Raw genomic sequence first — 115,343 nt, forward strand, 5'->3', positions numbered from 1 at the left:
CTTCGCGTTTGGGACCCTGGCCGGATTGGTGGCTGTTCGGAAAGTCTTGACGCTACCGTTGGTGGAATCGTTGAGAGCCGAGAATGCAGTTGCTGACGTTTGATCAAGCCGGAGACCGACCGCGGATCAGTGAACCCACAGAGAGTGCCAATCAGGCAGCCAGCGATCTGCTAGCTAAAAGGCAACTGGCTCGGGATGAAGCGATGCTGCAGTGGGCGGATCAAGTGGTTGCGGAAGACAGCGACACTGGGTTGGAGACGGAGACACTGAGGGTTTGGAGCTTTGAGCGTCCGACGGTTGTCTTGGGGCGAAGCTCCAAAATCGATGAAGAAGTCAACCGGAGTTGGTGTCAGCAGAACGAAGTGCCAGTGCTGAGACGTTGCACCGGTGGTGCCTCGGTCGTCGGAGGTCCCGGGTGTTGGATGTACAGCGTCGTGCTTCGTTTGCTCGACGAAACTTCCATCCGCAAAGTCGATGTCGCGCACGACTACGTGATGACTCGCGTGTTGGCGGCGGTCAGAAAACAATTGCCAGAAGCGGAGCGGCAAGGCATTTGTGATCTGACGTATCAGAATCGCAAGTTTTCAGGGAATAGTTTGCGAGTGGCACGGCATCACCTGCTCTACCACGGCACGTTGCTCATGGGAGCCGATTTGGATTTGATTCAAACTTGCTTGGAATACGCACCACGGCAACCCGAGTATCGGGCCAAGCGAGACCACCGCGATTTTGTTGGCAACATTGAGTTGGACATTGGCCGGTGGACTCAGGATCTGGCACAACAATTCGCGGCCGATACGCGAGGGGATCACAGTGTGGAGCACTCAGTTGAAAACGTTGCCAACGAGTTGTTGCAAACCAGATACTCGGATCCACAGTGGCACGTGCGACGTTGAAAATAGGTAAGCAAGCGGGGCGGATTCTCTGTGGAAAGACTGTTTCAGTTTGCCGGGCGTTGCCATTGCCAGGGCGTTGCAATCGGTTATCTTTACGAGACGATCCGCTCAATTTTTTGTTGCTGTTGCACCCTTTCGTGAAAGGATTCTCATGAAGACTCGCATTCCACTGAGCAAGGCTGAGGAAGAAGCCCGACTACGCCGCGAGCGTCTCGATCTGAGCATTGCGGAGATGGGTCTGACCGTTCGCACGACGAACTGTTTAGAAGAGACCGGCATTTTGACCGTCCGCGATTTGCTCAATGCAACGCCGCGTCGTTTGCTGAAGATCAGTAACTTCGGCGAGAAGACTTTGGAAGAAGTTTACGATGCGTTGGAGCAACTCGGTTTCTATCGTCCCGGGCGTCAGCCTGTGTCGACCGACAACTAATCGTATCGGCAGTCTTACGTGAGACGATCCTGGTCGAGAACGTTCTTGCGTCCCTGGAGCAAAAAGAGGGGACGCCGTTCGCGAACGGGGGCAATGCGTGGCGTTCTGGGGGAATTGGCCTTTTACTTGGGGCTGATTTTGCTGGGCGTGTTTGTGTTGGCATTGGTGGTGGTGTCGTCTTTCATGATGCCGCACATCAACCTCAATTTGCCGGAAGAGGCACGGCGTGTTCTGGAGTTGGAATCCAATCTGACTCAGGGCGGCAATCAGTGGGGACGCTGGGTCGTCGCCATCGTTTCCGTTGCTTCGATTGCTTCTGGCGTCACGGGTTTGGCGTATCGGTTGTTGCATCTGGGGTTCAGCCAAGAACGACTGTCGGCTGGAAAGAAGCGAGCCATTGATGAAACGCGGTCTCTGGCGGGTCGCGATTCCATCGCCGAAGAAAGCCTGCGAGGGCGAGACGCCGATTGGGAGTTACAGGACTTTCCTGAATTACCCACCGTCCCCAAACGGCAAATGCTCAACGAAAGTCCGGGTGAGCGTCTGGCATATCGGCTGGCGTCTGTTTCCACGGGACGAATGAGCTTGTTCGGGACCGCGGCTTTGGCGTTGGGTTGGAACAGTTTGTGTTTGGTGCTGCTCGCCGTGGTGGTTTCCGGTTGGTGGTACGACATGCCGCGGCCCATCCTGGCGATGTTGATGGTGCCCTTTTCATGCGTGGCGGTTTGGTCACTGCGAGTGTTCTTGAAACAAGTTCGGCAAATCGCTGGCGTGGGGGCGACGGTCGTCGAGATCAGTGACCACCCGTTGCAGCCCGGCGGCCAGTACGAGCTGTTTGTCTCGCAAATGGGCAAGATGCGGCTGAAATGGTTGAAAATTGAGCTGGTTTGCGAGGAAGAGTCGTTTTTTCGCCAGGGAACGGATGTTCGTAGCGATCATCACGTCGCAATGCGGCAAGAATTAGTCAAGGAAAAGTCGGTGCGTGTTGACCCTCGGGGGCCCTGGGAGCAACAATTGACCTTCGAGTTGCCCGACAACGTGATGCATTCGTTCGCAGCGACGAACAACGTTGTCCGCTGGCGACTGCTCGTTTCAGGAGAGTCCCGTCCGTGGCCATCGTTCTGCCGAAGTTTTCCACTGCTCGTCCATCCCCCGCTCATGTCGCCTCCCGACAGCCCGCGGTGAATGTGGCGGTCTGCCGTGACGATGGCTTCTACGCGGCAGGGTCGTCTTTGAAAGCCGGTTGGCGCATCAGCCGGATCGACTGGGAAGAGCTTCAGAGTGTGGAGCTGTCCGTGCTATGGCATACCGAGGGCAAGGGCGACGAGGACCTGGGGGTTCATTACTTCCAACGCTATGACCGTTCGGACTTGCAGCAAATCGAACTGACCGAACGGCAGGAAATCAATTGCACGCTGCCCGCATCGCCTTTGAGTTATCAAGGGCACCTCTTGCAGATCCAATGGAAAATTCGCGTGCGAGTTTTCCTGGCCGATGGACGAGAGATCGTTGCCGAGCAACCGTTTTACTTGGTGGCACACCAGCCCGAAACGAAGAGCGAATCCACCACCGACGTCGTCGAGCTCACTCAGCGACCTGATCGCCCTGCCAAGCAATCCTTTGCGGCGAAGCTACCGTCTGTGATCTCCCGATTCCGAGGGCGACGCCCCCGAGTGTGATGCGTCTTGGTAGTGGGCCTTTGTGACGGGCCTTTGTGACGTTTGACGCGACATCGCTGTTTCTTGCCGGTGCGATCCGTTGTGACCAAGGTTTCCCTCAACCCGTGGCTTGGTGATGGTGGTGTAAACTGTGTGCCTATTCACACGTTTTCGCCGCATTGAAATCAATCGGTGGAACTGAAACGAGTCTCATCTGGTTTGAATCTGTCATGTCGTTCGCTCGGGTTTGTTGGTCGGTGGGGTTCGTCGCTTTGTCCATTGGCGGTGGCGAGGTGCTCGCTCAAGAACAACCTAAGCCAGCGGAGACGCTCGGCGTTTGGCCGGACCTAGCACCGGGGGAAGATTCGCGTGACGTTGGCGAGCCACTTCCCTTTCGCGAAAGCGAGAAGCCGCAAGTCACTCGGTTGGTGGATATTCGTCGTCCCACCTTGGATGTGTTTCCCGCTTCGGAGCCCAACGGAACGGCAGTGGTTGTCTTGCCGGGCGGTGGATTCGGGAAGGTCGTTCCAGACAAGGAAGGTTCGGAGTTGGCACCCTTTTTGAACCGGCTCGGGATCAGCGTGTTCGTGTTGAAGTATCGAACCAATGAGAATCGTGAGTCCGGCGAACCTTCTTGGAAACGGCCAGCTCAAGACACGCAACGTGCACTTCGACTGATTCGTCGCCAGGCATCACGATGGCAGTTGGATCCGAGCCGCGTCGGGTTGTTGGCTCTGTCTGCCGGCGGGCAGGTTGGTGCGATTGTTCATACGGCGGACCAGCCATTCTACGAATCTGTGGATGAGATCGATGCTGAATCGATCCATCCTGATTTTTCGATGTTGATCTATCCATGGAAGATTTTGGATTCATCGGGTAAGCAGTTGCTCAGTGAGATCAACGTCACGGAATCCGCTTCGCCGGCGTTTTTGGTCCACACGCATGACGACGCGTCATCCGCGGTCGGGACTGCGCTCCTGTACATCGAACTGAAGAATGCCGGCGTGCCTTCTGAATTGCACGTTTATCAAAATGGTGGGCATGGATACGGGCTCCGCGAGCAAAAGGGCTCGGTGATTTCCACCTGGGTTGACCGTGCAACCGATTGGTTAATGATTCGCGGTTTGGGAAAGCCTCGCTAGCCACCCCACCCCCGATGGGCGTGTTATTTGCGTTGTGTTTTGTTGGGTGCGAACAAATCGGCTTGTTAAAATGAGGGGATGAATTCGATTCCCTGCTTCCGAAACATTTCTCTGACTTCACGCTTGAATTGTGTCTTTCTCGCGATCGCGATCACCGCGTTGACATCGCCCGAAAACAACATTCGAGCCGATGAATTCGCGGCGGAGGTGACGTTTCGTGAGCAATTGCAACCGCTGCTTCGTGCCTATTGCTATGACTGTCACGGCGTCGACGACGGCGAGGGTGGAGTGGCTTTGGAGGCTCACTCGACGGCAGGTGATTTGATCAAGCACCGCGACCAGTGGATGCGGGCTTTGGCGCAGGTTCGGTTGGGCACGATGCCGCCCGCCGATGGGGAAGTGATGGAGCCTTCCAGTCGCACTCGGATGATTGACCTCATCGATGAATTAGCCAACGCGATTGACTGCGTTCAAAATCCCAACGCGGGCAAGGTGGCACTGCGTCGATTGAACCGAGCCGAGTATCGCAACACGATTCGTGACTTGGTTGGTGTGGACTACTCGCCCGCGAATGATTTCCCCGGCGACGATGTTGGCTATGGCTTTGACAACATCGGCGACGTTTTGTCGTTGCCGCCATTGCTGATGGAGAAGTATTTGGACGCGGCGGAAGCCATCATGGGCGAAGCGATTTTCACACCGCCACCACCGGCGTTATTCGAGGTTGATCGCGACGCGGCGTCATTGATCGGTGCGGACAAGTTTCGCGGTGGATCCAGTTTGGCCATGGCGTCCAATGGGACTGTGTCGTTGCAGTTCGACGCACCATTCACAGGGACCTACAAAATCATCTTGACGGTGCATGGGGATCAGGGCGGTGACGAACCCGTGCGGGCAGAGGTCGCATCGGGCCGTCGCACGATTCCTCTGGAGATTCCTGAGAGCGATCCAACCGAAAAGACGGTGGCGTTCCGTTTGGGGAAAGGCAAACGCACAGTCGATATCTCGTTCTTGAACGATTACTACGTGAAAGATCAGATCGATCGGAACTTGCATCTGCACCATGTTCGTGTGGAAGGCGAGGAGCTGCGAAGCACGTTCGTCCCCTCTTCCGATCTGCCAACGTCGCACAAGGTCTTGTTGTTTGACACGCCCGGGAATGCGAATGAATTTCGAAATTCTGCTGCGGCGGTCCTCGGTAGATTTGCGAGTCGTGCCTATCGGCGACCCGTTGGCCGATCCGAAATGCAGCGGTTGGTCGAACTCGCAGAATCTGTGCATGAGAATGGCGGAACGTTCGAAGAAAGCATGCAGGTTGCGATGCAGGCGGTGCTGGTTTCGCCTTACTTTCTGTTCCGAGTGGAGCGACCGCGTGAGCCGAGTGACGACGGCGTGATGCCGATGATCAATCAATACGAATTGGCAACTCGAATTTCGTACTTCCTATGGAGCAGCATGCCAGATGACGAGCTATTGAAATTGGCTCATCAAGGAAAGTTGCGTGACCGGCGAGTGTTGCTCGAAAAGGTCGGACGAATGATCAAGAGTCCGAAGGCCAGCCGTTTTGTGAACAACTTTGCATCGCAGTGGTTGCAACTTCGCAATTTAGACATCGTGCAACCTGACACAAAAATCTATCGCGGGTTCGATGATGAAGTTCGCGATGCCATGCGAATCGAAACGTTGATGTTTTTTTCGGAAGTGATGCGTAACAACTTTCCGGTGACCGAGCTGTTGCAGGCGGACTTCACCTATCTGAATGAACCGTTGGCCCGTTTTTATGGAATCGACGGGGTCCGTGGAAACGAGTTTCGAAAAGTCTCGCTGCGTGGGACTTCACGTGGCGGTTTGCTGACGCACGCGAGCGTGTTGACGGTGACCAGCAATCCAACGCGAACGAGTCCCGTCAAACGAGGCAAATGGATTCTCGACAATTTGTTGAACACGCCACCGCCTCCCGCGCCGCCAAATATACCGGAACTGGAAAAAGGTCCGCTGGTTGGTTCATTGCGTGAGCGAATGGAACAACACCGTTCCAATCCAGCCTGCGCGGCGTGTCACAACATGATGGATCCGTTGGGGTTTGCGCTGGAGAATTTTGATGCGGTGGGACGTTGGCGAACCAAAGACGGTCGCGATTTGATTGATGCCAGCGGGGCGATGCCAGATGGGACGACGTTCCACGGCATCGACGGTCTGCGGGAGCTGCTCGCGACGCAGCGCAATGATCAGTTTGTGCGCTGCGTTGCAGAGAAGATGTTGATCTACGCATTGGGTCGAGGCACGGAATACTACGACAAGTGTGCGTTGGACAAGATCATGGCGGAGGTCCAATCGCATGATTACAAGTTTGCCTATCTGATTGCCGCTATCATCGAAAGCGATCCGTTTCAAAAACAGGGGTACCGGGAACCATGAGTCAATCACCCAAAACTCTTTCGCGTCGAACCGTCTTGCGAGGCGCCGGAACCGCGATTGCGCTGCCTTGGTTGGATGCCATGAGTCCCAGTCGTCTGTTGGCGGCGACCTCATCGGATGGTTCACCGCCTTTGCGGATGGGGTTCTTCTATGTGCCCAACGGAATGCACATGCCCGCATGGACACCCGGGAAAGAAGGTGCCAATTTTGATTTGACGCCGACGCTCGAAAAGTTAGCTGATCATCGCGAGGATATCTCGGTGCTGTCTGGGTTGACCTTGGACGGCGCGCGAGCCCACGGGGACGGTGGTGGAGACCATGCCCGCAGTGTGGCCGCGTTTCTGACGGGGGCTCATCCGAGAAAGACCAACGGGGCGGATATCCAAAATGGAATTTCGGTGGATCAGGCGACGGCTCAGTATGTCGGCGACCGCACACGATTCGCTTCGTTGGAGTTGGGATTGGAAGCGAGCAGCCAAGCCGGCAATTGTGACAGTGGTTACAGTTGCGCTTATGCGTCCAACATGTCGTGGCGAGGGCCGACCAATCCCATGGCAAAAGAAACGGATCCGCGTGCGTTATTCGATCGTTTATTCGCGGGGCAAACCGTAAAGGAAACTCGCCGGGCCAAGAGCGAACGCGAAAAGTACCGAAAGAGCATTCTGGACTTTGTGGCTGAGGACGCGAAACGGTTGCACGCACATTTGCCGATCGTCGATCGACGCAAATTGGATGAGTACTTGTATGCCATTCGGGATGTCGAAAAGCGTTTGGACGGCTCGGAAAAGTTGGGGCTGAATGAGGAAGGTGTTCCTGACTATCCACGTCCCAGCGGTGTGCCTCGTGAGTTGGCTCAGCACAGCGATTTGATGATGGACATGGTGGCACTTGCCTATCAAACCGATAGCACGCGGATCTTGTCGTTCATGTTCACTAACGCGGGTAGCAATCGGGCTTACAAAGAAATTGGTGTCAACGAAGGTCACCACGAGTTGTCTCACCATGGAAAAAGCGAGCACAAGCAAGCCGAGATTGCCAAGATCAATGCCTTTCATGCGGAACGGTTCAATTACCTGTTGGGGCGATTGAAACTGATTCGGGAAGGCAACGGTTCTTTGTTGGACCATTGCATGATTGTGTATGGCAGCGGAATCAGCGACGGTGACCGGCACAATCACGATGACTTGCCGATCCTGTTGGCGGGGAAAGGTGGCGGACGGATCCATTCAGGCCGTCATGTTCGGTACACGAACGGAACGCCGCTTTGTAATCTTTACGTTTGGATGATGAAGCAGATGGGAGCTGACGCGGAACGATTCGGCGACAGTCAGGGCGTCTTGCAAGGATTGGGGTGACCTGCGTTGCAACAAGCGTTATGGATGGCAAGGCGAACGCTGCCATTGGTCCTGATCGCAATTGGGATCGCTGGGTTGATCAGCGGACAAGGAGTGGTGTGGGCGAACCAGACCATGGCATCCGTCCGCGAGGCAGGGCCGCCCGCATTTGTGCTGGTGGGCACTTTGGCAATGTGCTTGTTTGTGCCCAAGACCTTGGTTTCGATCGCGGCCGGGTCCGTGTTGGGTTTCTGGGTCGGCGCACCCACGCTGACGGCGACCGCGTTCGTTTCCGCTTGGCTGAATTATCAGCTGGGACGATGGTCGCTGGCGGAGACGAGACCCAACCACTCCGTTGACGCCGAGAGTTTGCCGGATGCGGGATCGGACTCGATTGACGCAAACGCCGGTGAAGGAAAACGTTGGAAAGAGACCCTTTGCGAAATTCAATCGATCGCTCGCGATGCTGGGTTGGGATTGCATCTTTTGGTGCGATTGTCACCCGTTCCAACGACCATCATCAGCTATTCGATGGGGGCCTCGCGATCACGCCAAGTGCCCTATCTGTTCGCCGCGCTGCTGGCCACGGTTCCTCAGTGGTTGTGGGTTCAGTGTGGTGCGATGGCCAAAGAAGCGGTGACCGTCAGTGACGGGCCGTGGGTCACACGCTGGGCGGGATTGATTCTATCGGTGCTTGCGGCGGTGGTTCTGTCCGTTTGGGTGCCGCGGCAAATTTGGCTGCATCGCTCGCAAAGGTTGGCGGTCGCCAAAGAGGCGGTGTAGAAGCTTGTTAGGCTCTGACCGCGCATCGAAAAAAGGTCCTGAGTGATTCAGGACCTTTCGGTTGGGGCGTTTGCTTCACGCTAGTTGCCGGTGCGAGGTCCCGCGGATCGAGCGTGATCCGGGACTTCAGCAAACTCAGGCAGCTTGAGCGGCGTTCTTGATCAGGGTGTTCAAGCGGCTCTTGGTGCGAGCGGCGGCGTTTTTGTGGATCAAGTTCTTCGCAGCGGCACGGTCCAATTTCTTTTGGGCGGCCTGGAATGCGTCCTTCGCAGTTTCCAAATCGTTGTTGGCAACGGCGTCGCGAACACGACGAATCGCGGTTCGCATGTTGCTACGAGTGGCACGGTTCAACAAACGGCGTTTTTCGTTCTGACGCAGACGTTTCGCGGCGCTTTGGGTGTTTGGCATTTCGCTCGGAGTGTCCGGCGGACACGCTGTGATAGGGAATGGTTCGAATGGGTCAAAATTTGGAATCGAGGAGTATGACGTCCGATCAGCCGACTGTCCAGGTCAACGGAGAAGATCCATAATCATGTTTTCCGCACGTTTTTATCGCCAGAAAGCCTGATTTCGTTGACTTCTGAATCACTTCCAACTGAAAGAACCCCGGGATATGTGGCCCTGGTGGGGGCCGGACCCGGACATCCGGGATTACTCACGCTGCGTGGACAGCAGTGCCTGCAGGAATGTGACGTGGTTCTTTACGACGGGCTGAGCAATGCGGAAATGTTGGTTCACGCACCCCAGGCGGAACACACCTGCGTCGGGAAGCACGGTCAGACGCGGATTTGGAAGCAACAAGAGATCATTGACGAAACGATCCGGCACGCCAAAGCCGGGAAACGCGTGGTGCGTTTGAAAGGCGGCGACCCCGCCGTTTTCGCCCGTACCAGCGAAGAGGTGAACGCTCTCAAAGCCGAAGGCATTCCGTTCGAGATCGTTCCTGGAATCACCGCCGCACTCGCCGCGGGATCCTTTGCCGGGATCCCCATCACTCACCGAGGAATCGCGTCGGCTGTGGCGTTGGTGACGGGGCATGAGGAACCAGGGAAGACCGAATCTGATTTGGATTGGCCGGCGTTGGCTCGATTCCCCGGCACCTTGGTCATTTACATGGGTGTGACCACAGTGAAGCAATGGACCGATGCTTTGTTGTCAGCCGGCAAGGATCCCGCGACACCATGCGCCATTTTGCGGCGATGTAGTTTGCCGGACCAGCAAAAGATCCAGTGCCGACTGGCCGAGGTCGCCGGACATCTAACTCCCGCCAGCAAGTTCCGGCCCCCGGTGATCACCATCGTTGGCGATGTGACGGGGCTGTCGGATTCGATGGACTGGTTCAGTCGTCGGCCGCTATCTGGAAAGTCGATCTTGGTCACGCGACCCAAAGATCAAGCGGATGGTTTGGTCGCTTCGCTATCGGAGCTGGGGGCCAACGTCGTAGTCCAGCCAGCGATTGAAATTTCGCCACCGGATGATTGGTCCGATGTGGATGACGCCATCGATCAATTGCCCACGTTTGATTCGTTGGTCTTCACCAGTCGAAATGGCGTGCAGTTCTTTTTAGATCGATTGCTGGTACGCGGTCAGGATTTGCGATGTTTGGCCGGAGCCAAGATCGCGGTGGTTGGTGAAGCGACCGCCGCGGCGTTGGCGAAGTATCACATGCGAGCGGACTGGGTGCCGGATGTCTTCGATGCGGACGCGTTGCTCGAAACCCTGTCGTCGCTGAATCCTCTGCCGAGCAAGACTTTGGTCGTTCGAACGCAGCGTGGACGCGACGTCATTGCAAACGGTTTGCGAGACTTAGGAACAACGGTTCGCGAAATTGTTGCCTATCAAAATCGCGATGTGACGGCGATGGACGAAGGGACTCTGGCGAAGCTGAAGGACCAGTCGTTGGATTGGATCACGTTGACCAGCCCCGCAACCGCCCGAAATGTTCATCGGTGGTTTGGTGATGAGCTGCCGAGCTGCAAGGTTGCCGTGATTAGTCCGCTGACAGCCGAAACCGTTCGCGAATTGGGATGGCGTGTCGACGCGGTTGCTCAATCGGCGACAATGGAGTCTTTGGTTCAAGCCATTCTCGAAGTGGAAGCAACATGATCCCGAAACGCTATCGCCAAATGCATGCCGATCATCCTGAGTTCATGCGTGCCTACGAAGATCTCGGCAAGGCTGCTCGTGAGTGCGGTCCGCTCAGCGAACGTGAAATCGCTTTGGTGAAATTGGCGATCTCGTTGGGAGCGGGCCTGGAGGGCGCCGCCCATTCGCATTGTCGCAAAGCGATGGAAGCCGGTTGCTCGCCCGACGACCTCAGGCACGTCGCGATGTTATCGGCCCCAACGATCGGCTTTCCGACCATGATGCGAGCCAAGTCGTGGGTCGAGGATGTGGTCACTCCGAAAGAGAAGTGACGTGGTTGGATCCATCGCTAGAGTGTGACCCAGCCTGGACGATTGGGACGCGTGCCGCGCTGGCGGTGGGTGGCTTGCAGGGATGGCATCCACAGAAGGTGTTGAGCGATGGTGATCAGGGATTTTGGATCGATCGGCTTGAATAAGCAGTGCGTTGGCGCGGAAGCCAGTTCAGTCTTTTTTTCCAGGCCCGCCCACTTCGACTCCGCCAAAAGCACCACGGGAAGTTGCTGAAAGGGATGCGTGTTGCGAATGTGTTCGATGGTAGCGAGTGCTTCCATCGGGGCATCGCCCACATCCCAAACGAGCAGATCAATTTCGGATCCTTGGTGACTCGACGGTGGTCCATATTCACCGGGAATCTCGTGTTTCTCGTCGACCCGATTTTGAACCGAGTCATCCATGTTTCCTAATTCGACGGGAGCCAAATGAAATGCCTTCAAGACCGCTTCGATTCCTCGCGCACAAATGCAACGCATGCCTTCGTGATGAAGCACACCGGCGGTCGCCAGCAGCGACAACGGTTTCGCATCGGCGACAACGACGGTGGACGTGTGTTGTTGGCGCGAATTGGAGGTCTCTTCGCCGCGTTGCTCGGCAGCGTGGTCGGAAACCGATTTCGCGGGGGGCGTTGGCGGTCCCAGTGATGCTGGCGGTCGGAAATGGGAATCGGGGCTCATGATGTGTCTTTTCGTGGGAGACTTCCGTGCAAAACCGACAGCGTTCTCCAGTCGCAGACAATCAATAGGTCACGACAACCGCGACGGCGATGCGAACTTTGCAACTACGCAATTTCCGCTGTCGGTCGCAAGATCAGCCCTCGCGTGGGAAATTGTCTTTCGGTAGCACGTTTGGCTTTGTTACGGTCGACCCATGATTGGTGAATACAAAATCAACCGAACCACGAGAAGGTGCAGCGTTGGCGATCGCCCGCTGGAACCAGGCGAGGTTTATTACTCCGTGGTCACCGAGGCCGATGAGGACTTCAAACGAGTCGACATCGCCGCGGATGCATGGACCGGGCCCCCAGAAGATGCGATTGGTTGGTGGAAGAATCGCGTTCCTCGAGCCGAAGAGAAGAAACGCGAAATTGCACCTCCCGAAGTGCTGGTGGAGTTGTTGCGATCCATGGCGGAGCAACCCGCGGCAGCCAAAAGTCGATTCTTGCTCGCATTGTTGCTGCTTCGAAAACGGCATTTAAAGACCGTCGACCCGCCCACATCCGGTTCGCCGATGGGGGCACCGCAATCCGATCAGGAATTGAAGTCGACCAACGAAGCGACCGCCGGCAATTCGCCGCCTCGCGAAGTGATGTTGCTGCAGTCCAACGTGGATCAATCGACCATGGAAGTGGAGGTCGTTGCGATCGCCAGTTCCGAGGCATCGCGATTGCAAGACGAATTGATCGACCTGATTTATCGCGATGTCGACGACGTTCCAGAATGAAACCGAATGAGAACGGAATGCTCATGAATGCTCTTGCTGCCCAGGCGATCTCGCCAAACGCATCTTCAGCCGTTCGCGTGAAGCGGTGGTCGCCAAATCGCATGGCGACAAAGAAGCAGTTGGCTACCTGGGCATCGATCCGTTCATGCTGCCTTGGCTTTTTGATTTTGGTGAGCCTGGGTTTGGCCAACGGATGTGTGCGGACCGTGTCGAATGTTCCTTTCGCGGCGCCACCTGTGGTGCTGAACGCGACGCCGAACTTGCAAGAGTTGGCAGCGGCCGTCAATCGGACCGACGCGGTTCAACAACTGTCGACCAATTCCGCCAAGGTGGATGTGTTGTCGATGCCCGCCGTGCCGAAGTTGAACGCCACCGTCAATCTGCAACGTGAAAAACGTTTTCGCATGAAGGCCAGCGTGCCGATCATCATGGGAGCCGGCATTGATCTTGGCAGCAACGAAAACGAGTTTTGGTTCGAAGTGCCGGACAACATGACTCAGACCTTGTACTACGCCAATCACGACCAGTATTCGCGTCAATTGAACCGAGCAATCTTGCCGGTCGATCCTTCTTGGCTGATCGAAGCCATTGGTTTGGCTCGTTTGGACCCGGCGACGGTGCTGAGTGGCCCCGTGATTCGAAGCGACGGACTGATTGAAGTTCGTACTTCCTCCCCCACACCGTCAGGCGTTTATCAACGCGTGTTGTTTATCGAACCTTCGGGCGGATACGTCACCAATGTCTTTCTCTATTCGCCGGATGGCCGGCAAGTTGCCAAGAGCATTGCATCGGATCACCGGTTCAATGAGACCGTCAATGTGGTGCTGCCGCACCGCGTGAAGGTGGAGTTGTTCCCAGCAGCCGGGCCTCCTTTGGCAATGCAATTGGAAGTCGCGTCGTACACGGTGAATCAATTGCTATCGGGTGATCCAGAACTGTTCACCATGCCAACCACGACCACGACAAAAGTGAACTTGGTGGAGATGGCAGGCATGACATCGGTGAACGGGTTTGCTAGCGGAGGCAACATCGCGGCTGGGGGGCCCGTCACCGGATACAGCTCCGCGACGATGGGGCCGATTGTCCCCGCCTCCGAGGCTCCCTGGACTCGTCCACCTGGTATGCCGGGGACGGCCGCCGCCTATTCCGCCAATGCACCCACGGGGCCTCCAATGCGTGGGATTCGGTACGAGTGATGCCCAAAGCGGATTGGCGAAGCCGTCTCCGACCAACGTTGGCCCGAAATTCGCTCTTTTAGGTCGCCTGAATCAGATCGGACTTTGTCGTTGCCAAATTGGCATCTGCACGGTCCAATTCGATATGCAAATTAGTATCCAGGTGGGCTCGAATAGGGACGCATGAGCGACCGCGAAAACGAAATGGCGGCGAATGCCGACGACGGGGCCGGAAAGAACGGCGAGCAAAATGCGGAAGACGCAGAGTTGCTGAGCGTTGAGGCGACGTCTGGCGATGTCGTCTTGGGATTCGATCATGCATCGACCAAGGTGAAGTCGTTTCCAAACTCGCCCGGCGTCTATCTGATGAAGGACTCCGCCGGCGTCGTGATCTATGTCGGCAAGGCCAAGAATCTTCGTTCCCGCGCGGGCAGCTACTTTCTGAAGGCCGCCAGTGAGGACGCTCGGACGGCGGATTGGATCGGCGACATTGCAGACATCGATTTCGTTGAGTGCGAAAGCGAGGTCGACGCTCTGCTGATGGAGTCTCGGTTGATCAAGGACATACAGCCGAAGAACAACAAGGAGCTGAAGGACGACAAGTCGTTTCCTTATTTGATGATCACGACGCGAGATGAATTTCCTCGAGTCGAAGTCACCCGAGAGCCACAGTCCAAGGGCGTGAAGCTTTATGGCCCTTTCACCAGTGCCGGTGCGCTGCGTGGCGCGATCCAGGTGATGCAGCGGATCTTTAAGTTTCGAACATGTACGCTGGACATCAGTGAATCCGACGAACGTTGGCAATGGTTCCGGCCTTGCCTATTGGCCAGCATCAACCAATGCACGGCACCCTGCAATTTTCGAATCAGCAAAGAAGACTATCGACGAGACATCAAACGTCTGCAAACGTTCTTGGATGGCGGAAAAACCAAGTTGCTGCGTGACATGCGGAACGAGATGAAGGCGGCCAGTCAATCGCTGGACTTCGAACGGGCCGCCGTGCTGCGTGATGAGATTCAGATGATCGAGCGCTTGGAAGAACGCGGCGAACTGGACACGCATGCTCAACCGGAGGTTTTCTACATCGATCCGCAAAAGGGATTGGCGGGTTTGAAAAAGGTGCTCGGTTTGTCCGAAACGCCACGCGTGATCGAAGGCGTTGACATCGCACATTTGGGTGGGAACGAAACGGTTGCTAGTCTCGTCCAATTCATTGACGGCCTGCCGTTCAAACCGGGGTATCGACGATTCCGCATTCAAGAAGTCAAAGGCATCGACGATTTTCGAAGCATCTACGAAGTCGTCTCGCGACGTTTTCGTGGGCTCTCGGATCGGCAAGAAGCGTTTCCTGACATCTTGTTGATCGACGGCGGCAAAGGCCAATTGAACGCGGCGATGGCGGCGTTTCGAGATCAAGACATTCAGCCGCCGACGGTGATCAGTCTGGCGAAACGAGACGAGGAAATTTTCCGGCCCGGCAATCCCGAACCGCTAAGATTGAGCAAGAGTGCGTTTGCATTGCGGTTGCTGCAGTACGTTCGCGATGAATCTCACCGTTTTGCCCAACATTACCACCACATTTTACGTAGTAAATCCAGCCTTCAGCGGTGAACCTTTCCAAGTGCGATGGGTCCGTACTGAGAGTAAAATGGTGTTTGGCAACACCCCCAAATGTTTCTGAGCCCACATGGTTCTAAGCCTGTTCGGCCCTAGACTGAGCAAACACTTCACTTCGAGTTTCACCTTCAACCAAAGGTCCTTTCCCCCTCGTGTCAGATAAACACATCACCCTGCACGACGATGCCCCCGAACGCAGCATTTTGGCGCGTTTGATTTTGCCGGACACCGTGGTCGAAGAAGATCCTTTGGAAGAGTTGCACGGGTTGGCGACCACATCCGGAACCCAGGTGGTCGATGAGCTGATTCAACGTCGATCGACGCCTGATCACTCCACGTACCTTGGCAAAGGCAAAGTGGAAGAGTTGCGATTGATGGTCGAGCGTCATGAAGCGGACGTGGTGATCTTCGACAACGATTTGACACCTGCGCAAACTCGCAACTTGGAAAAGAAAACCAATGCGAAGGTGATCGATCGTACGGAGTTGATCCTAGATATCTTTGCCGCCGGAGCACGCACTCACGAATCTCGCTTGGCGGTCGAGTTGGCCCAGCTCGAGTATTCGCTGCCGCGATTGAAACGCATGTGGACTCACCTCTCTCGTCAATCGATGGGCGTGGGGATGCGTGGGCCCGGTGAAAAGCAATTGGAAGTCGACCGGCGATTGGCGCAGAAACGAATTCACGACCTGAAGACGGAACTCAGCCGTGTGGAAGCTCGGCGTGAACGCCAAGTCGCCGCTCGTTCGGATCTGCCAACCGTTTCGCTGGTGGGTTACACCAACGCGGGCAAGAGCACTTTGATGAACGCTCTGACCGCGGCGGATGTGATGGCGCAAGACAAACTGTTCGCAACGCTTGATACGCGAACGCGTCGTTGGCATCTGCCGGATTGGGGACATGTGTTGCTGAGTGACACGGTCGGTTTCATCCGAGACCTGCCGCACTCGTTGGTCGCCAGTTTCAAATCGACTTTGGAAGAGACTCGGCAAGCGGAATTGTTGTTGCATGTCGCGGATGCGAGCAGCCCGCAAGTATTCGAGCAGATCAGCGCTGTCTATCAGGTTTTGGAAGAACTTGAAATCGAAGCCAAGGACACGCTGCTTGTGCTGAACAAGATCGATGCGATCACCAGCCCGCGTGTGTTGAATCGGGTGCTGGATCGTTATCCCAACGCCATTCCCGTGAGTGCGAAATCGAATTCCGGTTTGTTGCCGTTGGCACAAGCCGTTGGCGAAGCCCTGTCGCGTGAATTCCTGGACGTGGAAATTGATGTGGCTCATCACGACGGGAAACTGTTGTCGTTTCTGTCTGCCAACGGGAAAATCGAATCGCGTGAATTTGGAAATGATCACGTCACCGTTCGAGTTCGCATGCCCGCGGCCGCGATGGGAACCGTGCATCGTTCAGCACTTCAGGTGACACCAACGACGCTTGAAATGTGGAAGCAATCAGCGTCCGATGATGCGGAAATATCCGCTGCTGAAGGTGCCGATGAGTCTGCGGAACGATCTAGCGACGTGGCCTAGAAATGCCGCTGCCTTTTCAACAGGTATGGAGCCCTGAAGATTCCGTCGCGATTGTCACTGGTGCCAGCAGCGGGATCGGATGGGAGCTGACGCGATTGTTGGTCGCCGAACGTTCGCACGTGATCGTGGTCGCACGTCGCCGCGAACGATTGTTGGAGTTGGCGGAAACCAGCGGTCATCCCGATCGCGTGCATTTGGTGGTGGGCGATGTGACGCAAGCTGGCACACGCGACGAAGCGATGAGCCTAGCCGATGAATTAGGAAACGGCGGGCTAGATTTGCTGGTCAACAACGCCGGTGTCGGAGCCATCGGTCCCTTCGCGAAGGCCTCGGCGGAACGCATGCGAAAGGTCATGGAGGTGAACTTTTTTGCTCCGGTGGAATGGACCCGTGCCGCACTGCCTCGATTGCGATGTGTTGCGGAACGCGGAAAGCGTTCGGTGGTTTGCAACATCGGAAGTGTGTTGGGCCACCGAGCCGTTCCGGACAAGAGTGAATACTGTGCTAGCAAGTTTGCCTTGCACGGTTGGAATGATTCACTGAGAGCCGAATTGATTCACGATGGCATCGGAGTGACGTTAGTCAGTCCAAGTACAACGCAGAGTGAATTTTTTGACGCGTTGGTGGACACAGACCCGAATCAGAAGTCCAAGAGCATTGGCAGTTGGCCACCATCGCGAGTGGCAGCCGCAACCTTGGATGCGATCAAACGTGGTCGTAGCGAGGTCATCCTTAGCTTGGGCGGAAAAGCTTTGGTGTACGCCGATCGAGTTTCGCCACCGGTGATGAATGGCATTCTTGCCAAGCGTGGCGACTGACGTTCGTCATGACCCTCAGTCGACGACCAGAGATCACTCACCGCAGCTTCGCGATTCAGTCGCCGTAGTTGGGATAGTACCCATCGTAGTACGGAGCCACCGGATAGGGCGTTCCGCGACCAGACGGATACGGGGCAAATTGGTTTGTTCCCGCTGCTGGATTCGGTCGATGCCAATGGCCTGGATGCGGCCACTGGCTTGACCCCGACCCTGAACCAGAATCTGGACCAGTACTTGACCCGGGTGGACCGGGTGGTGGTGCTGGGGTGCCCGGCGGATTGGTTCCGGTGGGATGGCCCGGCTGCCCCGGATAACTTGGCTGCCCTGGATAAAACGGATGGTTCCAACCGTATCCAGGTCCCACGCCAATGTTCAGACCACCATACGGCTGACCCCAGTTTGCATAGGGGGTGCTGTAAGGCCGATAGGGAAAACGCCACTCGCCGTAGGGCCGGACTGGATCACCCCATTCTTCGACGCGATGGTAGTTGTCCGCAGACTGGCCGTAGGCAAGCGTGCTGCGGTAATGCGTGTAGCCACCGGTGCGAAGCGGTTGTGAGACCGCCGTGGTGGGAGTTTCAATTGGAGCGAATTGAGTGACTCGTTGACCCGTTGCGACGTCATGCGTGTAGGTGCTGGGCAGCGTCAACCAATCCATTGCGAACAAATGGGAAGGGCACGCAAGCAACACGACCGCGAAAGCAATCGCGGGCAGGGACAGCGAGAATGGGTCGGGCGATTTCATAGTCGCCAACCTAGTTCGCATTTTGCAACCGGGTCGGCATTTCAATCAAAAAACGCAACGTGCGTTTCCGGCCAGGTCATCTCAATCGACACATCCCCTACAACCCGAACAAACTTGCCTCTTTGATCAGGGTTGCAGATTGAAACGGGGCTGGCGACTTCTTATTAACTCGCTCTCGTAGGCCCGGCGAACGGTCAATCTTTTGGCGGGGGAATCGGCGGGGAACGCGTGTAGCTCCAGCGTGACAGGATTGGAGCCTTTGCCACTCAGCACACCAGCCAAGCCGTCGTTGTGGCTGCCGCGAAGATGTTCGCCGATGCGATCGCGCAACCGAACCGCTTCGCCGATGTACAGATAGCCTGTGAGGTCTCGGAACAAGTAAACCCCCGGTGTATTGGGCAGCGAGTCGAGGTCCAATTCCTGCATTGGATAAGTCGAAACCGTTCGGTCCCAATCGGCGACCCGTAGCACCAGTTCCGGTTTCAACCGTCGCGATTTCCTCAGTCGCAAAACGGCACGTCGAACCGTCTCCGCTGAAATGTCGCTGGACAACCGCTCTGCTTCCCGTTGCAGTTCATTTCTCCAAACGGGATTGCAAAGAACATCATCGATCATCGCATCATGCCGATCCAATACCGTTCGAATCGCGATCTCGGCCGTTGGAATGGCAGCTTGAATTTCATTGGTGGGCACCTGAGAACGTTTGGTCGTCGGCACGTCCAGCCGACCACTCTTGCGTAGTTGAAGCAACTTCCGAAGTGCGATCATTTGGCGATCAGAGCTGAGCTCCGGATCGATCTGCAGTTCCTTAAGGAAAGCACTTCGAAGTTCATCCTGAATCAACAATTCATCGCTGCTGTAGCCCTCATGCGAATTTTGAAAGGCTTCGCGGATTTTGGTTGAGCTTAGGTCGATCGTTTTGACGACATGTGGCGAGACTGTGGGTGGTTTCCCGGTTGATCGGCTCTCGGTCGAAGTCGCTGCTGTCTCCTGCGAAACGGCTTTGAGCATCGGCATCGCTAGCAGCGTTGCCAGCACGTAGGCCTTCAATGGACTGATCATGTGAAAAGAATCCGATTGGGAAATAGAAACGCGTTGAGGTGATTCTAACAATCATCCGCTGTGGACCATGACGCTCACATTGCGTCCCGCGAAACCAGGCGTTTGCATTCCTGCCAGCTACCGCCGGTGACGATACCGACGAAGAATCTAGCATTTGGTTCGCGGCATGAGGCCGCAGCCCACCCCACAGGTTCTGAGTCCCCAGCGTTGAAGAGCGTCAATCCAGGGCTTGGAGAAGCGTCAATTGGAAACGGAGTTCGCCACCCATGACAAGAATCAATACCAATGTATCGTCGCTCGTTGCCCAGAACCGATTGCAGGCGAGCAACAGTGACTTGCAAACGGCATTGACTCGATTGAGCACGGGTTTGCGGATCAACAGTGGGGCCGATGACCCGGCAGGTTTGATCGCCAGTGAGGCATTGCGAAGCGAGGTGACCAGCCTCGGTCGAGCCATCAGCAACACACGTCGTGCGAGCCAAATCATCAGCACCGCCGACAGTGCCTTGGGTCAGGTCAGCAACCTGCTCAACGATGTTCGCGGTTTGGTGGTGGAAGCCGCGAACAACGGGGCGTTGTCCAAAGAAGAGATCGCTGCAAACCAGTTGCAGATTGATTCGTCATTGGAAGCGATCAACCGAATTGCTCAGACGACCACCTTCCAAGGCCGCAAGTTGCTCGACGGTTCGTTGGATTTCGTGTCCACCGCCGGCGGCGTTCAGTCGATTCGTGACATCAACATTGACCAAGCCAATTTGGGCATCACCGGTCAAATCGATGTGGAAGTGGTCGTCCAGTCGGCCGCGACGCAGGCTTCGATCACCACCGGTGGATTCAGTGCGGCCGCCCAAGCGACTACCAGCTTCGGCACCGCAACCTCCGTGGACATCAATGGCGAGACCATTGATGTGTCGGGACCGGACGGTTTCGCAAGCATCGCATTCGTTGACGATATCAACAATTCCAACACCGGCGCCGTCGCTTACGATGAAAACACGGGGGTCTTGACCGTGACCGGAAACTTCACCGGTGATTCGGCCAACCCAGGGGAAGCCGACGCCGACGCCAGTGCCGTTGCCATTCAAGGCTTGATTGACGCGTTGGATGGGTTTGCCGCTTCCGGGACGGCCGTGGCGGGGACGCCAGCCGCACCGACCGGAGTCACCACCGACGTCGCATTCCAGATCGATGCAATCGAGTCTGGATCAGAGTTCAACAATGTGCAGATCGAATTCGTCGACCTGAACGATGGGACTGCGGATGCCGCAGCGACCGCGGCGTACGACGACGAACAGAAAATCCTGACGGTGACCTACAACTCGCAAGCCGCCACGCCGACCAACCGAGATTTCGCCGCCATCTCAACTGCGATCGATGCGGTTCAGGATGACGACGGCAACAACTTGTTCACCACGACCAACAACGCGGGGGCCAATCCCTTCGTGGCTCCGGCAAGTCCGCTGACCACCGGCAACTCCGGCGGAGAAGTGTTGCTGGACGACTTGGTGTTTCAGTTAAATGGAGCCGATGGAGCGGAAACCTTCAACTTCGCTGGTGGAACGGGACAGGACCAAATCGCCGCCGCTATCAACTTGGTCAGTGACAGCACCGGAATCACCGCAGACACCGACACGGGGGCTTTGCAATTCACTTCGGTGGCCTATGGAACCGAAGCACTCATCAACATCGACGTGATCAACGAAGGCGGTTCGGGAACGTTCGAAACCTCTTTGGCCGTTTCGCGTGCCACGGGCTTGGACATTTCCGCAACCGTCAACGGTGTGGAAGCCAATGGTCGTGCCAACACGCTTTCGATCAACACATCGTCGTTGGACCTTGAGGTCACTGTCGACAACGGAAGTTCGACCAACTTCTCGTTCTCGATCACAGGTGGTGGAGCTTTGTTCCAGTTGGGACCCGACGTGACCAGCAACCAGCAAGCTCGTTTGGGCATTGGAAGCTTGAGCACGGGGCAGCTTGGCGGAGCCACCGGGCGACTGTATGAGTTGGGCAGTGGCCAGGCGAAGAGCTTGGTCAACGACGTCAACGGTGCAGCGTCCGTGATCGATGAAGTCATCGACAAAGTCACCAGCCTCCGCGGGCGATTGGGTGCGTTCCAAGCCACCAGCTTGGAGAGCAACTTGGTCAGTCTCAACGAGACACTGGCGAACTTGGAAGAAGCTGAAAGCTCGATTCGCGACGCCGACTTCGCGCAAGAATCCGCGAATCTGACGCGAGCACAGATCTTGGTGCAGTCGGGAACCAACGTGCTGTCGCTGGCGAACCAGAACCCGCAAAACGTTCTGTCCTTGCTCGGATAATCGAGCTCTCTCTGGTCCAGGCAATCCTTTCAAAAACGCCATCACGTCGCCTTCATCGGTGGTGTGATGGCGTTTTTTTCGGTCGTCTCGAAAGGCCGTGGCCATTGCGGCGTCAGCTTTTGCCGTGATCGATGGATCAGATGTAGAACATCGGTTCGGTCACGTCTTGGCACTCGCGCACCACGTCGCCCAAGCGGACACGAGCCAATCTGGCTCGCGATTCTTCCGCTGCTTCGTTCCATCGACGCTGGAGCGCCTGTTGGGCTTCCGAGGCGGGTTGATCCGCTCGGTCCGTGGACTCGGTGCAACCGATGGCTTCCACGATGTCGAGCAGCGTAATCGAGTCCGGGTCAACCGAAAGCACATACCCACCTTGGGCGCCGCGAACAGCTTTGACCCAGCCGGTGGACTTCAAGGTGCGAAGAATTTGTACCAAGTAGGGACCGGGAATGTCGTGGCGGCCAGTGATCTCAGCCGAACGAACCGGTTGCCCTTCTTTGCTGTGCATCGCCAAGTCCATCATTGCCAAACAGGCGTAATGAACCGCTGCATTGATGACCATGCTATGTCTCTTTGAGCTTGGTGGAATCGACCGCGATCAATCCGAAGTGTGCAAACCACATTCGGTCTTTTGGAATCCACTCCAGCGACCTGCGCGTTCGTCTTCGCCCAGTTGGACGGGACGTGTGCAAGCTTGGCATCCAATGCTCGGATACCCTTGGTCGTGCAAGGGGTTGTAAGGAATGTTTTCTTTGAAGATCAAAGACCAAACGTCTTTCTTGGTCCAATTGGCCAACGGGCTGATCTTCACGAGTTGAAACTTCTTGTCCCAACCAACGATCGGGGCTTTCGCACGGTCTTCGCTTTGATCGCGACGAATGGCGCTGGCCCACGCATGCCAACCGCTGGCGGCACGATGGAGGACGCGAAGTTTTCGTTCAAAGCAGCAGCGGTTGGGATCCGTCTTGTACAGCGGTCCGCCGTGCTCGGCTTCGAATTCTTCGACGGTGGTGTCGGGATACTTGTATTGAACTTCGATGCCGTACCGTTCTTTCACGCGTTCGCGAAGTTCTAGAGTTTCTTTGAATTGATAGCCCGTCTCGAGATTGAACACGGGAGTTTCGGGGGCAATGGTCGACAACATGTGCAGGATGGTCATGCCTTCCGGACCGAAGGCCGTTGCCATCGTGAATTTGGGAGCAAAACGATCCGCTGCCCACTTCAAGATTTCCTGTGGTGTTGCCGACTCCAACGCATCACTTTCGCGTTTCAGCTCAGCCAGAAACTCCTCCGTGGGATGCAGTGGTGGATCGGCTGCCAATGCCCCCCGTACGTTGGGGATGCCCTGAGAATCGACGTCCGTTCCCTTGGCGGCCTCGTTGTGGGCAATTTCCGCAGGGCTCAGCACACGGAGCGACGGTTTCGCGACGTTGCTGGGTTGCGCATCGGCTGCGGAACCGTCCTGCGTACTCGAGGCGGAAGACGATTGAGGAGTGACAGAACTCGGGTTTGTCACGGCGGGCTCGTTCATTCGGATAGACATTGTCGACTCATCTCCAGACCAAAAATCACGGTCTGTGTGACGTTGGAAGTACGAAACCTTACAAACATGATCAGGATGGTCAAGTATCCCCATCGGCCGCCATTGCACTCAGCTTGAGGCGATTGGAATGGTTCCGGCTGAGTTTGACGTATAATTCAAAAAAGCCGTCCCCAATGGTTCTCGCGACGCCCGTACGCGGGAATCTCTTTTCTTATCCGTGACGGAGGCTCCCGTGACCCAATCGAACTTTTCGCCGTTCAATGACGATTTTGCTCGTCTGGTCAGTCTCGCTGCGAGCAGCATGAGCAAATGGTGTTGCTGGACGGCTGCGGTGGCCGCGATGAGTCTTGGGTCCGTGGCCGCAGACACGGTGACGCTGAACAGCGGCGGTCAAATGACCGGGAAAGTTCGCGAGGTCGATTCGGCGAAGAACCCCTACATCCTGGTGCAGGTGGATTCCGAATTGTCGGTCGCGTTACCAAAAGCCAATTCGCGTTTGGTGGTGTCCGATGAGAAACTGCAGGAATACCGCCAACGCGTTGTGAGGGCGGGGTTGGACGGTCAAGCTCACTACGAGCTGGCCTCTTGGTGCAAAGAAAATGGCTTGCTGCAGCAGCGCCAGTATCACCTGCTTCGCACCATCGATCTGATACCGGATCATGCCAACGCTCGTGCGGCCCTGCGTTATGTGGAACGGGATGGCAAGTGGATCTTGTACGAGGAATGGCGGCGCTCGCAAGGACTCGTGAAAGACCGCAAAGGTCATTGGGTGTTGCCCGAAGTGATCACATGGCGGTCGTCCTCCGACGAGAATGACAAGACGGCCAAACGGTGGATCAAAACCATCAAGCAATTGCTCGCCAAGATTCTTCGCGGCGACAACGAAGCGATGGAAGAACTGATTGCGATCAGCGATCCGCTCGCATCGCAAGCGATGGCGAAGGAGTTGGTGGATTCGCAATCCAAAGGGACCGCTTGGCGTCCCGTGCGAATGGTGTGGCTGAAAAAACTGATGGAGTTCCGAACGGGCCCCGCGGTCGAGGCCATCGTGAAAACAGGCTTGCTGGAGCCGGACGATGTTGTTCGCGAAGAGGCATTGAAATGGCTGCAGACGAACGAAACCGGATCGGCCATCGCGACCTACATGCCTTGGCTCAAGAGCAACAGTCCGAAACAGGTCAAAGCCGCCGCTCGTGCGTTGTCGTACTTTCCAAACCCAGAAGCCGCCTTCGCCTACATTGATGCGTTGGTCACGATCGAGAAGAAAGCACAGCAAGTGGGCGGTGGCACCCAAGCCGGATTTGACAACACCGGCAGCGGAGGCTTCTCGCAAGGAAGCAAACAGGTCGTCGTGAACAAACCCCATCGACATCCGGAGGTCTTGCAGTTGCTTCGTGCGATCGCACCCGATGTCGACTTCGGATACGACAAGTCAGCGTGGAAGCAATACTTTGCAGAACTCAGGTCACCACCACGATCGGACCTGCGTCGCGATTCTTGATGCTTTCGTGGCAAACTTTGAAAAGCTTGTGACAAACAAAAAACGCGTTGAGGGAGAATCCTCAACGCGTTTTTAAAGGCAGTCTCATCTCAACTGTTGATCAAGCAACCGGCTTGATTTCGTAGCCCGTGCGGTATTCGCGGCGCAGGAACGGATTGGCCGCATCGGCGTTCTCGCCGACAAAGCGTTCGGTTTCGGGATCGTGTGTCAGCATCGGTCCGGACTTCAGCTCGGAAACGTCCGCACCGTAATTCTTCAACGACGAATGCATGTCGTCCAACACAGCGGACCACGCTTCCAAATCCGAAGCCGAGCGGACTTGATCGTCGTTGTAGGAGCTTGCACAACGCATCGCGACGTTGGCCAAATTACACCATCCGGTGCTATGGTGGCCGTTTTCGATAGGGGCCGCCAACGAACTTGATTGGCGGCTTTTGACTGCTTCAACAAAGTTGCTGAGGTGAGCCGGCACGGTGCTCACATTCGCTTTGAATTCGCGAATCGTCTTGCCATCGCGATCGACGGCTTTGCCGCTACCGCGTTGACCTAGGTAGTAACCACCTTCACAAACAACCACGTAGCCGCTGCCTGGCCCGGTCATCGGTTTGCCGCCAGGAACTTTCCAACCACCCCTGGCGTCTGGTTTGATCGACATATTGCTCAGTGCGATCACCGTCGGGAACATTTCTGTTTCGAACAATGCGAAGTGCACGTTGGGAGTTTGTCCCGCGTCGTTCCATCCCATTCGGCCGCCAGCGGCGATCATTCGCGATGGGGTGGAAACTTTGTCTTGATAGGCAACGTTTCGAATGTCATCCAGGATGTGAACACCCCAGTTGCCCATCTCGCCGCTGCCAGTGTTCCAATCCCAGTGCCAATCGTAGTGGAAGTTGTTCCGCATGATCGGCTGGTCCTGAGCCGGTCCGAGCCACAGGTCGTAGTCGACTTCCGCCGGTGGGGTCAGCGGTGTATCGCGTTTGCCAATCGGCCCGCGAACGCCCAGGCGGTTTGCCTGCACGTATTGGATGGCGCCCAACGCTTTGTCATCGTGCAGAAATTCACGGGCTTGCATTTGGATGGGATCGCTGCGTTGCTGGGTTCCCAACTGGACGATCTTGCCCGACTTTTTCGCGGCTTCGACGACTTGGCGTCCTTCCCACTGCGAATGCGAAAGTGGTTTCTCAACGTAAACGTCTTTGCCGGCATCAATCGCCCAAATCGCGGCCAAGCAGTGCCAGTGGTTGCAGGTCGTGATGACGACCGCATCGACGTCGTCCAGATCCAACACGGTGCGAAGATCTGTGTAGGCCTTGGCTCCGACCTTGTCCGCCAAAGACTTGGCACGTTTCTCGTCCGGGTCCGCGACGGCGACCATTTTTGCACCTGGAACACTCTTGTGAACCGTGCGAGCAAGTTCGCCGCCACGACCGCCCGCGCCCAGAACTGCAATCCGAACCTCTTCATTCGCTGCGGCTCGCAGGGGACTTGAAAGTGCAACGGTACCGACGCCAGCGGCGACACCGGCCAAGAAATGACGCCTACCCAAAGTGGAGGTCACGACTTCACGCATGTTGTGGATCCTAGGTTGATGAAAATGGGGATTCGGGATTTTGGAAACTCGCGTCCCAGAATAACGGATGCGGATTACGAAAGGCAAAGCATCCTTGCGGCCGTTTAGCGGTTGGCCACGCCGCGATAGGGAGTGGCCTCGCCAAAGGATCTTATTCGTGACGCAGCGCGTCGATCGGATTCATTTTTGCCGCTCGGATCGCGGGATAAAGCCCGCTGATCAGACCAACCATGACTGCGATCAATACCGCCAGAGGAATGGTTTCGTAGACGATCGTCGGTTGCGAATCGCGAATGGCGCTGGGCAGGGCTTCGAACTGTTCCGGAAAACCACTGGCAACCAATCCAATGAACAACCGGTACATTGGTGGGCCAGCGAAGCCCAATAAAATTCCAAGAAACGCACCTGCGAAGCTGAGCACGATCGTTTCGACCAAGAATTGACGTACGATGTCGGAACGTTTGGCACCCAACGCACGCCGAACACCGATTTCGCGGGTGCGTTCGGTAACGCTGGCCAGCATGATGTTCATGATGCCGATGCCGCCCACCATGAGCGAAATGCAGGCGATCAAAACCCCGATCCCCAGGAACATCAAACGCAGGTTGCGTGCTTGCTCGAGCAATTCCAGCGGAACGACAACGGCGATATCGCCAATCTCGGAATGCTTGGGTGCGAGTATGTTCTGGATCACCGCGGCTGTGGTGCGAACTTGAGAGACTCGTTCGACTTGCAGCGTGATTTGATTCAGTTCCATCATCTCGATTTGAAACTGGCCGCTACGGCGGGTAACGATGGTGTCTCCGATGCGTTTTTGCATCGTCTGGATCGGGATGTAAACGTCCTTGGAAAAGTCCTGTGAGTCCAAGGAACCACCAATTGCGGCCGAAGGATTACGAGACTCAAGAACCCCCACCACGCGGTAGAAATCAGTGTGTTCAGGGATGTAAATCCGTTTGCCAAGTGGTTCTTCATAGGGGAACAGTTTCTCGGCAACCCCATCCGCGATCACGCAAACATTTTCGCTGTTCAGCCCGTCCGCATCCGTGAGAAATCGTCCGCCGCGGTCGCGAATTTTCAGTTGGTTGACAACGGCGTAGCCGGGAGTGCTACCGACCAAACGGCCATCGACCAACTTGTCACGGTAAGTGAATTGGCGACGAATTTCCCGAATGGGAACCGCCTTTTGGATCGTGGGAAGCGTGGCCAGGATTTGGTCCAGTTCCGATCGTAGCAAGCCGTACTTGGAGGCGGAGCGATCGGCGAGCTTTTCTTCTGGTGGTTTGACCGTGCGAGCGATGATCGTCGTGGCGCCAAGTGATTCAATCTGTTTTTGAACCTGATCGCTGGCACCTTGGCTGATGGCTGTCAGCACAATCACTGCCCAAACACCGATCAAGATTCCCAACATGGTCAGGCCGGTTCGGAGCGGGTGTAGGGTCAAGCTTTTGACGCCGAGCGTGAAGGTCCGCCACCAAATCATGATTCGAGCCCTTGTTTGGCGAGGATTGCCTTCGCGGCAGCTCGTTGCCGTTCGCGAGCTACGTTGCGTTTGTCTTCCGGCACTGTGACATCGCTGTGCAACATGCCGTCCTTCAGGCGAACCACACGTTTGGCTCGATCGGCGACATCGTCTTCGTGTGTCACCAAAATGATGGTCCGGCCTTCGCTGTTGAGCGAATCAAACAGCGTGAGGATTTCTTCGGTCGTAACCGAATCCAAGTTACCCGTTGGTTCGTCAGCCAAGATGAAGTAAGGATCGTTGACCAAAGAACGTGCAATCGCGACGCGTTGTTGTTGTCCACCGGATAGCTGGCTGGGACGGTGATCCAACCGGTCGCCCAAACCCACTTTCGCGGCCAATTTGACGACTCGCTCGTGTTGTTCGGGGCCGAGTTTGCCCTGGTAATACAACGGGACTTGAATGTTCTCCACGACCGTCAATTGTTGGATCAGATTGTAGGACTGAAACACGAATCCGATGCGACGGCTGCGGATGTCGGCCAACTGATCGTCGGTCATTGTGCTGATGTCGTCATCGCCCAGCAGCAACTTCCCCGCGGTGGGTTGGTCGAGGCAGCCGAGCAGATTCAGGAGCGTGCTCTTGCCGCTTCCCGACGGGCCCATGATGGCAACGTAGTCGCCTTCGGGCACATCAAACGAGACACCACGAAGGGCTCGGACCGTTTCGCTCTTCAGCACGTACTCTTTCTTGAGATCACGAATGCTGGTCGCCAGGCGGTTGCCACCGGCGGTAACGGACGGAGTCGCTGCGGAAGCCAATGCGGAACCGTGGGAAGAGCTGGAAACGGGTTGGGATTCGTACGCGTTAGGAGAACTCATGACGCGTTGACTTCGGCGGTTTCGGCAGACGTGACCTCTTTGTCTGTGTCCGAAGCTTCCGCCGTTACGGAGGTTTCATCGGCCGAGTCCGTGGCGGCTTCATTCGCGTTGGCACCGTCTTGGCCACCAGGACGATTTGCACCGGGGCGTCCCGCACCGGGTGGACCGTTGGGTTTGCGACCTTCGCCCGGTTTTCCCTCGCCGCGTGCTCCAGCGGATGGTGGCCCGCCGGCCGCGTCAGCACCCACCGTTTCGCGAAGATCACGCATCTCGCTGTTGTCTTCCGCTTCAATCTCCGGAAGGTCCATCAAGTTCAGATGTTCACGCAAGTTCAGAATGGCCGTCTCGCCGAGTTCGAGTCCCGAGACAATGTTGACCATGGTGTCGTTGGTGGCACCGATTTTGACCTCGCGGGTTTCAAACTCGGTTGGGCCTTTTTTGACCAGCGAGTACATCTTTCCGCCGTGTTCATACAAGGCTTGGATTGGCACTTGCGTCGCGTCTGGCAACTGTTGGATGAACACCTCCACCGCAGCTGTCATCCCCGTGCGAATGATCTCCGGTGGATCGATGATTTCAATCGTGACGGCATATTCCTTGACGGAGGAACTGAACCAGCTGCCGGGTTCCGCATAGCGGTTGACCTTGGTGACGCGACCCTTCAGCGTGACGTCGGGAAGAGCATCCAACCGGATCTTGGCCGGCATTCCTTTCCTCAACAGTGTGATGCGAGATTCGTTGACTTTGCAGCGAACCTGCATCATCGTTGGATCGGGAAGTTCGATGATGGCTTGGCGTTCACGAACCTGTGCCCCAGCCTCCACCACGAATTCCGCGTTGCCGCCCCGCGAGCTGTATTTATTCGCATGCACCACAACCCCATCGGTCGGTGCATACATGACACACATTTCGATTTGTTGTTCGACTTCCGCCAATTCTTGTTGGGCTTCGAGCAATTCGGATCGGGCTGCCGACAACGTCGCTTCGGCCGCGTCAATGTCGCTGTCGAACTGCACCAGCATCTTTCGACGCGTTAGGTTTTGCAGCACCTTCAATCGGGCTTGTGCCGATTCCAATTGGTTGCGTGCATTGGCGAGAGCAAACTTGTCCGCTTCCAATTGCAGCGACTTCACCAATCCCTTGGCGACCAAACGTTCCGTACTCCCGATCGCCAACTGGGCTTTGCGAAGTTCTTGCTCGGCGACAGCGATCTCGCTTTGGATGGTCTTCTCGTCCGTCTTGTATACGCCTTCGAGATATTCCTCACGAGCGATCTTGGCTTGCTCGACCAGAGCCGACGCGGTGGCCACATTGGCTTCGGCCGTGATGACTTTGATGCGGTCCTCTTTTAGTTCCAATTCCAGGTTCGACGAGTCCAATTCCACCAACTTGTCGCCTTTGCGGACTCGCGTTCCCTCGTCGATCACCCACAAGATGGAAGTGCCCGTGCTGCCGCGTGATTTGATTTGGCAGATAATCTCAGTATTGCTGCTGCTCTCAATTTCCCCCTGTTCGATCACGGTGTGATCAAACGGCCCACGCTCGACCGTCGTGACAATCAAATCGTCCAGGCTGACTGTGGAGGACTTTGCGTAGTATCGCTGGTACGCGAAGTAGCCGCCGATGCCGACCACGGCCAGCACGATCAACAACCCGAGCAGGACGCCGCCGCGCCGCGATGCAGCCTCGCGAGCCGCTGAGTCAGACCGGTTCACGAGCCCGGCAGAACGAGACTGTGCGGAGTGCGGAAGATGCATATGGCGAACGTTGCCAATGCGAAAACGCTCTGCAACGGCGTTTTGCCGCTGCGAGCAAATGAGGTTGGATCGCATGGTTCTTGGCGGGGGCCGTAGGTGGGGAACGGAGAGCTGTTGTTTGAACCCCAACAAATCACGAAAGTTTCGCGATCGTTTTGCGGGGTGGTGAACACGGCGAATTCACCGAACGGCCCATTATCCTACTCGACCCGAGCGATCTCCCAACCGTTTTTAGCAAAAATACCGGTCGTCAGAGATCATTGAACCATCGATTTCGGACCTGACCTCCGCAGATTTCCGCTGCAATTCGGTCTGGTCCATCGCAAACCGAGGGTTGATTTCCACCTTGACGGAATCGTCCACGGTCACGTCACACGTGCGTAACCAGCGGCGGTGGAGATCGCAGATCGCTTTTTGAGCCAATTCTGGAGTATCCGTTGCGGCACCGTTGGCATTCTTAACGGGTGCAAAGGCCTCGGCCGGATCCACTTCGCAAACGATCGTGTTGTTGGCCTCGGGCAGCAGGTCGAAAATGAATTGTTCGAACTTGGTCGCGTTGGGGCTGTCTGGAGTAACCGCTTGGCCCGATTCGTCCAAATGAGGCACCTTTTTGTTGGCACGGTGAAACGGAAAGGAAGCATCCGACTGCAGCATGCGATCGAAGAATTTTAGATCGAACAGATGGACCGCAATGTTTCCGGCCCACAGTCGCAAACTGCCGTCTTCATTGGTCATCTCCGCGGCGGAGTCTGGCAGGTCGCTGTACTCAATGATCTGAGTCTTGCCATCGACCTCGACCACGTTGCCAACTTTTTCGGTTGGATAACGTTTGCGGATGACTTGCGTGGTCATCTCGCTTTGGGCCAATAAGTGATGTCCGATGAAAACAGGATCACACAATTCGACCAGTGGATTGTCGACCTGGAAGTAGAACAGATGCTTGTGCCCTTCTCGCTTCATTTGCTCCAGACAACCGTTGCGGTCCAGGGCTCGCAGCGTTCCGCCGTGGCCATCGGGGCTGAGTGCCAACGAATCTTTTTCGGACATCAAGATTTTCCCAGTGGAGGCATCGACCGCCGGCATGGTGCCTTGTTCAAAGATGATGACTTGCTCGGGCTTCAATCCGAGATAGTTGTTCTCTTCGAAGTACTGTCGCGTTTCAGCGTCTGTCGCGGCACTGGTCATCAGATACAGCGGAACGTCGACACCATAAGTCTCGCTGGCCGCGATCAATCGATCGGCAAAGAATTGAAACAGGGTGCGACCGCTGACGGGGCCAACCGGGAACATGCCTTTGGGTTGATCAAAACCCAAGCGCGTTCCTTGGCCGCCCGCGACCAACACGGTCGCGATCTCGCCGTCGCGGAGGGCTTGCTCGCCGCGCTCGCGAGCTTGCTCCAATGTCCAGTCGCATCCGCTTCCGTCGCTGGCAACCGCTTGAGGCATGGTCGCGCGAGAGGCGAGTTCACCAAAATCAATCGCCTTGTCTTTGCCTTCGATCAAAGTCTTCAACTGGCCAAAATCCACTTGCGAAATTTGGCGGCTGAGTTGCGTTTGACCGGCATCGTCGAGTGAGTCCCAAAAGCGAAGCAGATGCTGTTGGTCGTGAGGTTCCAAGCGGGCTTGTAGTTCGTCGAGCGTGAGTGTGGCGTTGGCTTCGGCGGACGATTGGACAGACATGGGCAGTCGGTGGTGTCGTGAATGGAGAAAAGTGAGTTGTGAGCCTGCAACACTGATCGGCGAACGAAACAACAGACACGTTTCGCTTCGCCAGGTTGAACGAATCACGCGAGCTTTTGAAATCGGCCAGCTCGTGGTTGGCCAAACAAATTGGTGTGATTGGACAGACGAATGAATCGTTGCTGGCCAAACAATTCACGAATCGTTCGGCAGGCTCTTATCTGCTTCCTAGACAGCATATTCCGTTCCGGCGGGACGCTCGCCACCCCAAAGCGACTTTCGCGAAAACTTCGCTAACCTTTCCTCTGACACGTCATTCGTGATTCTGCGGAACGTTCGGTCTGGGGAAGGCGGAAGGTTGCCCGAACCAATCCGGATGAAAACCCTGGCGAACGGCGAGCAGAACCGCCTTGCCGTGCTGGTGGGGTGCGCCGTGCGTGGTGTCCCATTCCAACCGTTCTTCGTATCGAAGGACTCGCAAACCAGACGACGGTGCGACCGCCCATTCGATCAATTGATTGGGACGAAAATAATTGATCACCGCGTCAGCCGTTTCACTGACTGGTTGGTTGCTATCCTTGCCCGGTGCTTGATCACTGCCGGGGTCTTCGGTTGTGTGCACCTGAACGTACAGCACGCCGTGAGAGGTCAATCCATCGCACATGTTCTGCCACACCCTCGGTGCGTCAGCGGCGGGAATGTGATCCAAAACCGTGGTGCCGATGATGGCGGAGTATCTTCCCGCAGCAATGTCCAATTCCCGAACGTCACAGACGAGTGTTTGAACGCGATCGGACAATTCGGCCTTGACCGCCCGTTCGCGAATCCGGTCCAGTCCCCGTTCGCTGACATCAACGGAGGTCACGTTGAAACCGGCGGCGGCCAGTGCCAGCGTGTCGCGACCCGCTCCCGCACCCAGGTCCAGCGCGTGACCGCAACCATCTTCGGTCGATTGGACTTCGTCGGATGTGGGAGCCACCACCTGGCGAAGGTAGGCCGCCAATTCCAGCGAAGGCTGCATTCCATAGGCGATATTTTCGCGGTCGTAGGCTTCAAAGAAGAAATCACGCGGTTCGTCTTCGGTGACTGGATTCACGCTGATACAGATGGGCTAAAGAATGTGGGATAAAATGAGGGAGTCATTGGCAAGATAGCCTGTTGGGAAGCGAAACACAGACATGTCATTTCATGAAAGTCAAAACGTAACCAGCGATGGCCCCATCGATCGGCCCGCGGATGACGTCCCGGTGGTCGCTGAGTTGGTGCCGGACGTGGAGGCCGAAGTTGTCTCCCAAGCTTCGTCAGAACGTCCTCCATGGAAACGTCGATTCCGGGCGATCGGCCGATGGGTGGTGCTCGGCGGATTGATGCTGATGACCTTCGCGTTTTTGAGTTCGGGGTTGAGTCCCAACCCTTCGGCCATCCCAACGCTCGAGATCGCTTCTGATTCAACCTCGACCGACCATTCGGTGTTGATCCAGGGTAATTCGCCCTCGGAAGCGGGTGTGCCGGCAATTGAAAACGTCGCGTTGCGGGCTGACGGGGTTCGTGAAAAGAAACCGGAGGATGTTCTCCGGGAACGGTTGGCCGAGCAGTGGCGATTGAGCCTGGACGAACGGGGTTTGGAACCGGCACCCATGGCGGATTGGCTGACCGTTTGCCGGCGTCTGTCGTTGGCTTTGGTGGGAACCGGATTGTCGTTGGAAGAGATCCGATCGTTACAGCGAATTCCGGAAGCCGAGCGAGTCTCCGTGCACCGCGAACGCTTGCTCAACAGTGATCGATTCCATCAGTACTGGGCCGAACGGACGGCTCGTTATTTGGTCGGTGCCGACGAAGGCCCGTTCATTTTCTATCGCCGCCGACGGTTTCGGACTTGGTTGAGTGAGCAATATGCTAAGAACACTCACTACGATGATTTGGTGAAGATGCTGATCATCGCCGAAGGGGTTTGGACCGACCGTCCGGAAGTCAACTACTACACGGTGACGTTTGATAGTGGCGATGACGGACCCGACCCCGTTCGATTGGCAGCACGAACCACACGAGCTTTCTTGGGGGTGCGAATCGATTGCTTGCAGTGCCATGACGACTTCCTGGGAAATGTCTCGTTAGGCAACGCGGATTGGATGGTGCACTGCACCGACGATTGGATCCCTCGCGAACACCGAGCATCCGACGATTCGTTGCCGACTGCGAGTGACGTGGGTGTGCTGCGTGAGGGCAGCCAAGAAGATTTCCATTCGTTGGCCGCGTTCTTCACGGCGGCAACCAGCGAGGGCGTGCAAGGACTTCGCAATCAGAAGGCTGACTACAAGTATCAGTTTCTTTACGAAGACGAAGAAGTCCAAGTTGAACCCGATGTTCCGTATCGACGCGATTTGTTGCCTCCGGCTCGCGAGCAAAAGAACCATGCGCAAGTAGCTGGCGACGAATCGGAGTTGCCGCATTACCTCAGCGATCGCGAACGTTTGGCCTACTGGTTAACACACCCTGAAAACAAACCTGCTGCGAGAGCTGCGGTGACTCGGTTTTGGACGTTGTTGTTCGGGCAACCACCGGGCATAGAAACGGAATACGGATTCCAAGTTGGTGAAGTGGACAACCTGCCCTTGGATATTCCTCCGTCGCCGATGATTCAAACGCTGGCCGATGCTTTTGTTGCCAACGATTTCAACATTCGAGACCTGATCCGTTGGATCACGGATTCGCCAGCGTTCCAAGTCAGCAGCCAAGCGGACTTCGATGTCACCGAACAACACGAATTGGCGATGGCGGTGTTTCCTGTCACGAGGTTGCGCGGGGAGCAGGTGGCGGGCGCCGCGATTCAAGCGGGGCGTATCAAGACCATCAATCGCGATTCCTCGTTCCTTGTGCAATTGATGCGTTTTGGTGAAACCAACGATTTTCTAAAACGCTATGGGGACTTGGGTGAAGACGAGTTCACGCAACAGCCGGTCACCATCACGCAGCGACTGGTGATGCTGAACGGCAAAATGGTTGCGGAGACGTCCAAACCCAACCCGGTTTTGAGTGCCGCGTCGCACATCGAAATGTTTTCCGAGAATGATGAAGCGGTCGTGAGAACGCTGTATCTGACCGTGCTGAATCGTGAGCCCAGTGAACGAGAATTGAAACACTTTGCCTCGCGGCTGAAGCGTGAAGTCCGCGAACAAAACGAACCGGCGACATCGCGAAACCAGGAGATCACGGACCTGATGTGGGTGCTGCTCAACAGCAGCGAATTTGGCTGGAACCATTGAGCAGCAGGGAATCGAACCCTTGCTTGGTCCAAAACGGGGCGTGGGTTCGAACGAGATTTATCAAAAGACGAACTGAAGCTTGAAGCGAGCGAGAGGATACTGAAATGACGATGTCGATCAGCAAACCATCGGGGCACACGCTTTGTGACGTGCGCACTCACCTCTCTCGGCGTCGATTGCTGGGGGCCGGTTCGGCATTCATGATGTCGGCGCTGGCACGAAAGTTGACGCTGGCGGCTGAGCAGCAAGCGGACTCCGGCAAGCCGCCCAAGAGCGTGATCTTACTATGGCTGGAAGGTGGGCCGAGCCAACTGGAAACCTTTGATCCGCACGCGGGGACCAAATACGGTGGTGATGTGGGCGCCATCGATACCAGTTTGAAAGGTGTTCAGCTCGCTGACACCATGCCTCGATTGGCCGAGCAAATGCACCTGTGTTCGTTGGTGCGAAGCGTCGTCGGAAAGGAAGGCGATCACGAGCGAGCTATCTACGCGATGAAAACTGGTTTCCGGCCGGATCCAACGCTGGAACATCCTTCCATCGGCAGCATTCTTTGCCACGCCGATGAAGCGGGAGCGGACATTCCACGTCACATTTCGATCCTTGCCGGGCGGTCGGCCGCGACGGGCGGTTACTTGGGTCCGCAGTTCGATGCGTTCAAGACGGGTGACCCGGCACAACCCGTTCCTGACGTGCGGGCCCGAGTGGATGACGCTCGCTATCAACGACGGTTGGATGCTTTGACCAACATACTCGAACCGCAATTCACTCGTGGACGCATTCGTGACCTGGAACAGAATCGAACACTGCACTTGGCCGGGACCGAAGCCGCGCGGCGGATGATGTCGAGTGATCAGCTGTCAGCGTTTGATGTCAACGAAGAACCGCAATCCGAACGAGATGCCTTTGGCGATCATGCGTTCGGTCGCAGTTGTCTGTCCGCCTCGCGGCTGATTGAGGTTGGTGTGCGATGCGTTGAGATCACGTTGACCGGCTGGGACAGCCACATCAACAATCACAGCTTGCAATCCAGTGCCGCGGAAACGTTGGATTCGGGAATCGCCGCCTTGCTCAAACGATTGGAAGAGCGGGGATTGCTAGAGTCCACGCTGGTTGTTTGCGGCGGTGAGTTTGGACGAACGCCCCAAATCAATCCGGCCGCGGGACGTGATCACTGGGTGCACGGATTCAGCACACTTTTCGCGGGTGGCGGGATTCGCCGTGGGCATGTTCATGGGGCGACGGGAGCCGAGCCCGATTTCGACAAGCCCGATCGGCATGTCACGCTGCCCGTCACGATCCCAGATTTGCACGCCACCATTCTGGAGAGTTTGGGACTGGAACCCGACGTGGAATTGAACACGCCGATCGGTCGTCCGATGAAACGCAGCGAGGGTGAAGTGATCCGTTCGATGATCGGCTGATCACTTCACGGGCTTCATCCAGTCGATCTCGAACGATGCGGGCTGCGCTTCAGCATCCAATTTTCCAAACGCAACCATCGTGAGCGTTTGGGGATCAACGTCATCCGCAAAACGAACCGGGTAAGCCTTTTTGTTCATCAACCGAACTTGGTATCCGTTTTCTTCATCGGTTGCTTCGATCTTGCCCAAAATCATGGCGCCATCGGTTTGGCGTGTTTCCTGTGGCGTGTCGATCCATGCGGGAACCTGTCTGGCGAATGAAACGAACAGTGGCGTGTTGCCAATGATGCGGTCAACCAACGGCTGCAGCTGTTCCAGGTCGTCCGAGTTTGCATCCGAAGAGACTCGCGACATCATTCCGTACGCGTAGACAACAGCCTGCTGAAATTTCGGGTCTTCGGCGTCCAGCGATTCCAAGCGATCAAGCACCATGCCGATCTCATCGACCGAGGAACTGAGGTCGGACGAAACGTCGGTTGTCGGTGACTCCACTGGATCTTCCGGAAGGCTCATTTCGGCGGGCTCCGCCGATGTGACTTCACTGATCGCAGCAGGCAGCCCCGGTAGATCCGTTTCCGCAGGTGCCTCATCCGTCATCGGCAGATCGAACGAGGTGTCTGGTTGTTCGTTCATTGCGACCGGATCAAGGTCGTTCTCCGGTGCATCGGATGGTTGGAATGGTTCTGTGTTCGCGAGATCTTCCGCTGCGGGAGAATCAATTGGTGCAGCGGGTTCAGACGGGGCCTCGGTCGCTTCCATTGCGAGATCCGATTCAGATGCATCGTCTTGAGTCAGCTCCGCCAAGGCGTCTGCGGCCGGATCAGATTCCGGGACCATATCCGATTCGCTTGTGTCCATTTCCACTGGAGTGAGCAATTCGGAATCGCTTTCGTTCAGATCTTCCGCGAGGGATCTGCCTTGCGGTGATGAGTCCATCGGCGGAGGAGTGTAGGACGATGGAGGTGCGGCGGTTCTGCGAATTGGGGTCGAAGAACTAAGCGATCCATCCAGCGGGTAGAAACCTAGGTTCGGTAAAGCATCCAGGTACCAAAGCAAACCGCCGCCGATTGGTAACGCAAGCAATGCACCTAGGATGGGCGAACCCACCGTCTTCAACATCGATTTCTTTTTACGGCGTTTGCGATCACTGGAATAGATGGCCATCGGTGGATCTTCTTCACCGCCGGTTTCCAACTGAATGTCATCGGACGCATCACTGGATTCGTCGTTGACCAAAAACGCGTCTAGGTCTTCATCATCTTCGGGGGCGTCGACGGTGACTGCTTCGTGTTCTTGCAGCACACCTTCTTCTTGCAACACACCTTCGTTGCCAACGTCGCTGGATGTGTCTTGGATGTCCGAGGGTTCGAACATGTCCAGGTCGGCATCGTCATCCACGAGCGCGGTGGGGCCGCTGGCGAGAGTGGTTGGTGCAGGATCCATGCTTGCTAATCCAGGCACCTCGTCTTCTTCGGAGCTGGTGAGGCCCAATGGCGTTCCCGCCTCCGCTTCCGCGGACAAATCATCACCCACAACGATCAAAGCGGGTGGCAGCGCGGCTTCGATTTCATGGTGGTCCAGGGTTGCCAGACACCAAGGGCATTGCACTTGAGCCGTGTTGGAAATTTGCCCCGACAACAAACGATCTGGGATCCGAACCGATTCGTGGCAGCGGGGGCAAGGTGTGACCAACATGAGGGAGACCAATTCGACGAAGGCGTGGTGAGCGGATTTTCCCCGCATTGTAACTACGCCCGACAGCCATTTCAGCCCGCCGACGAGATCGGTTGATTCTCGTCTTCGTGGCTGGTTTTCAGTTCGTGATTCAGGATCTCCAGCAACGTTTGAAGGAAGACAACCACCATGGGGCCCACCAAGATTCCAATCGGACCAAACACAGAGACGCCACCGATCACACTCAACAAAGCGAATAAAGGATGAAGTTGGCTGCGACCGTGAAGCACATAAACTTTGATCACGTTGTCAATCGATGAAACGATGGTTGCCCCGTACAACGCCAGCATCGATGCGGCGATCCAACGTTCTTCCACCAACCCCAGCCAGAGCGCACACGGAACCCAGACGGACGCCGCGCCCAGGAATGGCACCAATGCCATCACACTGGTCAAGAAAAGCAGCAGCACAATCTGATCAAAATCTGCCAGCCAGAACCCAAGCGTCGCCAAGATGCCCTGCACCAACGCACTCGCGACACTGGCCAACACTACGGCTCGGCTGGTCCGATCGAACTCCATCAACAATTGATGTTCGTAATTGTCATCCATTGGTGACAATCGCATCAACGTGCGGATCATCACCGGACCATCGATCAGAAAGAAGTAAACCGCAACGACAAGAATCACCAAGCCGAAGATCACTTGGGCGACAATGCTTCCCGTGGCGCTGGTCAATCGAACAAAGCGAGGTTGAAGCGATTCACGAGCCATCCGGATCAACGAGGAAAAGTCTTCTTCGTCCGGGTTGGCGAGCAGGCTCAATTGGCTGCGCAGTGATCCACCTAGCAACAAATTCATCCAGCTTCGAACCGACGCCGCCGTGATGACCGCGGGCCTTTCGAATCGTTCATTCTTGTTGAGCTGAACCAGCAAACGAGGTTCGTCTCGCCCCGCCGAATCGGAAGGCGTATCGCCGGCATTCGCATCGGGTTCCAGCGGAAGGTCGGTGTCGGTTGATGGCCCTAGCTGGTCCAGTGAAGGCGTTGCCGAAAGCGTTGCCTCGTCTTCCGCTGCGGGGGCGTTCGTGAAAGAAGGCTCGACCGGATTGCGGGGAGGCTCATCAGCCGTCGAACGCTCGTCGGAATCGGGAACCAACGCATCGAAGTCGTCCGAGAACTCGTCTTCCTCGAGCCCGCCCAAAGAGGACGTTGCGGGCGCGGTTGATTTGTTTGGCGATGGAAGGAAGCCTGGTGCCGGTTCCTCGTCGATCGATGCCCGCAACAAATCCGCGTATTCGTTCAGGTTTTCGATCGCGATTTCGGATGCGCCGGTGGCCATGTCCGCGTTGGGGACTTCGGTCTGCAGGTATTGAATGATCGCCGCCGCCTGGCGCAGTTCCGTGATCTTGTTTTGGACGGCCAACGGATCATCGGCTTCGGGGACGGTGATGTCGCCAACGATGCGATCCAGTTCTCGGAAATGCTCGGGGTGCGGCAGCGACAAACCAACTTGCGATCGAACGCGTTCCATCGCCACCGACATGTTGCTGAGATTCATCTTGCTCAACAAAATCGTGAACTGAGTTGTGGCAACGGAAACCAGTACCCCCAGCGGCAACAACACGATGAACAGGATGAGTGCGGTGGTCGTTCCCGCCGCGACTCGTTTTCGTTGGCCGGTTTTCTGCAGAATCCAAAGATGGATTGGACGGAAGATCACGACCAACAGCGCCGCCAAAAATAACGGCACGAAGAAGCCAATCATCAGCCGATAAAACAGAACCCCGACCGCCAGGATCCCAATCACCAACATCACCACCGACATGATTCGCGAAAGCGAGGGCAATTGTGGAAAGAGGATCTGTTTTCGACCTTCGCCGCTTTCGCTGACTTTCGCGGAAACCTTTGGCGCGCCTTTGCCTGGTTCTTTGTCACGCTCACCATCTGCGGCGGTTTCAGGTTGGTTATCGGTCAGCGGCTGGCTTGGCGAAGACGACTTCGAATGTTCGCCCGCCACGGAAGACGGATGTTCGCCCTCTTTCGCATCGTGGTTGGGCGTTGCAGACGGATCGCCAGCCCGCTCGTGAGTCGAGTTGGTGCGAGAACGGTTGGACGAGGTTTTCTTTCTTCGGCCCACAAACTCCCTTTCAATCAACTGTTGCCGGTTGGGCGTCGCCTTCGATCACGAGCGAAAATGGTTGGGACACCGCTTCGCGATTGATCGACAACGTGATTTGATGCCGCCCGCGAGACAAGGGGAGTTCACTCAAACGCCAGGTTGGCGTGGGATTTCCATCCACCCAGGCTTCCAAACCGGACCAACGATTCAAGGCCGATTCAGCGGGGTTGGCTGCCGAACTGGGCTCCGGATCATCGGTCGGCAAATCGTCTCGTTGCAGCCGGATCGAAACCGTGGTTTCGTTTTGGGAAGCGTTTTCTGGAACGACCTCCAGTCCAAATCGGACGAAGCTGGTGGGAGGCGTTTGACGGTGTTGTTTGAACTGATCCAATTCCTGGATCCGCAGTTTGCCGTTGACCAACGAAGTCAGCGGTCGCCACGTCATCGCCGCGTCATCGCTGGCCGCCGTATCGACGCTGGTTCGATTCAGTCGACGATTGGCTTCCGCGGTGTAGTTCAGCGTTTCATAGGTTCGCACCAGGTTTTCCGTCGAAACCGTGTACTGCGGATCCCGACCCAACGCAACCAAGAACGTGGTCAAGTCCACCAATTCGGCTTCGGTCAGATCGTCGAGCAAACCTTCCGGCATCAGCGACCGACCCGGAGCGTCATCCAAAATCGCATCGACCTCAATGTCTCGTTCGGTGCCGTCGGCCAACCGCAAACGCAGTGACTCCTCACTCTGTCCAATTGCAATGCCGCTGATGACCTCGCCGTCTTCTGTCAGGATTTTGCGGGTCGAGTAGCCTTCCTTCAAACGTGCACTTGGATCGAGCAGTGACTCCAGCACATAGTCCGGTTGAGAACTTCCGCCGAGCGAGACCAGGTTGGGACCCACCAAGCCACCGCCGGCACCGATCGCGTGACAGGAAATGCACTGAAGCTCTTTTCGCCGATAGATCATTTCGCCGCGAGAAGCCGAGCCAGAAGCGTGGACCTTTTCCAGGATGCGAGACTGCAATTCGGGAGTCAGCTTCCACGTCGCGTCAGCAAGTTTGCCCGCATCGCGAATGGCTTGTTCTAAATTCGCGTTCCCGCCCGCGGATCGAACCGCCCGAAGGATTTCGCGAGCGTTGTCGGATGCCAGCTCAATCTCGCTTATTTTCTCGGTGTAACGTTTGGCCAAATCGGGACGTGCCAACGATTGCGTCAGCCAACCACGAGCCACCTCGGTCATGTCGGGCGAGCGAAGTGCCTCGACCACCAAAGCGACCGCGGCACCGGGACGAGCGTTGGCCATTCCTTGGATGGCAGCGATTCGATCAGAAGTCGACCCGTTACGCGCCAACCGATTGAGCATCTGTTTTGCGTCGGCCGACTCCAAAGAAGCAAGGGACTGGATCCAGCTCGAACGATCCGCGGCTTCGGAAAGCTTTGGATCATCGATGGCCTTGAGCAAAGCCGTCTCTGCTGATTGCACTCGCCACTGGCCCGCCGCACGTGCGAGCCAATTGAGTGTCGTCAAGTTCGATGTTGAAGAAGGTTGAGACTCCAGCCAGTCGGAGATCGTCCGATTTGCGTCCGTCGGTTGAAAGTTCTTTCGAACCGCCGTGGCATCCAGCAGAGCCAACATACGAGCGGGCACCTGAGCGGTGTCGCCACTCAATGAACGACTCAGTGCCTCGCCGATCTGTTGTGCGGTGGCGACTTCGCCGATGGCGTGCACCCAAGTTTGATCGGCGGAATCGGAGACCGGGTTCTCCCACTGAATCCGTTCCATCAAAAGCTTCGCAGCATCCGATGTGGAGACAGCACGGACCGCCCAGGCCAACGTGTCTGGCGATGATTTCCAAACCCGATCGAGTTCACTGTTCCCTTGTTGCCAATGCTCCGCCGTGTTTCGAATCGATTGCCACATCGCAAAATCAAGTGATGGTTTGGATTCAAGCGACGAAGCCGATGTCAGTTCTCGTGCCAAAATCTGATGCAGCCAAATGGCGGATTCAGGCGTGTTGAGTTGGCCGCATTGCACCACCGTTTCCAAAGTGAGAGCGGGATCGGGGATCGCCGCCGCGACACGAATCAAGTCGGCGGCTTCGGCCATCACGCTCTCACGCTGCCCCGGATTTAGAATCGCGGTTTGCTCGGCCGATCGATACTGGCTCCGCAACCAAGCACGTGAATTTTCGGGGACCTGGGTTGGATCCTGCTTCCAGGCCTGAAGACGCCGCAAGGAGGGTCCGGTCGAGATCGGCATCAATGCGGCTTCGTGAAGCCATTGAGTCTCCAGTGTTCTTGAAAACAACTGCTCGGCCTCGGCGCTGCTGACCCAGTCGCTCACTTGCTGAAAGAAATTGGGTTCTTCGATTCGTTCCCAGAGCGTTTGGCGAGAAAATTGACGAACGCTCAAAGAAGCGTCTTCTAAGTAGCCGAGCAATTCCTGGGTGGATGCCGAATCAAAGTCAGGCCACGGGTCAAGTTCACGATCGGGAAACGACACCCGCCAAATGCGCCCGTGTTCGGTATCGCGTCGTGGATCACGGAAGTCCACTTCGCCGTGTTGGATGATGGGGTTGTACCAATCCGCGATCAAGATCGTTCCATCAGGTGCCATGCGAGCGTCGATCGGACGGAACGCCACGTGTTCCGTGGTCAGCAATTCGGGTTGTTGACGGCTGACAAAATCAGCTCCGTTAGGGCGGACGCTGAACCGGCAGACGCGATGGCTGCGGAAGTCATTGGTGAGCAAGTCACCTTGCCATTCGGATGGGATGTGAGTTCCCGAAAGAATCTCTAGACCGCAGTGTTTGGGACTCCCGGGGTTCAGGCCGCTTAACCAACGTGTTGCACCGGGGGAGGTCACGAACACGGCATCGGGAAAGGCATAGTTGATCCCGTCGAAGTAAGCCCCGTCGGTGACAAACGATTCGCCATTTTGGTTGAAAACGTGTCCCCAAGGATTGATGAATCCTTTGCAGACAACTTCTAACTGTCCTGTGCTGGGTCGATACCGCCAAATTCCGCCACCGTCCAAACGCTTGGTGCCATCCGGCGTGTCGATGTGGGAGTGAATGTAGATGGATTGGTTGAAGTACAAACAACCGTCCGGACCCCAACGCAGCGTGTGCACCAGATGGTGGGTGTCTTCGGTTCCAAAACCGCTGAGCACGATCCGCCACTCGTCGGCCACACCATCGTGGTCGGTGTCTTTGAAGTGCAGCAATTCAGTGCTGGCGGCCACGTAGGCTGCGTGAGGGCCGTCGGGAATCACACCAGTGGGAATCAACAATCCTTCCGCAAAAACGGTGCTGGATTCGGCGACGCCATCGCCGTCTTGATCCCGCAGGACCACGATCTGATCATTGGGGATCTCACCCGGTTTGACCTGTGGATACGACTTGCTGCTGGCGACCCATAACGCTCCCGTTCGATCGAAGTTCATTTGGATCGGTTTACGGATGTCCGGATCCGCCGCGAACAAATTGACCTCGGCCCCGGGGGCCAACTTCATTGCCGACGCCTCGGCGGTTGGATGGGGATCGGGGATGTCCGTCAGGTCATTTTGGGCAAAACCGACCGTGGTTAGCAGTAGGTTGATGGCCAACAGAAACGAAGGCAGGAGGGAACGCCAAAAGGTGGGGCTTGTCATTTCAATTCTTGACAGAGTGGCGGGATGGGCTTCTCTATGGCTTGCACAGAGGCCCCACAATCTAGCAGGTTTGCATCCAGGGGCCGGATGAAGGCGGGTGGTACAAATCGTCCGCGGATGCTTTTTCGTTTCTTTCCCGTTAGTTGCCGTTCGTTTCATGCCCGCCGTTGACCGCAAAACCTGTTTGTTCGATCCCGATGCGATGGAGTCGCTGCGTCGCGAACATCGATTGGATCCGCAGGCGATCCGTCAATTGCGAAACGACCTGCTGAAGAAGTTCGAATCAGACAGCTCGGTCTTGGCAAAATTTCCCGCGGCCGACTCGGTTTCATTGCACGTGTTGGAACTGTATCAGCGGATGGATTCTGAGCTGGACGGCGCGACGAAGCTGTTGTTCGAAACCCGATCGGGAATGCTGATTGAGTCGGTGATTCTACGAATCGCGACGGGGCGAACGACGTTGTGCGTTTCCAGTCAAGTTGGCTGCGCCGCGGCGTGTGACTTTTGTGCCACCGGGAAGATGGGCATCGCTCGGAATCTGGAAACATCCGAGATCCTTGACCAGATCGTTCAGGCGGGGCAGTTGCTTCAGCAAGAAGGCCGCCGGTTGAGCAACATCGTGTTCATGGGCATGGGGGAGCCTTTGCACAACGAGTCCAACGTGACCCGAGCGATCGAATTGCTCACCGCAAGCGATCACTTCGCTCGTTCGCCCAGCACCCTGCTTGTCTCCACCGTGGGTGTCCCTGCCGGAATGTTGCGTTTGGCGAAGCGGTTTCCAAAGTTGAATTTGGCTCTCAGTCTGCACTCGGCCAACCAAGCCGTCCGCGAGAAAATCATTCCGCTAGGAAAAAAAGCCTCTCTGGAAGAACTGCACTCGACGATCTCGCAGATCCAGTCAATTCAAGATCGTGAATTCATGATTGAGTACCTGATGTTGGATCAGCTGAATGACTCAACCGATGACGTTCGGAGGTTGATTGATTGGATTGGTGACCTCCGCGTCCACATCAATCTGATCCCGTACAACACCATCGACGCATCGCCTCATTTGAAGGCCACGCCGAAACAACGCATCGAATCCTTCGCAAGCGAGTTGAAAGAAGCTGGTTTCAAAACCACCGTGCGATATTCTCTTGGCAGCGATATCGAAGCCGCCTGCGGCCAACTCATCCGCCAAGAAAACCGACTACGAGCGATGGCAGACCGTGCGGTCCAAATCAATATTCGGTGAGCATGGTCGAAGGCATTTGAAAACAGTCTGAGTAACTATTGGCTGTCGTCGTCTGAAGCAGTCAATTCGTCGAGGAGTAACCGGGAATGCTTATTAACGCAAAGATGCAAAGGCTTGAGGACGCAAAGGACTCGTAGTGTTTCAAGCTTGGCTTCGTGGAATTTTAATTTCAAAGGTTATTTACAACACGATGGATTCCGTCTTTGACCAGCCTTTCGCCAAAGTTAATCACCAGCCCGAGCCTGAGGTTTTTTAGTCGGTGGTACGTCAGAAGCTGAGTCGCGATGATTGGGTTGTATTGGTTGACGGCTTTGCATTCGACAATTACAAGACCATCGACGAGCAAGTCGATCTTCAAGGGAGTCGCCAGCGTGACATCCTTGTAACGAATCGGTGAAGGGGCTTGCCGACGCACGTCAGAGCCAGTCTGAGTCAATTCGTAAGCGAGAGCTTCCTCGTAAACGGATTCGAGCAAGCCTGGACCTCCCAAGCTCCGATGCACTTCAATCGCAGCGGAAACGATCCTCTTGCTGATTTCGTTTTCGGCCATCCACTTCTCCGCTCGATGAGGTTTGCACTGCACTTGAAGGAAAGAACGGATGTGACGAATTCAGGATCGCTCCCTCTGCGTCTTAGCGCCCTTGCATCTTTGCGTTTCTTCGAAAGGCTCGATCTGTTCGAGTTGGAAGTAGCGGCGAATAGATGGACGATGGCAGGATGGGCGATGGCAGACGGTTGTTTTATCGAGGGAAAACCGGATAGTTTTTTAGTTCACAAATTGGCTTCTTCGACGTGGGGTAGGTCGTCGATGGTTTCGAGGCCGAGTAGGACGAGGAGGCGTTCGGCGGGATAGAAACGGGAGACCAGTTTTTTGGTGTCTTCATCGGGTTCGCGTTTGACTTCGACCAATCGGCGGCGAACCATTTGGTTGAGCAGCGAACCACTGTCGCGACCGCGTAGGTCGGTGACGCGGGCGGAGGTGATTCCAGGTTGGTAAGCGACCAGTGACAGAACTTCGACCGCGGCTTGGTTCAATCGCGTTTCGCGAATTTTTCCGGAGAACGCGGCCCGAACGTTTTCTACTTCGGGGGCCAACACCATGCGGTAGCCGCCGTCTTGTTCGACGATGCGAATGCCTTGTCGCTCGGCGCGGTAGGACGCGTTGAGCTGATCGATGATCTCGACGACTTCTTCGGGCGAGAAGCCACGCATGATTGATGCCAAACGAGGTGGTGTCAGCGGAAGGTTCTCAGGATGCCCAACGAACAAGGCGGCTTCCACGATGGCTTCGGGGGTGGCCGCGTGCTCGGCTTCGGTTTCGGCGGAATTTTGTGCCGCGACCGCCAACGCTTCGTCGCTGTCGGGATCTTCTTCCGCATCAGAGTCAGACTCCGTTGTCTCCGATGGCTCGCTGGCATCGGCTTTCAATAATTCGGCTGGATCCAGATCGGTCGGCGCGTCATCGCCGCTTTCGGACATCGCGGCAACGCGGGCGTAGGCGGCACCGAGTTGTTCCAGCGAAAAGCCTTCTTCGTCGTCGTCCAGTTCGTCAGAAAGATCGGCTGGATCGAGTTCATCAGACGAATCGGATGGAGACGGGCCCGGTTCTTTCATCTTCGTTCACTCATGAAAATTCTGACGCAGTTGTTTCATTCCGCGGTGCAGCAACCCGGCGACGGAACCCGTTGTCTTGCCAAGCCGTTCGGCAACCTCAGACAATTTGAGTCCTTCGAGGTAGTGCATGGCAATGGCATCCCGTTGAGCGTCCGGCAAGGATTCAATGGCTTCCGCGAGCGAGACCAACGATTCGCCCGCCATCGCGTGTTGACTGGGCGTGCCCACATCGCCGGCGAGTAAACCTTCCAAACGCATCGACGATTTCGCGACACGCTGCTCCATCGATTGTTCACGTCGGATGTCGCGTTTGTCGCGGTGCAGATCGCGATCGAGATGGCACATTTGCCGGACCAAAATTTGTCTCAGCCAAGCTCGCCATTCCGCTTCCGTGTTGCCGCGATATTGATCGACCGCGGCGACGGCCTGCAGCATGGTTTGCTGAACAATGTCCGATGCCCCCAACTTGGCTTTGTAGCTCGCTCGCATTTGCATTCGGGCCAGCATCCGCAAGTACGGTTCGTAGCGAGCGATTTCTTCGGCTTGAGACGGATCGGTCGCGGGCGGATGGGGCGAGGATTCACCGCCCGATTCGTTGTGGGGCGGGTCCGGCGGAAAGGAAGATTCGGGGGACGTCATGTTCTGGACGGGGGTTTGTCGCTTCGCGGGTTGACGACGGATCGTTACAGTAACAGAACTCGCCGGATCGATTGGAGACGATCTGGCATCGTTTTCCGCGTCTGTTCTATTCGATTGACCACCTGATGGCTCGCGAAGCAATTTACCAACAATCTGACCCTGATCCGGGTGGTGGGAATCCGCCGGACGACCAGGATCCCAAGATGACTTCCGATGGCGGAGCCGAGGATCCACGCGGTGGATCTGATCCCGATGCCAAATTGCGGCCCCAACGGATGGCTGAAATGGTGGGGCAGCAAGACGTGATCGAACGGTTGCGGATTGCCATCGACGCGGCTCAGGTTCGCGGTGAACCCCTGGGGCATATCTTGTTCGATGGGCCGCCGGGATTGGGGAAGACGACTTTCGCAACCGTGATTCCGACGGAGATGAACACGACGGTTCAGATGGCCAACGGTGCGGGGCTCAAGGCACCACGCGACCTCTTGCCCTATCTGACCAATGTGTCGAAGGGTTCGGTGCTGTTTATCGACGAGATCCACCGAGTGCCTCGTGCGATCGAGGAGTACCTCTACACGGCGATGGAAGATTTTCGAATTGACATTGTGTTGGGCGAAGGCGTCAACGCCAGAACGTTGAACCTCAGTTTGGAACCCTTCACGTTGATCGGTGCGACGACGCGAGCCGGGATGTTGACGGCACCGCTGCGTGATCGATTCCAAATTCGCGAACACCTGGGTTGGTACACACGCAAGGAACTCGGCGAAATTGTCCAACGCAATTCGAAGAAGTTGAACATTGAGGTTGATCCTGATTCAGCCGGCGTGATTGCCGATCGAAGTCGCAGCACGCCGCGTCTGGCAAACAATCGTCTGCTTTGGGTGCGGGACTACGCCCAGAGCAAAGCCAACGGGAACGTCGACGCGAAAATTTGTGCGGATGCGTTGGACATGATTGGGATCGATGCGTTGGGATTGGACAAACAAGATCGCAATTATTTGGACACATTGATTCGCGTTTTCTTAGGCGGTCCGGCCGGACTGGATGCAATCGCTCACACGATGAACGTCAGTTCCGACACCTTGGAAGACGAAGTCGAGCCGTTTCTGTTGCGAAGCGAGTTGCTGGTGCGGACGCGACGTGGGCGTTTGGCGACTCCCAAGGCATTCGAACACATGAATCGCGAAATGCCGGATCGACCGTTGTGAGGTCCGTGATGAAAAGGTTGCTGAAAAGTTGAGCTGCGGTGCCAAGATTGCGGTGTGATTCGCGAATGGAAGGTCAGCACGTCGGCGATCCAAGTCGTTCGGCCGCATGTTTGAAAACGTTGGTAACATTGATGGCTGAGTCGCGATGAACGATCCGGATGAGAAGATTCTCTGGGAAGCGGAATTCAATCCCAAGGTGAAGACTTATTGGTTGATCAGTGCCGTGCTGACCAGCTTTCTGACGATCGTTTTGATTCCGTTTTTGCCGTTGATCATTCCGATCGCTTGGCTGATCGCGGACAAGTATCTGGCCAGTCATCGCTGCACGTTGACCGAACGCACGTTGAAGGTTGGCCGTGGCATTTTGGTTCGGCAGGAAAAGACCGTTCCGCTGGATCGCATCACGGATTTGGGGTTGGTTCAAGGCCCCATCATGCGTGCGTTGGAATTGGAAGCCGTCAGCGTGGAGACTGCCGGGCAATCCGGTCCCGGTTCGTTGGTTCGATTGACGGGCATTCGAGAGGGGCGAGCCTTCCGAGACGCCGTGTTGAAACAGCGAGATTTAGTCTCGGGTTCAGAAACTCGCCGCGGGGAAAGTCCTGTTGCCACGCCGCCGAGTCTGGATGCCAACTCGCATGAAACACTGGTCGAAATCCGCGACATACTCCGCCGGATGGAAGAGCGTTCGCAGACGTTGTGAGCGTTTGAGACATTTTCTACCACCGGACGAAGCTGACAATCCTCGATTCACTCGCGCCTTCGATTCACTCTCGAGTCAAGGCACCTCTGGACCATGGACGTGCCAATCCATCGCGTCGTTCATGATGCTGGCGTTGATGTCCAGCAGTTGCTGTCTCATCTTCGCCACTCGGTCGGGATGCTGCTCGGCGAGATTGTTCGTCTGGCCCGGATCCTCTCGCAAATTGTAAAGTTCGAAGTTCTTGTAGCCGCCAGACTTGATGGTTGGGATCCATTTTTCCTGGAACAGGTTGTTGTTGGATAACTCGTAGTCACGAAAACCAACCAACGAATAATCTCCGTCGCGCATGGCAACGATGGGGCGTGATCGTTGCAGGTGCCAGAACAGAGGTTGATGGCGATTGAATTCGGTTTCAGTTCGAGTCAGCAATGGTGAAAGATCGCTGCCGTCCAAGTGAACGTTGGGGCGTTTGAGACCGAGTAAACCGCAGACGGTCGGGAGCACGTCGACCAGGCCGGCGGGTTCGTTCAAAACGACATCGGCGGGAATATGGCCGGGCCAGTGGAAGATCCCGGGCACTCGGATTCCGCCGTCCCAGTTCACACCTTTGCGGCCTCGCAAATTGCCGACTCGGTCGCTCCGATAACTACCGTTGTCCGAGGCGTAGATGATCAACGTGTTGTCCGCGACGTTTAGCTCATCGAGCTGCTTCAGCAAACGGGCAATCGCGGAATCGGTGTTGTCGATGGTGCCGGAGTAGACCGCACCTTTGTCTTGTGTCTTGCCGTATTTTTGAACGATGTTGTCGGGGGCCGCGATCGGTGCGTGGGGTTCGTGAAACCAAACGTTCAGAAAGAAAAGCTGCGAGGCTTGGCTGTCATGATGTCGTTTCATCCATCCGATGGCCTCGTCGGCGACCAGTTGGCAGGAGTAGCCTTGCAATTCCCCGACGGGAGTTCCGTTGCGGATGAAGTTGTTGGGATTGCGATGGCTGGGTTCCGCGTTGTTCCAGGTGGCGAACCAGTAGTCAAAACCATGTTGATCCGGCGTGGGTTTGTCTCGTTGCTTTGTCGGCAGTCCGAGGTGCCACTTTCCGATGTGAGCTGTGGCATAGCCAGCGTCCTGGAGCACTTCGGCCAAGGTGGTCTCTCGCAAACGCAAGTGAGAGTTCTGTGACTCGTCATGGATCCAGCTGTAGACTCCCGTGCGGATGTGATGGCGTCCGGTCAGCAATGTTGCCCTCGATGGAGAGCACACGGCGCAACCGGAATAAAACTGTTCAAATCGGGTCCCACCGGCTGCCAAGGAGTCGATCGTGGGCGTTTGCACCGGACCGCCGTAGCAACCCACATCGCGATATCCCAGATCGTCCGCCAGCAGCATCACCACGTTGGGCCGAACCGGTTCCGCAGATGCCGGAATCGCGAAAATTGTGACGGCGAGGATGGACAACATCGCCAGTGGAATCGGCAAGGACGCCAAGACGACTCGCGAATGGTTCGCGGAACGGATGGCAGAGTTAAAACGGTGGAACATGGTGGCGGGACGCTTTTCAAAAACGGGGCAGGAGGGCATGGTGGGCCGGTTGAGCCGCCTGGGAAAAGACTCGGGCGACCAGGGGGAGTTGGGTAGCCAGCGTGAATCGAGAGGGCTGCGAAGCCAGGCATTTTAGACCAAATGGTGAGTGATCATTGAATTCTGGCAGAGGTCGCTGCTTTTGAAACGATGGAATTTGGCTTGTGGGTGATCGTGACGCTTTCGTAGGGTCGCAGCAGGATCGCGCAAAAGGATTTGCGTTGGTCCGGGACTGCGTTCCCTGTCAGATTTTCCCGCTCGAGCTTACTTCCGCTTGGCTGACTGGTTCTCATTCAACGAATTCACGGCTCGTTCATCGTGTGAAACACGTTCACCGATGGCCGAGTTTCGTGCTGCGCTGAACCCATTGACCGTGGGTGGTTGCTTTGGCGACCGATTGAGAGTCCTGCACCTCGTCGCATTGCTGTGGATGATCGGATGTTCCACGTGCGTTTTCGCTCAAACGTCCGTGAATGAAGGATCGGTTTACGAGGTCACTGATGTATCGCAAACCATGCAGTTGCATGGCGATGTGGTGCACCGTTGGAAAGATGACCATCGCGAATTCTCTTGGCTTCGTGGCAATGTGCAGTTGAGCTTTCAAGACAACCGCTACCAAGCGGATTCGATCTTCATTGTTCTCGAAGGATCCCAGGGTGATTTAACCGCGCGTCTGTTGATGGATCGTGTGAAACTCGGACCTGGTCAACACACCGAACAGCCCATCGTGCAGACAGTGAAACTGTCCTCCGTCCCGATTCTGCGAGCCGATACTTATCGCGGTCGGACATCCATTCCCGATGGATGGTGGGCTCGCATGGGAATTCCAAACGATCAACCGGCGGAAAAAAAACAGGCGGATGGATCTTCCGTCGCGACGTCCGGTGAGATTGCGCCCGTCCAATACCTCGAGCCCGTCCAGTACATGGAACCGGTGATGGGCCAGCCCAATTTGCCGTCGGGCGGTTTGGTCTTGGACCCGCCCGTGGTCTCCAGCGAACCCCCACCCATCCAAAGTTTCCAACCGCCGATCATGGAGACTCCACCGCCATCGGTGATCACCCCCGAGGGAGCGACCACGGGAGGCGTCCCGTTCATCGTCGGTGGTGGCACTCGAAGCATTGAGGTGTTCTCGCGCGGGGCCAACACGCCGGCTGAATTGCAATACATCAATCGCCCGGGAACGAATGAGTCCGTCGTGATCGCGCGAGGTGGCGTGACGGTTCTGGTTCGTGATGTTTCGGCTCGACTTCCCGGTGGCGAGATCACTCCGCTGGGCACGGTGTCTTTGTCTGCCAACCGCATCGTGGCGTGGTTGCCTCGACTGAGCGATGTCTTTCAAGGCACACAGGATTTTCAGTCCAGCGAAGGTGAGTTGTATCTCGAGGGCGACATTGTTTTTCGGCAGGGCGACCGAATCATTTACGCCGAAGCGATGTACTACAACGTCACTCGCGAAGTCGGGATGGTCTTGGACGCGGAAACCATCGCATCGATCCCACAGTACGAGGGAACGGTTCGCTTGAAAGCGGATGTGATGCGTCAAATCAGTCGAGGGAACTTCCAAGCCATCGACGCGGCGGTGACCAGCAGCCGTTTGGGCGTGCCACGGTACTGGTTGCAAAGCAGCCAATTGGAGCTGACCCAACGACCCATCGTGCGTCCCGACCCCATCACCGGACAACCGATCACCGACAGCGAGCCCATTGTCAGCAGCGGAGGCAACTTCGTTTACTTGGGCGGCGTTCCGGTTCTCGCGTGGCCACGATTCACCACACCGCTTCGCAAGCCAACGTTCTATCTGACCGGAGCTGACGTTCGCAACGATGACATCTTTGGAACGCAAGTGTTGCTGGAATGGGATTTGTTTCAGTTGCTCGGCTTTTCCAATCCGCCATCGGGTGTCGAAACGATCTTGCTCACTGACTATCTGAGCGATCGCGGGCCGGCCGTGGGAACTCGCACGACTTACGCACTGCCGAGCTTGTTCGGCATTGGCGGACCGGTGTCGGGAACTTACGACAGCTATCTGATCAAAGATTCCGGGTTGGACGTGTTGGGGCAAGGTCGTCGTGACTTGGTGCCGGAGGAAGAATATCGCGGTCGAGCGACGCTGCGCCATCGGCACTACCTGCCGGGAGATTGGGAGTTCATTGCCGAAATCGGCTACCTGAGCGACCGCAATTTCTTGGAGCAGTATTTCGAATCAGAATGGGACCAGGACGCCGATCACCGCACGGGGCTTCGTTTCCGAAAGTACGCTGGTTCGCAGATGCTGGATGTCGCGGCTAATTTCCAGGTCAACGACTTCTTCATGGAAACGGAAGAGCTACCAACGATCGAGCATTACGCACTGGGCGGCTCCATCCTTGGTGACTTGTTGACGTGGTCCATGCACAACGAGGTTGGCTACAAGCATTTGCAAGTCGCCGATAAACCGAACGATCCGGTCATTGCCGCGAATACTTTCACTTTGCCCGGTGAGCTGGATCGCGAAGGCGTGGTGACTCGCACCCGCCAAGAGGTCTCGATGCCGTTGGATTTGGGACCGCTGAAGTTCATTCCGTTTGCGACGGGCGAGGCTGCTCACTACGGCGAAGGTGCGGATGGCGATGACGTCACGCGATTGTGGGGCGGCGGCGGAATTCGGTTGAACCTGCCAATGTCACGCGTTGATCCAACGATCCAAAGTTCGCTTTTGAATATTCGGGGATTGGCTCACAAGATCGATTGGTCTGCCGAGTATTTCTATGCGGACAGCGATACCAACATGGACGAGTTGCCGTACTACGATCCACTGGATGACAACGCACAAGAAGAGTTCCGGCGTGTTTTCATCGGAACAAACTACGGAGGCGTTCTGCCACCGCAGTACGACCCGATGAACTATGCATTCCGTCAAGGAATCCAGCGGTCGGTCACCAGTCCTAGCGACACAGTGGTCGACGACCTGCAGCAACTGCGTTTAGGAATGAAGCATCGTTTCCAAACCAAACGTGGTTTACCGGGACGCGAACGCATCGTCGACTTGCTTCGGTTTGACATGGAAACGATTCTGTTTCCCAAAGAGGACCGCGACAATTTTGGCGAGACGCTTGGTCCGACGATGTATGACGCTCAGTACAACATCGGCGATCGGTTCACCCTGCTAAGTGACGGGTACATCGACTTCTTTGACGGCGGTCTGCGTTCCATCAGTGCCGGTTTCCGAACCAGTCGACCTGGTTTGGGAGATTTGTATGTTGGCGTGCTGTCGATGGAGGGGCCGATCAGCAGCACCGTGCTGCGGACCAGTTTGGACTACCGTTTGAATCACAAATGGATCGTTTCGGCCGGGAACGTTTACGATTTCGGTGAAACCGGGAACGTCGGGCAGACTTTGGGGCTGACGCGAGTCGGCGAGTCGTTCTTGATTCAGTTGGCGGCCAATGTCGACGCCGGACGTGACAACACCAGCATTGGTTTCATGATCGAACCACGCTTCTTGCCATCGACGCGTTTGGGACGACTGGGCGGCCAATTGATTCCGCCACCTGGTGTGGAAGGGTTGGAGTGATGCCCAGCAAACCTGGCACGTGGCTCTTTAAGTTCCAGTGTGCTTGGCGAGGCATTTGGTTCGCCGTTGGTGATCAGAACAGTTTTTGGGTGCACTTGCCGATCGCGTGTTGTGTTGTCGGCTTGGCCGGATGGTTGCGTCTGGGCCCGCTGCAGTGGGCGACGCTGTTGCTGGCGATTGGGATGGTATTGACCGCCGAGTTGCTCAACACGTCGTTGGAGCTGATCGTGTCGGTGGTGCATCCACAACGACATCCGCGAATTGGTCAAGCGTTGGACATCGCCGCGGGAGCGGTCTTGGTGATGAGTCTCGCTGCTGCAGCCGTGGGATGCATCGTTCTGATGCCACCGCTATGCGATCGCCTCTTTGGTGGCTGAATCCGTAGTGTCTAGATCGTCTGCGTTTGAATCGGCCGTATTGGCTTCTTCTAGGCTCTCTTGGACCTCTCGTCCGGCTGTCCAGTAGAAGACGGTTCCGATCACTGCCATCACGACTTTGACCAGTTCAAACGCCAGTGCGACCAGCGTTCCCGATGCATCGGTCGTTCGTGCGGGGATGATGTGATACAGCGTTTCAATCGTCGCTTCCAACACGCCGATTCCAGCGGGTGTCAACGGCAACGCAGACATCAACATCCCAATCGGCACGATGACGAAATGTTCGGCCAAGGTGGGTGGCAAGTCGTACATCGACACGGCGATCAGATACATGCTGATCACCAGCAACCCCTGAACGACGACGCTCATCAAAATCGAAGCCGCGAAAGCCCACGGGTGATGGTGAAACATTCGAAGTGGCGGACCAACGTGCTCGAAGACCGGACCAACCACGGGCCACTTTTCAATGCGTTGCATCATCGTGTCAACGAATTTGCCGCCGAAGACCAGCACCGCCAGGATCGCCGATCCGACTGACAGCAAGCCAACCGTAATGAGCTTGATGTCATCAATGGTGATTCCGTTGAACTCGAACGGATCTTGCGACTGGTGCAGCAGCAAGCCGCCGGAGACGAGCAAGAGTAACCCATAAAGACCCGAACCACGATCGACCACCACCGAAGCCACCGCCGCGACGCGTTTGCCGGGTGAGCGTTTGGCTAGGAAGATCGCTTTGAAGAGATCGCCGCCGACGCTGCCCGCCGAGACAAAGCTGAGTAGAAAGCAGATCGAACTGAGCCGCATGGCTTCCAGGAGGCTCAGCGGAATGCCTTGGCACCGAACCAGCACCCACCAACGAACAAACGAGACCAGCAGAGCACAAATCGCGACGCACAAAGCACCCAACAGCAAGGGTGTGTTGATCGATCGAGCGGTCAAGTCATCCCACTGTTGTGGTTCGATGCGTTGCAGCAAATACCCAATGATCGCGATGGGAACCGCGAATTTGATCAGGGTGATGACGGTGCGTTTCAAATGGTCAGGCATGGCGGCAAGAATAATTCGCCACTTGCTTTTCGGGTAGGCGAATCAGTCCACTCGATCCGCATTTGTCCCCGCGGTGGCGTCATCAGAATGTTGGACCAAGGACGGTTGCCGGTCTGGAACTTGTTTGGGGAGCGTTTGGCAATTCGAAGCGTTCGTCGTGGTTGACGGTATGATGGCGTATACCGCGACGGCCGTGGTTTTTCCTTTCACCGTTTGATCCGGCAACGTTTGGACCTCGAATGAATCTGGCAAGGAGTCGCGGGTGGATTGGGTGATCAGCAGGACGCGGTTCAGAGGCTTCGTCAGCGATTCGACTCGGGAGGCGATGTTCACCGTGTCGCCGATCGCGGTGTACTCCTGGCGTTTGGGAGAGCCAATGCAACCGACCACGGCGATGCCCGTGTTGATTCCAATGCCGATGGCGAACTCGTTCCAGCCGGCGTCCAGCATGCGGTCTTGAAGCGAATCGACGACGCATGCCAATTCGCAACCGGCAGTGACCGCGCGGGGCCCGTGCAATTCAGTTTGGGAGCCCACGCCGAAGATGGCCATGAAGCCATCACCTAAGAACTTGTTGACCATTCCTCCGTGCCGCTCGACGATCTCCACCGCGGATTCGAAAAACAGATTCAACGCATCCACGACCTGCGCCGCGGGCATGTTGGAGGATTGTCGGGTGAAGTTGCGAACGTCGACAAACATCACCGTGATGTTTTGCTCTTGGCCACTGGAACCGTCACTTTGAGACATGATTTGACGAGCGGCCTCGCGTCCCACGTGTCGACCAAAAGTCTCCTGCAATTTTTCGCGATGCTGCAAACCTTCGACCATGCGATTGAAGCGTTCGATCAGCAGCCCAAAGTCATCGCTGCGAAGCAAGTTGACTCGCACGTCCAAGTTGCCTCCCGCGACCGAAGAAGCCGCCCGCTGCAACTGGGTGACGGGAGACGCGACCCAACGACCAAGCATCCAACTGGTGATCAATCCAAAAGCGATCGCGACGACTCCCACGGTGACGCCAAACATCGGCGAAAGGTTGGCTGCGTCCGGAACGATCAACAGCAGCACCAATGAAACCACCGGGCAGACTACCGCAGAGAATGCCCACAAAATGCCGCGCATTCGGATGCTCAGAGGGACAGCACCCGGCGTGCTGGCGGGGTTGGCGTCTTGGAAGAACACCGGAAACAAAGTGGCTTGGGTGGCTAACTCGACCGCGAAGAAACTCTGCGTGACTGCGATCAGCGATGCGATCACGAATGACGTGACCAAGTGGCCGATGACCAATCCGGACAATGGTTCCCCCGCGGAAGCAATTGCAAGCGGAAAGACGGGGATGCAGGACAACCATCCGATCGCGGCGACCAGCAGAAACCACCACGGCAGATGGAGCACGCGTCGGCGACCCGCGGCGAGTCGGTCGGCGTCCACCGGCATTTGATTCAGCAGGGCTCGGTGAAGAGGTCGCAGTCGCCATAACGGGACGACATAGCAGGCGATCGCCACGGGATACACGAAGAGGTTGAAGACCTGCCAGCAGGCATGGAAACGATCCATTTGCGCCGGGGACAGTAGCGGTTGGATCTGAGTTTGGTTGTAGAGAATGTTGAAGACACTGCCGATCAAATTCGCGACGATTGGCGACAGTCCGACCAGCAACAGCGAGTGCCGTTGGGGCCAGGTCCAATCTCTCGCGGGGGGCCGGTCGGATGAATTTGGCAGCGTCATGCCAGGTGGCTCGGAGGATAAATGCTCCAACGAAATGACCCGCGAGTGACAAAGGCTCGTCGGCGGACCGTTCGGATGGAGAAGTGTGTCGGATGTGTTCTTGGTGGCGTCCGGGGATGATTCTCGTGGTGAACGGAAGTCGCCGGTGTTTGGCCCTTTATAATTGTTTTCGCCCCTCATAATTGGGTGCGTGAATTGCTATGGTGGAGCCGTCGAACTTCACCACCGAATCTGAATTTCCCCAAACATCTTGCTCCGAGGTTCCCCATGTCCCTTTTGAATCGGTCGATTTTGCTTTGCCGTCCCGCGTTGGTCTTCGGTTTGGCCGCGATGCTGAGTTTCTCGGCTGGCAACTTTGCTGGTGCGGAAGAAGCTGTCGCCGACAAGCCCGTTGTGGTGGATGTGTTTGGTGCCGGCACGTTGGAAGTGCCCGCTGAATTCAAAAAGACGACGCCCAAGAGCCGGATCTTGGAACATGAATTTGAAGTGAAAGAAGGCGAGGCGGAAGACGCACCCGCAGCTCGGTTGACCATGATGGCGGCCGGTGGCGACATTCAGGCCAACTTGGACCGATGGAAGATGCAGTTCAGCGGTTCGGACAAAAAGGTCGGTGAAGCCGAAGAAAAGAAGGTGGGCGATTGGTCGACCCACGTGATCGAAGTCTCCGGCGACTTCAGCGAGCGAATGGGCGGCGGTCCGTTTTCCGGCGGCCGAACGGTTCAGCGAAAAGACTATGGCATGTTGGGAGCGATCATCGTTCATCCCGAAGGCCGCAAATACTTCGTCAAAATGATCGGTCCGCAATCGGTGATCGAAGCGAACCGAGATGCCTTCAAAGAGATGATTGCCACGATTGGCAAATAACGCTGAAATGCTTCGTCTCGGTGTCGTTGAGTGACGACGCCGAAGGCGAAGCTCGCCATTCCATTCCTCGGGCACACCCCACGGACATTGTTGTTTTGAACACGCAAGGTTTTCTGGAACACCACGGCATCGCTCGCAATCCCTTTGCGGAAGAAGATGCGCAAACCGACCCGGTATTCAAGCAACACTGCATCGAGAACGCCTACCATCCCGCTTGGGACAAGGTGTACGGCGATCCGACCGAGCCCGCGACAGCGATCATTTTCGGGCCCAAGGGCAGCGGAAAGACCGCGATGCGTCTGCAGATTGACCGGCATTTGGTGCACTTCAACGAGCAGAATCCCGACGGCCGCGTTTACATCATCCGCTACGACGACTTCAATCCGTTTCTCGATCACTTTTGTGAACGTTTGGGACGGCGAGCGGCACGCAAACCTGAAAAGGCTCTGGATGCGTGGCGATTGTGGGATCACATGGATGCGATCCTTTGCTTGGGCGTGACCGAACTGATCGACCAGGTGTTGATGGAAAGCGATTCCCATCGTCCGAAAAAAGACAACGGCAATCGCATCGACACGGCCAAGTTGTCGCGGTTGGATCGCAACGACGCTCGCGACTTGCTGCTGTTGGCGGCATCATACGATCAGTCCACTTCGTCGACATTTTCCGGGCGATTTGAACAACTCCGCAAGCGTTTGAGCTACGGCAATTGGACAGCGTCGCTGGATTTCTGGTTTGCCAGCGTTTGGTGCGTGCTGGTCGTGCTCATTTTCGGATGGCTGTTCTGGAACTCAGCCGATGAGGAAGGCGTGCGGACTTGGAATCTGCTTTGGTTCATTCCCGTGCTGTGTTTCTTCGGAAAGCTCCCGTACCTGATTCGATGGACTCGCAATCACTTTGCCGCGATGGGAATCCATCGTCACATGCGAGTCGGCAAGCGGGAAACATCTTCCGTCCGAAAAGTCTTGATGCAGTTTCCCGCGAAGGAGTTGGCCAGTCAGCCGTTGCCGCGGTACGACCGAACGGACGACCGCTATGAATTGCTGAGGAAATTCCAATCGTTGCTGAGTCGGCTCGGGTTTGATGGCGTGATTGTCCTGATGGACCGCGTGGACGAACCGCACATGACCGGCGGCAAACCGGAATTGATGCGGCGATTCGTGTGGCCGCTGTTGGACAACAAATTGCTGAAGCATCCCGGCATGGGATTCAAACTGATGTTGCCCGAGGAGCTGTATCGGGATACCGAACGCGAATCGCGGGAATTTCACGAACGGGCTCGTTTGGACAAGCAAAACGTCATCCCCGCGTTCGCGTGGACGGGTGAGTCGCTGTACGACCTGACTCGGTCACGCATGTTGGCCTGTGCGGCGGAAGGCAAACATCCTGATCCGAAGGAATTGTTTGACGATTCTTTGTCGTACGAACGGATGCTCTCGGCGTTTGAATCGCTGCGGGTGCCGCGTCATTTGTTCCGGTTTCTGTACCGCGTGTTGGTGGAACACTGCAATCAATTCACCGATGGGGCACCGAAGTACAAAATCGATGCGTCGACCTTCGAAACTTCTCTGGCGGTTTACGTCCGCGAGATGGATCGGGTATGACGCTGGAATGGGAAAAAAGTTAGAATTCGAATCGATTTACTAACCGGATTGATCGATACAATCCGTAAAGTCCCACACTCTTTGCCTGTTCCTTCGCCGACGCGATGTGTTAACGGCAGGGAAACTCCCCCTCTTTTGACCCGATCGGCTCCGCGTTTTCCATTGCGGAGTATCGGTCGAAACGCTTGAGCGTCCCGAAAGGGCGATTTTGCATCCATGACCACATCAACACCGACCACCAATAAGAAGATCGAATCCGTTTCGGGCATCACCGTTCGCCTGTGTGGTGACTCGGGCGATGGGATGCAATTGCTGGGGACTCAGTTGACCAACACGTCGGCGCTGGCCGGGAATGACGTGGCGACGTTTCCCGATTTCCCGGCGGAAATTCGTGCTCCACGAGGCACCCGTGCGGGGGTTTCCGGGTTCCAGGTTCAATTCGCGAGCGAAGAGATCTTCACCCCCGGCGACACTCTGGACGCGTTGGTGGTGATGAATCCCGCGGCCATGGTCACCAACATCGGGGATCTTCGCAAAGGCGGGATCTTGATCGCCAACGAAGACGGGTTCAACGACAAGGAATACAAGCTCGCCAAGGTCGAGAGCAATCCTCTCGAAGCCGACGTGATCCAGCAGGATTATCGTCTGGTGAAAGTGGCGATGACCAAGCTGACTCGGGAAGCCGTGTCCGATTTTGGCCTGTCGACGAAAATCGCCGACCGCTGCAAGAACTTTTTCGCCATGGGATTGGTGTATTGGTTGTTCGGCCGGTCGCTCGACCCGACGTTGCGTTTCATCGAAGCCAAGTTCGGAAAGAAGCCCGACATCGCCGCCGCCAACGTGGCCGCGCTGCGTGCGGGATGGGCCTACGGTGAAACGACCGAAGAGTTCAGCGAAAGTTATCAGGTGGAAGCAGCCGAGCTGACTCCCGGTACCTATCGCAACATCATGGGAAACCAAGCCATCGCTTGGGGGTTGATCGCCGCTTCCAAGCTGAGCGGCAAAGAGATGTTCTACGGAACGTATCCCATCACGCCGGCCTCGGACATTTTGCATGAATTGACCAAGTTCAAGAACTTTGGCGTTCGTACTTTCCAGGCCGAGGATGAGATCGCGGCCATCGGTGCCACGATCGGTGCGGCATTCGGCGGAACCATGGCGGTCACCGCCAGCAGCGGACCCGGCATTGCACTGAAGGGCGAAGCGATGGGCCTGGGCGTGATGTTGGAACTGCCGATGATTGTGATCAACGTTCAACGCGGTGGTCCCAGCACCGGTTTGCCGACGAAGACCGAACAGAGTGACTTGTTGCAGGGCATGTTCGGCCGCAACGGGGAGGCTCCCATGCCGATTCTCGCTCCGCGGTCGCCTGGCGATTGTTTTGAGATGGCGGTGGAAGCTTGGCGAATTGCGACCGAGTGCATGGTGCCGGTCATGTTGTTGTCCGATGGTTACATCGCCAACGGCAGCGAGCCTTGGAAGATTCCGGACATGGATGAGTTGCCAAAGATCCAGTGCAGCCATCCCGGTGAGCAAGAAGGTGACGAACCGTTCTTGCCGTACGCACGCAATGAGAACTTGGCGCGTCCGTGGGCGATCCCAGGCACGGCCGGTTTGATGCACCGCGTGGGTGGATTGGAAAAGGAAGACGGCACGGGCAACGTTTCGTACGACCCGGCCAACCACCAACACATGTGTGATACGCGTGCCGCGAAAGTTGCGAAGATTGCGGAACGCATTCCTGAACAGGACGTGTTTGGTGAGACTTCCGGCGATGTGTTGGTCGTGTCCTGGGGCGGTACCTACGGTGCGTGCCACACGGCGGTGAATCGATGCCGTCAAGCCGGTCATTCGGTGTCGCACGCCCACATTCGTTACATCAACCCATTGCCGCGAAACATCGGTGAGTTGCTGAAGTCGTTCAAGACGGTTTTGGTGCCCGAATTGAACGCGGGGCAGCTTCGCATGTTGTTGCGAGCCGAATACCTCGTGGACTGCATTGGGATCAACAAGATCCAAGGGAAACCGTTCGCGGTGTCTGAATTGGTGGAAGCCATCAGCCAACACACCTCGACGCAACAGCAAAGCAAAGCGGGCTGAGTCCCCGCACGGCGTTGTTGTTCCTCTACCCAATCAACTTTTACATAACTGCAATCTCATGAACCTTCCCGTACTCAAGGCCGCTGACTTCGCCTCCGATCAAGACGTTCGTTGGTGCCCCGGCTGCGGTGACTATTCCATTCTCGCGCAAATGAAAAAGGTGCTGCCCGACCTCGGCGTGCCTCGTGAGAAGATCGTGTTTGTTAGCGGCATCGGCTGCAGCAGCCGCTTCCCGTACTACATGAACACCTACGGCATGCACAGTATCCACGGCCGTGCACCGACATTTGCAACGGGTTTGAAATCGACCCGTCCTGATTTGATGGTGTGGGTCATCACCGGCGATGGCGATGCGTTGTCGATTGGTGGCAACCACTTCATTCACTGTTTGCGTCGTAACCTCGACGTCAACATCGTGCTTTTCAACAACCGCATCTACGGTTTGACCAAAGGTCAGTACAGCCCAACCAGTGCGGAAGGTCAGATCACCAAGAGCACCCCCATGGGTGCGATCGATCACCCGCTGAGCCCGTTGTCGGTCGCGTTGGCTGCCGAGGCGACTTTCGTGGCTCGCAGCATCGACGCTCATGTTCAGCACCTGGGCAAGACTTTGAAGGCGGCCGCCGAACACAAAGGGACATCTTTGGTCGAGGTGTACCAGAACTGCAACGTGTTCAACGACGGTGCGATGGCTTACGCGCAAGAACGCAAGCAACGTGCGGACAACGTGATCGAGCTGGAACATGGCAAGCCGTTGATCTTCGGTGCCGATAACGACAAAGGCATTCGTTTGGTGGGAAGCCATCTCGAGGTGGTCAACACCGCAGACGTGCCCGCGGATGATTTGCTGATCCATGACGCACACGATCCGAACCCATCGATTCAGATGATGTTGGCTCGCATGCGTTACCCAGAGATGCCGGAACCGATCGGCGTTTTGCGGAGCGTGTCAGGGATCCCGACCTACAACGACCAAATCAACGAACAAGTCACGCAAGCCAAAGCGGCACGTGGTGAGGGCGACCTCGCAGCGTTGTTCCGTAGCGGCGATACATGGGAGGTAACTGCCTGATGTCACGAGGAACCACGTTCGAAAATATCACCCGCGCGATTGGTGACACCCCGATGGTGCAAATCAATCGTTTGGTGCCATCGGATCAAGCCACCGTTTTCGCGAAATGCGAGTTCTTTCAACCGCTGAACAGCGTGAAAGATCGAATCGGGATGGCCATGATCGAAGCCGGTGAACGCGACGGCCGCATCAATCAGGGAACTCACATCATCGAACCCACCAGCGGCAACACAGGGATCGCATTGGCGTTCGTTTGTGCCGCCAAAGGTTACAAGCTGACGCTGACGATGCCCGAATCGATGTCGGTGGAACGTCGGGCGTTGTTGCGAGCGATGGGAGCGAACTTGGTCCTGACTCCGGCAGGCGACGGAATGAAAGGGGCGATCACCACGGCGCAAGAGTTGGTGGATCAAACCGAAAACGCCTTCATGCCTCAGCAGTTTGAAAATCCGGCCAACCCAGCCGTCCACGAAGCGACGACCGGTCCCGAAATCTGGGCCGACACCGACGGCAAGATCGATGCGATCGTTGCGGGAGTCGGCACGGGCGGAACGATCACTGGGGCCGCTCGATTCTTGAAGAAACAAAACCCGGACTTCAAGGCGTTTGCTGTGGAGCCAAAACATTCGCCCGTGATCAGTGGCGGATCACCTGGCAAGCACCGCATTCAAGGAATTGGAGCAGGCTTCATTCCGGGCAACTTGGACACCTCCATCATTGATGATGTGGTTCAGGTCGACGACGAGGACGCTTTCGAATGGGGGCGTCAACTTGCCAAACAAGAAGGCATCGTGGCCGGGATCAGCAGTGGCGCAAACATGTGGGCCGCTGCTCAAATTGCCGCGCGTCCTGAGATGAAAGGCAAACGAATCGTCACCGTTATGTGCAGCCTCGGCGAACGTTACCTCAGCACGCCGTTGTTTGGTGACCTAGGCTTGTAATGGCACATCCTGACTGACATCTCTGGTAGGCATCATGAAAGCTTTCGAAGCGACGCGGATTTTCTTTGACCAAGCCGCGGATCGATTGGAGATCGAACCAGATCTCCGCGAGGCTTTGTTGATGCCACAACGGGAGGTTCAGGTCCAAGTCACGATTCGTTTGGACGACGGCCGATTGGCCAATTACGTCGGCTTTCGTGTCCAGCACGATCACAGCCGCGGACCGATGAAGGGTGGTTTGCGTTTTCATCCGGAAGTCGATTTGGATGAGACGCGGGCGCTGGCCAGTTTGATGACCTGGAAAACCGCGGTGGTCGATCTGCCTTATGGCGGCGCCAAAGGCGGCATTGGGATCGATCCCAGCCAGCTTTCTCGGGGTGAGATCGAGCGTCTTACGCGGGCATTCGTCGATCAAATTCACGACATTGTCGGCCCGGACACTGACATTCCCGCGCCTGACATGGGAACCGATCACCAAGTCATGGCTTGGTTTCGAAACCAGTGGGAGAAGTATCACGGGTTCCATCCTGCCGTGATCACCGGCAAACCGGTGGAAGAATACGGTGCCAAAGGCCGCGAAGAAGCGACCGGACGCGGCGTTGGAACGTTGACAGTCAAACTGTCGAAACGTTTGGGAATGGATCCACTGAAGACCCGCGTGGCCATTCAGGGATTCGGCAACGTGGGGTCTCACGCGGCTAAGTTCTTGCACGATGCACAGTTCCCAATCGTGGCCGTTTCCGACATCACCGGCACCTATTACAACGCTGACGGCCTAAACATTCCCGAGTTGTTGCGTCACAAGTTTTCGCATCCGAAGGGATTGTTGGAAGGCTTTGAGCATGCCGAGCATTTGCCGATGGACGCGCTGCTCAAGCTGGAACATGTCGAAGTGTTGATTCCCGCGGCATTGGGCGGTGTGATCACGCAGAAGAATGCACAAGACATCCACGCTCGTGTCATCATCGAGGCTGCCAACGGCCCCGTTGATCCGGATGCGGACGCGGCGCTTCATGACCGCGGCGTGACAATCCTGCCGGACATCCTGGCCAACGCGGGCGGTGTGACGGTCAGTTACTTCGAATGGGTGCAGAATCGTCAGCACTATCGATGGCCATTGGACCGTGTCCGACAAGAGCTGGATCACACCATGAACGAGGCGTTCGAAAAGGTGTGGCAGATGGCGGCACAGCACGAAGTGTCCTTGCGAACCGCTGCCTACATGATCGGCATCAGTCGCGTTCGTCGTGCATCCGAGCTTGCGGGTCTGGCGTAACTTTGGTGGCGACTATGTCGTCGACATGAACCATTCATGATCTCACTCCGGTGCGCCCGGGATCATTTGCTCCACCGGCAGCGGTGAGCTGTATTCATCGAGTGGTTCCAACTCGGGTAATGACTCCGGCTCGATGAAAGACTCCGCGTCCATCTCAGGCTCACCCATCAAAGGTTCTTCGCTCTCTTCGGGAGGCGATGGAGCAGGGATCAACTCAAACTTGAAATGGTTCTCACCTTGTGACACCGTGACCTGCGTCGGTGAAAGTTGAGACCCGTCTGCGAGCGTCGGGCGAGCGATCTGCAGCATTTCGGCGGGGGTGATGTCCGGTTTCATTTCGCCGGGCGTCAGTTCATAGCGAATGGTGTGTTCGCCAATCTTCGCCCCGGGCACATTGGCGAGATAGATCGCCTCGAAGTGCCCGCTTTGATTGGTGAACGCCAGGGAAGGTCGGCCGCCACTCACCGGGTGAAATTCAATGGACATGTTGGGGACCGGTTGCCCGTTGTGGAAAACGGTCCCTGTTACCTTGCCCAATGTTAATGAAGGCTGCGGTGTGCAGCCCAGGGTCAACAAGAGAGCTTGTCCGATGAGAGCCAACCTGACAGGAGCTAGTCCGATGCAGTAGCGGAAGGCGATGTTCATCCAGCGATAAACTCAAAGTTGATTTCGTTGCTTCCGTCGACAATCTCGACTTCGCTGGGTTCCATTTTGTTCTTGCCGCCCATGTCAGGTTTCTTTGAGGTTGGAATGAATTCACCGTCCGATGGTGCCGGCATCGCAGGTGCGGCACCGTTCACTTCATAGCGGATTTTGTGCTTACCGACCAATGCACCATCGGTGTCGGCCGTGTACATCGCACTGTAGCGACCTTCGCTGTCGGTGACTGCCATGGAGGGGCGTCCACCCTCGACGGGGACGAATTCAATTGCAACGCCTTCGACGGGTTTTCCGTCTTGGGTGACGAGTCCCGAGACTTCGCCAATCGGCGGTAGATCAGAACCGCAGCCGGTCATCAATGCGAGGGCAGCCAACGAGGCCGTGCTGGTAAGAAATCGCGAGAACCCGTTCATTGGAGAGTTTTCCTGGAGGTCAATTGTTTTGGATCTGGTGTTGTATTGATGCTTGATGTTGTGAGCCGTTTGAGTGAAGCGGCTCAAGGTGGCTCCCGCGGGAGCCCAAGAGCCGCGCGTTGTCGCAGCGGCTCGATCATTCACAGCGATGAGCTGAGCGGTTTAGAAGTCTTGCTCGTACACGAAGCGGTCGTTGCGACCATTCATCGCCATGAAGACATCATCGAAATCGATGCTATCGGTGATGAATCGCACGGCACCGTCACCCATCGTGAACATGGCTCCACCAACATGGTTGGATCGGAATCCGTTGTGCAGCGTGTAGCCATACAGTTGGGTGTAGTTGCCCGAGTAGATGCTGTTGATGGGCCAGCGAGGAACGGTGATGTTGGCGGTCCAACCCAACCATCCGTGTTGCGATGGGCCTGCATTCCAAGCACCACCGGCATGGCTGCTGGGACGACTGTCTGTTCGCGTGCCATCGGCGTGTGGCATTTCAGCGGAGTGTTCGCCAATCGCAATGGTTTGGCTGGTTCCGTCGAGGATGCTCGCGAATTTTGGGTTTCGGTACTTGGAGTTGTTGATGCCAATGATTCCGGCGTCTTGCATCCAGCCATAGCCCGTCCAAACGTTTCGTGAACCGTCCGAACGGCTGCCTGGTTGCCATCCGGCATCGCCTTGGCGTTTCCCGGGTGTGTAGTAATAACCAGCCACGCCGACGTAGTCGACGACTTGTGTTGTGTAGGAATCGGGGGCGCCAATGGCTTGGGTCAGTCCATTCGCGTTGTTGTCACGGTAGTTCGGCAAGACGTTCGACGGGCAATTAAAACCAGGGACAATGGCTTGGTCCAGCACTTCCCAGTTGAGGTTCACCTGGTCTTGCGTGCTGAAGTCAGTGCCAACAAACGTCAGCCGCTCGTAGAGTGGCGACTGTTCCATTTGAGGTAGGATTTGGACCAACCACGATGCTCCGCGGTATGGGCTGCCCGCGGTCGTTTGAGATCCGATGTTCGCGGGGAACATCTTGAAGGTGCTGTGGTAGTTGTGGATGGCGAGTCCCAACTGTTTCATGTTGTTGCTGCATTGCATTCGGCGGGCAGCTTCCCGAGCCGCTTGAACGGCGGGAAGTAGCAACCCCACCATCACGCCGATGATGGCGATGACGACAAGGAGCTCAACGAGGGTGAAGCCAGAGCTTCGGTGATTGCGAACCGGAGTAGAACGATGCATTGCTGACATTTCCATTTGCATGTGCGAATAAGGTGGGTGACTGCAAAGATGCAGGTGCTCGAAAAGAAGTCACCCGGAATCTGACTCGGGGTAACGCAAGCAACGGACCATGGCTCATCCGCTGTCCGCGTCGCATCCTACGCGGCAAGCGTTGGAGAGATGCCTAGGGGAAGAAAGGCAACCAAAGATGCATTGAGTGGTCGCGAGCGAGCGACTGAGATTTCAGAAAAAATTCTCAATTGTTTGGCGCGATATAGACCACGGAACTTGCCGAGTTCCCCTCCGTGGAACTGGTTTTGAAGATCGGTGTGCTCTTGAATTAGACAATGGTGCGCAAAACGAGTGCACGTTGTGATCGGTTCCAAGCAACGGGGGTGGCAGGGAATCGCTTTTGTGGATGAACGTGATTCGCCCGGATTTTCCGGCATTTGGCAGTTTGAGGGTGATTCGCTAGCGGCGAGCAATATTCCGGAAGTAGCGATCGACACCCTTAACCGCACTGTGGGTGACGCAAGAATCAGGCCGGTCCCGCGATATGCGACAAGGAATCAGAGACCCACTTTCCTGTGGTCGGCGGAAGTCATGCAGCCCTGCGGTTGGACAAGGGAAGCGATGGCTCCGTCGCTAAAGCACAATCAATGCGACTCACATCGGGCAATAGGGAGGAATGGGCGTCGTCGTATCGGTGGATCAGCGATGAAATGCTTCGTTGCAATTCTCGATCAGCAAGTAACGTTCGTTCGCGGATAAGTCTGCCCACTCTTGGATGTTGCCACTTGGCCATTGCACCGAGACCCGCTGGATCTGTTTGCAGTCAGCAATTCCGAAAGACAAGCAGGCTTCGTCCGAGCAGAGGTAACCATCCCCTGCCGTCACCCAATCGACCTGACGCCCATGGGACGTGTGAATGCTGACCTCCGCCCCAATCGCGTCTCGTTCGCTGCGGCAGCCGATCAGTTCCAAACAGATCCAGTTGCCTGACGTTTGCGGTGCCAGGTCCAGCAACGCGGCGGGGGCGTCCAAGTGAGTGACGACAAGATCCGTTCGCCCATCCTTGTTCCAATCGAGCTTCGCGAGCCCACGTCCAAGGACCGGTTGATCGAAGTAGTTCGTCGACGAAACTGTCCTCGCAGAGAACGAGTCACTTTCGTTCTTCATCAACAGAGGGCGTTGTCGAAATGGTTGTCCTTCTTCACTTTGGTCGAAGATGTGACCGTTGGTCGTGACCAGGTCGAGCCAGCCATCCGCATCCACGTCGATGGCCTTTGATCCAAACCCAACATGCAGATTGCTCCGTTCTGGCAGTCGATGACTGGGGGCAGCATCGCGAAAGACGCCCGAAGAAGTCTGCAAGAAAAGATTGTCGGACTCACCATAGAAATTGCTGACGTGGATATCGAATCGACCGTCGCGATTGAAGTCTCCAGTGGCGATCCCCATGCAAGCCGTCGGCATTCCAAAGCGTCCGCACGCGACTCCTCGGAGATAGGAAACGTCGGCGGACGGTCCCACATGGGTCGGAAAGAGGTGGTTTGGACGCGCGTCGTTGCCAATGAAAACTTCCATGTCCGGTTCGGCGTCCATGTTGGTGATGACAACTCCGAGCCCGGTTCCCGACGCTGCAATTGATTCTGAAATCTCTTCGCCCACGAACGCGCCATGGCCATTGCTGCGATACCAGCAATCCGATTGCGGCAATTGACTCAGGGGACCCTGCATCAGTTCGCGGCCGTCGCGATCGAACTGGGGTGGGTCGAAGGCGTGCTCCAGTCGGATGTAATTGACTTCAAACAGATCCGGCAAAGCGTCACCGGTGATGTCGGCAATCGCCATGGAGGAGGTGAACCGATCGGCGGGGCCGAGCATTCGTTCGGTCGCGTCCTGGAAGGTGCCGTCACCGCAGTTGAGGAACAAACGGTTCCGCCCAATGTTGCCGACCAGCAAATCGGGCCAGCCATCTTGGTTGACATCACCCACTGCGATCCCTTGCGAGTAGCTGATATCACTGGTTTGAGTGCTGGTTTCAACGGACTCGAAACGTGTGCCAAGGTTGCGAAACAGTTGGTTGGTTCGCGTCCCGTGAAAAGCAGGTGGGGCACCGGATCCCTGTGCGAAGTAGAGATCAGGACGACCGTCGTTGTCGTAGTCGATCACTCCGACTCCGCCGCCCAGCGATTCATAGAGAGCGATCGACGAGAGATCCGTTGTCTCTGCAGTGTGCCATTGAAAATGCAGTTCAAGTTCCGACGCCACGTTGTGGATGTCGATTTGAAGGTCCTTCCTCGCGGGAGAATCCCAGGTAACTGTCTTTGCAATTGACGTCGCGGACGGGCTGATCGGCTTGATCGCGAAATCGTTTGGGTTCAGGCCGAGAGTGGCGTCCTCCCGCATCATTTGCTGCAGGTCCGGAACACCGGTTAAACGTTTGCGCTGCTGAGCGATCTGGCGACGCTGTGTGGTTGCGGAGGGCGAAAGACTCGATTCAGTCCAACTCAGTGATTCGAGCGGTCGTCCCAGTTGGAGCAAGTGTTGACTGATGTGACGCAACGCCTCGATGTTGTGCGATTCCCCGATCAGTTCTTTCGAAAGTTCATGGGTCTCGTTGAGCAGGGTTGCCCTCGCCTCGAACGAGTCGCTCCATTCGATTCGGTCCATCGCTTTCAACGATTGTTTCAGTCGTTGGTGATTGACGAGGTCCGTTCGATTCATTTGCAACGCCACAAGCAGAGCGTGGACGGCTGACTCAAATTCACGATGGCTGAAATGATGACTTCCAATGGCCGACCAGTAATCGGCGTGTTGTTCGATCGGCGGATCATGGTTCGCGTACCACTGCACGAATTGGTCGTCGTCTTGAAGCTCCGCATAAGTTCTTCCCAGAAGAGCGTTGGCACATGCGGTGTCCAAAGACTCGGCAGTCGCGTCATCGGCTAGAAAGGCTTCAAGCTCATCTCGGGCGAGGTCAAATTTGCCCTCGTCAAAATAGAATCTCGCTCGACCCAATCCCGGTGCGAAGTGTTGCTCGAGCCAATCTGGCTGGTTCGGATTTGTTTCCTCGGGAGGTTGTGGGTAGGACTGCCCTCGGAACAACAGCGACATCAAGTGTGGTCGACTGGCTTGGCCTTGGCTGACCAGACGATCGGCGATCGCTGCGGCCTCCATGGTGCGTCCGTGCCGCAAAAGGTGTTTCCATAATCGATCGTATGCCACAGCTTTATCCCGCGTGACGTCGACCCAACGTCGCAACGCCAATTCGTAGCGGTGGTCATCTTTCAGTTCCAAGGCAACGTCGACACTGAACGTGGCCGCTTCGTTCACGAAGGCAGAGTCACGGGACGCAATGGATTCAGACAGCTCGAGTGCCTTGTTCAAGTCACCCTGTTCTTCTGCGAGCTGTGCCAGCAGCCAGACCGCTTCGGTGTCCGAAGGTTCTTGAATCAGATGCTCCGTGAGCCTCTGTACCGCGGTCGGGGTGTCATCCGCATTCATCGCTTCCTTCGCCTCATCGATCAGCGACGGCGTTCTCGTGAATGGAAGCTGCTCTTCGGAAGGCGGTTCGTTTGAGCGTTGGCATCCCGTTCCCATGCAGGCGACGATCACAAGGAGCGTCATTCCCATCCGAATGGATTCAAGTCGGCGCAAAGACATTTGACGCAGCAAATTCAGACACCTGTAAAAAAGCAGCGTTCGATCGGACACGGGAAACATGAAGGTCCATTGGTTTGTCGTTCTGTCACGGCCTTCGTTCACGTTAGCAAAGATGGGCTGCTTTGTCTGAACAGCGTTTGAGTGTGATTTGTTTGAAGAACGGCATTGATGAATCGAGGCGGAAGGGATAAGGCCAACAACGATCATCTCCGAACTCGCCAACACACTGATCGCCAACCCGTTGATCACTGAAACGACATTGAACAAGCGCAGGCCGAAGATGCGCGGAAGACTTGTTCGGATTCAAATGCCACATCACCGCTTCGTCCGGAAACGGCGATGCTGGTGCTTCGGGGCCAGATCACCTTCGGGCAATCCACGGACGAGAGACGCTCCGTTTCGTGCTTCGGTCGCGGGACGAAGCCGGTGTCCGGCTCGAGCCAGGGGCTGCAGACACGCGTCGGCAGTCCAATTTGAACAGTTGGGCTAGGGGGAAGGATCGCCCCGTGACCTAGTGTGGCATGATTGAGCAAAGCGTGCAGCTTATTCTCTGTTTCCACCTGAATGGGCCGGCCGATGACCATCGTGCCGCTGGATTGTCTAACTTTTTGGCGGAACGCTTAAATTTTGTGCATGTTTTATGCGGTTTAGATGAATTTTGAGACGTGCGCGGGGTCGGCAATTCGCGGCAATGAAGGCCGCACGACACAATTGTCAAAAATTCTTAGAAAAACTCCGGGGCATGCACTTCTCTATTGAGTGTCTTAGTGGATCGGAAGTCGCCCTTGTGGCTTTCAGTACTCAAGTAACAACCGGCAGCGATGTTGTGCTTGTCAGCATGTGGCTCCGCAATTGCTTTGCTTGTAAAGCAATGAACCGACGCGGATGAATTCGACATCCGGTCGGGCTCGGCAGCCACGAGTCAGAGCGTGCCGGGTGAACATCTTTCAAATCTATTTTCGGATGTAGAAAAGAGAAGGCTTACGTATGAGACATTCAGTTAGCTCAAGGTCAGACACACGCCCTGGGTTTACATTGGTCGAGCTGTTGGTGGTCATCGCGATCATCGGCGTGTTGGTTGGCCTGTTGCTCCCGGCGGTTCAGGCAGCCCGCGAAGCTGCTCGTCGTATGAGCTGCAGCAACAACATGAAGCAGATCGGCTTGGCGCTGCACAACTATCAAAGCACTTATAACGAGATGCCGAGACAAGGCACTGGTACAGCCGGGAACAACGACCTCGGTCACGGCATGCAAACCTGGTCGTCTTCATCGAATTCGCTGATGTCGCTGAGTTGCTTTGTTGCATTGACGCCGTTCATCGAGCAACAGGCACTGTGGGAAGAAATCAGTAACCCATCGACCTATCAGGTCGATAATCCAACGGTTGCCAAAAACCCACCGTGGCCCGCGATGGGCCCCGGACCGGAACAGACCTCCGTGGGGTATCGATATCGCCCATGGATGACCCAGCTTTCGACGCTCCGTTGCCCAAGTGATCCGGGTGAAGGTCTTCCAGCCATGGGACGTTGCAACTACTCCGCATGCCTGGGTGACTCGTCCAACTGGTTGCAAATGTACGGCGAACTCGGTGACGATTGGCGTCCAAGCACGTACACCGCGCCCCGCTCAAGAGCGACGGGTCGTGGAGCGTTTGTTCCACGGATCACGACGAAATTCCGCGACATCCTCGACGGTCTTTCCAACACGATTGCTTTCGGTGAGCACATCACTTCGCTGGCTGACCGCGACGTCCGAGGCCAAGTCGGACTCGATATTTCAACGACCTACGATAGTGCGAACGGTTGTGACGCATACGTCAGTCCAACTCGGCCCGGCTTCTGGTCGGACGGTACCGATGGTGGCACTCCGCCTCCCGGTTACATGGGCGGTGGCGGCTGGTGGGGATCCGACGTCTGGGGACGCGGCTTTGCATGGGCTCACTTCTCCTCCACCGACACTGGATTCCTGACCCAGGCTCCTCCGAACAGCCCGACCTGCATTGCTTGGTGGAGTAAGTTCCAGCCCGGCAACATGCCAGCCAGCAGTCAGCACCCAGGCGGTTGTCACGTGACGATGGCAGACGGTGCGGTCCGATTCATCACCGACTCAATCGAATCTGGTAACCAAGATTCGAACAGCCCTGGTTACCACGACAACCAGTCGATCCAAACCGGTGCACTGAGTCCAGGTGCGAAGAGCCCCTATGGCTTGTGGGGAGCTCTCGGCACTCGTGCGAGCAAAGAGATTTTGGACAGCGAGTTTTGATTTGCTTGCTTGTTGATTGATCAAGTTCAAGGAGCCGCCATCGTTTGCGAGGCGGCTCCTTTTCATTCATGACCTTCCATACCGTTCTCACCAAGCCATCTGAATTGGCTTTGTTCTCAAGCAGTTGGCTTGTCGCTTACCAGACATTTTGAATTATCTCACCAGAGTACTCCCATGAAAAAACATTTGCACCTTGTTGTTTTGACGATGACTCTCTTCGCCGCTGGATGCGGTGGTTCGACCAGCGAGTTAGTCACGCCGGACGCGGATTTCTACGCCAAAGGCCTCGAAGCTGAGAAGAATGGAGTTCCACCAGGATCTTCGCCCGGAGCGCCAGGATCCAAGAAAGCAGGCGGCGGACCATCCGCGTATTCTCCCTGATGACTTGTTAGCAGCTTCCGGACGGTGTTCCAGCCTGGCCCGCATCATGCGTTTTTTGATCGGGGCAGGCAGATCAAGCTATGCCGTAGTGCTTGCCGCAAGGCTTTGGTTTGCCTATTTCGCCGTGGACGCCGCCATGAGCCTGCTGATGGATACTTGTCGACTCTCAAATCGAATCAGCAGAGAATTATCACCACTTGCTGGCGACAGACGCATGACCGCCGTGCTCATCGCTAGCCCATCGAATCGTCGAAGTTGAATACGCTGCTACGGCACGTCTCGGGGACAAAGTGGGGAACGCGACGATATCTTGATATGGATCGCCTGGCTGACATCGACCGTGACGATCAGCACAAGCGGACCGCACCAACCGTTTGACCTTCGATTCCATTCGGGACCATGTCCCCGAAAGAAATCAATCCAGAGCCGAGGTTGGGAAGATCGGATGTCCCCAGCAAGATTACAAATCCTATTGCTTGCATTCACCGTCGGTAATTGCATATTCCGTAGTGTTTCAAGAACACATAGTGTCCCGTTCTTCAGTGCTTCAGCAAGCTGTAGTTTCTGGAAACGTGGTTACTCGCAAGTCAAGATGGACTGCTTGGGGCTATTCGCGACTCATCGAGGTATCTGCGGCGTACAGGTGAGATGATCAGAACGACAATCAGCAAATAAGAAATGATCCCGATGAAAACCACGCCTGAGAGAAACATCGGGGAAAACCAGAGACCGGGACCGGCATTCTGAAATGGGAGCCTTGTTCCAATGAGCAACGCTCCGAATACGCATGCATAAAACAAAAGGCAATGCAGGGCTATGATCACGAAAGTCAGGAGCAATCTCTGCACGCCGAGGCACTTTTTCTTTCGCCATGACCGCGTCCCCGATCTGACAAGAATCACGAATCCGATTAGAACGAAAAAGCCGAAACCGAATGGTTCTACCCAAAAACCGGAACTACCTAGAGTCTGGTCGATTGCCCAGCTGCTAGCGGCTACGATTGTTGTCACGGCTACCCAGCACACCTCAATTTTACGCTGCGAATCGCAGGAAATGAGCCGCCGTCGCTGTAGCTCCCAGCCGAGCAGGGGCACTGCGATGGAAGCGATCACGAAAACAGTCGCCAAGAAAGGAAGATCACGCGGCCTGAATCCGATGATGGTGTAGCAGAGCCTGAGATAGTCTTGCGTCTGTGCCAATACTAACTCAGTGCTTTCGGATGTCGTTAATTGGTATACACAAACGATTAGATGGTAAGGCCGAATAAAAAGACAACCATTCTTCTGGCTAAAGCGTTTGAATCGCATTGCTTGTTGTTTTCGCCCATCATTGACTCACAGCAGATTCATCATTCTCGGCGAGTTTTTAGCAAAATGCGAAGAGTGGAGTTTGGTGATGCAACTCTACTCGATAACCGTTCTTCGATGCTTCATTTGGGTCCATCCGGGAAACCTGTCGGTTCAGTAGAATACTCCGTTAAGGAGAACGCTGATGCAGGAAACAGAATTCTATCAACAGATCCTTGGTCTCGAAGAACCGTGTGGAGGTTCGATACTTCCTGCTGAGCGGTGATTCGAAAGTCGGCCAGTTCGCGATCAGCGTTCGCAGTCACTGGCAAATCGAGTCGATGCATTAGGTACTGGACGTCGTGTTCCACGACGACAGTCGCATTCGGACACGCAATGCGACGGTAAACTTCACGCTCGTTCGTCGGTTCATTCTGTCGCTATTGAAGCAGGGCACTTCGAACCACAGCTTGAAGCGAAAGTGAAAACTGGCAGGCTGGAACGTTAATTTGCACAAAACGCTCCTGTTTCCAAACTCTATCTGATGCGATCGTCGTGACTCAATCTTTACCTGCGATAAACCCGGATGGACCACAAAAAACGCTTCCTGTTTGAGAGGAAGCGTTTTCGATCAACTGTATTTCAACATTTTCTACATGTTGGCCGGACCCAGAGGACCCTTCGCTTCGTCTGCATCACGTTTTTCTTTCGGAGATGGTTCGACGACACGGTTCTCCTTACTAGAGCATCCAGGTGAGATGCAAAGCGAACAGATGAATAAACAGACGGCGATGCAACGGATTGAGATTGAAGAGATCATTTCAGGAAGATTGTTCCTTTGTCTTGAAGTTTGTTGGTTGAAGAGCTTCGATGTGGATCAGAATTCTTCGCCGATCACTTCTCGATTGGCCCGTGTCCCCAGAGCACCCCAAACACCATATGGGCTCGGATTGCCTGGAGCGCGGCTGCCGGTCAATCGAGCGGTGCTGAATGAAACAAAGTTCACTGTACCGGCAGTTGAGTCACCAGCCTCGATGCTATCGGTGATGAATCGCACGGCCCCATCAGCCATCACAACGTGGCAACCACCAGGGTGTTGACTACTTGGAGGGAAAAGACCTGGGTACAGTGTGTGTCCCACCCAGCAAGTTTCACGGTTAGGTGGAAGGATGGTTAGGAAGCCAGTGTGAACAGGGTAGAAGGTTGCCCATGACGATCCACGAAAGTGAATGCTGTCAGCGCCCTCGAGCGAAGGTGCTGTACCGCCATCGTCTCCGGTGGACCAAAACTGTGGCCGTTCCGGACTGACCCATTGCAGACAGAGGCTGGGGTTCCCTGGTACTCCGCTAGCGTCCGTGTTGCCACCAGCATTGAGTGCGGGCTGAGTTCGTTTATCTCGGTCGCCCAGCGAAGTAGCGATCTCACCGAAAGCGATGGTGTTCGATAAACCATCGATGATATCGCGGAATTTATGGCTGTATCGGAGTCCGAATGCTCCTCGGTCTGTTCCTTTCGAGATCGTGCCGTAGACGCTGCTGGTGCGGAAGTTGTTGTCGTAAGGACCGTTGATCTGGAAGTGATTGATCGTGTCACCAAGATTCACGGCATAGTTGGTTCGTGCACGGCCCGGGTTTCCACTGACTCCAGGGTCGCTTGGACAACGGAACGTTGCGATCTCTGTCATATATGGGACGTAAGCGTCGCCACTCCAATTGTAGGCGGTTGTTGGACCCATCGCCGGAAAAGGAGCTGGCGCTGTATCGGCAGGTGGACTCACGCCATCAATGTCGATGTTCATAGGATTGCTGATTTGCTCCCATAACGCTTGTTGCTCCATAAAAGGAAGCATGCCGACGAACGCGGAGTGGCTGGCGTTATTGATCTGACGCGATCCACTGAAGATTCCTTCGCCTTCGCGGGTCGTGCCAGCGCCTTGCGTTGGCAGTTGGTTATAGGTCGAGTGATAGTTGTGCATGGCCAAACCAAGCTGCTTCATGTTGTTCGAGCAGCTCATGCGTCTAGCTGCTTCGCGAGCGGCTTGAACAGCTGGGAGCAGTAGTCCAACTAAGACGCCGATGATGGCGATGACTACCAAGAGCTCTACGAGTGTGAAGCCGGATGTACTTCGAAGTCGGGAGGAGGAAGGACGACGCATCAAACGAATCCTATTGCGTATGTGAAGAATAAAGAAAGCCACCTTTCGCCACGACGTAGCTGGCAGAAAGGGCTGGTTTGTTGAGTCACTTCGCAACGCAAGCGTGGGACCAGTCGATGCATTCACTAGGATGCTAACTTGAGAGCTCTGTAGTCCTTGGTGTTTTAAGGCGGATTCCTACGCCGTAAGGAGGTTTGTTGGTCTGAGCGTTTTCCCGACATCGTCTAAGAAAAGTTTTCATTTTTTTCGTTTGCTTTCGACTAGGGATTGCTTCGGTTTCCTCTGTTAGAGGTGGGATTGCTAGCTTTTGCACTGAAGGTAAGCAGGCTTGCACAAAAGGCAGGCAAGTTGAAAGACGTTGTTGCCGAAGTCTTTAGGTTTGGGGTCGGCGTAGAGGATTGATTCACCTGAGAATCTGCTGTGTCTCAGTTTGTTCTGGTGAAGGGGTTCTTGTTCTCCTTTGAGTGTTTGGTTGGTAGCTTTCTCGTAGCAGTCGTCCCCTTGGAGAAAGCCGGTCGGGGCCATTGGCACGCGCTCGACTTCGACAGGGGCATTGGGGTGATCGGGAACACGGTCGGCGTATCGCAGGTGCTCTTCGCCATAAGGGTGGAATGATGTTTGCCAAAGAAAGCACGCTGCGTCGATCGATAAAAAAGCCTTCGCTCGAACCGTAGTTCAAACGAAGGCTGGCGTGGTTTGTGTGTTTCTTCTGTGCGGAGGGCGGTTACGAAGGAATCGTCAGCGAGAGCTGATTGTCCGAGTCTCCGACGTCCGCCGTGATTTTCACGGGGCCCGCCGGTGCTCCACCGCGACCGGATCGATTCTTTTTGCCCGCATCGGGGTCGCCGATGAGCGTGGGTGCATCGCCCTCGTCTGGATTTCCGGCAAGGGCTGATGAAGAGGCGGACGTCTTGCCTTTCTCATGGCCGCCAAAGACGAGGACTTCGTGTTTGCCAATCGCGGCTCCGGGTTCGCCCGTCGTGTAATGCAGTTTGAATTGCCCCGTCTCATCAGTTTGACCGTAGCTCACTCCACCATGGGTCTGAGGGTGGAATTCAAGAGTTGCGTTCACAAATGGGACGCCGTCTTTTGTTAGCGTGCCCTCGACTGGGGCGAGTGCAGGTTTGTCGCTACCGGAGCAACCGGCAGTCAGTGCACTGATACCAACCAGTGAGAAAAAACAGAGGTGTTGTAGTTGTTGTTTCATAGGAAGTCGCGATGATCGTTGAGTCGGTTTCTGGTGAGAGGAATTGGTTGGAAGGGTTGCAGAGTGCCGAAGCGATGGTTTGACGGCCTCGGGTGGGAAGCGTTGCCGTTGTTTCTCGAGGTTTGCTCCACGGCATGAGACCGAGTTGAGTGCCCGCGGAATCGCTTTCGCAAACCTCGCGGGCACTCAAACTCGGCACGCAATGCACGGGAAGAATTCAGCAGCGAAAACTAGTTCTGGAAGTCTTCGATGATGTTGCCATCGAGTCGGCAAGCCAAATCGGACAGGGTTTGGTAATTGATGTTTTCACTGACAAAGTGGACGGATCCGTCAGCCAGGACGAACTGTGCACCACCAACGTGTGCCGATCGGAATGGTGAGTGCATTCCGGGACGACCGTACCAGTAAGGTCCGATACCGAAGTAAGGGCCACCACCGGTGCCGTGGCGAGTGGTGGGGAAAACCGGAGTGAAGTTGATTCCGGTGCGGATGGAGGCGACATTCATGCGGTAACCATCGGCAGAGCCAAGATTGGGATCGCCTCCGCCGCCGGACCAAGCTCCACCGTGCCAGTTACCAACTCGGTCGTCGTGCTGCTGCTTGCTGCCGTCTTCCTGAATCACAGTCTTGAACATTCCCGTTTCACCAACGGCGATTGTGTTGGTTGTTCCGTCCAGGATCGACGCGAAGCGAAGTGGGCGTCGGTTCTTGCTGTCGACGGGAATCATGACGCCGTTGTAGTCAACGCGACCATTGTGTCCGTTCCACAAGGTGTACTGGGCGTCATTGCCGGTGCCCTGGCCGTAGTGATACATCCCGGCCACACCCGCGTAACATGCCACTTGGGTTTCGAGGGTCTCTGGCGAACCCAAGGCAATGGTCCCGGCGGATGCGGTGTCTTGTCGAAAAATCTCCAGTGGACTCGATGGACAGTTGAAGGTCGGCACAAGCAGTCCATCCAGACCACGCCAGCTGTAGTTAATGCCGTCACGGTTGGAGAAGTCACCGCTGAAGTCCACATTGCTATAGGCAGCTGTTTGTTCAATGAACGGCAGGATACGGACAAGCCATGATGCAGGTCGGTTTTGAAACGACGAATCGTCCATCGCATAGGCGGTGGGAGGAAATGCCTTGAAGGCGTCGTGATACATATGAATCGCCAAACCGATCTGCTTCATGTTGTTGGAGCATTGCATTCGGCGAGCGGCTTCACGTGCGGATTGGACGGCGGGTAGCAGCAGTCCAACCAAGACACCGATGATGGCAATCACAACGAGGAGTTCAACGAGCGTGAATCCTTTTGCTGAAGAGGTCGGCTTGAACGGGTGGGCAGAGAGGCGGCGTTGCATTTCAGGAAGGTTCCAGAGCTCAGAGACAAATGAACGTCAGCGTGCCTGGACTTGAATTTGCTGGAATAGCCGACACGCATGACAAGCCGCTGTGCAATCGCAATCGTGGGGCCAAAGCGTTTGTGAATTACGGTGAGCCGAAAGGCTGGTGTGAGCGGCTCGAAGCTTTGGGGGGACCTATCCAACGCAAAGAGGTTGGTTACGGACTGGCGTTTAAAACTGGACCTGGAGAAACTTTCTCGCGATTTTCGGATGCAACCCTTCGCGGTTCACATCCTGCCCTCTGAATGGGTGGCTGGCTGTTGTTGCTGTGCTCACAAAAGTAGCTGATATGCTCATTTTGAGTGCACGCGATCGTTCGAGATTGGGCGTTGCCTCGCCCGTTCTTTACTCAGCGAGCTCGAAGTTGATCGCGGGTTCTTCGATTCTAAGCGACGTCAGAGCTCGAGCCGAAAACGCTCCAACCGGCGCGTCATTCAACCGACGAGTCCTCGCGAGTTTCGACCCGAAGGAAGGTCAGCCGGAGGTGGTGTCGACGCTCGGACCCGTGGCGAGAAGGTGTCCGAGCGTTCTTAAAAAACGTGCGAATCAGCCGGTGATGCCCAATCCTGTCATCGTCCCGGTGCTGCTGGCAAAATGATCGACTTCCATTCCGTGTTGCTGGAGCAGCGAGACATAGAAGTTCGGAAGTGGGTAGTTGTTTTTGCGATCGAACGCGAGGTGACCGGCGTGTTGGAAACCGCCACCAGCGATCAACACGGGCATGTTTCGGTTGTCGTGATTGGACGAGTTTCCGAGATTGCTGGTGAGGAACACCGTGGTGGCGTCGAGAAGGTTTCCAGTCGCATCACCGTGCTGGCTCAGTCCTCGAAGGAATTCTCCCCACTGACTGATCATTGCTTCTTCCACCAAACCCAATTGTTCCAACTTGGTTTCGTCTCGCCCGTGGTGGCTGAGCGAGTGATAGCCTTCATCAACGCCTTCCACCGGAACAACGCCACCGCCTCCGGGAAGGTGAAGCGTGACGTAGCGAGTGGAGTCCGTTTCGAGTGCCAACGAAATCACGTCACACATCGTTTTCATCCGTCCGATCAAATCGTTCGGGTTGCGAATGTCGACCGGGGCGGTCGCTTCCACGGCGGGTTTGGGCATTTCCGCCCACTTCTGTGATTGCTGCATCCGTTGTTCGAGTTGTCGAACACTGGTGAAGTAAGCGTCCAATCGATCGCGGTCGCCCTGCCCCAGTTCGCGCTGCAGTGACTTGGCGTCATCCGCGACGATGTCCATGATGCTGCGACCTTGGCGGACCCGATCCGCGTGTCGTTCGCGTTCTTTGGGGGAGTCGTCCACGAAAAGTTCAGCAAACAATTGCGACGGGGATGTCAGCGGCGGAATCATCGCGCCGCTTTCGGTGTAGCAAGGACTGGTCGATCCTCCGGTGCCGAGCACCAACGAAGGGAAGCGAGTTTGGTGGCCGCGGTGTTTGGCGAGGTATTGGTCAATCGAGATCGTGTTGTTGACGGCGCCTGAGGTCCCCATCGGAGTGGCGGTCAAAATGCTGGCTTCCGCGCGGTGGCCTCCGTTCACGCCGGGGTGAGATGATCCCGAGACCACCGTCACTTTGTCGCGAAGATCTTGCAGCGATTGCAGATACCGCGAGGGTTGGTAGTTCATCCCCTCGCCGTCAGGAACCAAGTTTTCAGGAAGCAGCCCCAGACCAACGGTCATGGCAACAAACCGTTTGGCTTGACCGGTGGAGGGCGATTTGGCGTGGCCCGCGAACGAGGATCGCATCGCAGAAAGGAACGGCAGTCCCATCGCAACGCCTGAGCCGCGAAGCAGGGTGCGGCGTTTCAGCGGGCCGCGTGAGTGCAAGTTATGGCTGGTCATTTGATTGCTCGCAGGTGGGAAGGTGAAAGGAGGCAAGCAGGTAGGAATCACTTGGAAAGAAAAACGTCGCTTTGGATCACTTCGTCCAACAATGAACGAAACCCAAACGAATCTTGCCGGGTGTTGGCAACGATCTGGTCCACTCGTTCGCGGTCCGCGAATTGAATGGTTTGGCCCGTTCCGTAGGTGAGCAAGTGTGAGGCCACATTTTTGGCCAGGGTTTCCTCGCGGTTGCGAATCAGGTCGCGGAATTCGACGAAGGAATCGAATTTGGAACCATCCGGCATTTCGAAGCTCGGATCGATCGCCGGGCCACGTTTGTAGTTGTTGCCTCGCTTTTGCATGTAGCGATCACGCCAGCGACCGCCCGCGTCAAAGTTTTCCAAAGCGAAGCCTGGCGGATCGATGTTTCGGTGGCACGAGGCGCACGATGGGTCGGCTTGGTGTTTGGCCAACAAATCGCGAATCGTGGTGGCACCACGAATGTCGGGTTCAACCGCGGGAACGTTTTCCGGAGGCGACGGGATTTCCGTTCCGAGGATTCGCTCCGAAACCCAAATGCCACGCAGCACGGGCGAGGTGTCGTTGCCGTTGGCGGTGACTTTCAGAATCGCACCATGAGTCAAAATGCCACCGCGTGGGATGGATGGATCCATCTTCACCAAACGCGATTGGTCGCCCAAGTCCGCGATGTCGGCCTCGGTGGGAGTCAACTCGTAGTACCGCGCCAAACGCGTGTTCAGGAAGGTGTAGTCGGCGCTGACCAATTCGTGGATCGGACGGTTTTGGTCCAGCAAATGTTGCAGGAACAAATGCGTCTCCTTCAACATTCCGGCTTGAACGGTGGTGTCGAAATCGCGAAATAGTCGCCGATCGGGTTCGGTGAAATCGATGTCGACCAAATCCAACCACTGGTCCGCCAGATCAACAACAAATTGCTGGCCGCGAGGCGTTTGCAGCAGGCGATCTGTTTGATGTTTCAGTTGAGTGGCGTCTTGCAGTTGCCCTCGTTTAGCCGCCATCCGCAATTCGTCATCGGGCATGGAGCCCGTCAGGAAATAGCTCAAACGCGAAGCGATCGACCAATCGTCCAGTTTGCCAGAAGCGTCTGATCGTTCGGTGAGATAAAGGAAGCGAGGCGAGCACAGGATGGCTCGGTAACCGGCTCGAAGTGCATCGACGAATGTCGCACCATTGTCCAGTTCCGAATCAGCCAACTCCACAATGCTTTTGATGGAAGACCGTTCCACCGGCCGCCGGAATGCCAATTGGGCGAAGCGATGAAGGTTGGTTCGCAATGCTTGGCGGAGAATGGTTTGCGTTGCTTCGTCGCCCTCAGGAAGTGTTGCTTTTGGATCCGACTTTTCAATTTGTCGGATCCGTTTCGCAACCAACTCATCCACGTCGATCTCGGACTGCTTCGACGAGCGGTTGTAACGCAGCGGCAAATTACCCAGCAGTCGGTCTCGCGTTTGTCGGCGTTCGCCCGCGGGATAGATGCGTTTCATTTGCAAGGAGTGCATCGCGACGCCGGGCAAATCCTGTGGTTCGCCTTCTCCGAATCCCACTTGCCCGCCTTGGAAGCGGCCTTGTTTCAACGTTTTGTCAGCCGGACGAACTTCCAAGCGGTGACCTTTGGGAAGCCAAGCTTGGTAGGTCATCGTTTTGGGATCAGCCTCGGCTTCGAAGCCACCGATCCAGCTCATCAGCGGTGCACCCGAGTTGCATTCGCCGCTGCGGACGCTGCACCAAACGCCATGTTCCTTGGGCGGTTTCACCGACGATGCGGTCAGCGTGATTTCGTACCAGCCGTCTTCCGGGACGGTGGTGGAAGCGATGCGTCCGTAGAAGATCATGTTGGACGACCAAACAACGGCCAATCCTTCTCGCATTTCAGGTTCGCGGTTGCGGCGTCCTTTCGGTTTGTTTGCGATCTTTTCCGGAGCCAGATTGATCGACCAATCGGAGCTGGGTTCCAGAGCTTTCGCGAACGCATTGTCCAACGCGGCGTCGACGACTTTCAGGTGGGTCTTCAACTGGAAATGCGACATTGATTGTGCGCTGACAAGATGGGCGTAGCCGCCGACTCTTTGTTCCGGCGGCATCAAGTCTTCGAGCGGAACGTGGACCAAGAGCAAATCTTGCAGCGTTCGCGAAAGCTGTTGATTGCTCAACCGGCGACCGCGGACTCGACCGAGTCGTCTTTGTTCGTCTCGTTGGTATGACACCAGATGTTGCCGAAGAGGTGACGTCCATTTCGAAAGCTCGTCCGCGTCGAGTTCTTCGTATTCCGGAGGCGGCATTTCACCCGCGGAGACTCGGTCATGGATTTGGATCCACTGCTGCATGGCGCGCGGCGATGTCAAATCGGTACCCACAGCATGGACGTCAAATCCGGCTTCGCCATCCGGACCGTCGTGACAGTCCAGGCAGTGATCTTGCAAAAATTGGGTCGCATCGTCGGTCAGCGACCACGCGTTCGCGGAGGTTGGATTGGCTGCGTCAGCCGTGGAGAACCAGACGAGCCCGAACAGGCACGCCGTCCACGCAACGCCATGGGCGATTCGAGTGGGCAACAGCGAAAGCATGTGGAATGCACGCAAATGGGAGGGAAGGAAGGCGGGACATCACCGTGTCTCTGAGGCCAGTTGTTTCTGAGGCCTGTTGAGCAGGCCTTTTTTGATCTGGGGCGAATTGGTCGTGAAACCTCTCGGCACCAGAACCGTTCAGTGGCCTAGGCGTTGGTGGCCTCGGCGTTGTTGCCGCGACCGAGAGCGACGGGGATGCAGCCCGCCAGTATAGCGTTTTAGGGGGACGAGCACGAGTAAAATTAGCCCTGACGGCGGTCATTTGCGGCGGGAAATCGCAAGGAATTCGTTCTCATGAACCGATGAGCGTTTTCTGCGTAGCAACGGTTTGCTTTTCTTTAATTCTCTGACTGACTGGCGCGAGGTTTCATGTCGGCGACGATTGGACTCGTGCTACTGGCCGCGGGAATGGCGGCGGTATCCAGTTGGTTGATTCTGTTCCCCATTCGTAAATTCGCTGACCAGCTCGGGCTTTTGGATCGACCGGGTGGCCACAGCAGTCACACGGTGCCGACGCCGCTGGGCGGTGGACTGGGGATTTATCTGGGGATTTTGTCCACGATCACGCTGGCCACGCTGGCGGCCGCCTTGCTGAGGGATCCCACGTCGATTCCGGGATGGGTGAGTGGTTTACGAGATTTGGTTTCTCCCGCGGTGATTCCGGAGTCATGGTGGGAAGCCGCGACGCTGCACGCACCCGGTGTTTGGTCTCGCTGCGGGGACGTTTGGTGGTTGATTGCGGCTGGGACGGTGCTGGTCACGCTGGGTTTGCTCGACGACCGCTTTGGGTTGCCGGTGGGGTTGCGATTGGGCGTGCAGTTTGGAATCTCCGCCGCGGTTGTGTGGGGATTGGACATTGAGTTATCGCTGTTCTTAGTAGCCGGTTGGCTGACCAAGTTGTTGTCGGTGGTGTGGATCGTGGCGGTGATCAATTCGTTCAACATGCTGGACAACATGGACACGTTGTCATCCGGCGTCGCCGCCATCATCGCAGGATCGATGGCGTTGGTGATGATGACGATCCCTGATCCAGGAACCGATCGGCCTCAGTTGTTGGTGGCTTCGTTGTTGTTGGTGGTGGCGGGCGCTCTGATTGGTTTTCTGTTTCACAACCGCCCTCCTGCCAAGATCTTCATGGGTGATGGTGGGAGCTATCTGGTCGGATTCTTGATCGCGGTTGGGATGCTGATGGCCACGTTTGCCGCGGGTGAGAACTCGGACGCGGTTGCTGGTGATGTTGGCGAAGGAAGTTGGGTGGGCAGTCGGCCTCACGCGGTGCTCGCGCCGTTGTGCGCGATGGCCGTCCCGCTCTATGACATGATCACGGTGATTTGGATTCGGATTCGGCAGGGACGCAGTCCGTTCCAGGGTGATCACAGTCACCTTTCGCATCGATTAGTGGACCTCGGGTTGTCACGGACAGGTGCGGTGTCGACGATTCACCTTCTCACCGCGACGTGTGGTTTGGCAGCGTTGTTGCTGACGCACGTGGGAGTTTGGCAATCGATTGCCGTGCTGGGCATCGTGCTTTGTCTGTTGACGTTGATCGGTATTCTGGAATCCACCCAGTGGCGACGGTCGAAACCGTGACTCGCAAACGAACGTCGAACACAACCACGCAAAACTCGGCGGTGAACGCATCGCCTTTGTTTGAAAATCTGCGGTTGGGTGTTCCGTGGGTGCTGCTGTCGGCTTGTGCCGTGTGGGTGTGCCACCATCCATCGGATTCAACCGACGTGGAACAAGGCGGCGCGCTGGGATGGTGCTTGACGACGATCGTGGTTTGTTCACTCGTCCACTGGATCGGGGCCTTTGCCGGCACATCCGGTCCGGTTGCTGCTTCTCGTGAAATCGGAACGAGGCCGCGGGCTGTCAGCGTTGCGGGGCTCTTGTTGGTCGGTTTGGTTGCTTGGGTGGGGCTCGCAGCTTGGCAGCAAAGGTATGTTGCGGTACCAGCGTTGGGCGACGCGGCTTTGTCCGTCTTTGGGGGTGATTGGCGGGCGGCCAGCAACGAATGGTGGGTGTGGGTGACCGGCGGCGTTTGGTGCTGGACTCTGGTGGGCTGTCTTCGCAAGCGGGATGATGCGGGATCGCTTTCGGTTTGGTGGATGGGATGCTTGGGGTTGGTGGTCGCAGGAGGGGCACTGATGGCGGCTCATTCCCTGCATCAAGTGTATGTTTCACTTCCGCAAACCTTGAGGGAGTATCAAGCGGATCCTGATCGCGTCTTGGCCGCCGTGGGCATCCACGCACCAGAAGGCAGCAACGCGAGAATGATCTTCGAGAATCGGTTGCGAGACGGTGGACCGACCGCCACGTTTGCATTGGCGAACACGTTGGCAGGGTTTTTGTGCGTGGCCTGGGTGTTGGTTTGGGCCAGTTTGCTGCGTAGTTTGCCGCAGGCATTTCCCTCGCTAGCGAATCGGCTGGGGTGGAAGAATGCGGAAGCGAAGTCGAGTGGCGATGGTCCTTCGTTCAATACCGATCGCGGGAGTGCGCCGGCCGTGGATTCGATTTGGTCGCGCTGGCACTGGATTGGGTTGCTGCTCGTTTCGGCGATTCTGTTTTGGGGGCTTTGGAAAACACAAAGTCGCGCCGGCATGCTTTCGGCATGGATTATCGGTGCCTTGTTGTTGGTCGATCAATTTGCAAGAGGCAGCTTAAGGCGTCGTTGGGTGACGGGGGTGGCGTTGGCGGTGACGGTGGCGATTGTCTCGCTTCCGATCTGGACGCCGTTCTTGGTCGGAAGCAATGTGCTGCAGAAGTTGCCCGAATCGGTGCGATTTCGATATCAGTACTGGGAAGCAACTTCTCGGATGTTGGGCGAGTCACCGTGGTTGGGTGCGGGGCCGGGCAACTATCAAATGGCCTATCACCGTTTCCGCGTGCCGGAGTCGCACGAGATCGTCGCGGACCCACACCATTTCTTGGTCGAGACCTTTGGCGCGGCTGGATGGCCGGCGGGTGCGTTGTTGGTGTTGCTGCTATTGGTGCTGCTGTGGCGGTGGTGGAATGGAGATCGGCCAAATCATTTGGGTTCGGTCGTACCTCATGCGGTTGAAGGTAAAGGGATCACGCCGCGATGGTTCATTCCTTTGGGTGCTGGGCTGGGGTGGTTGGCAGTTTGGGTGTTCGGTGTCCAGTTGGGTGTGTTGCCGGACTTTGACGCGCAGTTGATTGCGTTTCCGGTGGCTTGTTTCGTGGGATGGCTGTGGTGGTTCCCCATGACGCGTTCTGGCGTCTTCGGTTCGGCGGATGAGGTCGCTCGGTTGGCGGCGTTTGCCGGGATGGCGGGGCTGATTCATCTCAGCTTTTCCGGCGGTTGGACGGTCCCGGGGATGGCAATCGTTCTTTGGTTGTTGGCCGCGATTGTCTGGGTGGCTTCGGGTGAAACGCTCGGTGGCAATCGTGAGTCATCCGAATCGGCAATCGACAAGAGTGGTTCAACTACGTTGCTGCGTTGGGGCACGCCAGCAGTGATGTCGCTGTTGGCCGCGATGATGTGGTGGACAGCTTACGAACCGGTGGCGAAGACTCGGGAGCTGATGACATTGGCTCAGGTTCAATTGCGGCGGGGAAGCATTCCGGCGGCGATGGGACTGTGCGAAGAAGCCATGTCAGCAGACCCGTTTGCATTCGATCCGGCGATGTTTCGACTGCATGTCCAGCAACAGCAATTCCTGCGATCGGCAGCGTCGGCCGGCGGACGGCCGATGAGTATTGCGAGGAGTGTTGGTGGCGACGGTTCATCAACAGACGATGCGTTGACCGAAGCCGTGAAGCGAGCGGGCAATGACCCGGCCAAGTTGCAAGCGATCGGCGAAATGGTGCTGCATCGATTCCAGGTCGCGGGCGACCAGACGGATTTGCATCGAGCGGCGGAGATCTATCGGCGATGTCATCAACTCAGTCCGACGCATCAGGGCATGGCGGCTCAGTTGGCGGTCATTGAGGAGGCTCGCGGCGATTCCGCAGAGGAAGCACGACGGTTGGCCGAGTTGGCGGTGGAATTGTCCAAGGCCGGGGGTGTCGTCACACGCCAATTGGATCTTCAAACTGTTTTGCTGGTGGAGCCACTGGGACGGACCGCGATTGCTGAACCCAAGGTGAAATCTGCCGATGAGGCGATGCGAGCCCTGCTCTCGGATTGAACCTGATTCGACCGTCGAAGTCGGTGGGCTCCCGCGAATGCAATCGACCGAGGGGATTTGATCGATTCTGGTTCCTTCGCGATTGCCTCGGGCGTCTGATTGACGCCAGTCGTGATTCCTGCGAACCATTGGGAGGTGGTCCACGTAGTCCAGCCGTGATTCTCGATTTTTCTTTTCTCGTCATCGTTCTGCCATGAAAACGCTCGTTGCCTGTTTGGTGTTCGCCAGCATTGGTGCCGCCATCGCTTACCAGATCAATGAAAAGAACTACGGGAAGTACGAGGCGAGTTTCGGACCGATCGATTACGAAGGCGAAACCACGGCAGAAACCGCGATGGCGTCGCTCCAGGAGCAATGGACCGACAACCTGCCCAAAGTCGAACTTCCCGACGGCAATGAATATGACTTCGGAATCATGCAGCCGGAGGAAAAGGGCGAGCATTCCTTCGTGGTCAAGAACGTCGGGGAAGCCCCACTGACGCTGAAGATTGGTGCTTCCACCTGTAAATGCACCGTGGGGACGCTTGAAAACGAGAGTCTGGCACCGGGCGAGCAAACGGAGGTCAAACTCGCTTGGACCGTAAAAACCAACGAATCGACGTTTGGTCAGTCCGCCGAGCTGCGTACCAACGATCCCTCGCAGGTGGCCATCCGCTTCGAAATCACCGGCAAGGTCGTGCGTCAGGTCCAATTGGTTCCTGAAACATTGACTTTCAAAGAAGTCGCCTCGGGTGAGCCGATTGATTTGGAGATGAAGGTGTACAGCTACATCGAGGACGAGATCGTGATTGGTCAGCCTCGATTCAGCAGCGATCAAATGAACGAGTTGGCGGAGTTCAGTGTCGAGCCGTTTGAGGTCAGCGAAGACGACATCGAACACGCCGAAGCCGTTCAGGCCTTCAAGGTCACGGCGTCCATCGCACCTGGGTTGGAACAAGGCCCGGTTAGCCAAAACTTGATCCTGCCGTTCACGCAAGACGGCGAAGAACCAGTCGACATCAGCGACGACGATGAGAAGAGCAACGAAAAGAGTATCGTCGCGGCAGTGACCGGGCGAATCGTGGGTGTGCTGGGGATGCTGGAGAGCACCAAGTTAAAGGGTGTGACCGGAGGCGGTTACATGTACGACTTCGGCAAGATCACCGAACCAGGCCAACAAACGGCGAAGGCATTTGTGGTGCTCAAGGGTTCCGAACAAGAAAACACCACTCTGTCGATCGGTGAGGTGACTCCGGCCGGGGTGGTCGAAGCCAAGTTGAATGACCCTATTCAAAATGGATCGACGTCGCTGTATCGCCTTGAGTTTTCGCTGAACCCCGGTGATGAAAAAATCGATCGTTTGGGGATGAGCCGAGAAGACTATGGTTTGATCACCATTGTGTCCGATAACCCCAACGTACCTTCGATGAAATTACGCCTGAAATTTTCACTGCCGGCGCGTTAAGATAAGCGGGTCGCGTAACCAAGGGGACCAAGACGATGCCGTCGCTGCGATCGAATCCATTGAAATATGACGATCGCGACTGCTCCTGGATTGGACGTGAATCGTCGAATGGACACACCTCACGCGTTGAAAATCAGGCCAGGATGAAAGCGTCTCGCACCCGTCTTTGCAGTCTTCTTCCCACGATCGCTTCGCCAATCAGCGAGGCGGGTCGGCGATCTCGATGGGCGTTGACCGCGTCTTTGTTGGGGTTGTCGACGCTGGCATGGACGGGTTGTTCGCCGCCTTCGCCCATTGCAAACGTGCCGCGTGATGTGGTTGAGGACTCGACCGTGATCGAATCCTTGTCGCCACCCGATTTGGTGTCTGTGAAACCGGTGGGTGCCGATGCGGAAGCGGACTATCAAGGGCACGTGACGTTACCGGAATCGGATTGGCGATTCGCTCGCGATCAACCGATGGCGTCGGTCACTTCCAGCACGTTGGCGTCCGCCGGTCGTTCCTCGGAATTGCCGACCCAATCGGTGCCATCGGATCAGGAACTGTATTGGACATTGCAATCCGCGGCGGGAACCAAGCCAAAGAAAGCGGCATCGGAATCGCCGTCTGACGACTCGGCCAAGAAGACCGCTGCGAAGAAACCCGTCGGGCAATTCGATGGCGAGGTGGACTGGAGCCAAATCGATCTGAGCGAGGATGCTTCCACCGAGAAATCTGCATCGGATTTGGGCAAGGTGGAATTGGTTCCCACGCCGGTTGCGCAAAAAGAGATCGAAGCCGAGATCGTTCCGACGCCTTTGGGCATGCCGGAGAATCATCCTTCCAAGGCGGCGATGGCCAAGTCCGCTGGCGGGCCAGTTGCCAGTATCGCGGGGCGGGCCACGAACGAGCGACAGCCCGATGCCGCGCCGACGGATCTTGATTTGTCGTTGCCTGAAAACATCGTTGCCAAGCGTCCGGTCAACGAGGCTTCGGACTCCACCGGATCTCCGTCGACCGAGTTGGATTTGCGAGCAGCGTCCGATGTTAATTTGCAACTGACCGCTCCCGATTCGCCCATCATCCAAGGGTTGGTGGATGCTGAGACCGTGGCGGGTGGAACCAGCGAACCAGAAGACTACGACGAGTGGCCGAAACCCGCATTGACGTTGTTCGTCACCGGGCAGCAGCACGGCTACATCGAGCCCTGCGGTTGCACCGGACTGGAAAATCAAAAGGGCGGCGTGGCTCGCCGCATGACGTTCCTGAAACAGTTGCGTGAGAAAGGTTGGGAGATGGCTCCCATCGACGCGGGCAACTTGGTGCGGCGTTACGGTCGCCAATCGGAAATCAAATTTCACCGATCGTTGGAAGCTCTTCGGACGATGGGTTATGTCTCCGTCGGCTTGGGCCCGGACGATGTGCGGCTCAGCGTGAATGAATTGATTTTGGAAGCTTCGCCAGGAGACCCGGACGAGGCCATTTACGTGTCGGCGAATGTTATTCCGTTTGATCGGTCACTGATGCCGACTCACCGCGTTATCGAAAAAGGTGGGATGAAGTTGGCGGTGACGACCGTCTTGGATCCCGATTCGCTCGAAACAAAATTGAGCGATGACATTCAAATGACGGCTCCGATTGATTCGGCCAAAGAAGCGTTGGCGGAGATTCAGAAGCAAAACCCCGATTACACCGTGTTGACGTTTTATGGCGACGAGAAAACGGCTCACGAATTGGTGCGTGCGGTTCCCGGATTCGATTTGGTTGTGATCGCGGGTGGCTACGGCGAACCCACTTACCAGCCTCAAACGATCGAAGGTTCACAAACCAAAGCGATCCTGACAGGTGACAAAGGCATGTACGCCGGATTGGTCGGTCTCTATCCCGACGGTCCCATTCGTTACGCGCGAGTGCCGCTGACACATGAGTTTGAAGACGCTCCCGAGATGCGTGAGCTGATGAAAGACTATCAATTCCAACTTCGCGATCTGGGGCTGGAAAACTTGGGATTGAAACCAATTCAGCATCCCTCCGGTGACAAGTTCGTCGGTGCCAAAGTCTGTGGTGAGTGTCACACAACGGCTTATGACATTTGGGAGGGTTCGGCCCACTTCGAAGCCACGGAGCACTTGGTCAACCCGGGCGAACGCGGCGATGTGCCTCGCCATTTCGATCCCGAGTGCATTTCGTGTCACGTCACCGGTTGGAACCCGCAAGGCTACTATCCCTACGTCTCCGGCTACTTGGATCTCGAGGCCAGTGCTCACTTGCACGGCAACGGCTGTGAGAATTGTCACGGACCAGGTGCGGCTCATACCGCGGCCGAACGAGAAGACAGCGGAGTCAGCGAGGCTGAAAAGAAACGCCTTCGCGAAGCGATGCAATTGCCGCTGGAGGAGGCTCGCGAGTCATGCATGCAGTGCCATGACCTCGACAACAGTCCTGATTTCCACGTTGACGGCGCGTTCAATGACTATTGGGCCGAGATCGAACACTACGGCGTCGACTGATTTGCTTCGGCGATTGCTTCCACCAATCGGATTGGATGAGAGTCGCGGTACGCTCAAGCCGCGGCGGTTGCCAACTTCGTCGAACCTTGTTTGATCCCAGATTGACCGCTGGAGACGACGGCGTTGTTGCTCTCGAGCAAGCCGTCGCACATTCGATAGCAGCGGTCGGCCGTTTCCGCGATGGCGTCGTCGTGGGTGATCATCACGATCGTTAAATCGTCTTCTTGATTCAGTTCGCGAAGCAAGCGAAGGATTGTCGCTCCCGTTTCGGTGTCCAAGTTGCCGGTGGGTTCGTCCGCCAGCAACATCTTTGGGTTGGACATCAACGAACGGGCAATCGCGACGCGTTGCATTTCACCGCCGGACATTTCCGACGGTTGGTGGTGGCTGCGGTTGAGCAATCCCACTCGGTCGAGCATCGCTTCGGCACGAAGTCGAAGTTGCTTTCGGTCTCGCAAGTAGCCGAGCACGCTGCGACGAATCATGGCCGGGGCCAACACGTTCTCAATGGCGCTGAGTTCCGGCAACAAGTGATAGAACTGAAAGATGATGCCGATCTGTGAGTTGCGATACTGGTCGCGTTTGGCTCGGCTTTGGTTGTCGATGCGATTTCCGTCAAACCAAACTTCGCCCGAGTCGGGGTGGTCAAGCGTCGCGAGCAAGTGCATCAAGGTGCTCTTGCCACTCCCGCTTCGTCCCACCAACGCGGTCAGTTCGCCCGCAACAAAACCAACATCAACGCCTCGCAAGATCGGCAGTTCGATCTTGTCCTTGTGGTAGCTCTTGCGAATCCCGCGGGCTTCCAGCAACAGGTCGTTCGAGGAATGCATGGATGAACTTCGTGGGGCGAGTGGAGGTTGTGTGGGGTGGAAAGTTGTGGCGTGGAAGCGTGTTCGATCACTCGAAACGCAACGCGGCGACCGGATGCATGCGGGCAGCCCGCAACGCTGGCAGCACGCTGGCGGTGGTGGCGATCGCCACGGCACCAGCCATCACCCAAGCCAATGTGAATGGGTTCAGAATCGTTGGGATCTCGGTGAAGTAGTAGACCGTTGGGTCAAAGACTTCTTGCCCGGTGATCTTCTCAATGACCGAGGCGATTTCGTTGATGTTGCGAACAAACGCGATGCCGCCGATCAAGCCAACGCCGCTGCCAACGATGCCCAGCAACAGACCGTAGCTGAGGAAGATGCTCATCACGCCGCTGCCGCTGGCACCCAGTGCTTTCAACGTTCCGATGTCACGGGTTTTCTCAACGACGATCATGAAGAACGTGGCCAAGATGCCAAAACCGGCGACAGCGATGATCAAGAACAGCAGGATGTTCAGGATGGTGGTTTCCAGTCGAACAGCAGCGAGCAGCGGCCCCTGCATGTCTCGCCAAGTTTGAATACTGTAGGCGTAGGTGTCGGGCGGAAAGCGACGACGCAGTGCATCGCGAACCGCGTTCAGGTCCGCTCCTTCGACGAGCTTGAGCTGGATGGTGGTGACACTGGTCGTTCCGGAAATCGGATCGATCATGCCTCGGAAATCTTGCAATTGATCCAGGCGGACAAAGGCGAAGGTGCTGTCGTATTCGCTCATGCCGGATTCATACAAATCCACGACGGTGAACTTTTGGTTGACGACCTTCGGGTTGTCCGACGCATTCGGGAACATCATTCGAATGTCATCGCCGGGTCGACAGTAATAGTGATCCACGACGTTGCCTTCCGCATCGCGGGTCTTGTTGCTGCAGGTGCTGATGCCGAGGATGATCCCGGGGTATTGCTCATTCTCGGGATCGAACTCAACGGGTTCCGCGCCGGCTCCCTCGGCACGAAGGCCATCGGGAAGCACGGTCCCCAACGTGGGACCATCGAATCCAATGCTCGGTCCACCGAAGCTGGGCTCTGCATTGGCTGATCCGTCACTGGACGACTCTTGACCGTTCAGACCGCTTGTTTCGATCAGTTGATTGTCGGTGTTGGCTCGTGGTGGTTGACCGCTGGCGAGTCGAGCGGCTTCGCGGCTCATTTGGCGAATGCGTTCCTGTTCGGCTTCCCAGGCCTTTTCCATCCGAGCACGTCCGCGGCGGTATTCCCAACCGGCGGCGGGGAATCCTGGGCGGGCTTCGTCGTAGCCTTCTTCTCGCAGATCGAACGAGACGGCGGTTTTGTTTTGGGGGTGCAGCAGATAGCGGCCAAATTGGCTGACGTTGTCATAGGTCTTCGAATCGATTCCTACCAAGTTCACATGATGCGTGATCAGTTGGCCGTTGAAGTCGATTCCCAGCATGCTGGGGACGTGAACGCTGACGGAGGAACCTTCGATCTGGTCGCCCGCAATTCGGTTGATTTCTTCCAGGTGAGCTTCCGGATCGGGCATGCCGCCGGACGCGTGGCATTCGATGACGATGTCCGACGCCAATCCGTGCAGTCGTTCGTGCATCTCGGCAGAGAAACCCGCCATCACGCTGTTGACGACGATCAACGTCGCCACACCCAGCGTCACGCTGATGATCGAAGCCAACGCGATGTAACGCGTTCGCAAGTAGCGGAAACAGAGCAGCAGTCGGTACATCCGAATTCCTTCCCGGAGTCGATCTTCGGTGGGCCTGAGATTGGCCGTGGGGTGATCGGTTGATTCAAGCGGAACGGTCCATCGCTCCAAAGGGTGTTTGTACCGACCCGGCGGAATCCGCGACAACGCCATTTCGCTGAAATTCGCTCAAGTTCGCGGGCTGAATGACCGACGAGCCGCACGGCGTGCTGGTTTGTCCGCAAAATCGGATCGGTCCGCGAAGGGGGGCAAGGTGCCGAAAAACAGGTTCGGAAGCCGCGAAGTCGTCTTTTCAAGCCTGCCGGATTCGCCTACATTCTCGCCCTCTCGAAATTCACATTTCGATCGGCGGCATAGCTCAGCTGGTTAGAGCAGCGGAATCATAATCCGCGTGTCGGGGGTTCGAGTCCCTCTGCCGCTACTGCCGGGTGCAACATCCCGAACCCGAACAGGCCGACTCCTGCAAGACACAGGTTTCGGCTTTTTTCATGCGCGGTCCTTCCCGGATGGAAATCGCCAGCGGCCGCACGCTCACCGAGGGGCGGCACGCTTCGACAGAACTATCGCGGTCGCTGCTTCGCGTACATGAGTTGTACTGATTGAGTTGCGGCATCAAGAAGCCGAGAGCAGAGCGAACACGACGACGCTTTGTCGCCCAGTTCAGACTGTACGCCAGCGGTTGGCAAACTTGTTTTGAGTTGGCATTGTTGTGCAGTCGTGGTTTTCCGTTCATCAAACCAAGCCTTGAGCGGATCGTTGTCGTCTCGAAAGCTGTCGAGACGCAACCGGTTTTCGTCCTTGTTGGAAGCAACGCAAGCGTCTTCATCGCGGCAGCGAAGTTCAGTCCGGAACGGACAGGGCGGTCACGCTCGCAATAAGTTTTCGCTTCGATTGAGTGAATCCAATTTGCCAGCCGTTCGCCAACGCGGTTTGGCACCAACGCGGTTTTAATCTCGATTAGAATCGTGGCTTTTTCTGGGGGGCAGCCGTGTCCCGTGGGCTGGTGCCTGCTGAGGAGTCGACGCGGTCCGAAACTCAATGGGGAGCAAGATGTTGGAAGGCGGATTGGGGCTGGCGTCGGCGAAGGATCGCACTGCGTGGGCGCACTTTGCGAGAAGTTTCGTAATGAGGGGCGTGTTGGTGGCGTGCTTCGTTTGCGTTGCCGCATCGTCATCGAACGTCCGAGCGGACTACGCGATTTATCGGATTCCAGGCACGGATGAGGTTTTGGTCCTGGAGGGCGCCGTCAATTACAACCCCGGCGGAACCGTCACTTTGCGACATCCTCGCGGGACGTTGTATTTCAATGCCCGAGATTTGAAGGTGCTGGAGACGCCGACTCGCGAATCGGTTTACAAAAAAGTTTCTCGGGAGTTGCTTCAGGAAGAAACCGTTGACAACTACCTGGAACTGGCCAGGTGGGCGTTGCAACACGGCATGCTGAAAGAATGCAAATCGCTGCTGGGCGATGCCTGGAAGCTCGATTCGTCGGATACTCGGATTCGCAAGTTGGCGGCTCTGATGGCACAGATGAATCGACCGGTCCCGAGCGATCCCGAAAGTGAAGCTGCCGTTCGCAATCTGATCGGTGGCAGCCGAATGCAGGTTTCGCGAAGTCGGCATTTTGCCTTGTTCCACAACCACTACGAGGAAAAGGATGCGGCGACCAAGATGACTCGCGCCGAGATGCGTTTGGAGTTATTGGAAAAGGTCTACGAGTCATTCTTCTTAACGTTCGCACTGCGTGGTTTCTATCTCAAACCGCCGCAAGAACCGTTGAACTCGGTGCTGTTCAAAGAGCACAAAGACTTTCTGCTGATGGAACGTCGGCTGCAGATGGATCTGAAGCAGCTCGCGGGGTTCTACATCCGCGAAGAAAACATATCGTTCTTCTTCGACTCGGGCACGTCGGAAATGTACGCTCGTTTGGTGCAAATGACGGAAGAGCTGGAGAAGCAAAAAGAGCTCGCCAAGCGGACGCGAAGCCGCAACGCGAGCGCAGTGATCCGCACCGCGAATTCGATTGCCTTGTTGGTCGAGATCCAACACGAAGGCGAAGATGTGGGGACCGTCTCGCACGAGGCCGTTCATCAATTGGCTGCCAACACAGGACTGTTCCCACGGGATGGCACGCCCATTCGATGGATCCATGAGGGTTTGGCGTCTTACTTCGAATCTTCTAAGCAAGCGGTTTGGGGCGGGGTCGGAATGGTGGACTCCAACCGCATCGACTACTACCGCGCGTTGGAAGGCGACACGGTTCGCGGGAGTGTGGATTTCATCGTCTCCGATTTCGGATTCATTGTGGAGGCGGCTTTGGGCGACCAGCTTCCCGCCTACGGACAGGCTTGGGCGTTGACGCACTTTCTCTTCACGGAACGTTTTGAAGATCTGATTCGTTTTTATGGCAAGTCGCGAAGCGTGTCGGCGGACATCCCTCTGGACGAAAAAGGCAGGGAACTGATCAAGGTTTTCAACGAGTGTTTCGGTGACCCGGTGACATTGGAATTGGAGTGGCGTCGCTACATGAGAACGCTGAAAACGGACATCGAACTGTTGGTGGAGGAACGATGATGAACCGAACGCAATTTGTCTGGACGAAGACTGGTTTGTCGTTGGCCATTTTGGTTCTATGCGTTGGCGTTGTCTTGCCCGGGGCCGCGACGAATGCGGAAGACGTTTCGTACTCGCCGAAGGTGGGAGATATTTTTCACTACGGTGTCGAATACCGGATCGTCGAGCGGACGGAAGGCAATCGCCAACCGTTGATGGTTCGCCAACGATGTCGACTGAGAATCCAAGTCCTGTCGGCGGCGAGCGATGGATGGGTCGGGAAGTATGACACGCTTCCCTTTGGCAGCGGCGGACCCATCAAAAACAAACAGCAGGTGGAGCGACGATTAGAAACCGCTGAGGCTGAGTTCAAAGATCCTGCTTCGAGCTTGGGGCCTGCGATGCCTGCGGGGGACCCGACGTTTGCACAGATGCGGAATGAAAGTCGTCAACGCATGATGGCGGCGGCAAAAGAGAAGGCTCGTCGAACCTTGCTGGAATTGAACGCCTACGCGGGGCTCTATCGTCACTGCTCAGGCGAACTTCATTGCAGTCGTCTCGGTGAGATCAAATTCCGTGGCGATGTGGGACCTTTGCCGTTTGCCACCGGAACCATCGCCGCGTTGATCTTTTTGGAGTTGCCCAGCAACGGAATGACGGAATCTGGTTTCAGCACTCGGACGAATGGATCGTTGACCGTTCGGTCGGCGTCTTCGGACCAGGAAGCCAAGTCCGATCTGTCGATCCTTTCTCTGCAGCAGCCGCGCGAATCGATCAAGCCAGGCCACTTGGCGTTTGATCGAGAGGTCGAGATCGCGGGCGGTGTGACGGCGGGCAGCCAATTGACGTTGTCCGGATCGGGGATGTGGGAGTTCTCACCAAAGATGGGGATGCCCTACGCAGGAAGCGTCGACTACGAAATCGAAGGTTCCAGCTATTACGGCATCGCCGACAAGTTCGATTTACGGGTGGGGTTTCATTATTTGGATCCCGTTCGGATGAGGTTGTTCGACGCCGGGTTGTTGCCGACTCCCGAAGCTTTGGACGAAGAGAATTTGCCTCGTTTGACGGTGCAGCAGCAGCGTGAAATGGTGAAGCAGTGGGAGCCCAAGACCAAGTCGCGAAGCAGACTGTCTCGCAACCGCAATCTTGAGAATCAGTTGCGTGTGATTGCCCTCAACAGTGCTCCGCCACCCGAGAATTCGCGTTTGGAACGCATGATGAAGGACATGCTCGCGGACGATGCGAGTTGGACCGACACGATCGACTTCCAACGGATCCTGGATCGCTGGAAGAATATCCGAAAGATCGCGACCGGGTTCCCACGGACTTGGTCTGATCCGAGTGGTGAGTTCAAGATCCGAGCCATTCTTCAAACCGTCGACGGCGACGGTGTCTCGCTGCGGCGATTGGACAACGATCAGGTCATCAAGGTTCCGCTGGAAAAACTTAGCGAGAAGGACGTGGAGTTTGCAAAGACGTTTGGTGTCGCCAAACGCATCGAATGAATGAACACGATGTGAATGAAGACGATGGCTTTGAAGGCAGTCTGCACGTCACTGGCTGTCTTTGATTCCCAGTCCGTGTTCCATCACCATCCGCCTCGAGTAAGCCAGGATCTCCACACCGATCTCGGCGACAATGATGCGACCCTTCGCGAGCCACGCGGCCGCGAACGACCACACGGCAATCCATTCGGCCCAGAACAGAAAATTGTACTCGTTCAACCACGTCTTCCAGTCCGATGGCAGCAGAACCAAATAGGCTCCCATGGCGAAGGTGGTTGCGAGAATGGTCAAACCACTGGACCTGAATACAAGCGATCGTTCAAACAGATGCGACTCGGCTTCGCGCGCGGAATCACGAGGAAAGTGGTAGAGCGAATAGAACGCCAGCACGAGGAAGAACACCACGCCGCTGAATGAATGGATGTAGCCGACCACGGACTTTTGAACCAACGGGTCGCTGTTGTAGTCGAGCGGGAACAGAGCGATCCCAATCGCGGCCACCGCACCGATGTTCGCGGTCCAATTCTCGACGCGATCGTAGCCGCAGTAGCAGAACAAAAAGATCCCGATGGCGCACAGTGTTCCCACAAACACATCACGCAGTGGCGTGTGGTAGTAGCTGCTCATGTTTTCTTGAAATTCGATCCCGAGCAGCCATCCACCCGGACCCAACACCAGCGGAAGAATCAACCCGCTGAGCCCGATCGCACGGCGAATGTCGAGGTACGACAGCACCAGTCGGTCCACCACGACCGACGACGTCGTATCAGGTTCATGCGTCGGAGACGATTCATTCATGCGGGGGATAACCATCGCGTTGGTCGCGGTGAAACGAAGACAGAGCCAGCATGGTGGGAAACAGAGTGACTGATGTCCAGTACAACGATTGGACGCGAATTCCCATGGCGTTCCAAATCAATCTATACTGCGGGAAACCACTCACCATGCATGAATGAGAATTGCACCGATTTGTTGAGTGCTCATCGAAGCCGACCTGGTGACCCGTGGTTTCCCACCTTCCTTCCTACCTCCCCGGTTGCCGCGTTTCTCCAACTTAGGCGGCCTTCCACCACCACGCAGATTGCGGATTCGCTTTTCTCGAATGCGTGTGCTCTTCACTGAGACTCACGCACGGATCGCGAATGCTTGCTCGCTTCACTCCATCGCAGGATCAGCTTCATGGACACACGATTTGAACTGCTCGCCGCCAATCAACAACGCGACCGACGTTTGTTCTTGAAAGCGGGGGCGGCGATGGGGATGGCGGCGATCACACGTCCCGTGATGGCGGACGCATCCGCTTCCACCTCGCCCAATGAGACCATTCGGGTCGGCGTGATGGGGGTGAACAATCGAGGAGCCGCGCTGGCGAAAGGCTTTGTCAGCAATCCGGACACCGATGTCGTTGCAATCTGTGACGTTGATTCCAGGGCACTTGACCGTGTGGTCAAACAGGTGAGTGACACTCAAGCCAACTCGCCCAAACGTTTTGTCGATGTGCGAAAGATGCTCGACGAAGCGGAACTCGATGCCATCGTGGTTGCCGCGCCCAATCACTGGCACGCACCGGCAACGATTTTGGGGTGTGCCGCAGGCAAGCATGTTTACGTCGAAAAGCCGTGCAGCCAGACCGCTGAGGAAGGCGAGCTGGCGGTGCAAGCGGCACGGAAGCACAACCGAGTGGTTCAGATGGGATCGCAGCGGCGTAGTTGGCCAGCGATTCAGCAGGCGATCGAGTTGGTGCACTCCGGCGGAATCGGAAAGGTGTCCTATTCGCGGACTTGGTACAACAATCGACGCCCTTCGATCGGTCACGGTCAGTCGACCAGTGTTCCCAGTTGGTTGAACTGGGATTTGTGGCAAGGGCCCGCCCCGCGAAAAGAGTATGTTGACAACGTTGTGCACTACAACTGGCATTGGCGTTGGCACTGGGGCAACGGTGAATTGGGCAACAACGGGATCCACATGTTGGATTTGGCTCGTTGGGGATTGCAAGTGACCACGCCCAATCGCGTTCGTGCTGGCGGCGGCAAGTATCGGCATGAGGATGATCAACAAACGCCGGACACCATGATGGTGACCTACGATTTCCCCGAGAACAAAACAGCGACGTGGGAAGGTTTGAGTTGGTCACCTCTCGGGCCGCACGATGCTGCCGTTGGAGTGAGTTTCCACGGAACGGAAGGTTCGATCGTTCTTCGTGGTAATGGATTCACGCGATTTGATGAGAGAAATAAAGAAGTCGAAACCGTGAACGGTGAAGCGGGCGATGCGACGCATTTGGCGGATTTTGTGGACGCCATCCAAAACGGGCGGCATCCCAATGCCGACATCCTGGAAGCTCATCGCAGCACATTGCTTTGTCACCTGGGCAACATCGCTTACCGAACCGGGAACGCATTGGAAATCGATTCGACCACAGGAAAGCCCGTTGGCAATGACGAAGCGTTGTCGATGTGGGGACGCGAGTACGAACCGGGGTGGAAGCCCGTCATTGGATGAGACTTAGCCGAACAGACAGTACGATTTGATTCGATGTGCAGAGAGGAACCTGATGATGCGGCGTTTGATTGATTGGATGAGTTTGGTGTTGGTGCTGATGCTGGGGATCTCGGCCGAGGCAAAAGAGAGCGACGTGATTCGAATTGGAATCATTGGTTTGGACACATCGCATTCCCCCGCGTTCGTGAAGGAGTTTAATGCGGATCACAACGAAGATGACCCTCTGGCGGGTTTCCGTGTTGTCGCGGCGTACCCCTATGGCAGTTCGCAAATCGAATCCAGTGCTAGCCGAATTCCGGCGTACACCGAACAGGTCAAAGGAATGGGCGTGGCGATCGTCGATTCCATCGATGCTTTGCTGGAGCAGGTCGACTGTGTGCTCTTAGAAACCAACGATGGCACCCTGCACCACGAACAAGCACTGGCCGTATTTCGCGCGGGCAAGCCGGTCTACATCGATAAACCCGTTGGATCGAACTTGGCCGAAGTGTTAGCGATCTACGACGCGGCAGAACATTTTCAGGTGCCGATGTTTTCGAGCTCTTCCCTGCGATACAGCAACGGTGCCCAGTCCATTCGCGAGGGAGCCGTGGGGGCAGTGCTTGGTTGCAGTGCCCATAGCCCATGCAAGCTGGAGCCTTCTCATGTGGATTTGTACTGGTACGGAATCCACGGTGTCGAAATTCTTTACACCTGCATGGGAACGGGCTGCGAAGCCGTGTCGCACGTATCCACCGACGAGTTTGAATTGGCAGTGGGGCGTTGGGGCGACGGTCGCATCGGAACGTTTCGTGGCATTCGCGCGGGATCGTCGGGATACGGAGGACTGGTCTATGGCGAAAAGGCCATTCGCGAAATCGGGAAGTACGACGGTTACCGACCCTTGCTCGTCGAGATTGCCGAGTTCTTTCGGACGAAGACCTCGCCGATTCAGCGGGATGAAACGATTGAGTTGTACGCGTTCATGCAGGCTGCTTGGGCCAGCAAACGAAATGGTGGCCAACCGGTGACCATCGATTCCGTGATGGAAGAGGCGCAAGGCCGGGCTCGTGAGATGAATGCTTCCTTGTACAGGTAAAAAGCACTGTACTGAACGATGCGGTTGGGATCGGAACGACAAGTTTTCCGAGGTACGGCCCGCAAAATATCGCCCAGAAAACAGCACCCTTGTGGGTGGGTTCGAATGTTCTTTCTGGGGTTTTTGTCGGATTCAGAGACCCATTTCTTCGTTAGCGGCGTTTGCTTGAATATAACGAATGCGAAAATATCGCATGCCGGGTGGTGTTGTGTGCGTCTCTTTGGCGTCGCCAACTGCCCTTCGTATCAATTTCAACCAAAGGTCGTTCGTTAAATGTACACAAGTTCACAATCACGACGCGGTTTCACTTTGGTGGAACTGCTCGTAGTGATCGCCATCATTGGTGTCTTGGTGGGGCTATTGTTGCCCGCCGTTCAAGCCGCACGCGAAGCCGCACGACGGATGTCTTGCAGCAACAATTTCAAGCAATTGGGATTGGCGATGCACAACTACCACAGTGCCTACAACGCGATTCCGATGCACGGTGTGGGGACGGATGTGGGGGATACAAGTCACAATTGGTGGACCGGATACACCAACCACAACTACTGGCGTTTGAGCGCTTTGGTCGGCTTGACGCCATTCATGGAGCAACAGGCTCTGTGGGAGCAAATTTCCAATCCCAACTCGGAACGAGTTGACGGCAACGCCGGAGCTGGCATTGGAGTGCCGACCAATCCGTGGCCACCGATGGGGCCAACTCCTGACAACGTGCAATACAAACCTTGGTCGACGGAATTGCCGACTCTGCGTTGCCCAAGTGATCCCGGCAGTGGTTTGCCCAGTTTGGGCCGCACCAACTACGCCATGTCGATGGGGGATTCGTTTTGGTTGACCATGCACGGTGCCCTGCGGCCGTCGAACCCCGGTCTTGCCAGCAGCTATGCACAGGAGTCCCGAGCGGCCGGGCGTGGTTTCTTTGTGATGCACGGACAGCAAAAGTTCCGTGATGTGTTGGATGGTTTGTCCAACACGATCGCCATGGCGGAAGTTGCGACGGACCTTGCCGATTTGGATGTCCGCACTCGGGGGAAAACACACTCGGGCGGTCAGGGTGCCCAAGCATCGATGCGTGACAACCCGCGTTTGTGCATCGAGGACGGTTCACCAATGATTGACCCGAATCGCCCTCAATTCTGGGTGGATGGGGGCATTGAGTCCCCGATCAAAGGCCGTGGATTCCGTTGGGCCGATTCGCAAAACGCTCAAAGCAATGTGCACACCATTTTGCCGCCCAATGCCGCGTTGTGTGTGCCGCACGATTCGAACGGTAGCTCGATCATGACCGCGTCCAGTCGCCACCAAGGCGGCGTGCACGTTTTGATGGGTGACGGGGCGGTGAAGTTCATCACGTCCTCCATCGATGCGGGCAACCAGAACAATCCTGTGGTCTACTTGGGCGGCAACGCTGCCAACCGAAACAGCCCAGGATCAAAGAGTCCGTTTGGTTTGTGGGGCTCGCTTGGAACACGTGCCGCGCGAGAAGTCATCGACGGCGAATTCTGAGTCTCGATTGCAATTCGAAGTAACTGGCCGGATGGCGAGCTGATCACAGGTCGCCATCCGGCTTTTTCGTTTCTGAAGATTAGTTGTTGCAAAGGTTCCGGTATTTCTACGCAAAAGTTCAAGAAAATTTGGAAAAAGTTCTCGTTCTTTTGACACCGGTTTCACCTGTGTTTTAGTCGTTTAACGAGGTGGACTGCGACCATAAAGAGGCTCTGTGGCACCTCGTTGCTCGTAATGAGCGTGTGAGATTTTTCGTCGAGCGGAATAATCGAAATGTGGGACAGATGTTCCTGTCCTTCATTCGCATTTCTATCGAGGAAACATTTCGATGACACGAAACATTCGACGCCGTGAAGGCTTTACGTTGGTCGAGCTGTTGGTGGTGATCGCCATCATCGGCGTGCTGGTGGGATTGTTGCTTCCCGCCGTGCAAGCAGCTCGCGAAGCCGCAAGACGGATGAGCTGCAGCAACAACTTCAAGCAACTCGGTTTGGCAATTCACAATTACCATTCCGCTTATAACGGCAACCCGATCCAGGGTGTGGGGACGGACGCGGGGGACGGTTCGCACAATTGGTGGACCAGCTACACGACCCATAACTACTGGCGTTTGAATGCGTTGGTCGGGATGACTCCGTTCATGGAGCAACAGAGCCTGTGGGAGCAAATCACCAATCCCAACTCGCAGCGAACGGACGGCAACACCGGAGCCGGTATTGGCACGCCAACCAATCCCTGGCCGCCGATGGGACCGACTCCGCAAAACATTCAGTACATCCCTTGGACGACCGAAATTCCGACGCTCCGTTGTCCAAGTGACCCGGGCAAAGGTTTGCCAAGTCTGGGGCGAACCAATTACGCCGTTTGCGTTGGTGATTCGTTTTGGCGTTCCATGCATGGTCATTTGCGTCCCGCCAACCCAGGTGCGGCAAACAACTTTAGCCAACACTCACGGGCCGCCAACCGCGGTTTCTTCGTGAAGCACTTGCAAACTCGATTCCGCGATGTTCTTGACGGTTTGTCGAACACGATCGCGATGGGTGAAATCGCGACGGATCTTGGCGACTTTGACAATCGGACGCGAGCGAAACGCCACCCCGATCGTCAGCCTGCTCAAACTGCGATTCGTCAGAATCCCCGACTCTGTATCGAGGACGGAACGATGATCGATCCACAGCGTCCGCAATTTTGGACTCCGGGTGCATTGGAAGGCGCGAGTAAGGGACGCGGGTTCCGCTGGGCTGATTGCCAAAACGCTCAATCGCAAGTGCACACAATTTTGCCACCCAACAGTCCCACCTGTATCCCTCACGATTCAAACGGCCCGTCGATCATGACTGTGTCCAGCCGCCACCAAGGCGGTGCTCACGTCTTGATGGGTGATGGAGCGGTGAAGTTCATCACGTCGTCGATTGAATCAGGCAACCAAAACAATCCCGTCGTTTGGCGAAACGGCAACGACGCCAACAACAACCAGCCGGGAGCGAAAAGTCCGTATGGTTTGTGGGGAGCCCTTGGTTCACGTGGTGCACGTGAGGTGATTGACGGGGAATTTTGATCCGCTCGCAAGGGATCATTTTCGAATTCGTTATGAATCGCTGCGTCTGAACTCTAACGCAGCTGACCGGCCAAATAAAAACGCCACGTTGTTTTCAACGTGGCGTTTTGCGTTGGCTCATGCTGTGAAACTCACTGCGAAGCTTCCATGCCCTCTTGGGCAGCTTTCTCTTCTTCTGCGATCATTCGCTCGTATTCTTGGATCGCATCCAAGTCTTCTGAATCGACCACGCTAGCAGCTTCGTCCGAGCCACAGCCCGTGAATCCGCCGATCCCCAAAGCGATCATGGAGGTGAGGCACACGGCGCGAAAAACATTGTTCATTTGACTGACCATCAAGTGGGAGGGGCGGTTGCTTCGACATCGGCAAGGAATGCTGGGAAGCAATGCAAAATCACTTGAATTCCGCTGGCCTCTTCTGTGGGTAACCAAGAAGCAGTCTGCAAGAATTTCAAGTTGGAACATCGCTCCAGGATACCAGCTAACAAGCAAAATGAGAATTGTTACGCGGAATCTTTGGATGGTTTCTGGTGAGTTTCACGTCGCTTTTGGGCATCGTTGGGACCGGGGTTCATGCACTTGCAGACGGCTTTGGACGCTCCCATCACGGCCAAGGCCAAATGACGGTTTGACAGGTCGATAGTCATCCAGCGTGAAACGGGTCGGTGAAACCGAGACATGCTGACGGGAAGGGCCGATCCGTCTTGTTGCCGCCCGCAAAGTTTCGCTATTCCGAATTTTCTTCAAGACCGTTTCGTTTTGATGTCGATCGGTGGAGAGGAGACGTTGCGCCTGGAGAGTCCTGTACGTGGAGGGATGTTTCCGTCGACCACTCACGTTCCATGACGAGAGAAGTACGCATGACAACCGCGTCCAAAACCACAGCATCCGGTAATCGCTCCCATTCGTCGCGATCTCGAGAAGAGATTGCGCCGACGTTGTTGCGATTGCCTGATCTGGATCCACCAATCGAGGATCAAACACCCGAGGCGTTTGAGGCGGAGGACATCGCTGCGCCAACGTCGGCTGGCCAGATCCGAATGGATGATCCGGTGGCAGAGCCCACGGAAGCTGTGAATCCTGAAGCGGCAATCGCCTCCGACGAAGAGCCAGCTGTCGCCGCAACGGCGCATGGGACACCCGCTTTTTCGTTGCGAGAAGCCTCGGCGGACGCCGCGTTTTCTCGTCCAGTCGCCGTGCCGAATTCAGTCTCCGCGCCGAATTCAGTCACGGTGCCAAAACCAGAACCGGAAGTGATCCCGCCGGAACCAACTCGGACCGCTCGCGAACGATTGCAAGGCGTTCGGGAAGCCACGGAATCGTTTGGTACAAAAGCCTTGGCCGTCGCCGGATCACGCAATGCTCTCTTGGTGGTCTTGGGTCTGCTCGCTTGTTGGGCGATCTTTGCTCCACGCCGTCATCCCAATGCGGAACGTGATTCCGAAGCGTTGATCGCGAAGACTCCGCCAGTCGAACAAACCACCGCAAACCAGCCTGCCCTATCGCAAGCCAACGACGCCTTGGTTCAATCCGGCCGCCAGATGCCGTCAAGTTCATCTGCCAACGATGCGATGGCCGAAGCCATGGCTGCCAATCCGAAACCGAATACGGCAGTTCTTTCGAACGACAAACGAAGTGTTGATCCACAACCCGGGTTGAACGCTCCTCGAACGGAGCAATTCGCAGGCGGACCATCGGCCGCGGCTCAGTTGGGCGTGCCGACGCACTCCGCCATGCAATCGAAGTTCGGATCCAATTCATCGCCCATCGATCTGCCCGCAGGTTTCGCGGAAGGACCTTCATCGGATGCGTTGCCCGTGAAGCAAGCCAAACCCATGTTGAACGATGGTGACTTGGCTGGATTGAACGCACTGAACGATCAGAAACCCGTCACAGCATTCTTCAACCCGGATTCCGTCGACGGAACTACCGTCGGCAAACAGCCCGTCGCTGATACTGCGGCAACCGCGAACGCACCGTCAGCGGGCAACACGCCCGCTGCGACTCAGCCGCCGGTCCAAGGGTTCGCGAATGAGATGGAAGCATCCGCGGCTGAAACATCTGTTCCCGTTCCAGTGCAAACGGGAACCCCCGGTCCGATCACCAATTGGACGGACTATTTGCCGCCGTTGCCTGGAGCAGAAGAAGTGAGTGATCGCGGCGCAGCGGCGCCCGTCGATTCTGAAATGGAGTCGGACGAGTCGTTCCCAACCACACAATCGCCTCAAACACCTGACTTCCAGTTCGCTTTACCTGGCGTTGCTGCGGAGTCGACCACCGCTCCAGCATCGTCGAGTTCGCAGCAAGAACCGGAAGCTCGAGTGGCCGCACCAGCCAATTTCCCCGATTCGTATATGCGTCGTTGAGTGACAGGGAAACGAAATGAAACAATCCAACAATTTCATACAGTCGCACGCTCGCAACCGTCGTTACGTGTCGAACACCGTGGCGCAAATGCAAGCCGTCGATTCATTTGACGCCGCCACCGATTCAGCAGAAACGCCAAAGGCGGATTCGCTGAATGACCTTCAGCGTGCGGAAGTCGTCACGCGTCGGCTGGACGAGGCTGTGTTGCGATTGGATCGAGCCGCTTCGATGCGCCGACTTCGCGAAAAACAGGACTTGGATTCTCAGGCGAGTACCGCTGAATTAATCGCGAATCCGGTGGTGGAGTCCGCGACCCCGGTTGTGCCCGCTCCCAAAGCGAACGCGGTTACTCAAGGCGGTTCGGTTTCTCGACCCTCGGAACGCTTGCGTCCCGCTCTGGGCGATCGTCACGACGAAGCCTCCGGCATGCAACTGGACGCTTCGGTGACCGAAACCACTTCCATCTGGATGGAGACCGAGGATCAGTCGACTCGCTTGCGGATCGACCGGCCCATCGATGTGGACGAAACGGCGAGACGTTTGGGTGAGCCCTTGATCGTCTCCGGTGTGGCTCGCGTTTCGGATGAACCGATCGCACCAACTCAATCACCGGTGGAAAACGTCGTCGAACCAATGGCTCGGTTTGCCCCAGTGCCCCAACAGGTTCCACCAACGGTCGTCGAACAGCCAAACGTTGCACCGGAGCCGGTTGTTTCGCCAGCACCTTCGCAGCGGATGCCGATGGATCGTCCTGTCGAAGTGTCGGCTCCGCAAAGCTTCGTACCGGCAGCTTCTGTCATTCCCGAATCAACGCCATCGGCACCAACCAAGCCAGTTGGCAAGCGACCTTTCATGGCAGCTTGGCAGGTGGATGAATTGGAAATTCCTGAAACGGTCAGCGAGTTGTTCCTGTGTGGTTCACTGGCTGATCAATTGGGGCAACACATCGTCGATGCGCAGAAAGACGGCCTGAACACCATCGCCGTGACAAGCGTGCTGCCTGGCGAAGGCCGGTCGACGGTCGCGATGGGGGTTGCACTCAGCGTGGCATTCACCGGCATGAAAGTGGCTTTGGTCGATGCCGATAGCACCGGTCCCACGCTGGTCGATGACTTTGCGTTGGAACTGGATCAAGACTGGATCGACGCCGTCCGTGACGGCATTCCCGTGGAAGAGATTGCCGTTTCCTCCGAAGCGGATGCGTTGACGTTGGTGCCGCTTTTGCACGGTGCGGAAGAGATGGAACCGTCCACCAGCGAATTGGAACAGGTCATCGAACGACTGAAGCAATCGTTTGATTTGGTGATTGTCGACTGCGGCACATCCGCGTTTGCATCAGCGGGGCTGTGCGACTCGGCTTTGATCGTCCGCGACACCAGCCGCTGCGAAGCGGATGATGTGGAAACACTGGCTCAAGCACTGCGTCGCCAAGGTGTGACCGGAGTCGGCGTCGTCGAAAACTTCTGCCAAGACATCGATTGATCATCGACTGAATCAGCAACGCATTTTGCCCCGCGAAAGCAGCGTTATCAATTCTTTCGCAGGGCAAACGGAGCAATCGTTCCTCTATCGTTCGCGAAAAAGTTCGCTGATCGATTGGTCGTGGTGGATCCGTTTGATGGCCTCGGCCAACAACGGCGCGACGGACAACTGCACCAAATTGGGCAGTTGCTTTTCGCCTGTGACCGGAATGGTGTCGGTGACGGTGATGGAGTCGATCGGTGCGTCGCGAAGCCGTTCGATGGCGGGCCCGCAGAGCACGCCGTGGGTGCAGGCGATATGAATTTCTTTCGCACCCGCTTCGTGAACCAACCGAGCGGCACCGCAGATCGATCCTGCTGTGCTGATCATGTCGTCGAACATCAACGCAACTCGGCCTTCGACAGGACCGCCGATGATTGTGTTTTGGCGGACTTCCAGTGCATTTGTTCGACGTTTGTCGACGATGGCGAGGTTTCCGCCCAATCGTTTCGCGTGGCCCAATGCTCGTTTGATACTCCCCTCGTCCGGGCTGACCACAACCACTTCGTCGCCTTCGAATCGGCGGCTGATGAAGTGATCGTTGATGACGGGTGCGGCGTACAGGTGATCGACCGGCACGTCAAAGAAGCCTTGAATCTGAGCCGCGTGCAGGTCCATGGTGAGAACTCGATCGGCGCCGGCACGTGTGATCAAGTTCGCGACCAGTTTCGCGGTGATCGGGACTCGCCCTTCGTCTTTGCGGTCCTGGCGAGCGTAACCAAAGTACGGGATCACGGCGGTGATGCGTTCGGCGCTGGCTCGTTTGCAGCAGTCGATCATGGTCAACAACTCAATCAAGTTGTCGTTGACCGGTGGGCAGGTGGGCTGCACCAGGAAGACGTCTCGGCCACGCACGTCTTCGTCGAGTTTGCAGTAGTTTTCGCCGTCGGGAAATTGTCCCAGCGTGATTCGAGCAGGTTTCAGATGCAGGTGGCGACAAAGCTTTTCGGCGAGTTCATGGTTGGCTCGGCCACTGAAGATTTTCAGTTCACGCATAGCCCATCTCTCGCATTGTTTGGTCGACCAATTGGAGTTCCTGCGGGTTGTTGATCGAAAGCGATTCGCAATCTTGTAGAACCGGCAAGGCTTCGACGGGCCGGCCGGCTTCATGAAGCAAGCGAGCACAGTCGGTCAGATAGTATTCGCCTTGAGCGTTGTCGTTGCCCAACTTGGAGAGCGAATCCAGAAGATCCGCGTTGTTGAACAAGTAGGTGCTCATGTTGACTTCTTGGATTTCACGCTGCTCCGGTGTGGCATCCTTGTGCTCCACGATCCCCGTGAATTGGCCTTCCGCGTTGCGGACGATACGGCCCAAGCCGGTTGGGTCGTCTTTGGTCAGCGTGCCCAGCAACAAAGCTGGTCGAGTGGCGTGGAAGTGTTCGATCAGCTTTTTCAGGCTGGATGGCTGAATCAGCGGCGAGTCGCCCGCAACTACCAAGGTCAGGCCGTCATGGTTGGCCAACTGTTCACGACACATTTGAACCGCATGTCCGGTTCCGAGTTGCTCCGTTTGTTCGGCGAACCCCAGGGAGTCATCGTTTCGCGTGGCGAGTTCCTGGCGGACCAGATCCGCTTGGTATCCCACCACCGCGATTTTTTGGGTGATTCCCGCTTTGTCGGCGGCATCCAAGACGAAATGAATCATGGGGCGGTCGACGACCGGGCACAACACTTTGGGCAGTTCGCTATTCATGCGAGTGCCTTTGCCAGCGGCCAGAACGACCAACCAGACTTCGGATCCAGCATCCGATGTCTGTGGGGGGGAAGGTTCTGTCTTCGTCATCGGATGTCCAAGATTGCCTTTGTCCAAGATTGTCTTGTGAGACACGAGGGGAAGAGCGGATGAGGAGCTTGTAGGTGCACATCGTCCCCTGCCAATACCTTTCGGGCAAGGCGGGGGCTCCAGCGAAGCCCTTCGCTGTGGCGATGCAAACGGGCAACGCCGGGCAATCAATGCAAATGGGGACGTTCGTCAGGTAACCAGCAGGGCCTGAAGCAAATCGTCAGTAAAAGAGGATTTTTTTGGCTGCGTTGACCTTGCCGCCGGTTTCACGCGATTGCTAGTGTGGACGAACAAAGGTTTGCCCAGAAACTTTCGGCCAGAATCCCAAGACAGACTGCAGGTACGCGGCAATTGAAGCCGATACATCAGGTGTTCTCGAAACCTGCGCTTGCGAAGTCTCCACCGATTCTGATGGATTGATTCCTGGGACAAGGATTGCAAGGCTGATGACCGAGTCGAGAGTTTTTAGATGCGAACGATTTGATATCGTTCCCATTTAGGATCGGTCGTCGCACCCAACACAATCCTTTCTGAACTTTTGTCGATCGATCGACATGCCAAGAGGCCACGACGGTCCGGTGTGTCATCCGGTTGCCAATTCCGCTTTCCTCCCGGGAGCAAACGTCACGATGCAAATCTACGGTCCATTTCGACTTTCTACGAGCCAAGCTGCCTCGTCGGTTTCTAAGCCTGCTGCGAATGCTGGCGCGAACCGACTCGGCGCTGAAAACAACACGCAACGGACCTCCGCGGCACCTGTGGACCAACTCGATCTGTCCAGCGCCGCGACATCAGTCAATCGTCTGGATTCGACCTCGCCGGTTGCCGGTGGTGGCGAGATCCGAATCGATCGCGTGGCTGAAATTCGCCGCCAAATTGCCGACGGAAGCTACGACACGCCCGAGAAAATGGACGCGGCTCTGGACCGCTTCCTCGACGAATTAGCGTGACACCCCCTGTCCTCGCGTGACGCACAGCGACGTCCGAGACATTGATTCGCTCGACCAGCTTCGGTTGGCGGTCGAGCGACTGGCCGACAGATTGACTCTGTCCAGCCAAGCTTTGCACGCGACCATCCATCGCGTGGAAGAGCACTTCTCCATCGAGCAACCGGCGTACTGGCGTGAACAGATTCGACGTGCCGAACGCGAATTGACCGCTGCCCAGGATCAGTTGAGCCGAAAGCGTTCCACCGTCCGTTCGGGCGATCGAGTTCCCGCCACGGAAGAGTTCAAAATCGTCGCGAGATGGAAAACGCGATTGCGATTCTGCCAAGACCGCGAACGACTGGCACGTCGAGTCGCCATTGAATTGAATCAAGAGTGCGAGAAGGTTCGCGGCCCCATCGCGGCACTGGTGGAACAAGGCGAAGTGTCTTTGCCGAAGGCGGCTCAGCGACTGCTGTCACTGATCGATCGACTGCGAGCGTATCAAGACGGACAAAGTGGCTGATGTTCGTATCGCCCTCTTTGGTTCATCGGGGGAACGCCCGCTTCGCTTCCGTCTCACCGCGATCTTAGAGTGACTTAAGAACCTTCTCCGCAGCGGCGATCGTTTCGTCGATCATGGCTTCGGTGTGTTGTTGGCTGAAGAACAACGCTTCGAATTGGCTGCAGGGCATGTAGATGCCTTCACCGATCAGTCCCCAGAAATAGCGGCCAAATGCCTCGCGGTCGCAGCGGTCGGCTTCGTTCCAACTGGTGACCGGATCGCCGTTGAAGAAGAGCGTCAACATCGCGCCGGCTTTGGCAACGGTGTGAGGGATGCCCGCCGATGTGGCCGCTTGGTCGAGGCCCTTTGCCAGACGATCCGCCAATTGTTCGAGTCGTTCGTAAGGTGGTTGCTCTTTCAACAAACGCAGCGTTGCCGAACCAGCAGCAACCGCGACCGGATTGCCGCTCAACGTTCCAGCTTGGAACACTTTCCCGGCGGGAAGCACTTGATTCATGATCTCCGCTTTGCCGCCGTAGGCACCCAAAGGCATTCCGCCGCCGACAATTTTGCCGAGCGTCGTCATGTCCGGCGTGATTCCAAATCGTTCCTGAGCCCCACCAAAGGCGACTCGGAAACCAGTCATGACTTCATCGAAGATCAGAATCGAACCGTGCTGCGTGGTCAGGTCGCGAGCCGCTTGCAAGAACGCCATGGTCGGAACCACGCACCCCATGTTGCCAACGACGGGCTCCAAGATCACCGCGGCGATATCGGGACCATGTTCGGCGAAAGCGTTTTGCAATCCAGCGACATCGTTGTAGGAAAGCACCAACGTGTCCTCAGCCGCACCCGGGGTAACACCGGGGGAATCCGGGGCACCGAGCGTCGCCGCCGCGCTGCCCGCTGCGACCAACAGCGAATCGACGTGGCCGTGATAGTTGCCCGCGAACTTGATGACTTTCTTTCGGCCGGTTGCACCGCGAGCCACTCGCAGTGCGCTCATGGTGGCTTCTGTGCCGCTGTTGACGAGCCGTACTTTTTCAATGCTAGGGACGGCGTCGATAATTTGTTCCGCCAAACGTGATTCCGCTTCGGTCGGGGCACCGTAACTGGTCCCCTTTGCAGCGGCTTCGGTGATGGCGGCGATGACTTCGGGGTGAGCGTGACCCAGGATCATCGGTCCCCACGATCCGATGTAGTCGATGTAACGATTGCCATCGATGTCAAACAGATAGGGGCCATCGGCTCGTTCGATGAACAGAGGTGTGCCGCCAACCGCACCGAAAGCTCGGGCGGGCGAGTTCACGCCGCCGGGCATCAATTGCGTGGCTCGTTCAAAAGCTGCGACACTCTTGGGACCAGCGGAGGAAGACTGCGAGTTGGCTTGGTTGGCAGATGTCATGAATGATCAGAGCAAGTGTCGAGACGGGAGTGTTCAGGATGGTTTCTGGTCGTGTTGAGCCCCGGTGCACGGTTTGGTCAACGTACCAGGGACGCAGCGGCTTGTTGGCTGTTTGGCTAATTCGAATGATTGTCGCGAACAGTTCGGATCAGTTCATCGGCTCCTTGCTGTCGCATGCTTCGAGCCACATCCACGCCCAGTTGTCTTGCCGCCGCCGTTTCTAGATCGGAATCGATCAGTTCGATGTCCGAAGTGGCGACTTCGTGGATGCGCCGCGAACCGTCGGCCGACATGACCACCGCTTCCAATCGCAGAGATGCGGTGCGTTCAGCAGTGCCAGTCGACTGCACTGTGGCATGACACGCGATGGGGGCCAAGCAACCTCCGTGCAGTTCTGACAACACAGTTCGCTCGGCGGTGGTGGCGGCTCGAGCGGGAGCATGGTTGAGCCGCGAAATTGCATCGCGAGCCACCGCGTCCTCGCTGCGGACCTCAATTCCAAGGGCTCCCTGTCCGGGAGCGGGTAGCATCTCAGTGAGCGGGAACAATCGGAACGGTAATTTGGTCATCTCCAAACGGAGGATT

General features: G+C 56.3%; 85 protein-coding genes, 1 tRNA gene and 1 pseudogene (2 of these 87 running past the window's edge). 49 read left to right on the forward strand and 38 right to left on the reverse strand.

The annotated features are described in order from the left end of the window. The 9 genes from LOC70_RS17550 to LOC70_RS17590 form a co-directional block, all read left to right on the forward strand. Positions 1–103 carry the 3' end of an FtsX-like permease family protein gene (locus LOC70_RS17550; protein ID WP_230255288.1) on the forward strand. 3,545 nt of this gene lie to the left of the window's left edge, so the window shows 103 of its 3,648 coding nt (coding positions 3,546–3,648); its start codon lies beyond the left edge, outside the window; it ends in the stop codon at positions 101–103. Continuing rightward, positions 84–896, forward strand: a complete 813-nt coding sequence (locus tag LOC70_RS17555) for a lipoate--protein ligase family protein (RefSeq protein ID WP_230255289.1) — start codon at positions 84–86, stop codon at positions 894–896. The genes LOC70_RS17550 and LOC70_RS17555 overlap by 20 nt, the downstream gene beginning before the upstream one ends. A gap of 151 nt (positions 897–1,047) precedes the next feature. Further along, complete coding sequence (locus tag LOC70_RS17560) at positions 1,048–1,326, forward strand: DNA-directed RNA polymerase subunit alpha C-terminal domain-containing protein (protein WP_230255290.1); 279 nt, start codon at positions 1,048–1,050, stop codon at positions 1,324–1,326. A gap of 93 nt (positions 1,327–1,419) precedes the next feature. After that, a complete protein-coding gene (locus tag LOC70_RS17565) occupies positions 1,420–2,511 on the forward strand; it encodes a hypothetical protein (protein ID WP_230255291.1) in 1,092 nt (363 codons plus the stop codon). A gap of 2 nt (positions 2,512–2,513) precedes the next feature. Beyond that, a complete protein-coding gene (locus LOC70_RS17570; protein ID WP_390889081.1) occupies positions 2,514–3,005 on the forward strand; it encodes a hypothetical protein in 492 nt (163 codons plus the stop codon). A gap of 209 nt (positions 3,006–3,214) precedes the next feature. Then, on the forward strand, positions 3,215–4,126 hold the full coding sequence (locus tag LOC70_RS17575; protein ID WP_230255293.1) for an alpha/beta hydrolase: 912 nt from the start codon (positions 3,215–3,217) through the stop codon (positions 4,124–4,126). Between the two features lie 78 nt (positions 4,127–4,204). Then, positions 4,205–6,544 carry a DUF1592 domain-containing protein gene (locus LOC70_RS17580; RefSeq protein ID WP_230255294.1) on the forward strand — a complete coding sequence of 780 codons (2,340 nt, stop codon included), beginning with the start codon at positions 4,205–4,207 and terminating at the stop codon, positions 6,542–6,544. Then, positions 6,541–7,899, forward strand: a complete 1,359-nt coding sequence (locus LOC70_RS17585; RefSeq protein WP_230255295.1) for a DUF1552 domain-containing protein — start codon at positions 6,541–6,543, stop codon at positions 7,897–7,899. The genes LOC70_RS17580 and LOC70_RS17585 overlap by 4 nt, the downstream gene beginning before the upstream one ends. Before the next feature lie 24 nt (positions 7,900–7,923). Further along, positions 7,924–8,661 (forward strand): VTT domain-containing protein, encoded by a 738-nt coding sequence (locus LOC70_RS17590; protein ID WP_230255296.1) that lies wholly within the window; start codon positions 7,924–7,926, stop codon positions 8,659–8,661. Positions 8,662–8,796: 135 nt separating this feature from the next. Here LOC70_RS17590 and rpsT read toward each other — a convergent pair whose 3' ends face one another. Then, positions 8,797–9,069 (reverse strand): 30S ribosomal protein S20, encoded by a 273-nt coding sequence (gene rpsT, locus LOC70_RS17595; RefSeq protein ID WP_230255297.1) that lies wholly within the window; start codon positions 9,067–9,069, stop codon positions 8,797–8,799. Between the two features lie 207 nt (positions 9,070–9,276). On the opposite strand from rpsT, the gene cobA reads away from it, so the two are divergent. Both cobA and LOC70_RS17605 read left to right on the forward strand, forming a co-directional pair. After that, the gene (cobA, locus tag LOC70_RS17600; protein WP_315857310.1) at positions 9,277–10,767 is read left to right on the forward strand and encodes a uroporphyrinogen-III C-methyltransferase; all 1,491 of its coding nucleotides are present in this window, start codon (positions 9,277–9,279) and stop codon (positions 10,765–10,767) included. Further along, positions 10,764–11,078 carry a carboxymuconolactone decarboxylase family protein gene (locus LOC70_RS17605; RefSeq protein ID WP_230255298.1) on the forward strand — a complete coding sequence of 105 codons (315 nt, stop codon included), beginning with the start codon at positions 10,764–10,766 and terminating at the stop codon, positions 11,076–11,078. The genes cobA and LOC70_RS17605 overlap by 4 nt, the downstream gene beginning before the upstream one ends. A 17-nt stretch (positions 11,079–11,095) precedes the next feature. Here LOC70_RS17605 and LOC70_RS17610 read toward each other — a convergent pair whose 3' ends face one another. Continuing rightward, on the reverse strand, positions 11,096–11,758 hold the full coding sequence (locus LOC70_RS17610) for a hypothetical protein (RefSeq protein ID WP_230255299.1): 663 nt from the start codon (positions 11,756–11,758) through the stop codon (positions 11,096–11,098). Positions 11,759–11,951: 193 nt separating this feature from the next. Here LOC70_RS17610 and LOC70_RS17615 point away from each other — a divergent pair, with 193 nt between their 5' ends. From LOC70_RS17615 to LOC70_RS17635, 5 genes are all read left to right on the forward strand, one after another. Then, complete coding sequence (locus tag LOC70_RS17615; RefSeq protein WP_230255300.1) at positions 11,952–12,524, forward strand: hypothetical protein; 573 nt, start codon at positions 11,952–11,954, stop codon at positions 12,522–12,524. Positions 12,525–12,547: 23 nt separating this feature from the next. Continuing rightward, positions 12,548–13,720 (forward strand): hypothetical protein, encoded by a 1,173-nt coding sequence (locus LOC70_RS17620; protein WP_230255301.1) that lies wholly within the window; start codon positions 12,548–12,550, stop codon positions 13,718–13,720. A 162-nt stretch (positions 13,721–13,882) separates the two neighbouring features. Next, positions 13,883–15,310, forward strand: a complete 1,428-nt coding sequence (locus tag LOC70_RS17625) for an excinuclease ABC subunit UvrC (protein ID WP_230255302.1) — start codon at positions 13,883–13,885, stop codon at positions 15,308–15,310. Positions 15,311–15,468: 158 nt separating this feature from the next. Then, complete coding sequence (hflX, locus tag LOC70_RS17630; RefSeq protein ID WP_230255303.1) at positions 15,469–16,845, forward strand: GTPase HflX; 1,377 nt, start codon at positions 15,469–15,471, stop codon at positions 16,843–16,845. A gap of 2 nt (positions 16,846–16,847) precedes the next feature. Next, positions 16,848–17,663 (forward strand): SDR family NAD(P)-dependent oxidoreductase, encoded by an 816-nt coding sequence (locus LOC70_RS17635; protein WP_230255304.1) that lies wholly within the window; start codon positions 16,848–16,850, stop codon positions 17,661–17,663. A gap of 55 nt (positions 17,664–17,718) precedes the next feature. On the opposite strand, the gene LOC70_RS17640 is transcribed toward LOC70_RS17635, so the two are convergent. Then, positions 17,719–18,408, reverse strand: a complete 690-nt coding sequence (locus tag LOC70_RS17640; protein WP_230255305.1) for a hypothetical protein — start codon at positions 18,406–18,408, stop codon at positions 17,719–17,721. Between the two features lie 126 nt (positions 18,409–18,534). Next, on the reverse strand, positions 18,535–19,470 hold the full coding sequence (locus tag LOC70_RS17645) for a GIY-YIG nuclease family protein (protein WP_230255306.1): 936 nt from the start codon (positions 19,468–19,470) through the stop codon (positions 18,535–18,537). A 266-nt stretch (positions 19,471–19,736) separates the two neighbouring features. Here LOC70_RS17645 and LOC70_RS17650 point away from each other — a divergent pair, with 266 nt between their 5' ends. After that, a complete protein-coding gene (locus LOC70_RS17650) occupies positions 19,737–21,791 on the forward strand; it encodes a flagellin (RefSeq protein ID WP_230255307.1) in 2,055 nt (684 codons plus the stop codon). 136 nt (positions 21,792–21,927) lie between these two features. Here LOC70_RS17650 and LOC70_RS17655 read toward each other — a convergent pair whose 3' ends face one another. Together LOC70_RS17655 and LOC70_RS17660 are read right to left on the reverse strand one after the other, a co-directional pair. Beyond that, positions 21,928–22,353 carry an Rrf2 family transcriptional regulator gene (locus LOC70_RS17655; protein ID WP_230255308.1) on the reverse strand — a complete coding sequence of 142 codons (426 nt, stop codon included), beginning with the start codon at positions 22,351–22,353 and terminating at the stop codon, positions 21,928–21,930. Positions 22,354–22,389: 36 nt separating this feature from the next. Further along, a complete protein-coding gene (locus tag LOC70_RS17660; RefSeq protein WP_230255309.1) occupies positions 22,390–23,334 on the reverse strand; it encodes a phosphoadenylyl-sulfate reductase in 945 nt (314 codons plus the stop codon). 232 nt (positions 23,335–23,566) lie between these two features. Between LOC70_RS17660 and LOC70_RS17665 the strand changes: the two genes are divergently transcribed. Then, on the forward strand, positions 23,567–24,835 hold the full coding sequence (locus tag LOC70_RS17665; RefSeq protein WP_230255310.1) for a HEAT repeat domain-containing protein: 1,269 nt from the start codon (positions 23,567–23,569) through the stop codon (positions 24,833–24,835). A gap of 100 nt (positions 24,836–24,935) precedes the next feature. Here LOC70_RS17665 and LOC70_RS17670 read toward each other — a convergent pair whose 3' ends face one another. From LOC70_RS17670 to LOC70_RS17695, 6 genes are all read right to left on the reverse strand, one after another. Then, a complete protein-coding gene (locus LOC70_RS17670; RefSeq protein WP_230255311.1) occupies positions 24,936–26,405 on the reverse strand; it encodes a Gfo/Idh/MocA family protein in 1,470 nt (489 codons plus the stop codon). Between the two features lie 151 nt (positions 26,406–26,556). Further along, positions 26,557–27,888 (reverse strand): ABC transporter permease, encoded by a 1,332-nt coding sequence (locus tag LOC70_RS17675; RefSeq protein WP_230255312.1) that lies wholly within the window; start codon positions 27,886–27,888, stop codon positions 26,557–26,559. Continuing rightward, complete coding sequence (locus LOC70_RS17680; RefSeq protein ID WP_230255313.1) at positions 27,885–28,748, reverse strand: ABC transporter ATP-binding protein; 864 nt, start codon at positions 28,746–28,748, stop codon at positions 27,885–27,887. Before LOC70_RS17680 ends, LOC70_RS17675 begins: the two co-directional genes overlap by 4 nt. After that, positions 28,745–30,463, reverse strand: a complete 1,719-nt coding sequence (locus LOC70_RS17685) for an HlyD family efflux transporter periplasmic adaptor subunit (protein ID WP_230255314.1) — start codon at positions 30,461–30,463, stop codon at positions 28,745–28,747. Before LOC70_RS17685 ends, LOC70_RS17680 begins: the two co-directional genes overlap by 4 nt. A gap of 273 nt (positions 30,464–30,736) precedes the next feature. Then, the gene (locus tag LOC70_RS17690) at positions 30,737–32,185 is read right to left on the reverse strand and encodes a UTP--glucose-1-phosphate uridylyltransferase (protein WP_230255315.1); all 1,449 of its coding nucleotides are present in this window, start codon (positions 32,183–32,185) and stop codon (positions 30,737–30,739) included. A gap of 313 nt (positions 32,186–32,498) precedes the next feature. Beyond that, a complete protein-coding gene (locus LOC70_RS17695; RefSeq protein ID WP_230255316.1) occupies positions 32,499–33,281 on the reverse strand; it encodes a class I SAM-dependent methyltransferase in 783 nt (260 codons plus the stop codon). 82 nt (positions 33,282–33,363) lie between these two features. Between LOC70_RS17695 and LOC70_RS17700 the strand changes: the two genes are divergently transcribed. Together LOC70_RS17700 and LOC70_RS17705 are read left to right on the forward strand one after the other, a co-directional pair. Next, entirely contained in the window at positions 33,364–35,448 is a 2,085-nt protein-coding gene (locus LOC70_RS17700; RefSeq protein WP_230255317.1) for a DUF1549 domain-containing protein, read from the forward strand. Positions 35,449–35,558: 110 nt separating this feature from the next. Then, the gene (locus LOC70_RS17705) at positions 35,559–36,872 is read left to right on the forward strand and encodes a DUF1501 domain-containing protein (RefSeq protein WP_390889053.1); all 1,314 of its coding nucleotides are present in this window, start codon (positions 35,559–35,561) and stop codon (positions 36,870–36,872) included. On the opposite strand, the gene LOC70_RS17710 is transcribed toward LOC70_RS17705, so the two are convergent. The 3 genes from LOC70_RS17710 to LOC70_RS17720 all read right to left on the reverse strand — a co-directional run bounded on the left by LOC70_RS17710 (position 36,873) and on the right by LOC70_RS17720 (position 44,315). Further along, complete coding sequence (locus LOC70_RS17710; RefSeq protein ID WP_230255319.1) at positions 36,873–38,567, reverse strand: hypothetical protein; 1,695 nt, start codon at positions 38,565–38,567, stop codon at positions 36,873–36,875. It abuts the gene before it with no gap. Between the two features lie 71 nt (positions 38,568–38,638). Continuing rightward, positions 38,639–40,408: an AI-2E family transporter gene (locus tag LOC70_RS17715; RefSeq protein WP_390889082.1), complete on the reverse strand. Its 1,770-nt coding sequence runs from the start codon at positions 40,406–40,408 to the stop codon at positions 38,639–38,641. 286 nt (positions 40,409–40,694) lie between these two features. Next, positions 40,695–44,315 carry a PVC-type heme-binding CxxCH protein gene (locus tag LOC70_RS17720; RefSeq protein ID WP_230255321.1) on the reverse strand — a complete coding sequence of 1,207 codons (3,621 nt, stop codon included), beginning with the start codon at positions 44,313–44,315 and terminating at the stop codon, positions 40,695–40,697. Positions 44,316–44,472: 157 nt separating this feature from the next. Between LOC70_RS17720 and rlmN the strand changes: the two genes are divergently transcribed. After that, positions 44,473–45,549 carry a 23S rRNA (adenine(2503)-C(2))-methyltransferase RlmN gene (gene rlmN / locus LOC70_RS17725; RefSeq protein WP_230255322.1) on the forward strand — a complete coding sequence of 359 codons (1,077 nt, stop codon included), beginning with the start codon at positions 44,473–44,475 and terminating at the stop codon, positions 45,547–45,549. A 169-nt stretch (positions 45,550–45,718) separates the two neighbouring features. Here rlmN and LOC70_RS17730 read toward each other — a convergent pair whose 3' ends face one another. The 3 genes from LOC70_RS17730 to LOC70_RS17740 form a co-directional block, all read right to left on the reverse strand. Next, on the reverse strand, positions 45,719–46,099 hold the full coding sequence (locus tag LOC70_RS17730) for a GxxExxY protein (protein WP_230255323.1): 381 nt from the start codon (positions 46,097–46,099) through the stop codon (positions 45,719–45,721). Positions 46,100–46,320: 221 nt separating this feature from the next. Then, positions 46,321–47,163, reverse strand: coding sequence for an SMC-Scp complex subunit ScpB (locus LOC70_RS17735; RefSeq protein ID WP_230255324.1), 843 nt, complete (start codon positions 47,161–47,163; stop codon positions 46,321–46,323). 6 nt (positions 47,164–47,169) lie between these two features. Next, positions 47,170–47,802, reverse strand: coding sequence for a sigma-70 family RNA polymerase sigma factor (locus LOC70_RS17740; protein WP_230255325.1), 633 nt, complete (start codon positions 47,800–47,802; stop codon positions 47,170–47,172). A gap of 125 nt (positions 47,803–47,927) precedes the next feature. Here LOC70_RS17740 and ruvB point away from each other — a divergent pair, with 125 nt between their 5' ends. Together ruvB and LOC70_RS17750 are read left to right on the forward strand one after the other, a co-directional pair. After that, positions 47,928–49,010: a Holliday junction branch migration DNA helicase RuvB gene (gene ruvB, locus LOC70_RS17745; RefSeq protein WP_230255326.1), complete on the forward strand. Its 1,083-nt coding sequence runs from the start codon at positions 47,928–47,930 to the stop codon at positions 49,008–49,010. 145 nt (positions 49,011–49,155) lie between these two features. Then, on the forward strand, positions 49,156–49,710 hold the full coding sequence (locus LOC70_RS17750) for a PH domain-containing protein (protein ID WP_230255327.1): 555 nt from the start codon (positions 49,156–49,158) through the stop codon (positions 49,708–49,710). Positions 49,711–49,785: 75 nt separating this feature from the next. On the opposite strand, the gene LOC70_RS17755 is transcribed toward LOC70_RS17750, so the two are convergent. Further along, positions 49,786–51,285, reverse strand: coding sequence for a sulfatase-like hydrolase/transferase (locus LOC70_RS17755; protein WP_230255328.1), 1,500 nt, complete (start codon positions 51,283–51,285; stop codon positions 49,786–49,788). Positions 51,286–51,622: 337 nt separating this feature from the next. Between LOC70_RS17755 and LOC70_RS17760 the strand changes: the two genes are divergently transcribed. Together LOC70_RS17760 and LOC70_RS17765 are read left to right on the forward strand one after the other, a co-directional pair. After that, positions 51,623–54,841: an organic solvent tolerance protein OstA gene (locus LOC70_RS17760; RefSeq protein ID WP_230255329.1), complete on the forward strand. Its 3,219-nt coding sequence runs from the start codon at positions 51,623–51,625 to the stop codon at positions 54,839–54,841. After that, the gene (locus LOC70_RS17765; protein ID WP_230255330.1) at positions 54,841–55,218 is read left to right on the forward strand and encodes a diacylglycerol kinase; all 378 of its coding nucleotides are present in this window, start codon (positions 54,841–54,843) and stop codon (positions 55,216–55,218) included. Before LOC70_RS17760 ends, LOC70_RS17765 begins: the two co-directional genes overlap by 1 nt. Here LOC70_RS17765 and LOC70_RS17770 read toward each other — a convergent pair. Continuing rightward, entirely contained in the window at positions 55,192–56,265 is a 1,074-nt protein-coding gene (locus LOC70_RS17770; protein WP_230255331.1) for a lysylphosphatidylglycerol synthase transmembrane domain-containing protein, read from the reverse strand. The two genes, LOC70_RS17765 and LOC70_RS17770, sit on opposite strands and share 27 nt — an antisense overlap. A gap of 42 nt (positions 56,266–56,307) precedes the next feature. Beyond that, positions 56,308–57,993: an adenylate/guanylate cyclase domain-containing protein gene (locus LOC70_RS17775; RefSeq protein WP_230255332.1), complete on the reverse strand. Its 1,686-nt coding sequence runs from the start codon at positions 57,991–57,993 to the stop codon at positions 56,308–56,310. 330 nt (positions 57,994–58,323) lie between these two features. Here LOC70_RS17775 and LOC70_RS17780 point away from each other — a divergent pair, with 330 nt between their 5' ends. From LOC70_RS17780 to LOC70_RS17805, 6 genes are all read left to right on the forward strand, one after another. Further along, positions 58,324–58,857 carry a hypothetical protein gene (locus LOC70_RS17780; protein ID WP_390889083.1) on the forward strand — a complete coding sequence of 178 codons (534 nt, stop codon included), beginning with the start codon at positions 58,324–58,326 and terminating at the stop codon, positions 58,855–58,857. 95 nt (positions 58,858–58,952) lie between these two features. Further along, positions 58,953–60,461, forward strand: coding sequence for an ATP-binding protein (locus LOC70_RS17785; RefSeq protein ID WP_230256188.1), 1,509 nt, complete (start codon positions 58,953–58,955; stop codon positions 60,459–60,461). A 216-nt stretch (positions 60,462–60,677) separates the two neighbouring features. Beyond that, on the forward strand, positions 60,678–62,561 hold the full coding sequence (locus LOC70_RS17790; protein WP_230255334.1) for a 2-oxoacid:acceptor oxidoreductase subunit alpha: 1,884 nt from the start codon (positions 60,678–60,680) through the stop codon (positions 62,559–62,561). A gap of 58 nt (positions 62,562–62,619) precedes the next feature. Beyond that, entirely contained in the window at positions 62,620–63,633 is a 1,014-nt protein-coding gene (locus tag LOC70_RS17795) for a 2-oxoacid:ferredoxin oxidoreductase subunit beta (protein ID WP_230255335.1), read from the forward strand. Beyond that, positions 63,615–64,574, forward strand: a complete 960-nt coding sequence (gene cysK, locus LOC70_RS17800; protein ID WP_230255336.1) for a cysteine synthase A — start codon at positions 63,615–63,617, stop codon at positions 64,572–64,574. Before LOC70_RS17795 ends, cysK begins: the two co-directional genes overlap by 19 nt. Positions 64,575–64,608: 34 nt before the next feature. Further along, on the forward strand, positions 64,609–65,850 hold the full coding sequence (locus tag LOC70_RS17805; protein ID WP_230255337.1) for a Glu/Leu/Phe/Val family dehydrogenase: 1,242 nt from the start codon (positions 64,609–64,611) through the stop codon (positions 65,848–65,850). Between the two features lie 42 nt (positions 65,851–65,892). Here the strand turns inward: LOC70_RS17805 and LOC70_RS17810 are convergent, their stop codons facing one another. The 4 genes from LOC70_RS17810 to LOC70_RS17825 all read right to left on the reverse strand — a co-directional run bounded on the left by LOC70_RS17810 (position 65,893) and on the right by LOC70_RS17825 (position 71,801). Further along, complete coding sequence (locus LOC70_RS17810) at positions 65,893–66,336, reverse strand: carboxypeptidase regulatory-like domain-containing protein (RefSeq protein WP_230255338.1); 444 nt, start codon at positions 66,334–66,336, stop codon at positions 65,893–65,895. Between the two features lie 155 nt (positions 66,337–66,491). After that, positions 66,492–66,923: a carboxypeptidase-like regulatory domain-containing protein gene (locus LOC70_RS17815; RefSeq protein WP_230255339.1), complete on the reverse strand. Its 432-nt coding sequence runs from the start codon at positions 66,921–66,923 to the stop codon at positions 66,492–66,494. 162 nt (positions 66,924–67,085) lie between these two features. Next, complete coding sequence (locus LOC70_RS17820) at positions 67,086–68,153, reverse strand: DUF1559 domain-containing protein (protein WP_230255340.1); 1,068 nt, start codon at positions 68,151–68,153, stop codon at positions 67,086–67,088. A gap of 690 nt (positions 68,154–68,843) precedes the next feature. Continuing rightward, the gene (locus LOC70_RS17825) at positions 68,844–71,801 is read right to left on the reverse strand and encodes an FG-GAP-like repeat-containing protein (protein WP_230255341.1); all 2,958 of its coding nucleotides are present in this window, start codon (positions 71,799–71,801) and stop codon (positions 68,844–68,846) included. Positions 71,802–72,788: 987 nt separating this feature from the next. Between LOC70_RS17825 and LOC70_RS17830 the strand changes: the two genes are divergently transcribed. From LOC70_RS17830 to LOC70_RS17840, 3 genes and pseudogenes are all read left to right on the forward strand, one after another. Next, positions 72,789–74,066, forward strand: coding sequence for a DUF1559 domain-containing protein (locus tag LOC70_RS17830; protein ID WP_230255342.1), 1,278 nt, complete (start codon positions 72,789–72,791; stop codon positions 74,064–74,066). Positions 74,067–74,240: 174 nt separating this feature from the next. Next, a complete protein-coding gene (locus LOC70_RS17835; RefSeq protein WP_230255343.1) occupies positions 74,241–74,447 on the forward strand; it encodes a hypothetical protein in 207 nt (68 codons plus the stop codon). Between the two features lie 1,540 nt (positions 74,448–75,987). After that, positions 75,988–76,218 (forward strand): annotated as a pseudogene (locus LOC70_RS17840) (ISAs1-like element ISRba7 family transposase); the annotation flags it as partial. Between the two features lie 392 nt (positions 76,219–76,610). Here the strand turns inward: LOC70_RS17840 and LOC70_RS17845 are convergent. The 5 genes from LOC70_RS17845 to LOC70_RS17865 all read right to left on the reverse strand — a co-directional run bounded on the left by LOC70_RS17845 (position 76,611) and on the right by LOC70_RS17865 (position 84,922). After that, positions 76,611–77,888 (reverse strand): DUF1559 domain-containing protein, encoded by a 1,278-nt coding sequence (locus tag LOC70_RS17845; protein ID WP_230255344.1) that lies wholly within the window; start codon positions 77,886–77,888, stop codon positions 76,611–76,613. A 724-nt stretch (positions 77,889–78,612) separates the two neighbouring features. Then, the gene (locus LOC70_RS17850) at positions 78,613–79,095 is read right to left on the reverse strand and encodes a hypothetical protein (RefSeq protein WP_230255345.1); all 483 of its coding nucleotides are present in this window, start codon (positions 79,093–79,095) and stop codon (positions 78,613–78,615) included. 230 nt (positions 79,096–79,325) lie between these two features. Next, complete coding sequence (locus LOC70_RS17855) at positions 79,326–80,444, reverse strand: DUF1559 family PulG-like putative transporter (protein ID WP_230255346.1); 1,119 nt, start codon at positions 80,442–80,444, stop codon at positions 79,326–79,328. 588 nt (positions 80,445–81,032) lie between these two features. Next, complete coding sequence (locus LOC70_RS17860) at positions 81,033–82,334, reverse strand: DUF1552 domain-containing protein (protein ID WP_230255347.1); 1,302 nt, start codon at positions 82,332–82,334, stop codon at positions 81,033–81,035. A 47-nt stretch (positions 82,335–82,381) separates the two neighbouring features. Then, complete coding sequence (locus tag LOC70_RS17865) at positions 82,382–84,922, reverse strand: DUF1592 domain-containing protein (RefSeq protein WP_230255348.1); 2,541 nt, start codon at positions 84,920–84,922, stop codon at positions 82,382–82,384. Between the two features lie 369 nt (positions 84,923–85,291). Here LOC70_RS17865 and LOC70_RS17870 point away from each other — a divergent pair, with 369 nt between their 5' ends. The 4 genes from LOC70_RS17870 to LOC70_RS17885 all read left to right on the forward strand — a co-directional run bounded on the left by LOC70_RS17870 (position 85,292) and on the right by LOC70_RS17885 (position 93,006). Then, positions 85,292–86,512, forward strand: coding sequence for an MraY family glycosyltransferase (locus tag LOC70_RS17870; RefSeq protein WP_230255349.1), 1,221 nt, complete (start codon positions 85,292–85,294; stop codon positions 86,510–86,512). After that, positions 86,491–89,073 (forward strand): O-antigen ligase family protein, encoded by a 2,583-nt coding sequence (locus LOC70_RS17875; protein ID WP_230255350.1) that lies wholly within the window; start codon positions 86,491–86,493, stop codon positions 89,071–89,073. The genes LOC70_RS17870 and LOC70_RS17875 overlap by 22 nt, the downstream gene beginning before the upstream one ends. Before the next feature lie 193 nt (positions 89,074–89,266). After that, positions 89,267–90,517, forward strand: a complete 1,251-nt coding sequence (locus LOC70_RS17880; RefSeq protein ID WP_230255351.1) for a DUF1573 domain-containing protein — start codon at positions 89,267–89,269, stop codon at positions 90,515–90,517. A 143-nt stretch (positions 90,518–90,660) separates the two neighbouring features. Further along, on the forward strand, positions 90,661–93,006 hold the full coding sequence (locus tag LOC70_RS17885) for a multiheme c-type cytochrome (RefSeq protein WP_230255352.1): 2,346 nt from the start codon (positions 90,661–90,663) through the stop codon (positions 93,004–93,006). Positions 93,007–93,059: 53 nt separating this feature from the next. On the opposite strand, the gene LOC70_RS17890 is transcribed toward LOC70_RS17885, so the two are convergent. Both LOC70_RS17890 and LOC70_RS17895 read right to left on the reverse strand, forming a co-directional pair. After that, positions 93,060–93,836, reverse strand: a complete 777-nt coding sequence (locus LOC70_RS17890) for an ABC transporter ATP-binding protein (protein ID WP_230255353.1) — start codon at positions 93,834–93,836, stop codon at positions 93,060–93,062. A 67-nt stretch (positions 93,837–93,903) separates the two neighbouring features. Next, the gene (locus tag LOC70_RS17895) at positions 93,904–95,568 is read right to left on the reverse strand and encodes an ABC transporter permease (protein ID WP_230255354.1); all 1,665 of its coding nucleotides are present in this window, start codon (positions 95,566–95,568) and stop codon (positions 93,904–93,906) included. A gap of 326 nt (positions 95,569–95,894) precedes the next feature. Between LOC70_RS17895 and LOC70_RS17900 the strand changes: the two genes are divergently transcribed. The 3 genes from LOC70_RS17900 to LOC70_RS17910 all read left to right on the forward strand — a co-directional run bounded on the left by LOC70_RS17900 (position 95,895) and on the right by LOC70_RS17910 (position 99,608). After that, a tRNA-Met gene (locus LOC70_RS17900) sits at positions 95,895–95,968 on the forward strand. Between the two features lie 704 nt (positions 95,969–96,672). Continuing rightward, entirely contained in the window at positions 96,673–98,121 is a 1,449-nt protein-coding gene (locus LOC70_RS17905; protein ID WP_390889084.1) for a DUF1570 domain-containing protein, read from the forward strand. After that, on the forward strand, positions 98,118–99,608 hold the full coding sequence (locus LOC70_RS17910) for an SHD1 domain-containing protein (RefSeq protein WP_230255356.1): 1,491 nt from the start codon (positions 98,118–98,120) through the stop codon (positions 99,606–99,608). The genes LOC70_RS17905 and LOC70_RS17910 overlap by 4 nt, the downstream gene beginning before the upstream one ends. 48 nt (positions 99,609–99,656) lie before the next feature. Here the strand turns inward: LOC70_RS17910 and LOC70_RS17915 are convergent, their stop codons facing one another. Next, entirely contained in the window at positions 99,657–100,406 is a 750-nt protein-coding gene (locus LOC70_RS17915) for a DUF998 domain-containing protein (protein WP_230255357.1), read from the reverse strand. Between the two features lie 381 nt (positions 100,407–100,787). On the opposite strand from LOC70_RS17915, the gene LOC70_RS17920 reads away from it, so the two are divergent. From LOC70_RS17920 to LOC70_RS17935, 4 genes are all read left to right on the forward strand, one after another. Continuing rightward, entirely contained in the window at positions 100,788–102,110 is a 1,323-nt protein-coding gene (locus tag LOC70_RS17920; protein ID WP_230255358.1) for a Gfo/Idh/MocA family protein, read from the forward strand. 97 nt (positions 102,111–102,207) lie between these two features. Next, positions 102,208–103,188 carry a Gfo/Idh/MocA family protein gene (locus tag LOC70_RS17925; RefSeq protein ID WP_390889085.1) on the forward strand — a complete coding sequence of 327 codons (981 nt, stop codon included), beginning with the start codon at positions 102,208–102,210 and terminating at the stop codon, positions 103,186–103,188. 273 nt (positions 103,189–103,461) lie between these two features. Beyond that, complete coding sequence (locus LOC70_RS17930; RefSeq protein WP_230255359.1) at positions 103,462–104,694, forward strand: DUF1559 domain-containing protein; 1,233 nt, start codon at positions 103,462–103,464, stop codon at positions 104,692–104,694. A 328-nt stretch (positions 104,695–105,022) separates the two neighbouring features. Beyond that, complete coding sequence (locus LOC70_RS17935; protein WP_230255360.1) at positions 105,023–106,252, forward strand: DUF1559 domain-containing protein; 1,230 nt, start codon at positions 105,023–105,025, stop codon at positions 106,250–106,252. 131 nt (positions 106,253–106,383) lie between these two features. Here LOC70_RS17935 and LOC70_RS17940 read toward each other — a convergent pair whose 3' ends face one another. Then, complete coding sequence (locus LOC70_RS17940; protein WP_230255361.1) at positions 106,384–106,575, reverse strand: hypothetical protein; 192 nt, start codon at positions 106,573–106,575, stop codon at positions 106,384–106,386. A gap of 536 nt (positions 106,576–107,111) precedes the next feature. Here LOC70_RS17940 and LOC70_RS17945 point away from each other — a divergent pair. Further along, a complete protein-coding gene (locus LOC70_RS17945; RefSeq protein ID WP_230255362.1) occupies positions 107,112–108,617 on the forward strand; it encodes a hypothetical protein in 1,506 nt (501 codons plus the stop codon). A 16-nt stretch (positions 108,618–108,633) separates the two neighbouring features. Continuing rightward, positions 108,634–110,100, forward strand: coding sequence for an AAA family ATPase (locus LOC70_RS17950; RefSeq protein WP_230255363.1), 1,467 nt, complete (start codon positions 108,634–108,636; stop codon positions 110,098–110,100). 84 nt (positions 110,101–110,184) lie between these two features. Here the strand turns inward: LOC70_RS17950 and LOC70_RS17955 are convergent, their stop codons facing one another. Together LOC70_RS17955 and LOC70_RS17960 are read right to left on the reverse strand one after the other, a co-directional pair. Next, positions 110,185–111,135 (reverse strand): ribose-phosphate diphosphokinase, encoded by a 951-nt coding sequence (locus LOC70_RS17955; RefSeq protein ID WP_230255364.1) that lies wholly within the window; start codon positions 111,133–111,135, stop codon positions 110,185–110,187. Beyond that, positions 111,128–111,922 carry a sugar phosphate nucleotidyltransferase gene (locus LOC70_RS17960; RefSeq protein WP_230255365.1) on the reverse strand — a complete coding sequence of 265 codons (795 nt, stop codon included), beginning with the start codon at positions 111,920–111,922 and terminating at the stop codon, positions 111,128–111,130. The genes LOC70_RS17955 and LOC70_RS17960 overlap by 8 nt, the downstream gene beginning before the upstream one ends. Before the next feature lie 554 nt (positions 111,923–112,476). Here LOC70_RS17960 and LOC70_RS17965 point away from each other — a divergent pair. Both LOC70_RS17965 and LOC70_RS17970 read left to right on the forward strand, forming a co-directional pair. Next, complete coding sequence (locus LOC70_RS17965) at positions 112,477–112,872, forward strand: flagellar biosynthesis anti-sigma factor FlgM (RefSeq protein WP_230255366.1); 396 nt, start codon at positions 112,477–112,479, stop codon at positions 112,870–112,872. Between the two features lie 16 nt (positions 112,873–112,888). Next, complete coding sequence (locus LOC70_RS17970; RefSeq protein ID WP_230255367.1) at positions 112,889–113,374, forward strand: hypothetical protein; 486 nt, start codon at positions 112,889–112,891, stop codon at positions 113,372–113,374. A 64-nt stretch (positions 113,375–113,438) separates the two neighbouring features. On the opposite strand, the gene hemL is transcribed toward LOC70_RS17970, so the two are convergent. Continuing rightward, positions 113,439–114,758, reverse strand: coding sequence for a glutamate-1-semialdehyde 2,1-aminomutase (hemL, locus tag LOC70_RS17975; protein ID WP_230255368.1), 1,320 nt, complete (start codon positions 114,756–114,758; stop codon positions 113,439–113,441). A gap of 116 nt (positions 114,759–114,874) precedes the next feature. Next, on the reverse strand, positions 114,875–115,343 hold the end of the coding sequence (hemC, locus tag LOC70_RS17980; RefSeq protein ID WP_255716430.1) for a hydroxymethylbilane synthase. It continues 533 nt past the right edge of the window; the window shows 469 of its 1,002 coding nt (coding positions 534–1,002); its start codon lies beyond the right edge, outside the window; the stop codon is at positions 114,875–114,877.

Origin of the sequence: Rhodopirellula halodulae (assembly GCF_020966775.1) — a bacterium.
Taxonomy (GTDB): Bacteria; Planctomycetota; Planctomycetia; order Pirellulales; family Pirellulaceae; genus Rhodopirellula; species Rhodopirellula halodulae.

Excerpts from the sequence above, each read along its gene's own strand:
- LOC70_RS17555 (WP_230255289.1), top strand. The coding sequence starts at position 84 with ATGCAGTTGCTGACGTTTGATCAAGCCGGAGACCGACCGCGGATCAGT.
- LOC70_RS17560 (WP_230255290.1), top strand. The coding sequence starts at position 1,048 with ATGAAGACTCGCATTCCACTGAGCAAGGCTGAGGAAGAAGCCCGACTA.
- LOC70_RS17565 (WP_230255291.1), top strand. The coding sequence starts at position 1,420 with ATGCGTGGCGTTCTGGGGGAATTGGCCTTTTACTTGGGGCTGATTTTG.
- LOC70_RS17575 (WP_230255293.1), top strand. The coding sequence starts at position 3,215 with ATGTCGTTCGCTCGGGTTTGTTGGTCGGTGGGGTTCGTCGCTTTGTCC.
- LOC70_RS17580 (WP_230255294.1), top strand. The coding sequence starts at position 4,205 with ATGAATTCGATTCCCTGCTTCCGAAACATTTCTCTGACTTCACGCTTG.
- LOC70_RS17585 (WP_230255295.1), top strand. The coding sequence starts at position 6,541 with ATGAGTCAATCACCCAAAACTCTTTCGCGTCGAACCGTCTTGCGAGGC.
- LOC70_RS17590 (WP_230255296.1), top strand. The coding sequence starts at position 7,924 with ATGGCAAGGCGAACGCTGCCATTGGTCCTGATCGCAATTGGGATCGCT.
- rpsT (WP_230255297.1), bottom strand. The coding sequence starts at position 9,069 with ATGCCAAACACCCAAAGCGCCGCGAAACGTCTGCGTCAGAACGAAAAA.
- LOC70_RS17605 (WP_230255298.1), top strand. The coding sequence starts at position 10,764 with ATGATCCCGAAACGCTATCGCCAAATGCATGCCGATCATCCTGAGTTC.
- LOC70_RS17610 (WP_230255299.1), bottom strand. The coding sequence starts at position 11,758 with ATGAGCCCCGATTCCCATTTCCGACCGCCAGCATCACTGGGACCGCCA.
- LOC70_RS17615 (WP_230255300.1), top strand. The coding sequence starts at position 11,952 with ATGATTGGTGAATACAAAATCAACCGAACCACGAGAAGGTGCAGCGTT.
- LOC70_RS17620 (WP_230255301.1), top strand. The coding sequence starts at position 12,548 with ATGAATGCTCTTGCTGCCCAGGCGATCTCGCCAAACGCATCTTCAGCC.
- LOC70_RS17625 (WP_230255302.1), top strand. The coding sequence starts at position 13,883 with ATGAGCGACCGCGAAAACGAAATGGCGGCGAATGCCGACGACGGGGCC.
- LOC70_RS17635 (WP_230255304.1), top strand. The coding sequence starts at position 16,848 with ATGCCGCTGCCTTTTCAACAGGTATGGAGCCCTGAAGATTCCGTCGCG.
- LOC70_RS17640 (WP_230255305.1), bottom strand. The coding sequence starts at position 18,408 with ATGAAATCGCCCGACCCATTCTCGCTGTCCCTGCCCGCGATTGCTTTC.
- LOC70_RS17645 (WP_230255306.1), bottom strand. The coding sequence starts at position 19,470 with ATGATCAGTCCATTGAAGGCCTACGTGCTGGCAACGCTGCTAGCGATG.
- LOC70_RS17650 (WP_230255307.1), top strand. The coding sequence starts at position 19,737 with ATGACAAGAATCAATACCAATGTATCGTCGCTCGTTGCCCAGAACCGA.
- LOC70_RS17655 (WP_230255308.1), bottom strand. The coding sequence starts at position 22,353 with ATGGTCATCAATGCAGCGGTTCATTACGCCTGTTTGGCAATGATGGAC.
- LOC70_RS17660 (WP_230255309.1), bottom strand. The coding sequence starts at position 23,334 with ATGTCTATCCGAATGAACGAGCCCGCCGTGACAAACCCGAGTTCTGTC.
- LOC70_RS17670 (WP_230255311.1), bottom strand. The coding sequence starts at position 26,405 with ATGCGTGAAGTCGTGACCTCCACTTTGGGTAGGCGTCATTTCTTGGCC.
- LOC70_RS17675 (WP_230255312.1), bottom strand. The coding sequence starts at position 27,888 with ATGATTTGGTGGCGGACCTTCACGCTCGGCGTCAAAAGCTTGACCCTA.
- LOC70_RS17680 (WP_230255313.1), bottom strand. The coding sequence starts at position 28,748 with ATGAGTTCTCCTAACGCGTACGAATCCCAACCCGTTTCCAGCTCTTCC.
- LOC70_RS17690 (WP_230255315.1), bottom strand. The coding sequence starts at position 32,185 with ATGTCTGTCCAATCGTCCGCCGAAGCCAACGCCACACTCACGCTCGAC.
- LOC70_RS17700 (WP_230255317.1), top strand. The coding sequence starts at position 33,364 with ATGTCATTTCATGAAAGTCAAAACGTAACCAGCGATGGCCCCATCGAT.
- LOC70_RS17705 (WP_390889053.1), top strand. The coding sequence starts at position 35,559 with ATGTCGATCAGCAAACCATCGGGGCACACGCTTTGTGACGTGCGCACT.
- LOC70_RS17710 (WP_230255319.1), bottom strand. The coding sequence starts at position 38,567 with ATGTTGGTCACACCTTGCCCCCGCTGCCACGAATCGGTTCGGATCCCA.
- LOC70_RS17720 (WP_230255321.1), bottom strand. The coding sequence starts at position 44,315 with ATGACAAGCCCCACCTTTTGGCGTTCCCTCCTGCCTTCGTTTCTGTTG.
- rlmN (WP_230255322.1), top strand. The coding sequence starts at position 44,473 with ATGCCCGCCGTTGACCGCAAAACCTGTTTGTTCGATCCCGATGCGATG.
- LOC70_RS17730 (WP_230255323.1), bottom strand. The coding sequence starts at position 46,099 with ATGGCCGAAAACGAAATCAGCAAGAGGATCGTTTCCGCTGCGATTGAA.
- LOC70_RS17735 (WP_230255324.1), bottom strand. The coding sequence starts at position 47,163 with ATGAAAGAACCGGGCCCGTCTCCATCCGATTCGTCTGATGAACTCGAT.
- LOC70_RS17740 (WP_230255325.1), bottom strand. The coding sequence starts at position 47,802 with ATGACGTCCCCCGAATCTTCCTTTCCGCCGGACCCGCCCCACAACGAA.
- ruvB (WP_230255326.1), top strand. The coding sequence starts at position 47,928 with ATGGCTCGCGAAGCAATTTACCAACAATCTGACCCTGATCCGGGTGGT.
- LOC70_RS17750 (WP_230255327.1), top strand. The coding sequence starts at position 49,156 with ATGAACGATCCGGATGAGAAGATTCTCTGGGAAGCGGAATTCAATCCC.
- LOC70_RS17755 (WP_230255328.1), bottom strand. The coding sequence starts at position 51,285 with ATGCCCTCCTGCCCCGTTTTTGAAAAGCGTCCCGCCACCATGTTCCAC.
- LOC70_RS17760 (WP_230255329.1), top strand. The coding sequence starts at position 51,623 with ATGGCCGAGTTTCGTGCTGCGCTGAACCCATTGACCGTGGGTGGTTGC.
- LOC70_RS17765 (WP_230255330.1), top strand. The coding sequence starts at position 54,841 with ATGCCCAGCAAACCTGGCACGTGGCTCTTTAAGTTCCAGTGTGCTTGG.
- LOC70_RS17770 (WP_230255331.1), bottom strand. The coding sequence starts at position 56,265 with ATGCCTGACCATTTGAAACGCACCGTCATCACCCTGATCAAATTCGCG.
- LOC70_RS17775 (WP_230255332.1), bottom strand. The coding sequence starts at position 57,993 with ATGACGCTGCCAAATTCATCCGACCGGCCCCCCGCGAGAGATTGGACC.
- LOC70_RS17780 (WP_390889083.1), top strand. The coding sequence starts at position 58,324 with ATGCTGAGTTTCTCGGCTGGCAACTTTGCTGGTGCGGAAGAAGCTGTC.
- LOC70_RS17790 (WP_230255334.1), top strand. The coding sequence starts at position 60,678 with ATGACCACATCAACACCGACCACCAATAAGAAGATCGAATCCGTTTCG.
- LOC70_RS17795 (WP_230255335.1), top strand. The coding sequence starts at position 62,620 with ATGAACCTTCCCGTACTCAAGGCCGCTGACTTCGCCTCCGATCAAGAC.
- cysK (WP_230255336.1), top strand. The coding sequence starts at position 63,615 with ATGGGAGGTAACTGCCTGATGTCACGAGGAACCACGTTCGAAAATATC.
- LOC70_RS17805 (WP_230255337.1), top strand. The coding sequence starts at position 64,609 with ATGAAAGCTTTCGAAGCGACGCGGATTTTCTTTGACCAAGCCGCGGAT.
- LOC70_RS17810 (WP_230255338.1), bottom strand. The coding sequence starts at position 66,336 with ATGTCCATTGAATTTCACCCGGTGAGTGGCGGCCGACCTTCCCTGGCG.
- LOC70_RS17815 (WP_230255339.1), bottom strand. The coding sequence starts at position 66,923 with ATGAACGGGTTCTCGCGATTTCTTACCAGCACGGCCTCGTTGGCTGCC.
- LOC70_RS17820 (WP_230255340.1), bottom strand. The coding sequence starts at position 68,153 with ATGCATCGTTCTACTCCGGTTCGCAATCACCGAAGCTCTGGCTTCACC.
- LOC70_RS17825 (WP_230255341.1), bottom strand. The coding sequence starts at position 71,801 with ATGTCTTTGCGCCGACTTGAATCCATTCGGATGGGAATGACGCTCCTT.
- LOC70_RS17830 (WP_230255342.1), top strand. The coding sequence starts at position 72,789 with ATGAGACATTCAGTTAGCTCAAGGTCAGACACACGCCCTGGGTTTACA.
- LOC70_RS17835 (WP_230255343.1), top strand. The coding sequence starts at position 74,241 with ATGAAAAAACATTTGCACCTTGTTGTTTTGACGATGACTCTCTTCGCC.
- LOC70_RS17845 (WP_230255344.1), bottom strand. The coding sequence starts at position 77,888 with ATGCGTCGTCCTTCCTCCTCCCGACTTCGAAGTACATCCGGCTTCACA.
- LOC70_RS17850 (WP_230255345.1), bottom strand. The coding sequence starts at position 79,095 with ATGAAACAACAACTACAACACCTCTGTTTTTTCTCACTGGTTGGTATC.
- LOC70_RS17855 (WP_230255346.1), bottom strand. The coding sequence starts at position 80,444 with ATGCAACGCCGCCTCTCTGCCCACCCGTTCAAGCCGACCTCTTCAGCA.
- LOC70_RS17860 (WP_230255347.1), bottom strand. The coding sequence starts at position 82,334 with ATGACCAGCCATAACTTGCACTCACGCGGCCCGCTGAAACGCCGCACC.
- LOC70_RS17865 (WP_230255348.1), bottom strand. The coding sequence starts at position 84,922 with ATGCTTTCGCTGTTGCCCACTCGAATCGCCCATGGCGTTGCGTGGACG.
- LOC70_RS17870 (WP_230255349.1), top strand. The coding sequence starts at position 85,292 with ATGTCGGCGACGATTGGACTCGTGCTACTGGCCGCGGGAATGGCGGCG.
- LOC70_RS17880 (WP_230255351.1), top strand. The coding sequence starts at position 89,267 with ATGAAAACGCTCGTTGCCTGTTTGGTGTTCGCCAGCATTGGTGCCGCC.
- LOC70_RS17885 (WP_230255352.1), top strand. The coding sequence starts at position 90,661 with ATGAAAGCGTCTCGCACCCGTCTTTGCAGTCTTCTTCCCACGATCGCT.
- LOC70_RS17890 (WP_230255353.1), bottom strand. The coding sequence starts at position 93,836 with ATGCATTCCTCGAACGACCTGTTGCTGGAAGCCCGCGGGATTCGCAAG.
- LOC70_RS17895 (WP_230255354.1), bottom strand. The coding sequence starts at position 95,568 with ATGTACCGACTGCTGCTCTGTTTCCGCTACTTGCGAACGCGTTACATC.
- LOC70_RS17905 (WP_390889084.1), top strand. The coding sequence starts at position 96,673 with ATGAGGGGCGTGTTGGTGGCGTGCTTCGTTTGCGTTGCCGCATCGTCA.
- LOC70_RS17910 (WP_230255356.1), top strand. The coding sequence starts at position 98,118 with ATGATGAACCGAACGCAATTTGTCTGGACGAAGACTGGTTTGTCGTTG.
- LOC70_RS17915 (WP_230255357.1), bottom strand. The coding sequence starts at position 100,406 with ATGAATGAATCGTCTCCGACGCATGAACCTGATACGACGTCGTCGGTC.
- LOC70_RS17920 (WP_230255358.1), top strand. The coding sequence starts at position 100,788 with ATGGACACACGATTTGAACTGCTCGCCGCCAATCAACAACGCGACCGA.
- LOC70_RS17925 (WP_390889085.1), top strand. The coding sequence starts at position 102,208 with ATGCTGGGGATCTCGGCCGAGGCAAAAGAGAGCGACGTGATTCGAATT.
- LOC70_RS17930 (WP_230255359.1), top strand. The coding sequence starts at position 103,462 with ATGTACACAAGTTCACAATCACGACGCGGTTTCACTTTGGTGGAACTG.
- LOC70_RS17935 (WP_230255360.1), top strand. The coding sequence starts at position 105,023 with ATGACACGAAACATTCGACGCCGTGAAGGCTTTACGTTGGTCGAGCTG.
- LOC70_RS17940 (WP_230255361.1), bottom strand. The coding sequence starts at position 106,575 with ATGAACAATGTTTTTCGCGCCGTGTGCCTCACCTCCATGATCGCTTTG.
- LOC70_RS17945 (WP_230255362.1), top strand. The coding sequence starts at position 107,112 with ATGACAACCGCGTCCAAAACCACAGCATCCGGTAATCGCTCCCATTCG.
- LOC70_RS17950 (WP_230255363.1), top strand. The coding sequence starts at position 108,634 with ATGAAACAATCCAACAATTTCATACAGTCGCACGCTCGCAACCGTCGT.
- LOC70_RS17955 (WP_230255364.1), bottom strand. The coding sequence starts at position 111,135 with ATGCGTGAACTGAAAATCTTCAGTGGCCGAGCCAACCATGAACTCGCC.
- LOC70_RS17960 (WP_230255365.1), bottom strand. The coding sequence starts at position 111,922 with ATGACGAAGACAGAACCTTCCCCCCCACAGACATCGGATGCTGGATCC.
- LOC70_RS17965 (WP_230255366.1), top strand. The coding sequence starts at position 112,477 with ATGCCAAGAGGCCACGACGGTCCGGTGTGTCATCCGGTTGCCAATTCC.
- hemL (WP_230255368.1), bottom strand. The coding sequence starts at position 114,758 with ATGACATCTGCCAACCAAGCCAACTCGCAGTCTTCCTCCGCTGGTCCC.